Consider the following 90,291-nt stretch of genomic DNA (forward strand, 5'->3'; position numbering starts at 1 on the left):
CCGAACCCACCCCTCAACACGACGACGGCCTGCACAACCCCAACGGGGTCATGCAGGCCGTCGTCACGCCCACACTCGATTTACCAACAGCGTCCAGCAGGGAGCGGGCTCGCCGCGGATCGGGCGGCGCTCAGGGCAGGGTCAGGATCTCCGCGCCGGTCTCCGTCACCACCAGCGTGTGCTCGAACTGCGCGGTCCGCCTGCGGTCCTTCGTCACGACCGTCCAGCCGTCGTCCCACATGTCGTACTCATGGGTGCCCAGCGTCAGCATCGGCTCGATCGTGAACGTCATCCCCGGCTGCATCACGGTCGTCGCGTGCGGGCTGTCGTAGTGCGGGATGATCAGCCCGGAGTGGAACGACGTGTTGATGCCGTGCCCGGTGAAGTCCCGGACCACGCCGTAGCCGAACCGCTTGGCGTACGACTCGATGACCCGGCCGATGACGTTGATCTGCCGGCCGGGCCGCACGGCCTTGATCGCCCGGTTCAGCGCCTCGCGGGTGCGCTCCACCAGCAGCCGCGACTCCTCGTCCACGTCACCGACCAGGTACGTGGCGTTGTTGTCGCCGTGCACCCCGCCGATGTACGCGGTCACGTCCAGGTTGACGATGTCGCCGTCCCTGAGGACCGTCGAGTCCGGGATGCCGTGGCAGATGACCTCGTTGACGGAGGTGCACAGCGACTTCGGGAAGCCCCGGTAGCCGAGCGTCGAGGGGTAGGCCCCGTGGTCGCACATGTAGTCGTGGGCGACCTTGTCCAGCTGGTCCGTGGTGACGCCGGGCGCGATGATCTTCGCGGCCTCCGCCATCGCCTGCGCGGCGATACGGCCGGCGATCCGCATCGCCTCGATGGTCTCGGGGGTCTGCACCTCCGGCCCGGTGTACGGCGCCGGCGCGGGCTTGCCGACGTACTCGGGGCGGCGGATGTTTCCGGGGACCGAACGGGTGGGAGACAGCTCCCCTGGTACGAGCAGCGACTGGCCAGACATGCCAGCGAGTCTAACCAGCGCACATGGGGGAACATGTCGGTGGCGAGAGGAGCTGTTCATGGCCCTGTTCAAGAAGCGCACCGTCGGCAAGCCGGGCGAGTGGTACTACTGCCTGGAGCACAAGAAGGTCGAGGAGGGCCCGGACTGCCCGGGCAAGGACCGCTTCGGGCCGTACGCCTCCCCCGAGGAGGCCCGGCGCGCGATGGAGACCGCCGCCGAGCGCAACCTCCAGTGGGAGAACGACCCCCGCTGGCACGACGCCCCGGCGGGCGGCGGCGCGGGCGGGAACACCGAGGAGAACTGAACCGGTCGGAACCCGCCGGACCGCAGAACCAGTCAGGCCTGTACGGCGGCGGTGGCGCGCCGCTCGCGCATCCGCGCCGCGTGCTCGTTCGTCCGGGCGTCGTACGTCATCAGCCCCGGCAGGCACAGCGCCAGCAGCCCCACCGCGCCCGCGCACGCCAGGCCGCCGGACCAGACCGAGGCCCGTACGCCCGCCCACGCGGCCATGCCGCCCGCCCGGACCTGGCCGAGCTGCGGGCCGACCGAGTACGACAGCAGTTCGATCCCGGCGAGCCGGCCGCGCAGCTCGTCCGGGATCGTCTGGTTCCACATGGCCGCCCGGAAGATCCCGCTGACCATGTCGAAGCCGCCGCCGACGGTGAGGAACAGCAGCACCAGCCAGACGTTCCCGCACACCCCGGCCGCCGCCACCGCCAGGCCCCACCCGGCGGCCGACAGCACCACCAGCAGCCCGTGCCGGTGCACCCGCGAGGTCCAGCCGCTGGTCAGGCTCACCAGCAGCGCTCCCGCCGGGATGGCCGCGTACATCAGCCCGAGCGCCCACTGAGCGTGCAGGTCGTCGGCGAGGAACGGCAGCACGGCCAGCGGCATGGCCAGGAAGTTGTGTGGCGCCGGAGGTGGGCTGGTGGGTTGCCTCTTGGCCGAGCGAGTCGGGTGGGTGGGTGGGCGATGTCACCAAGGGGCCGGCGGCGGAGCCGTCAACGCTTCTGTCAGGCGTGACAGCCGGTCCCGGAAGCCCCGTCGCGCCCTCGGAGAGCCTCCGTTCTCGCCGACCGCCGCGCTGACCAGGTGCTGCACACTGTCCAGGTCCAGCTCCGCCCCCTGAGGCACGGCCAGCGTGTCATGCGCCATCGCGGCCAGCTCACCCCCGCCCGCGCCGAGCGCCAGCACCGTCACCCCGGCCCGCCGGGCGTCGTGCACCCGCTCCAGCAGCGGCGCCGGCTCCTCGGGCGCCACGACCAGCAGGGTCTCTCCGCGCCGCGCCGCCGCGATCCGCCCCGGCCCCACCGCCAGGTGCGCGGGATCGGAGGGGCGCGCGTGATGCCGTACCAGCGTCGGCGCCAGCTCGGGCGTGCCCGACCACGCGGCCTCGTCCACCAGGTGCGCGGCCAGGTGCCACGGCTCGTACTCCGGCGTGCCCACCAGCAGCAGCCCGCCCCCGTGCGCCACCACCGATCCGCGCAGCACCCCCGCGAACCTCCGGGTGGCTCCCAGCCACTCGGTCCCGGCGAGCACTTCCCGCAGCAACGCGACCCGTACGGCGTCCATGCGACCGCATCCTGCCGCAACACGGCACTCGTGACGCGGAGTTCACCGCGAATTCGCCCGACCCGGGGATGGTGGCGACCCCCCCGCCCATCCGCCCCGCCCCGTCCACCCCGTCCGTCCCGCCCGCCCCGCAGACCCGAGGAGCCGCCCGATGACCGATGTGACCGTCCCCTTCCGCGCGGGCCACGAGGGATACGCGAGCTTCCGCATACCGGCCGTCGTCGCCTCCAGGTCCGGCACCCTGCTCGCGTTCTGCGAGGGCCGCGTCGACTCCGCCGCCGACCACGGGCACATCGACATCGTGCTGAAGCGGTCCACGGACGGCGGCCGCACCTGGGGCCCGCTCCAGGTCGCCGCGAGCAACGCCCCGAACCTCGCCGGCAACCCCGCCCCCGTCGTCCTGGACACGGGCCGCATCCTGCTCGTGCACATACGCGCCGCCGCCTCCGCCACCGAGGCCGCCATCCTGCGCGGCCAGGTCGGGGACGCCGACGGGCGGCGGGTGTGGGTGCGGCACAGCGACGACGACGGGATGACCTGGTCCGAGCCGAAGGAGATCACCCGGCAGGTGAAGAAACCCGGCTGGCGCTGGTACGCCACCACGCCCGGCCACGCCCTCCAGCTGACCTCCGGCCGCGTCCTCGTCCCCGCCAACCACACCCTGCCGCCCACCGGCACCGACACCGGCGCCGAGGCCAAGTACAACAGCGGGCACTGCCTGCTCAGCGACGACCGCGGCGAGACCTGGTACCTGGGCTACCTGGACGAGAACACCGACGGCTACGTCAACGTCAACGAGACCACCGCCGCCGAACTCCCCGACGGCCGCGTCTACCTCAACACCCGCAACGACTCCCCGTCGCCCGGCAACCGCGCCGACGCCCACTCCAAGGACGGCGGGAAGACCCTCGTCAAGCCCTTCCGGCCGCAAGCAGGGCTGACCGCGCCGGTCTGCGAGGCCTCCGTGCTCCAGCTGCGCGACCCCGACCTGCTCCTCTTCTCCGCCCCCGCCGACCCCGCCGCCCGCGCCCTGATGACGATCCGCGCCTCCGACGACGGCGGCATCACCTGGCGCCCGGCGTTCACCGTCGACGGGCTGCCCGCCGCCTACTCCGACCTGGTCCGCGTCGACCCGCACACCGTCGGGCTCCTGTACGAGACGGGCGACTTCACCGCCTACGGGACGATCACCTTCCGCCGGGTGCCCGTACACCGGCTGACCTGAGCCGGTAGGGTCCCGGCGGCGGACGTAGAGTCGGCCCATGACCTCTACCGACAGCGCACAGACCCCTGCCAAGGCCCCCGCCAAGGACCCCTGGGACCTGCCCGACGTCTCCGGCCATGTCGTCGGCGTGCTCGGCGGCACCGGACCGCAGGGCAAGGGCCTCGCCTACCGGCTCGCCCGGGCCGGCCAGAAGGTGATCATCGGTTCCCGCCGCGCCGAGCGCGCCCGGGCCGCCGCCGAGGAACTCGGCCACGGCGTCGAGGGCGCCGACAACGCCGAGACCGCGCGCCGCAGCGACATCGTGATCGTCGCCGTACCGTGGGAGGGCCACGGCGACACCCTGAAGTCGCTGCGGGAGGAGCTGGCCGGGAAGCTCGTCGTGGACTGCGTCAACCCGCTCGGCTTCGACAAGAAGGGCGCCTACGCGCTCAAGCCGGAGGAGGGCAGCGCCGCCGAGCAGGCCGCCGCCCTGCTGCCGGACTCCCGGGTCGCCGCCGCCTTCCACCACCTGTCGGCCGTCCTGCTCCAGGACCCGGAGATCGAGCAGATCGACACCGACGTGATGGTGCTCGGCGAGGAGCGCGCCGACGTGGAGATCGTGCAGGCGCTGGCCGGGCGCATCCCCGGCATGCGCGGCATCTTCGCGGGCCGGCTGCGCAACGCCCACCAGGTCGAGTCGCTGGTCGCGAACCTGATCTCCGTCAACCGCCGGTACAAGGCACACGCCGGGCTCCGCGTCACCGACGTGTGAGCCGGGTCCGGACATGGGGGACACTGGTGGCCTCAAGCAGTGTCCCCCGACAGGATCCGGAGCCGACCCCCATGCCCCGCATCGCCCTCTACACCCTCGTCGTCTGCGTCCTCGCCGTGGCCGCCGCCGTCGTCTCGTTCGTCCAGGGCAGCTGGCTGGGGATCGTGTGGGTGCTGCTGGCGGGCCTGTCCTCCAACATGACCTGGTACTACGTCAAGCGCGGCCGGGCCGCCGCCGGGCAGGACACGTCCGTCACGAGCTGAGCGAGCAGATCTCCGGGGAGTCCTGCCAGAAGCGGTAGTCCGCCTCGCCGCAATAGCGGGAGAAGTCGTCGACGTTCAGCGCCCGCATGATCGAGTCGATCACGTCGAAGAACGCGCTGTTGACCGACGGCAGCCACAGCAGCGCGAACACGAACAGCAGCCCGAACGGCGCGAACGGCTCCACCTGCCGCTTCACGTTGTACGACAGCCACGGCTCGATCACGCCGTAGCCGTCCAGGCCCGGCACCGGCAGGAAGTTCAGCAGCGCCGCCGTCACCTGGAGCAGCGCCAGGAACGCGAGCGCGAACCGGAAGTCCGCGGGCACGCCGTCCAGCGCGTCCAGCCAGAACGGGGCCGTGCACACCGCCGCGAACAGCACGTTCGTCAGCGGGCCCGCCGCCGAGATCAGGCTGTGCCGCCAGCGGCCCCGGATACGGCCCCGCTCGATGAACACCGCGCCGCCGGGCAGACCGATCCCGCCCATGATCACGAACAGCACCGGGAGCACGATGCTCAGCAGCGCGTGCGTGTACTTCAGCGGGTTCAGCGTGAGATAGCCCTTCGCGCCGACCGTGATGTCCCCGCTGTGCAGGGCGGTGCGGGCGTGCGCGTACTCGTGCAGGCACAGGGAGACGATCCAGGCCGCCGTCACGAACAGGAACACCGCGATGCCCGGCTGCGCGGCGAACCCGCTCCAGGTGGCCCAGCCGGTCACCGCCGTCACGGCCAGAATGCCGACGAACACGGGACTGACCTGCCGGTCGCCGTGACGGGTGGTGGCGGTGGTCATAGGGAAGAGCTCCTCGGGTCGCGTCGGGCGGGCCGGGGTCGACCGTACCCGTGATGCCGGGGAAACGTCCTTCGAGCGGCCTGAGGTTCCTGCGCGCGCCTCCAGCGCGGTCGGTCCGGTCCCCTCGGCAAGGGGGATCGAGATCCCCGTCGCCGACCGGACCCTCACCCTCGGCTTCTCCGAGTTCACGCGCATGTGAAACCCGGGAGCAGTGCGCGGGCGTCCACGGGGACAATGGACCCCGTGCGCTATCGGCTGCTCGGCACCACTCAGGCGATCCGTCCCGACGGTACGGCCGTTCCGGTCGGCGGGGCGCGGTTGCGTGCTCTGTTGTGCGTGCTCGCGCTCAGGGCCGGGCGGACCGTGCCCGCCGGCGTGCTGGTGGACGAGGTCTGGGGCGCCGACCCGCCCGCCGACGCCACCGGCGCCCTCCAGGCGCTCGTCGGCCGGCTCCGCCGCGCCCTCGGCGCCGACGCCGTCGTCTCCGCCGACGGCGGCTACCGGCTCACCGCCGTACCCGACGACGTCGACCTCGGCCGCTTCGACCGGCTGACCGGCGACGGCCTCGCCGCCCTCGCCGACGGCGACCCGGCCAAGGCCGCCGCCGTCCTCGACGACGCCCTCGCCCTGTGGCGCGGCCCCGCCCTCGCCGACCTGCCCGACCGCACCGCCGAGGCGGCCCGCTGGGAGACCCGCCGGCTCGACGCCCTGCGCGCCCGGCACACCGCCGCCCTCGCCCTCGGCGAGGCCGATCGGGTCCTGCCCGAGCTGGCCGCCCTGTGCGACAGCCACCCGCTGGACGAACCGCTCCAGGCGCTGCGGCTGCGCGCCCTGCGCGACACCGGCCGCCCCGCCCAGGCGCTCGCCGCCTACGAGGACGTACGACGCCTCCTCGCGGACCGGCTCGGCTCCGACCCCGGCCCCGAACTGCGCGCGCTGCACGCCGAGCTGCTGCGCGAGCGGCCGGCGGACCCGCCGCCCACGGCCCGCCCGGGCAACCTGCCCGCCCGGCTCACCTCCTTCGTCGGCCGGGAAGCAGACATCCGGGCCATCGGCGCCGACCTGGCCACGGCCCGCCTGGTCACCCTCCTCGGGCCCGGCGGCGCCGGGAAGACCAGGCTGTCCCAGGAGGCCGCCGAGGCGGTACGGCACACCGTCCGGGACGGGGTGTGGCTCGCCGAGCTGGCCCCCGTGGACGCCCCGGACGCCGTACCGCAGGCCGTGCTCACCGCGATCGGCGCCCGCGAGACCGTGCTGCACGGCGCCGGCGTGGACGGCATGCGCGCGGTCTCCGACCGGCACGACGACCCCGTCGAACGGCTCGTGGAGCACTGCGCCCGGCGCCGCATGCTGATCATCCTGGACAACTGCGAGCACGTCGTGGACGCCGCCGCCCGGCTCACCGAGCACCTGCTGGCCCGCTGCCCGGAGCTGACCGTCCTCGCCACCAGCCGCGAACCCCTCGGCGTGCCGGGGGAGCTGGTGCGGCCCGTGGAGCCGCTGCCCCAGCCCGTCGCACTGCGGCTGCTCGCCGACCGGGGCGCGGCGGCCCGCCCCGGCTTCCGGGCCGAGGACGACCCGGAGGCGTGCGCCGAGATCTGCCGCCGCCTGGACGGACTGCCCCTCGCGATCGAGCTGGCGGCGGCCCGGCTGCGCATGCTCACACCCCGCCAGATAGCGGACCGGCTGGACGACCGCTTCCGGCTGCTCACCTCCGGCAGCCGCACCGTGCTGCCCCGCCAGCAGACCCTCAGAGCCGTCGTGGACTGGTCCTGGGACCTCCTGGACGCCGCCGAACGGGACGTCCTCGCCCGGCTGTCGGTGTTCGCAGGCGGCTGCGACCTGGCCGCCGCCGAGGCCGTGTGCGGGCCGGCCGCCCTGGACGCGCTCGGCTCACTGGTCGACAAGTCCCTGGTGGTGGCCGCCCCTGCGGCCGACGGCGGCATGCGCTACCGGCTGCTGGAGACCGTCGCCGAGTACGCCGCCGAACGCCTGGCCGAGGCCGGCCACCGGAGAGAGGCCGAGCGCGCCCACCTGACCTACTACCGGGAACTGGCCCGCGCCACCGACCCGTTGCTGCGCGGCCCGGAGCAGCGCGCCGCCATCGACCGGTTCCAGCTGGAGTACGAGAACCTGCGCACCGCGTTCCGGCACGCCGTCGCCGAACGCGACGAACAGGAGGGCCTGTGCCTGGTCCTCTCGCTGCTCTGGTTCTGGCAGATCCGCGACCAGCGCATCGAGACCCGCACCTGGTGCCAGGAGGTCATGGCGCTCGGCCCCGACCCGTTCACCGAACCGGTCCGCCGCGCCGAACCGGTGTGGCAGCGCTGCACCGACGCCCCGCCGCCGTACACCGGTGAGATCCTCGCCGAGGCCCGGCGCGGGGTGCACCTGGCCCATCTGGCCTGCATGGACACGGAGATCGACGTCTGGCAGACCCCCGAGGCGCAGGCGAAGCTCCGCGTCGTCGCCCAGGTCTACGAGCCGGGTCTGCCGCAGACCTGCCGGCCCCCGGGCATGCTGTGGTTCTTCGCCGAGCTGCTGACCGGCGGCGCCGACCGGCTGCGCGCCATCGTGGACGCCAGCGTGCGGACCTGCCGGGAGACCCCGGGCTACGAGTGGGAGCTGGCCGGCGCCCTCCACCTGCGCGCCAACCTCCTCGCCAACCGCACCGCCTGGGCCGGCGACGCCACCCGCGACGCCGACGAGTCCCTGGAGATCTTCCACCGCCTCGGCGACGCCTTCGGCATCACCGAGGCCCTGTCCGCCCGCGGCGAGGCCCACGAACGCAAGGGCGCCCACCGCGAGGCCGCCGCCGACTACCGGGCCGCGATCGAACACGCCGAACGCCTCGGCGCCCGCGCCCAGGTGGCCGTCCTCCGGGCCCGGCTCGGCAACCTGCTCATGGAGGCGGGCGAGGCCGAACGCGGCGAGCGGATGCTCCGCGACGTCATCGCCAGCCAGGACGGCGTCCACAACGAGGCGCTGCCCGCCGCCCGCCTCTTCCTCTCCTGCTGGCTCGGCCTGACCGACCGCACCGCGGAGGCGCGCGAGCAACTGCGGCTGCTCCGCGAAGAGGTCACGATCGCGCACTTCATCGTCTTCGACACCATCATCCTCTGCCAGGAGGCCTGGCTGGACGCCCTGGAAGAGCACACCGAGGAGGCCCTGACCGGGGCCCGCACGGCGATGCGCCTCGCCTCCGACCCGCTGTCCGAGGCCGTCACCCCGCACATGCGCTCCGTCGTCCTCACCGTCGCCGCGCTGGCCCTCGCCCGCGCCGACGGCGGCAGCCGCGCCGCCGACGCCGCCCGCTGCCTGGGCGCCGCCGACGCGCTGCTGCCGCCCGGCCATGTCCCCTCGGGCGTGGAGCGGCGGTGCCACGCCATGACCGAGGCGCGCATCCGGGAAACGCTCGACGCACGGTCGTACGAGGCCGCGTACGCCGAGGGCGGTGGCCTCTCCCTCGCGGAGGCCACCGCCCTGGTCTGAGCGCCGCGGAACGTCAGCTCTTCGTGCGGAACTTGTGGATGGCGACCGGAGCCATGACCGCGGTCAGGCCCACCGACCAGATCAGCGTCACCCACAGGTCGTGCGCGACCGGGCCGCCCTCCATCAGGCCGCGCGCGGTGTCGGCCAGCGAGGACAGCGGGTTGTAGTCGGTGAACGCCTGGAGCCAGCCCGGCATCGAGGCGGTCGGCGCGAAGATCGACGAGCCGAACTGGAGCGGCATCAGCACCAGGAAGCCCATCGCCTGCACGGACTGGGCGTTCTTCATCACCACGCCGAGGGTCAGGAACACCCACATCAGCGCCGAGCCGAACACCGCCGACAGCCCCACGGAGGCCAGCAGCCCGCTCCAGCTGTTGATGTCGTAGCCCACGAGGAGGGCGACCACCATCAGCACCACGGTGGCGAACAGCATCCGCATCAGCTCGACCGCGATCTTCGCGAAGAGCACGGAGCCGCGCCCGATCGGCAGGGACCGGAAGCGGTCCATGACACCGGAGTTGAAGTCCTGGTTGAAGCCGGTGCCCACGCCCTGCGCCATGTTCATGCCCATCATGGCCATGAGGCCGGGGATGACGTACTGGACGTACTGGTCCTGCCCGCCGCCCAGCGACTTCCCGATGGAGCCGCCGAAGACGTACACGAACAGCAGGGTGAAGACGACCGGGAACAGGACGGCGTCGAACATCGACTCCGGGTCCTGGCGGATCCACAGCAGGTTGCGGCGGATCAGCGCGCCGGTGTGGCGCAGATGGGCCCGCAGCGGGATCGGCGTGTCGGTCTTCGGGGCGGCCGGGGACAAGGTGGCGGCGGTCATACGGTGACCTCCTGACGGTCGTCGGCGGGCATGGCGTCCTGCGGGGCACTGGCGCGGTGGCCGGTGAGGGACAGGAACACCTCGTCCAGGCTGGGTAGTTCGGTGGTGATGGAGGAGATCGTGATGCCGCGCGCGGTGACCGCGCCGACCACGGCGGTCAGCTGCTCGTCGCTGAGGATCGGCACCAGCAGGGTCCCGGTCTCGGTGTCCACGGTGGTGGCCGCGAGCCCGGTGATGCCCAGCTCGTCCAGCATCGTGGCGAGCGGGCGCAGTTCCAGCGGGTCGACCGGCCGCACCCGCAGGGTGCGTCCGCCGACGCGGGCCTTCAGCTCCTCGATCCCGCCGTTCGCGATGACCTTGCCCCGGTCCACCACGGTCAGCTCGGAGGCGAGCTGCTCGGCCTCCTCCATGTACTGGGTGGTGAGCAGCACGGTGACGCCGTCGCCGACCATCGCCTTCACCTCGTCCCACACCTCGTTGCGGGTGCGGGGGTCGAGGCCGGTGGTCGGCTCGTCCAGGTACAGCACGGCCGGGCGGCCGATCATGGACGCGGCCAGGTCCAGCCGTCGCCGCATACCGCCGGAGTAGGTGCTCGCCGGGCGCCGGGCGGCCTCCGTCAGTGAGAACCGCTCCAGCAGCTCGTCGGCGCGGGCGCGGGCGTCCTTGCGGGACAGGTCCAGCAGCCGGCCGATCAGGTACAGGTTCTCCCAGCCCGGGAGCTTCTCGTCCACCGAGGCGTACTGGCCGGTGAGTCCGATGACCCGGCGCAGCTGGCGGGGCTGCCGTACGACGTCGTAGCCGGCCACCGTGGCCTGCCCGGCGTCGGGGGTGATGAGGGTGGACAGAATCCGTACGAGGGTGGTCTTGCCGGCTCCGTTCGGCCCGAGCACACCCATCACGGTGCCCTCGCGCACGTCCAGGTCGACACCGTCCAGCGCCTTGGTCTCGCCGTAGTGCTTGACCAGTCCCCGTACGGTCACGGCGGAGCGTCCGCCGACGGGGTTGTCGTCGATGCGTGTCATGCCGACGACAGTGCCAGGCCCCACCGACAAACGACCTACAGCCGACCGACACGCCGCCGACACCCCCTGTCGGTGCCCCGACACGGCGGCAGCCCGCCGACGGGGGATGATCGGCGGGCTGCCCGGTGGTGCCGCGATGGCCTAGTGGACGGAGTGTTCCTCCAGCGGGAAGCCCCCGCCGACGACGTCCTCCGCGAACGCCTTCGCCGCGTTGCCCATGACCTCACGCAGATTCGCGTACTTCTTGACGAACTTCGGGACCCGGCCGGAGGTCAGCCCCAGCATGTCCGTCCAGACCAGGACCTGCGCGTCCGTCTCCGGGCCCGCGCCGATACCGACCGTCGGGATGTGCAGCACCCGCGTCACCTCGGCCGCCAGCTCGGCCGGAACCAGCTCCAGCACCACCGCGAACGCGCCCGCGTCCTGCACGGCCTTGGCGTCGCGCAGCAGCTGCTGCGCCGCTTCCTCGCCCCGCCCCTGCACGCGGTAGCCCATCGCGTTGACGGACTGCGGGGTCAGCCCGATGTGGGCCATGACCGGGATGCCGGACTCCACCAGGAGCCGGATCTGCTCGTGCGACCGCTCGCCGCCCTCCAGCTTGACCGCGCCGACCCCGGCCTCCTTCACCAGCCGGGTCGCCGAGCGCAGCGCCTGCACCGGGCCCTCCTGGTAGGAGCCGAACGGCAGGTCGCCGACGATCAGGGAGCGGGTCGTGCCGCGTACGACGGCCGCCGACAGCATGGTCATCTCGTCGAGGGTGACGGGGACGGTGGTGTCGTACCCGAGGTGGCAGTTGCCCGCCGAGTCGCCGACCAGGATGACCGGAATCCCGGCCTCGTCGAAGACGGACGCGGTCATCGCGTCGTAGGCGGTGAGCATGGGCCACTTCTCGCCCCGCTCCTTGGCGAGGGCGATGTCGCGGACGGTGATGCGGCGGGTGCCCTTCCCTCCGTACAGCGCCTTGCTGCCGTCGGAAGGCTTGTTCTGGGCAGCCGAAAGCTGCGTCATGGCAACGGCTCCTTCAGTCATCTCGAGGCGCCCTGACGGCGTCCCCGGACCGACTCCATGGTGGCACCTCGTGCCATTCGGGGCCAGAGGTACCCCCCTGTGAGCCGAGCCGCGTAAGACCTTGGTAAAGAAATAAGATACGAGACGGTTCCGTATCGAAATGATCGTAGGCTCGAACCCATGACAAGTCCTGTCCCTGCCTCCCGAATACCGGAAGCGGTGCACCGGCGCCGCTGGGCGATCCTCGGCGTGCTCATGCTGAGCCTGCTGATCGTCGTGCTCGACAACTCGATCCTGAACGTCGCCATCAAGACCATCGCCACCCCGGCGCCGACCGGCCTCGGCGCGACGCAGAGCCAGATCGAGTGGGCGATCAACTCCTACACCCTCGTCTTCGCCGGCCTGCTGTTCACCGCAGGCCTGGTCGGCGACCGGCTCGGCCGCAAGAAGGTGCTGCTCGGCGGCATCCTCGTGTTCGGCATCGGCTCCGCGCTCGCCGCCGAGTCCGGCTCGCCCGGCCAGCTGATCGCCTACCGCGCGCTGATGGCCCTCGGTGCCGCCTTCGTCATGCCCGCCACCCTCGCCGTGCTCATGAACGTCTTCGAGCGGGAGGAGCAGCCCAAGGCCATCGGCATCTGGGCCGGCGGCGTCGGCCTCGCCATCGCCATCGGCCCGATCACCGGCGGCGCGCTCCTCGACCACTTCTGGTGGGGCTCGGTCTTCCTCATCAACGTGCCCATCGTGATCGTCGCGCTCGTCCTGATGACCTGGCTGGTGCCCGACTCCCGCGACCCGCGGCCCGGCCGCCTCGACCCCATCGGCGTGGTCCTGTCCGTCGTCGGCCTCGTGCTGCTCGTCTACGGCATCATCAAGGGCGGCGAACTGGCCGACTTCACCGACGCCAAGGTGCTGGCCACCATCGTCGCCGGGCTCGTCGTCCTGACCGGCTTCGTCGTCTTCGAGAAGCGCAGCGACCACCCGTCGCTGGACGTCACGTACTTCCGCAACAAGGTCTTCTCGGCCGCCATGAGCGCCATCGCGCTGGTCTTCTTCGCGCTGATGGGCGTCACCTTCTTCGGCGTCTTCTACACCCAGAGCGTGCGCGGCTACTCCCCGCTGGAGTCCGGTGTGCTGATGCTGCCCCTCGCCGCCGCCCAGCTGATCTTCGCGCCCCGCGCCCGGCTGCTGGTCGACCGGTTCGGCAACAAGGCCACCACCACCGGCGGTCTGGTGCTGATCGCGGCGACACTGGCCGCGTTCGCCACCTTCGAGGCCGACACGCCGATCTGGCTGCTGGAGGTCGTCTTCTTCCTCATGGGCACCGGCATGGCGCACATCATGACGCCGACCTCGGTCGTCATCATGCAGGCGCTGCCCCGCGAGAAGGCCGGCTCCGCCTCGGCGCTCAGCAACACCTTCCGCCAGGTCGGCGGCGCCCTCGGCATCGCCGTCCTCGGCTCGGTGCTCGCCACCTCGTACCGCAACGGCATCGAGGACAAGCTCGGCCTGCTGCCGCCCGCCCTGCGCGACACCGCCGGCGAGTCCATCGAGGCCACCCTCGGCGTCGCCGAGAAGCTCGGCCCGCAGGGCAAGGCCCTGGTCACCCCCGCCAACGACGCGTTCCTGCACGCCATGCACGTCACCGCTCTGTGCGGTACGGGCGTCGCGCTGATCGGCGCCGTGGTGACCTTCCTGTTCCTGCCGGGCAGGCCGCCCGCCGGTCAGCGGCAGGAGAAGGAACCGGAGTTGGTCGCCGCCGGGGAGTGAGGTCCGCGCGCGGTTCCACGGGGGAAGGAGGCGGCTGCGGGACAATCTCCGCAGCACAGTGAGAGGACGGATCGTCGTGAGCCTTGCCGAGAGCCGGCCGCGCCCGGACGGACCCGCGCGGGGCCGGCCGCGCAGCGAAGCGGTGGAACGCGCCATCCTGGAAGGCGTGATGAAGCTCCTGGAGGAGGGCGTGCCCCTTGCCGAGCTGTCCATCGAGCGGGTCGCCCGCACGGCCGGGGTCGGCAAGGCCACCATCTACCGCCGCTGGAGCGGCAAGGAGGAACTGTTCGTCGACGTCGTACGCGCCGCCGAACCCCCCGACCCCGTGCTCCCCGGCACCTCCCTGCGCGACGACCTCGTCGTGCTGCTGGAGTCCCTGCGCCGGCGCGGCCTCGTCAGCCGCTCCTCGGCGATCCTGCACAACGTGTACGCGCAGATGAAGAGCAGCCCGCGGATCTGGGCTGCGTACCAGGCCGGCGTCATAGCGCCCCGCCGCGACCTGGCCCTGGACCTGCTGCGCCGCGCGCAGGCGAACGGGGAGATCCGGGCAGACATCGACCTGGACCTGGCCAACGACATGTTCGTCGGCCCCATGCTCGTCCGCTCCGTCATGCGTCCCGACGCCGATCTGCCCGAGGGCCTGGCGGAGCAGATCGTTGACGCGGTCCTGGAGGGCCTACGACCCGTCAGGTCCACAGTGTCGTAGCACTAATGTGCGCGTTTCGTCACAGACCCCGTGCGTCCCGGGGGTGACCGGAACTCACGGCCCCGGCTCGTTCGTCCTCGTCTTCCGTACGGCCGTCATGGGACGGCGGAACGGAGCCGATCATCCCCTAGGGTCGGAAGAGCACGGGGGCGAACGGTGTGCACGGCAGGCAGTGAGGCAGACGGTATGGCGCAGCAGGCGTACATGACGGAGACGGTGGGCGACGGCTCGGGACCCGAGCGACCGGGATCCCGGCTTCGACGCCTCGCGCACCGCCTGTTCGCCGGCTGGCGGAACGATCCGCGCGTCTGGCGGCGCGGCGCCGTCCTCGCCGTACTGGCCCTGCTGCTCGCCCTGGTGATGCTGCTGCACTCGCACATCCCGAACGCGGTGGGCAACCTCGGCTCGCTCACCGAGACGTTTCTGCCCTGGCTGGGCCTGGCCGTCCCGGTGCTCCTGGTCCTCGCGCTGATCCGCCGGTCGGCGACGGCGCTGATCGCGATCGTGCTCCCGGCGGTCGTCTGGCTGAACCTCTTCGGCGGGCTGCTGACCGACAGGGCGGGTGGGGGCGGCGACCTCATGGTGGCCACCCACAACGTCAACGCCGACAACCCCGACCCGGCCGCGACCGCCACCGACGTGGCCGCGTCCGGCGCCGACGTCCTGGCCCTGGAGGAGCTGCCAGCCTCCGCCGTGCCCGTCTACGAGAAGGCGCTGGCGTCGACGTACAAGTACCACGCGGTCGTCGGCACGGTCGGGCTGTGGAGCAAGTACCGGATGACCGGCGTCCACGCCGTCGACATCAAGCTCGGCTGGAAGCGTGCGATGCGCGCCACCGTGGCGACGCCCCGGGGCCCGGTCGCGGTCTACGTCGCCCACCTGCCCTCGGTGCGGGTGAAGATGGAGGCCGGGTTCACCGCCCGGCAGCGGGACAAGAGCGCCGACGCGCTCGGCGAGGCCATCTCCGACGAGCCCCTGGAGCGGGTGGTGCTGCTCGGCGACCTGAACGGCACCATGAACGACCGCGCGCTCAACGCCGTCACCTCCCAGATGCGCTCCACGCAGGGCGCGGCGGGCAGCGGCTTCGGCTTCAGCTGGCCGGCGTCGTTCCCGATGGCGCGCATCGACCAGATCATGGTGAGGGGCGTGCGGCCGGAAAGCAGCTGGACGCTGCCGCGCACCAACAGCGATCACCTGCCCGTAGCGGCCCGTGTGAAGCTCGACACAGGCTCTTAACCTGCCGGAATACTGGACCTGAGAGAGTTTGTTCCGTACAGGAACATAATGCGAGACTCGAACCTGTACGGCACTCCGCTCTCTGAAAGGTCCCTCATGCCCCTGGCCCTGCTCGCCCTTGCCGTGGGTGCCTTCGGCATCGGTACGACCGAGTTCGTGATGATGGGCCTCCTGCCCGACGTCGCGGACGACCTCCACATCTCGATCCCCGCCGCCGGGCACCTGGTCTCGGCGTACGCGCTGGGCGTCGTCATCGGCGCCCCGCTGCTGGCCGCACTGACCGCGCGGATGCCCCGCCGCACGGTCCTGATCTCCCTCATGGCCCTGTTCGTCGCGGGCAACGCCCTGTCGGCGTTCGCCCCCGGCAACGGCTCCCTGCTGGCCGCCCGCTTCCTCAGCGGCCTGCCGCACGGCGCCTTCTTCGGCGTCGGCGCGGTCGTCGCCACGGCGATGGTCCCACCGGAGCGCAAGGCCCGCTCGGTGTCCCTGATGTTCCTCGGCCTCACCGTCGCCAACATCGCGGGCGTACCCGTCGCCACGCTGATGGGCCAGCACCTGGGCTGGCGGGCGACGTTCCTGGGAGTGAGCGTGATCGGCATAGCGGCGATCGCCTCCCTGGCTCTCCTGATCCCGCACGACCGGAACCACGCGGCCACGTCGACGGGCCTGCGCGGCGAACTGGCGGCCCTGAAGTCGGTGCCGGTCTGGCTGGCCCTCGGTACGACAGTGGCGGGCTTCGGCGCGCTCTTCGCGGCCTACAGCTACGTCACCCCGATGCTGACCGACGCGGCGGGCTACGCCGACACCAGTGTGACCCTGCTCCTGGCCCTCTTCGGCGTCGGCGCCACGGCGGGCAACCTGCTGGGCGGCCGGCTCGCCGACCACTCCCTGCGCGGCACCCTCTTCGGCGGCCTGGCGTCCCTGGGCGCGGTGCTGGTGCTCTTCCCCTTGCTGATGCGGGCGGAGTGGAGCGCGGCCCTGGCGGTCACCCTGCTGGGCATGGCGGCGTTCATCACCGGCTCCCCGCTCCAGCTGATGGTGATGGAGAAGGCGTCGGCGGCCCCCTCCCTCGCCTCCTCGGCCAACCAGGCGGCGTTCAACCTGGCCAACGCGGGCGGCGCCTGGATCGGCGGCCTCGCCCTGGCGGCCGGCTTCGGTACGACGTCCCCGGCGCTCGCGGGAGCGGCCCTGGCCGTCCTGGGCCTGGGCGTGGCGAGCGTGGCGTACGCGGTGGACCGCCGCCGGGAGACGCCGTCGGCGGGACGGGTGATCACAACGCACGTCCCGGAGGCGGAGGGGTCGGGGGCGCTGTACCGCTGAGGGTGCGGCGCGGGCTGGTCACCGGGACCGGCCCGGCGGCCCGACGACTCTCCCGTCAATGATCTCCGGAGCGGTGGCTGCCTGCTCGCGGTCGTGGTGGTCGGGCACCGCCGGCGTGGGGCACGGGCGGCGATGCTGACGCGTCAGTGCTGGTTGACCGGCCAGATGGCCGCCGGATCGCAGCGGGCCGGGCACGCCAGCAGGTAGACCTCGTTGCCGTTTACGGAACGGTTCTTCAGTCACCGATGAACCACAGAGAACTCCCCGGCGTGCTCACGCAGACCTCCAGCATCGCGGCGAGGTCGAGGAGGGCGGCCTGCTGGAACGGGCTGGCGCATGCCCGCACGAGGGCGGCCACCTCGGGCAGCGCGGCCTCCGCGTCCTGCTCGGTGAACCGGGTGTCCCCGTACGGATCGACCTGCGCGAGCCGCCCGTGACTCACCCCGTCCAGGGCTCGGGCGAGGGCGTCCCCGTGCTCATGGGAACGGCGGATGACGGTGTCCCGGCGCCCCTTGTTCCGAGAGGCCTGCCTGACCCGCAACTCCAGCTCGATGCCCACGGCACCCCCGTACGGCTCGCTTCACCCGCCCGAGCTGCCAAGGTAACCGTTGGTCCGCTCGCTTCCCGGCCAGTGTCGGGCTTCCGCGAGGTGAGTCAAGGGCGCTGCGCGTCGCCTTCGGCGATGGCCCTCCGGGCCACCCTTGACACACCTCACTCCACCCCGGGGAAGAAGCGAGCGAGCGGCCCGAAAGAACGGTGGCCCCGACCGGTACCGGGCCCCCAGGTCAGCTGCGTCCGCACCGTCGGGAGGGTCGCGCGGACGCGCCTCGCATGGACGCCGGGTGGGCTTAGCGGCGATCCCCGGTGGGTGGGTGCAGCGCGGTGGCGTCTCGCATGGACGCCGGGTGGGCTGAGCGGCTTGCGGATGGTGGGTGGCGGGGGCGCGGTCGCGTCCCGCCTGCACGCCGGGTGGGTTTGGCGGCGATCCCCTGGTGGGTGGGTGGGGTGCGGTCGCGGCTGGGGTGGACGCCGAACCGGCTCGGCGGCTCTCCCTGGGAGCGCGGGAGGCATGAGAGGGGCAGAGCCCCGGCAGGCTGGGCCCCCACTGACCACCCCAGGGCCGTGATTGGCAGATTTGTGCCAACGGGCCCAGCGATCACGCGGGTCAGAGGGTCGGCTGGGCAGCAGCACTGGCACAAACCTGCCAATCACCGGCTTCCCTGTGACCTGAGGGGCTCAGGGGCCGCACATCGCCACCCGTCGTGAGGCGCGAGGGCGCCCCCGCCGGCCGCTTGCCGCCGAGCCCAGCCGGCTGCTGGCGAGGTGAGGATGCGCCCTCGCCCCACTGGCCGTTCGCCGCCGAGCCCACCCGGCGCGCGACCGGGACCCGATCGCGTCCCCACCCCACCGGCCGTGCGCCGCTTGGCCGGCCCGGCGTGCTGGCGAGACGCGGGTGCGCCCCCGCCCACCGGCCGTGCGCCGCTTGGCCGGCCCGGCGTGCTGGCGAGACGCGGGTGCGCCCCACCCACCCGCCGTTCGCCGCCTAGCCCACCCGGCGTGCTGACGAGACGCCGACGCGCACCCTCAGCCCCGGGTGCGCGCCCAGCTGGGCTGAGGGGCCGGTGCCGATGAGGGGGCCACTTTCCTCCGGTCGCCCGCTCGCTTCTCACCCGGGCTGGAGCGAGGTGTGTCAAGGGTGGCCCGGAGGGCCATCGCCGGAGGCGACGCGCAGCGCCCTTGACTCACCTCGCGGAAGCCCGACACTGGCCAGGAAGCGGGCGGCCCTACGGCCACTTCTCCGCATCCGCTCACATCAGTTCCGTAGCGCCCCGCTCTCCCCACCTCAGTTCCTCAGCTCGCACCACACCGTCTTCCGGTCCGGCCCCTGTTCCACGCCCCACCGCTCGGCCAGCGCGTCCACGAGAGCCAACCCCCGCCCCGACTCCGCCGCCTCCGTGGCGGACAGCAGGACAGGCAGCGCGCGCGGGTCGGGATCGGTCACCTCGATGCGGGTACGGCCCCGCACCGCCGTAGCCCCGACACGGACGGTCACCGGTGTTCCCTCGCCGAGGTGGTCGATCACGTTCGTCAGCAGCTCCGTCGCACACAGGCGGACGTCGAAGCCGTGCGCACGGAGGTGGTGGCGCAGTTCCGGTGCGGCCTTCGGCGTGGCCAGCAGGTGCAGTTCCAGCAGCGCCATCACTCCGCCGCCGCCTTCCTCAGCACGGCGGCGAGGGCCCGTGCCGTGGCCGTGTTGCAGTTCCCGAGCGTGACGAGTCCGGCGGGCGGGGCGTACGTACCCGCGAAGCTCGGCAGGTCGACGCGGAGGGAGGGGAGCGTGATGCCGTGCAGGGCGAGGGCGCTGCGGAGTTCCTCGACGCAGAGGGTGACGTCGTAGGCGGTGGGGGAGCGGTCGGACATGAGAGGCGGCAACCTTCTGTGCTGTGTGTGACGAACACCTCACAGGCTGTCGCCAGTCTCGCTACCGTGGAAGAGGTTTCGCGTTCGCGACCAGGGCAGCGGAGGAGAGTGAGCGGTGGCTCGGGGCAAGGACATTGACGGCTCGATGAGCGTCCCGACCTTCTACGGCAAGGAGTTGCGGTGGAAGAGGGAGGCGGCCGGGCTGTCGTTGGAGGCGTTCCTTGAGGGCAGCTTCTACGGCAAGACGTACCTCAGCGACATCGAGCACGGGGAGCGGAGGATGCCCATCGATCTGGCTCGGCATGCGGATCGGGTGCTCGGGACCGACGGCTTCTTCGAGCGCCATTGCGAGGATGTGCGGCGGGCGAGGAGGGGGCCGCATGCCGCCTACTTCGAGAAGGTGCTGGAGGCGGAGAAGTACGCGGAGTCCATCGAGGAGTGGTGCCCCATCACCTTCCCTGGGCTGCTCCAGACCGCTCCGTACGCGCGGGCGCTGGTCCGGTCGGCTCACCCGGCGGCCTCCGACGAGTGGGTCGAGGAGAAGGTGGCGGCCCGGCTCTCCCGCGCCCGCCTCTTCGAGGTGGATCACTCCAAGCCGGAGTACTGGGCCGTCCTGCACGAATCGCTGATCGCCGCTCCCATTCTCCCTCCGCTGGAGATGGCCGAACAGTTGGACCACGTCGCCGAGTTGGCCGAGCGGCACCGGATCACTCCGCAGATCGTTCCGCGCACATGCGGGGCGTATCCCCTGATGGCTGCCTCCATCAAAGTGATGACCTTCCCGGACGCCCCACCGCTGATCTACACCGAGGCGTCGTACAGCGGGGACACCATCGATGATCCGGCCCTCGTGAAGCAGTACCGCAAGGCATACGATCGGCTCAGGGCCGTCGCGCTGTCACCAGACACGTCCCTGGCAATGATCAAGGCAGCGGCAGAGGATTTCCGAAATGGCGACCAACCGGATCGACTTGAGTGATGCGCTCTGGTTCAAGAGCAGCTACAGCAACGGTGATGGTGGGGACTGCGTAGAAGTGGCCGCCGACTTCCCCGGCGCCGCCCTCTGGCGAAAGTCGAGCTACAGCAACGGTGACGGCGGGGAATGCGTCGAGGTAGCCCACAACATCCCCAACCTCATCCCCGTACGGGACTCAAAGATCCCCCACGGCCCCGTCCTCCTCCTCACCCCCACCGCCTGGACCCCCTTCATCGCCGCGCTCAAGGCCCGATGACGCCGAAGGGGCGTGAGGCCACCAAGGCCCCACGCCCCTTCAGCAAAGCAACGGCGACTTACCGCTGCCGGAACGACTGCACGTACCCACCCGCAGGCGAACCCACGCCGGTAACGTCGTCATACCCCTTCACCGCAGCCAACGAGCTGTCCTTGCCCAGGCTGCGAACCGACGTCAGCAAGCCGTCAGCCGCGTCGTACCCGTTCGCGAAGTCGACGCGGGCGACCGCCAGCCCCGACCCCGTCGGGTTGTCCGTGACGTCGTGGAAGACGCCCTTCTTGCCGTACTTGGCGTAGATCACCGGGTTGGCGAATCCGATCGCCTTGCCGCCGCGGGCCTCCTGGGCCAGGGCCTGGACCGCCGCGATCACCGGCGCGGCCAGCGAGGTGCCGCCGATGCGGTACTCGCTGTACTGCTCGGTGCCGTCGGGGAAGGTCTGGGTCTGGCCGACCAGGAAGCCGGTGTTCGGGTCGGCGATGGCCGCGATGTCCGGGACGACGCGGTTGCCGGAGGCGTTGTTGGCCTTGGCGAGCGCCTCCGGCACGACACCCTTCTGGTAGTACGGCGCGGGGACCGTCTTGCTGGTGCCGCCGCCCGCGCCCGAGGTGAAGGCGCCGGGGAAGCCGACCCAGCTCTTGCCGTCGGGCGACAGCGAGGCCTTCTCGGTGCCCCAGCCGGTCTCCCACTGGTACTTGTCGCCCTTGCCGACGGCCAGCGAGGTGCCGCCGACCGCGGTGACCCAGGCGGAGTTGGCCGGGGTGTCGACCTGCTTCACACCGGTGTTGGCGACCTGGTCGCCGTCGTCGCCGGAGGAGAAGTAGAAGCCGATGCCCTGCACCGCGCCCAGCTGGAAGACCTGGTCGTAGGCGGCCTGGACGTCCGGCGTCTCGTTGGCCTCGACATCGCCCCAGGAGTTGGAGACGATGTCGGCCAGGTGGTTGTCGACGATCTTGCCGAGGGAGTCCAGCAGGTCGTCGTCGTAGCAGGAGGCCGCGCCCACGTAGGTGACGTCGGCGTTCGGCGCGACCGCGTGGACCGCCTCGACGTCGAGGGTCTCCTCGCCGTACCAGCCGGCCGCCCCGCACTCCTCGGTCTTCGTGTAGTTCTTCGGCAGCACCTGGTGCAGCTGGCCGGTCTTCCAGGCCGCGTCACCGTTCTTCAGCGCGTACTTGCCGGCGTCGTAGGCGATCGTCGGGGAGGCGTACGCGTCCGTGATCGCGATGCGGACACCGTGCCCGGTGTACGTGCCCGCGCCGTACGCGGCGCGCAGCTGCTTGCCGGTGTAGCCCTTGACCGCGTACGGGATCTTCTGGCCGTAGGCGTCCGGCAGCGTGCTCGCGACGTTGGAGCCGTAGTACGAGGAGAACGGCCCGGCGTTCTTGAACACCGCGTCCGGCGGCGGCAGCTGGTCGTCGTGGTTCGCCTTGTGCGGGGCGGTGTCCAGACCGGTGACGGTCAGGACCGCGCCCTTCAGGGCGGCCGGGGCGGAGGCCGTTTGCGCCGGGGCGCGGTAGGTCTTGGAGCCCTTGGCGTAGTTGTGCAGCTGGGTGTTGAACGCCTTCTCGGCGGCGGCCACGTCACCGGAGACGGCGACGTAGTGCGGGGTGACCGCGGTGACGGTCAGACCGGCCGACTTCAGCCAGGACGTCACGGCGGCCACCTGGGCCTTGGTGGCGCCGAAGCGGGCCTGTGCCTTCTTGGCGCTCAGGTACTTGCCGTACAGCGGCGAGCCGGGGTCGGACACCGCCTTGGCGTAGGCGGCGAGGCCGGCCGCGTCCCGGCCGGCCAGGTAGACGCGGGCCTTGACCTGGGCCTTGTCCGAGGTCGCGCCCTTGTCCGCCTTGGCCGTGGCCCAGAGCGGCTTGGTGCCCTTCAGTACGTCACGAGCGGGGCTGTCCGCGGCGTGTGCCGCGGGTATGCCCAGCGCCAGCGCACCGGCGATCATGGGCAGTGTCGCTGCCATGCTCACACCGGCGCGCACGGTGGCGCGGTTGGATCTCATAGAACCCCCTGCGATGCGGTTCGCATGCATGTAGTGGTTGGCACGTCGTGGAGGCGCGCGCCGGCCCGCGGCGGTGTCGGCCGGCGAGTGGATCACACGATGGGGGCCACTCTTGCGATGAACCGTTCATGCCAGGGGAACGTAAAAGTCAAGAGAAGCTCAAGTAACCGCCGCGTAGGGCGTTTTGATGCTTTCGTCCCTACGGCGGTGTTACGAACGGGCTTGCGCGCCCCGCTCCTTGAGCATTCCGGCCATCAGGTCGATCTCCGACTGCTGCGCGTCGACCATGCCCTGCGCGAGCCGCTTCTCCACGCCGACCGTGCACTTGGCGACACAGCCCTCGGCCATGTGGATGCCGCCCTTGTGATGGTCCGTCATCAGCTGGAGGTAGAGGATCTCGGCCTGCTTGCCGCTGAGCGACTGGAGCTTCTTCAGCTCGGTGTTCGTGGCCATCCCCGGCATCAGCGCGCCGTCCTTGCCGGAGGCCATGCCGCCCATGCCCATCCAGGTCATCGGCGGGTCGGCCGACACCTTCGGCAGCCCCCACAGGTCGAGCCAGCCCAGCAGCATCCCGCGCTGGTTGGCCTGCGTCTGCGCGATGTCGTAGGCGAGCCGCCGTACCTCCTCGTCCTTCGTGCGGTCGCGCACGATGTACGACATCTCGACGGCCTGCTGGTGGTGGACGGCCATGTCCCGCGCGAACCCGGCGTCCGCCGATTCGGCGCTCGGCGTCTTCGGATCCGATCCGCCGGTCTCCTCGGCGACCGCGTAGGTGATCGCGCCGGCCGCGACGAGCACCGCCGCCGCGGCCCCGGCGACCCAGCCGACGTGCTGCCGCCTCACTTCATGACCCCGCCGGTGCACGAGGCGCCCGGCTCGGGCGTCTGCGGGCCCTGCACGTACGCGGCGAAGAACTTGTCCACTTCCGGGTCCTTCGCGCTCTTCACCGCGACCTGGTGGCCCCACGCCGACAGGATCAGCGGGGCGTCCTGGTTCTGGTACGGGCTCATCAGCGAGTACGGCGTCTTCTTCACCTTCGCCGCGAGCGCGTCGACGTCGCCCTTGGCCGCCTTGTCGGTGTACGTCACCCAGACCGCGCCGTGCTCCAGCGCGTGCACGGCGTTCTCGTCCGGCACCGCCTTGGTGTAGACGTCACCGTTGCAGTTCAGCCAGACCGGGTTGTGGTTGCCGCCGACCGGCGGGTGCATCGGGTACGACACCTTGGTCGTCACGTGCGTCCGGGACAGCTTGCCCGACCAGGTCCTCACCCCGTCCTTGCCGGTGGTGAACTTCCCGGAGTCCCCGGAGCCCTTGGCGTCCCCGCTCGGCGTCGCCTGGTCCTTGCCGGAGTCGCCCTGCGTCTTCACCAGGACCACACCGCCGACGACGAGACCGACGACGACCACCGCACTGGCGGCGATGGTGAGCACCCGGTTACGGCGCTCGCGGACACGCTCCGCGCGCCGCATCTCCTCGATGCGCGCCTTGCGCGCCGCGGTGCTGCTGTTCTTGCCGGAACCCATGAGGCGTGTCCTTCTGGAGAAGGGGACGTGGACGGTGGGGCCCGCTGATCGTAATGCGGAGGGGCCGCGCTTCCGTAGGGAGGGCACAGGAAGCGGATAATTTGAAGCCAGGATGCGCATTACCTACGCTCGCGGTATGCGGCTGCTGCGCTCCACCGACCTGGCCCTGCGCGTCCTGATGCGACTCGCGGTCGCCGACGCCACGCCCACGACCCGCCAGGTCGCCGCCGACATGGCCGTGCCCTACACGCACGCCGCGAAGGTCGTCGCCGAACTCCAGCACCTGGGCCTGGTCGACGCCCGGCGCGGGCGGGGCGGGGGGCTTGCGCTCACGGAGCGGGGCCGCACGGCGTCGGTGGGCGCGGTCGTGCGGACCTTCGAGGGCGACGGTGACGTGGTGGACTGCGAGGGGACGCAGGGGACGCCGGCCTGCCCCCTGCGCTCCGACTGCCGCCTGCGGGGCGCTCTGCGGGGGGCTCAGGAGGCGTTCTTCGCCGCGTTGGACTCCGTCACGATCGGGGACCTCGTCGCTGAGCCGACGGGGCCCTTGCTGCTCGGGATCTCTCGGGGGCCGGGGCTGGACTGAACGCGGCGCGACCAGCCACGAGAGGTCGTCAGGCGTGTGCCGCGCCGTCGTGGCTGGTCGCGCCGTTCCCCGCGCCCCTTGCGGGGCGCTCAGCGTCGCGCCCCTTTACAGAGCGCTCAGCCCTGCGCCAGCCAAAGGTCCGGGCCGAACACCTCGTAGTGGATGTCGGCCGGGGACACGCCCTTCTCGATCAGCTGGGTGCGGAGTGCCCGCATGAAGGGGAGCGGGCCGCACAGGTACGCGCGCGTGCCGGGGTGTACGGCGATGTCGGTCAGGTCGACCAGGCCGGTGCGGGTGCCCGGCTCGGCGTCGCGCTCGTAGAAGAAGTGCGCGCAGGCGTCGGGCAGCTTCTCCGCGTACGCCGTGTGGTCGGCGCGCAGGGCGTGGTCGGCGGGGGAGCGGTCGCCGTGCGCGACGGTGACCGGGGCGCGGTGGCCGCCGCCCGCGAGGTCGGCCAGCATCGCGATCATCGGGGTCACGCCGATGCCCGCCGAGGCGAGCAGCAGGGGCGCGTCCGGGTCGCCGGCCAGCACGAGGTCGCCGTACGGCTCGGACAGCTCCAGGACGTCACCGGGTCGCACGCGCGCGTGGAGGTGGTTCGAGACCTCGCCGTCGGGGGTCGCCTCGCCCCGCACGCGCTTGACGCTGATCTGGCGTACCGCCTCGCCCGGCGCCCCGGTCAGGCTGTACTGCCGTATCTGCCGGGCGCCGTCGGGCAGGGTGACGCCGACGGAGACGTACTGCCCGGCGCGGAAGCCGGCCACCGGGCCGCCGTCGGCCGGACGCAGCCGGAAGGTGACGACGTCCGGGGTCTCCTCGATCCGCTCGACGACCTCCCACGCACGCAGGCCGGGGCCGCCGCTCTCCTCGTACAGCCGCTTCTCGATGGCGATGAGGGCGTTCGCCATCAGCCAGTACACCTCGTCCCAGGCGGCGGCCACCTCGGGGGTGACGGCCTCGCCGAGGACCTCGGCGATGGCGGCGAAGAGGTGCTCGTGGACGACCGGGTACTGCTCGGGGGCCACGCCGAGGGAGGCGTGCTTGTGGGCGATGCGGGCGAGCATCGCGTCCGGCCGCTGGTCCGGGTGGTCCAGCAGGTGCGTGGCGAAGGCGGCGATGGAACCGGCGAGGGCCTGCTTCTGGGCGCCGGAGGCCTGGTTGCCGCGGTTGAAGAGGTTGCGCAGCAGGTCGGGGTGGGCGTCGAAGAGGCGGGCGTAGAAGCGCTCGGTGATCTCGCCTATCGCCGCGCCGACGGCGGGCAGGGTGGCGCGGACGGTGGCTGCGGACTGCTCGGTCAGCATCGGGACTCCTCGGAGAACTCGGCTGATCAGCACGCTATGAAAACTTGCATCTGAGATGCAAATTTAACGGGCGTGGTGTCGGTCACGGGCGAAGCGGACCGGCCATTACGGATGTCGGTCCGAGCAGGCAAGATGGGGCGAGAGCGCAGTACACCTGCCGTACGAGAGGCGTTCAGGGCGAGGACGCTCGGGCGATCAAGGTCCGCAACGCGCGTGAAATGGTGTTGTGGTGGGATGCTCAGGTGCCCGACCGCCTCCCGTGGTACGGGGGACAGGCGGCCTGACCAGCAAGGATGGGGAAGCGGAAGATGGACAAGCAGCAGGAGTTCGTGCTCCGGACCTTGGAGGAGCGTGACATCCGGTTCGTACGCCTGTGGTTCACGGACGTGCTGGGCTTCCTCAAGTCCGTCGCCGTGGCCCCCGCCGAACTGGAACAGGCCTTCGACGAAGGCATCGGCTTCGACGGCTCCGCCATCGAGGGCTTCGCCCGGGTCTACGAGTCCGACATGATCGCCAAGCCGGACCCGTCCACCTTCCAGGTCCTGCCGTGGCGCGCGGAGACCCCCGGCACGGCCCGCATGTTCTGCGACATCCTCATGCCGGACGGCTCGCCGTCCTTCGCCGACCCGAGGTACGTCCTGAAGCGCGCCCTCGCCCGCACCTCCGACCTGGGCTTCACCTTCTACACCCACCCTGAGATCGAGTTCTTCCTGCTGAAGGACCGCCCGCTGGACGGCTCCCGCCCCACCCCCGCCGACAACTCGGGCTACTTCGACCACACCCCGACCAACGTCGGCATGGACTTCCGCCGCCAGGCGATCACCATGCTGGAGTCGATGGGCATCTCGGTGGAGTTCTCCCACCACGAGGGCGCGCCGGGCCAGCAGGAGATCGACCTGCGCTACGCCGACGCGCTCTCCACCGCCGACAACATCATGACGTTCCGGCTGGTCATGAAGCAGGTGGCGCTGGAGCAGGGCGTGCAGGCGACGTTCATGCCGAAGCCTTTCTCCGAGCACCCCGGCTCCGGCATGCACACCCACCTGTCCCTCTTCGAGGGTGACCGGAACGCCTTCTACGAGTCCGGTGCCGAGTACCAGCTCTCCAAGGTCGGCCGCTCCTTCATCGCGGGCCTGCTGCGGCACGCCGCGGAGATCTCCGCGGTCACCAACCAGTGGGTGAACTCCTACAAGCGCATCTGGGGCGGCTCCGAGCGCACGGCCGGCGCCGGCGGCGAGGCCCCCTCCTACATCTGCTGGGGCCACAACAACCGCAGTGCCCTGGTCCGCGTCCCGATGTACAAGCCCGGCAAGACCGGCTCGGCGCGGGTGGAGGTCCGCTCCATCGACTCCGGCGCCAACCCGTACCTGGCCTACGCCGTCCTCCTCGCCGCCGGCCTGAAGGGCATCGAGGAGGGCTACGAGCTGCCGCCGGGCGCCGAGGACGACGTCTGGGCCCTCTCCAACGCCGAACGCCGCGCCATGGGCATCGAGCCCCTCCCGCAGAACCTCGGCGAGGCCCTGACCCTGATGGAGGGCAGCGACCTGGTCGCCGAGACCCTCGGCGAGCACGTCTTCGACTTCTTCCTGCGCAACAAGAAGCAGGAGTGGGAGGAGTACCGGTCCGAGGTGACGGCGTTCGAGCTGCGGAAGAACCTGCCGGTGCTGTAGGCGCAGGTCAGAGTGGGTTTGCCGCTGATGACGCGAGGGGGCCGACGGTCGTGGACCGCCGGCCCCCTCGCGTCTCACTGACCCTGGGCCGTCTCCGGACGGGTCAGGATCGGGCGCACGGGGGGTCGTAGGGGAGGTGTGGGACGTACTCGTGCCACAGCTGGGGGGTCAGCACGTTGCCGGTGGAGCGGCAGATGTACGCGACGGCGGATCTGGTGGTCATGGGCAGGATGCGAACGGTGGATGAGCCGTCGCCGATGAACAGGGTGCGCCCGTCGCCGGAGAACGTCATCGTGTCGATGTAATCGGGGAGGAAGATCGGCTTTCCGAAGGGCCGCGCGTGGTCCGGGTCGCGGACGTCCCACAGCCGAAGCGTCTGGTCGGAACCGCCGCTGGCCACGGCGCGGCCGTCCGGGCTGAAGGCCAGGGCGATCACGGTGCCCCTGTGACCCGTCAGGTCCTGACCCAGATGCCTGGGACGGGTGCGGTCGCGGATGTCCCACAGACGGAGCACCGCGTCACCGCCGGACGTCGCGAGCATGTGGCTGTTCGGGCTGAAGACGATCGAATTGACCGGGTCCTCGCTGACAGTCAGGAGTCTGCCCAGGGGCCTCGGGCGCGCGGGGTCGACGACGTCCCAGAGCCGCAGTCTGCCGTCGTCCGACACGGCGCCGAGTGTGTGTCCGTCAGGGCTGATGGCCACCCGGTTGATCCGCCCGCTTGATCCCGAGGACAGCGGTCGGCCGAGAAGCCGTGGACGAGACGGGTCGGAGACGTTCCAGAGGACCACCGTCCCGTCGGAATTGCCGCTGGCCATCGTGTTCCCGCTGGGGGTGAAGGCGACACTCAGGAAGCTGTCGTCGGCATGCCCGGGCGGGCTCCCCAGGAGCCTTGGCCTGGTCGCATCGGTGACGTCCCACAGCTGCACCTTCGGTCCGGCGGCAACGGCCAGAACCCTTCCCCCGGGCTGGAAGGCGACGGCGTAGGGAGAGGACGGCGCGTCCAGCCGTATCGATCCGCTGAGCAGCCGGGGATCGGCCGTGTTGCTGACATCCCAGAGACGTACGGTCCGGTCCGCCGAGCCCGAGGCCAGCAGATGCCCGTCGCGGCTCAGGGCTATTGCCTGTACCAAGTCCGAGTGCCCGGTGAGGATCGTGCGGGGTATCGTCCAGACCCTGACTTGGTGGTCGTTGCCGACGCTGGCCAGTTGGGTGCCCTTGGGATTGAAGGCCAGCCCCCATACATGTCCGGTGTGGCCCACCAGCGAGGCGAGACCCCGGTTGTCCTTGGGGGACGCCATGTTGTAGAGCCCGACGGCGTTGCTGTCGCCACCGAGGGCCATGAGGTTGCCGCTGTGGGAGAACGCCACCGCGTTGACGTCGCCCTCGGCGGTCGGGGAGTCGATCGCGGTCGGCTTGGCCGGATCCGTGATGTCCCACAATTGGGTCGTCCCTGAGGCTCCGGCCGCGGCCAGAGTCCGGTTGTCGTGGGCGAAGGCGACCGCCTTGACATCGTCGCCGGCCGACGCGTCCGGGATGGTCGGCGTGCCGGCGGCCCGTGGATGCCGTGGGTCCGTCACGTGCCACAGCCGTACGGTCGCATTGCTCCCGCCGGCCGCCAGCAGCGTGCCGTCCGGGCTGAAGGCGACGTCGTACACCGAGCCGTTGGCTCCGGTCCCGGTGAGTGGTTGCCCGAGGAGCTTCGGGTAGCGGGGATCGGAGACGTCCCACAGCCGGACCCGGCCGTCATCGCCCGCTGTCGCCAGGAGGCGCCCGTCAGGGCTGATCGCGAGGGTGTACTGCCCGCCGCCACCCGCCTTGACCGGGTCACCCAGGGCGGTGGGGTGCCGGGGGTCGCGGACGTCCCAACGGCTGAAGGTGCCGTCCTCGTCGGCGGCGGCGAGGAAGTGTCCGGCAGCGCTGAAGTGCACTCCCCACACCGGCTGGTGGAAACCCCGCAGCGGATCGCCGAGCCTGCTCGGGGGGCCCGTGCCGGCGGTGTTCCACAGCCAGATCTCGCCCTTGTCATCCCCGCTTGCCAGCACATGACCGTCGGGACTGAAGTCCACGGTGTTCACCTCGCCCCGGTGTCCGGTCAGCACGGTGGACAGCGGTGTGTCCTCGTCACCCAGCAGGTTGAGCTCGGTGGACTCGGTCGGCTGCATCCGAAGCGCCACCACGTCCAGCTGGGCGGCCAGAGAGGCGTCCGTCATTCGCACCTGATCGGCCTCGGCCCTGACCTCCCCGGCGATCGCGGTATTCCGTTCCTGCCGTGCCCTGTCGCTCTGCACCCACGCGAAAACGCCCACCACCGCGACGGCCACGGCCAGCGCACTCAGGACAACGACGAGGCCCTGCCATATCCGGCGGACGCGCTGCCGGTGCCGTACCGAGGCGCTCAGGAACTCGGACGCGACCGGCCCGAGTCGGCCCGCGCCCTCGTCGTCACGCGCACCGCCACCCCCGGCCAGCGCGCGCGCCTCCTCCAACCGCACCCCCCGGTAAAGCAGCCCCGGATCGCGCCCCGCCTCCTCCCAGGCGACCGCCGCGTCCTCCAACCGCTGCCGGGCCAGGTACCGGGCGCGGTGGTCCCGGATCCACTGGCGCAGGCGTGGCCAGGTGCGGAGGAGTACCTCGTGGGTGATGGTCACCGTGTCCTGCTCCCGGGTCAGCAGGCGTCCCCGGGTGAACTTCTCGACGACCTGCGCGGCCTCCTCGGGACGCGCGCAGAGGCTCACGAGGTCGTCGTACCGCACCGGACACCGCGTGTCCCCGGCGCCCCGCTCGCCGAACTTGACCAGCCGCAGGAACAGGGACCGCGCGGTCTCCCGTGCCGACGGATCCAGCCGGTCGAACCAGCGGTCCGCCTCGGTGGCCACGCTGTGCGCGATGCCGCCGGTCGCCTCGTAACCGTCCACGGTGAGGACATGGCCCGCGCGGCGCAGCCAGGTCGCCCGCAGCGCGTGGGCGAGCAGAGGGAGCCGTCCGATCTCGTAGGCGGGGTCGTCGTCGGCTCCCTCCTCGGTCGCGCCGAGGTCGCGCAGCAGGACCTCCACCAGCCCTGGTTCGACGTCCAGCCCGACCGTGCGGGCGGGGTAGAGGATCGCCTCCCGTACGCCGGTCCGGGTCAGCGGTCCCATCATCACCTGGTTGCGTTCCACCGCGTCGAGGAGACCGGGGTGGGCCGCGCACTGGGTGTAGAAGTCCGATCGCAGACCGAAGACGACCAGGCCGGGTGGGGGTTCGCCGCTCGGGCCGACCTCCGCGATGCCCAGGACCGCGTCGAGGAAGTCCCGGCGCTCCTGCTTGTCGGGGCACAGCGTGAACAGTTCCTCCAGCTGGTCGACGACCACGACGACCCGGCGTTCCCCGGGGCCCTTCGCCAGTGCCCGGCGCAGTTCGTCGGGCCGCAGGACGGGAGAACCGTCCCGGCCGCTTTCCATGACCTCCCACAGATGGGCGCCGAGGGCCTCCATCGGATGGGACGTCGGCGTGAGCCACACGAGCGGCCAGCGCGCCGAACCCGGCAGCACGCCCCGCCTCAGCTCGGCCAGCAGCCCCGCCCTGAGCAGCGAGGACTTCCCCGCCCCGGAGGGCGCCACGACGACCAGGGCGCCGCCCGCAGCGAGGCAGCCGTCCAGCCGTACCAGCAGCTTGGCCACCACGGAGTCCCGGCCGAAGAACCACCGCGCCTGGTCGGTGGTGAACGCGGACAGACCGGGATACGGGCACTCGTCGGAGAGTGCGGCGTCGGGCACCCGGTGTGTGCGGCGCACCCCGCTCTCGTAGTGCACGTGCAGATCCCGCTCGGAGACGTACAGGTCCCGGCGAGCCTGGTAGATCCTGGCCCGGTCCGAGGCGCGCGCCTGCAGGCCGACCCGCTCACCGCGCGGCATCTCCTCGCTTCGGACGGAGGGTCCGCCGGAGCCGCGTGCCGGGGGTCCGCCGATGGGAGTCATGGCCCCTGGATGTGCTGATCACGCCCGGCCTGGTAGACCCGGCCGTGTCCGGAGGCCTCGGCGTGGAGCTCCTGGGTCCCGGTGCGGATGCCGGTGTCGTGGTGCACGTGCGGGGTGATGTCCCGCTCGATCAGGCGGCGCAGGTCCGCCGCCAGCGCGCGGTTCTCCCCCAGCAGCTCGGCCACCCGGTCCGCCCAGACCGTGACCAGCTCCGACTCCGCGTCGGTGTCCTGTTCCCGGCGGGCCGTCATCGCGCGGTCCCTGGACTCCTCCAGTTCCGCGGCCACGCGGTCGGCCTGCTGCGGGCGGATGCGACGCCACCAGCCGGCGAAGGCTGTCCGTACCTGTTCCCAGGCGTCGGTGGTCATCGCTCCCACCAAGGCCGTGGCCGCCGACATCACGATCGGGTCCATCGCCACCAACCCCGCAATTACCTCTAATGGGACTAATGTACCCATTTTGAAGTAAGGTGTCGCGTCAACGCGGTGGCTGCCAGGCCGCTTTGGTTGAACGATGAAAGACAGGTTCAGGCCCGTCGCGGCGGCAGCGTGGTCGCGTGGGTGGCGAGCAGGCCGGACACCGCTCGGGTCAGGGCGACGTACAGGCGGCGCAGCCGGTGCGCTCGTCCGGTCCTCCGCGAGCACCAGCACGCGCGTCCGCCGCGATCAGGCCGTCCGAGCCCTCGTTGTCCAGCAACTCCTCGCGGACGGCGACCATTTCGACCGTCTCCGTCGCCGTGCGGGCCTCGAAGAAGCCGGGGTTCGGCCGTCAGTTCCTCGATGACCCCCTCACGCTAGCCGCGGTGGGCCTGCGCCCCATCCCAACTCCGCGTCGCCCAGGGCGTCGTGCCCTGCGTCAGGTCGCCCAGGACGATCGCGCCGCCGGTGGTGCAGCGGCGGCCGACGGACCGGTACTGAATGGGGGACAGGTCCTGCGCCTCGTCCAGGAGGAAGCCCGAGCGAGTGAGTGCGCTGGGTCTCGATCGCACGAGGTCGCTCCCGAGCAGCCGCAACACCCGTCGGCCCCCACAGCGTCCCACCGCCGTTTGCCGTGACGCCGCCGAGCCGCGTACTGAACACACACCCGGGACCGTGAACACGCGCCCGAGGTCGTCGATCCGGCCCGCACCCGGCCCTAGCATGCGCCTGTGGCACCGCTGCTCGCCGTGTGCGCCGGGTACTTCATGGTCATCCTGGACGTCACGATCATCAATGTCGCCGTGCCCGCGGTGGGCCGGGAGCTTGCGGCCTCGCTCACCGGCATCCAGTGGATCACGGACGGCTACACCCTCGTCCTCGCCGGGTTCCTGATGACGGGCGGTGCGCTCGGTGACCGGCTGGGCAACCGGCGGGTCTTCTGCTCGGGCGTGGCGCTGTTCACGGTGGCATCGGCCCTGTGCGCGGGCGCGCCCAGTGCCCCGGCCCTCGTCGCCGCCCGGCTGGTGGAAGGACTCGGCGCGGCACTGATCGTTCCCGGCTCGCTCGCCCTGCTCCAGGAGGCCTATCCCGAGCCGGCGGCACGCTCGCGCGCCTTCGGGCTGTGGGGGTCGATGGCGGGGATCGCCGCCTCCGCCGGGCCGCTGCTGGGCGGGCTCCTAGTGTCCACCGTGGGCTGGCGGTGGGTGTTCCTCATCAACGTGCCGGTCGGCGCGGCCTGCCTGGTCCTGACGGCGCGGTACGTCGCGCTCTCGCCGCGGAACCCGGACCGGGCCGTGGACTGGCCGGCGCAAGCCTCCGTGGTGGCGGCCGTGGCCCTGCTGACCGCAGCCCTGAACGAGGCCGGACGGCGCGGCTGGTCCGATCCCGCCGTCCTCGCCGGGCTGGGCCTGGCCGCCCTGGCCGTGGCCGGGTTCGCGGTGCGTGAGCGGCTCGCCCGGGCCCCGGCCCTGCCGCTGGGGCTGCTGCGCCCACCGGCGATGAGCGGAGCGGCCGTCGTGGGGCTTCTGTTCAACTTCGGCTTCTACGGCATGGTGTTCACCGCCAGCCTGTACTTCCAGCACCAGCGCGGCTTCAGTGCCCTGCGGACCGGGTTGGCGTTGTTCCCGGCCGTGGCGGTGACCATGTTCGCCTCCGTCCTGTCCGGGCGCCTGACCCGCCGTACCGGAGACCGCCCGCTGGTGGTCTCCGGCATGCTCCTGGGCGCGCTCGGGCTGGCCGGCTGGGCCGCGGCCGGGACCGATCCGGCCTACCCGCTGCTGGTGGCGCCGATGATGGCCACCGGGTTCGGTACGTCCTTCGCGCTGACCGGCTCGACTGCCACGGTGATGGGTGCCGCACCCCGGGCGTACGCGGGAGCCGCCTCCGCCCTGTTCAACACCACCCGCCAGATCGGCAGCGCCACCGGCGTCGCGCTCGGCGGCAGCCTGCTGGCGACCAGCACCGACTACGGCACCGGGGTGCGTCTCGGCATGGCCGTCGGCGCCCTCGCCTATCTGGCCGCGGCCTGCCTCGCCTGGCGGTGCGTGCCGGCCAAGGAGGCCCACGCCGCCGCCCGGTGACCGCGGACCCTACGCGTCGCGCGTGCCGGCCGGGGCGACGGCCGGCTCAGTGATCGCGCAGGCACTCGATCTCGTAGTCGCCGCTGTCCTCGTCGATCGTCACCCCGTGGGTCTCGCTGCGGAAGCCCGGGAAGTGGCGGTCGAAGGTCTCCAGGGCCGTGAGGTAGCGCAGGAGGGGGCCGTCGGGGGCGCCGGTGGACTCGCCCGGCATGAGGACCGGGATGCCGGGCGGGGTGACCGTGACCATCGCCGCCGCCACCCGGTGCGCCGCGTCGGCGATCCTCACCCGCTCGGTACCGCCCCGCACCAGGCGCTGGTAGCAGTGCTGGGGCGGATGGACCGGATCCGGAAGCTGCTGGAACGCGGTGTCCAGCAGCTCCACCAGGCGCGCCGAGCGCAGTTGCTCGTGCATCTGCCGGCATAGCTCCCGCAGGGTCAGGCCCGAGTAGCGGCGAGGGTGCGCGGCGACCGCCTCGGGAAGGACCCGGCCGAGCGGGGCGTCGGCGTCGTACAGGGACTTGAAGTCCATCAGGGCGTCCAGCAGCGTGCCCCACTTGCCCTTCGTGATGCCCATCGAGAACAGGATCAGCGTGGTGTAGCTGTCGGTCTTCTCGACCACGATGTTCCGGGTGGCCAGATAGGCGGTCAGGACGCGCGCCGGGATGCCCTCATCGGCCATCTCCCCGGTCGCGGTGATGCCGGGGCAGGTCAGCGTGACCTTGACCGGGTCCAGCATGCAGTGGCCCTCGGTCAGCCCGGGGAAGCCGTGCCAGGCCGCGCCCGGCTCCAGCAGCCAGCAGGACTGCTCCGTGCGCAGCAGCTCCGGCGGGGCCTCGTCGAAGGGCAGGCGTTCGCCGGTCGCCGGGTCGGTGACCTCCTCCGGCTGCCAGACGCCGAAGAACCACGGCGGCCGGTCCCCGGCGCTCTCCACCCGCCGGCGCAGCCGGACCATCTCCTGCCGGAAGCGGATCGCCTCCGTCACCGCCTCGTCCACCAGCCACTCGCCCTGCGGGCCGTCCATCATCGCCGTCGCCACGTCCAGCGAGGCGATCATCGGGTACAGGGGCGAGGTGGTGCCGTGCAGCATCAGGGCCTCGTTGAACCGGTCGTGCTCCACCGGCGCCCGGGGCGCGGGCCGTACATGCACCATCGCCGACTGGGACAGCGCGGCCAGCAGCTTGTGCGTGGACTGGGTCGCGAAGACCGTCGGCCGGTCCGGGCCGGGGAAGGCGTCCGCGTCCACCGACATGCCGTACCGGCCCCGGTACAGCGGATGGAAGCGGGCGTACGCGAACCACGCCTCGTCGAAGTGCACCCGGGGTGTGCTGGCCGCGAGCGCCCGCGCGGCCGGTACGGCGGCGTAACTCAGGCCGTCGTAGGTGGAGTTCGTGAACACCGCGTACTGCGGCTCGCGCGCCACGGCCCCCTCGGCCAGCGGGTGCGCGGCGATCCGGGCCGCGACCGAGTCCGCCGCCAGCTCCGCCGGGGGCAGCGGGCCGGCGAGGCCGTACCCGTTGCGCGTGGGCACCAGGTAGACGGGCCGGGCGCCGGAGACCACCAGGCCGTGCAGCACCGACTTGTGGCAGTTGCGGTCCACCAGCGCCAGTTCGTCACGGGTGACGCTGAAGTGACCCACCAGGCGGTTGCAGGTGGAGTCGCCGTGCAGCACGAAGTAGGTGAGGTCGGAGCCGAAGACGCGGGCCGCGTTGCGTTCCGCCTCCCCGATGGGGCCGGTGTGCTCGAACAGCGAGCCCAGCTCCTCCACCGAGATCGACAGGTCGGAGCGGAGCAGCCGCTCGCCGAAGTAGTCGTGGAAGGCGCGCCCCGCAGGCGACTTGAGGAAGGCGACGCCACCGGAGTGGGCCGGGGTGTGCCAGGAGTACTCGTGGGCGTCGTCGAAGCGCCGCAGCGCCCGGAAGAACGGCGGCAGCACGTCCTCCCGGTAGGCGCGGGCGGCGCTGGTGATCCGGCCGGCGATGAACCCCGGGGTGTCCTCCAGCGGCCACACGTACCCGACGACCGTCTCCGACACCCACAGCGGCAGCTCCCGCACGCCCTCGTCGGCCATGACCAGGAACACCGGCAGGTTCCGGAACCGCCGCCCGATCCGGTGCAGTACGGCGGCCCCGCCCGGGGCCGCGTCGAGGGTGCCGTCCGCCGGGGCGAGCGCGGCGCCGGGACCGTCACCTCCCCGCCGCAGCGCGTCCCCGGGCAGGTCCCAGGCGACCACGGCCGCCGCGAGGCCCGCCTCGGTCCGCAGCACCGCCTCGGCGTCCTCCGCGCTGACCGCCCAGCGCACCTCGAAGCCGTCCGCCTCCACGGCGTCCCGGATCTTCCGCAACTGCTCGGCTCCGGCGCCCTCGGCGCGTGGATGCTGCGGTACCGCGACCAGGATCCTGCTGTCGGCCATCCCGTGCCCTCGCCTTCCCCGGCGGCCACGCGGCCACCACGCCGGAAAGTCTCGGGCGTGACCGGAGACGACGACGGCGGCCGCGTACGGCAAACCACCGGGATGACGGAAAAGCCGGGCTGCCGCGTTGACCCGCGAAGGGGCTAACCGAGGTACGCCGGTGACACCGCCGCCGAGCTGATCCGGTGGGCCCGTCCGGAGCCGTCCGCCGGGACCTCGTACAGGTCGGCGCCGTAGTCCCCGGGCAGCGCGTACACGAGCGTGCGGGTGTCCTTCCACACCGCCTGGTCGTCCACGCTGCGGGTCTCGGCGAGCGGGGTCTCGCGCAGCGTGCGCAGGTTGAGGACGTACAGCCGCCAGGGCGCGTCCTTCGGCAGCCCCGCGACCCGCTTCTTGTACGCGACCCGGCTCCCGTCCGGCGACAGGGACGGGCACTCCACGTTGGCGTGCAGCGTGGTGACGGTACGGCGGCGCAGGTCGCCGCGGACCAGGTACGTCCGCCCCTTGGTGGCCAGCGTCGCGTAGAAGGTGCGGTCGTCGGCCGCGAACGTCACTCCCCAGAAGTTGACGTCCGCCGCCCGGTACGGATGCCCGTCCTTGATGATCCGGAAGGCCTCCAGGGACGGGATCTGCTTCCCGCTGCGGGTGTCCACGATGGCCGCGCGCGTGGAGAAGTCCGTCCCGGCGTACGAGTCACCGCCCACGAACGCCGTCCAGGCGGCGAAGTGTCCGGTGGGGGAGACCCGCGCGCGGGAGGGGATGCCCGGCACGTCGTAGCGGTCCACGGTCCGCAGGCGCGCGTCCAGGATCAGCGCGCGGTAGGTGTCCGAGACGGGCCCGTGCACGGCCTGGAGACACACCCCGGTGCCCGAAGCGGCGTAGAACCGCAGGCACTTGAGGCCGGACGCGGTGCGCGGCGCGTCCGGGGCGGAGGCCGGGACGCTGGTCAGCTCGTCGCGGTGCGGCCCCCACGCCATGTTCCGGAACACCAGCCGCCCCGACTGGCGCAGCGTCACCGTCCCCGGTGTGACGCTCGGCCCGCCGGCCTGTGTGTGGTCACGGCGGTCCGCCCGCGCGGAGGCGTGCAGCACCGACGCCAGCCCGACCGCCGCCAGCACGCAGACGGCCGAGACCAGGATCAGGATGCGGGTGCGTACGGTCATGCGGGCACCGTTCCCTTCGGGCGCAGGGTGAGGGAGAACGCGGCACACGCGGCCAGCGCCACCGCCGCGCCCGCCAGCGCCGCCCGGTCGCCCCACACCGTCCAGGCAGCGCCGAACAGCAGCGAGCAGGCGAACCGGGTCAGCGCCTGCCCGGTCTGTACGACGGCCAGCCCGGAGGAGCGCAGCCCTTCCGGCACGCTGTCCGAGGCGGCGGCCATCAGCACCCCGTCCGTGGCCGCGTAGAAACCGCCGTGCAGGGCGAGCACGAGATACGGCAGACCCGAGCCGTGCCAGGAGGTGAGCAGCAGCGCGTACACGACGAGCAGGGCGCCGTGGCCGGCCAGGAAGACCGTCCAGCGGCCCACGCGGTCCGCGAGCCGGCCGAGCGGCACCGCCAGCAGCAGGAAGGCCGCGGCCGTGCCCAGGGGCAGCAGCGCGAACCAGCGGTCGGGGACGCCGAGGCGGCGCTGGAGCAGCAGGTAGACGAAGGAGTCGCTGACCGTGGCGAGGCCCAGCAGCAGCGCGCACACGGTGATCCGGCGCAGCTCACGGCCGCGCAGCAGGGCGAGGGCCGCGCGGACCGTCGGCCGTTCGGCCGGGGCCGCGTCACCCCGCCCGCCCGGCACGAACAGGACCAGCACCAGGACGCCCAGCACGGCGACGCAGAAGCTCACGGTGAACACCGCGTCGTACCCGTCGACGGTGGCCCGCAGGATCAGGAACGCCACCAGCGGCCCGAGCAGGGCCCCGGCCGTGTCCATCGCCCGGTGCACCCCGAAGGCCCGCCCGCGCGTCTGTGGCGTACTGGCCAGCGAGATCAGCGCGTCCCGGGGCGCCGTGCGCAGCCCCTTCCCGGTCCGGTCGGCGGCGAGCACGACCCCGATCGGGGTCAGCGCGTGCGCCACCAGCAGCAGTGGCTTGCACACGGCCGAGATGCCGTAGCCCAGCCCGGCGACCCACTTGTGCCGTCCGCCGCCCCGGTCGGCGAAGTGCCCGCCCACCAGGCGCACGAGCGCCGAGAACCCGTTGTAGATCCCGTCCAGCAGCCCGAAGCCCAACGGCGACAGACCCAGGCCGGTCACCAGGTACAGCGGCAGCACCGCCGTCACCATCTCCGACGAGACGTCGGTGACCAGGCTCACCGTCCCCAGCGCGAGCACGGTCGGCGCGACCGCCGCACGGCGCCGCCCGGCCGGAGGCCGGACGGCACCATGAGCGGACGTACTCGCACGGCTGTCCGCTACGTACACGTCAGGACGCCCAGATGCCGGTGATGTCCTTGGCGGAGGCCGCGTTGCCCGCGTGCGTGGTCAGGCCCTGGGTGTCCTCCAGGGTGCGCAGCAGGTCGTAGTGGTTGTACGTGGTCGAGGAGCTGGACCCGGCGGTGACGGGCTGCCCGTAGAACACGGTCGGGATCTTGTTCCCGCTCAGCCGGTTGTCCTCGTCGAAGGTGACGACGAGCAGGCTGTTGTGGGTCTTGGCCCAGGTCGCGTAGGCGCCCAGGTTGTTCTTCAGCCAGGTGTCACCGGTGGACACCGAGCAGTCGTGCATGTCGCTGCACAGGTTCGGCACCACGAACGACATCTGCGGCAGCGTCGAGTAGTCCGTCGGGAACTGGGCGAACGTCTTGGCGGTCGAGGTCGGCACGTTGCTGAAACCGAACCAGGGGTTGTGCTTGCGCGCGTAGTTGCCGCTGCTGCACGTCGTGGAGCCCTGGCTCGGCAGCGACTCGTTGTAGCTGGCCCAGGTGCGCCCGGCGGCGATCTGCTCGGACGCGAGGTTGCGCGCCGAGGAGAACCCCGGGGTGTAGCAGCTGTCGTCGGTGATGCCCTGCGTCGACCCGGAGAACAGCGCGAAGTAGTTCGGCTGGCTGGGGTGGGTCTCGGCGTACGACTGGGTCAGATTGGCACCCCCCGCCTTCAGCGAGTTGATGTACGGCGCGCTGGAGGAGCCGATGACCTGGCTGTAGGCATGGTTCTCGAAGACCACGACGACCACGTGGTCCGGGCTGGGCACGGCGCCCGCGGCATGCGCGGACCCCTGACCGAGCCCGGTCCACAGCCCGACCGCGGCTGCGGCGAGGGCCGCCGCGGACGCCACGACGGCGCGGGCACGGCGGTACACGGAACTGCCGGACACATCAACCTCCGGAAAAGGGTGGACGGCTGGCGGTGCGGACAGAGCATGCTCACGCCAACGTGCCCGTGGCCCACGCGGGCCAACATCACGGGTGAAGACCCGATGAACGCCGGGTACTCACGCCCGCATGGCGGACATCCTCATCGGCACCTGCGGCTGGACCGACCCGGCACTCCTCAGGAGCGGCTGGTACCCACCCGGCCACCGCGACGCGGAGAAACGCTTACGCCACTACGCCACCCGCTTCCCCCTGGTCGAGGCGGACTCCCCGTACTACGCGCTGCCGACCCCGCGCACCACCGCCCTCTGGGCCGAACGCACACCCCCCGGCTTCCGCTTCGACGTCAAGGCGTTCTCCCTCCTCACCGGCCACCCCACCCGCCCCGCCACCCTCCCCGCGGACCTGCGCGACCACCCCCGCGACGAGGCCCTGCGCACGGAGATCTGGACCCGCTACGCCGAAGCGCTGGCCCCCCTCCGCGACGCCGGCCGCCTGGGCACCCTCCTCTTCCAGTACCCGCCCTCTCTCACCCCCGGCCCGAAGGCCGAGGCCTTCGTCCGCACGGCCCGCGAACGCGCCCACGACTGGCCGTTCGCCGTGGAATTCCGCGACCCCGCCTGGTGGCACCCCACCCAGGCCGCCCGCACCACAGCCTTCCTCAGGGACCTGAACGCGACGGCGGTCGCCACGGACACCCCCGACGCCCCGCCTCCCGCCCCCGTCACCACCCCCCACCTGCACCTGATCCGCTTCCACGGCCGCAGCCCCCACTGGGGAAAGGGCACGAAGGAGGACCGCTTCCGCCACAGCTACACCGAGCGGGAACTCTCCGCCTGGCTGCCCCGCATCCGGCAGGCAGCCGCACAGGCCGAGGAACTGCACATCCTCTTCAACAACTGCTGCGGAGACGCGGCACCGAGGGCGGCCCAGGCACTGCACGACCTCCTGGCGAGGACGCGGGATCGGCGCAGGCCGGAGGAAGCGCGGGAACCCACGACGGCCGTCGGCCGCCCGCGGCGGGAAGGGGACGTGTCGGGTGGTGTCCGCCCGCAGCGGCCGGCGAAAACCCCGGCACCGCACGAGCAACAGCCCGCCGGACCGAGGACGGACACCACCCGGCGCGGCCCCGACCCCGACCCCACGGAGGGCGCGACCCAGGCCACGAGCCACCCGCACGGGCCGCCGCAGGCACAGGCCGCCGCCCCGGCACGGCCCCGCGCTCGGCCTGACCGGGGACCCGCGACGGCCCGCTGTCGCCCGTGGCGGGAAGGGGACGTGTCGGGTGGTGTCCGCCCGCAGCGGCCGGCGAAAACCCCGGCACCGCAGGAGCGACAGCCCGCCGGACCGAGGACGGACACCACCGGGCGCGGCCCCGACCCCGACCCCACGGGGCGCGCGACCCAGGCCACGAGCCACCCGCACGGGCGGCCGCAGGCATAGGACCCCGCACGGGCCGCCCGGCCGCCCCGCGCTCGGCCTGACCGGGTCGGCGCGGCCCCGACCCCGACCCCACGGGGCGCGCGACCCAGGCCACGAGCCACCCGACCGGGCCGCCGCAGGCACAGGCTCCCGCCCAAGCCGCACCGCGCCCCACCAGCCCCGTCCGCCACAACCGCCGGACGGCACCCCGTCCCCTCCGGTTAGGCTCTGGCCAGGACGAGAGCAGATCCGAGGGGAGACCACGGACATGACGCCGGGGCGCAGAAGCAGCACTTTCACCCGTCTGCTGCGGCACGGCTTCACCGACCCCTCCGCCGCCGAACGCCTCCTCGACGGCCCCGAACTGGCCCCCGTCCGCGACGACCCCGTCCTCCTGGAAGCCCTCGGCGTCACCGCCGACCCCGACCTCGCCCTGCACGGCCTGGTCCGCCTCCTGGAGGCCCAGCCCACCCCCACCGCCCACCGGGAACTGCTGGACACGCTCATCGCGGCCAAGCCCCTCCGCGACCGCCTGCTCGGCATCCTCGGCGCCTCCGCCGCCCTCGCCGACCACCTCGCCCGCCACCCGGGCGACTGGCAGGCCCTGGTCACCTACGAGCCGCACGACCTCCACCCGGGCGTCGCGGAGTTCGAGCGCGGCCTGGCCGAGGCCACCGACCCGGTCTCCCTGCGCGTCGCCTACCGCCGCTGCCTGCTCTCCATCGCGGCCCGTGACGTCTGCGGCACCACGGACGTCGCCGAGGCCGCCGCGGAACTCGCCGACCTGGCCACCGCCACCCTCCGCACGGCCCTGTCCCTCGCCGAACGCGCGGCCCCGGAGGACGCCGCCGCCTGCCGCCTCGCGGTGATCGCGATGGGCAAGTGCGGCGGCCACGAGCTGAACTACGTCTCCGACGTGGACGTGATCTTCGTGGCGGAGCCGGCCGAGGACACCCCCGAACCCCAGGCCCTCAAGTCCGCGACGAAGCTCGCCTCCCACCTCATGCGGATCTGCTCGGAGACCACCGTCGAGGGCTCCATCTGGCCGGTGGACGCCAACCTCCGCCCCGAGGGCCGCAACGGCCCCCTCGTCCGCACCCTCAGCAGCCACCTCGCCTACTACCAGCGCTGGGCGAAGACCTGGGAGTTCCAGGCCCTCCTCAAGGCCCGCCCGGTGGCCGGCGACACCGCGCTCGGCGAGGCGTACATCGACGCCCTCGAACCCCTCGTCTGGAAGGCGGCGGACCGCGAGAACTTCGTGGTGGACGTGCAGAAGATGCGCCGCCGCGTCGTGGAGAACATTCCCGCCGCCGAGGTCGACCGCGAACTCAAGCTGGGCCCCGGGGGCCTGCGCGACGTCGAGTTCGCCGTGCAGCTCCTGCAGTTGGTGCACGGCCGCACCGACCCCGCCCTGCGCAGCGGCACCACCCTGGACGCCCTCCAGGCCCTCGCCGCGGGCGGCTACGTCGGCCGCGAGGACGCCGCACGCCTGGACGAGGCGTACCGCTTCCTGCGCTCCATGGAGCACCGCATCCAGCTCTACCGCCTGCGCCGCACTCACCTCGTGCCCGAGGCGGAGCCGGACCTGCGCCGCCTCGGGCGTTCCCTGGGCCTGCGCGCCGACCCGGTGGCCGAGCTGAACCGCGAGTGGAGGCGGCACACCGGCGTCGTACGCCGGCTGCACGAGAAGCTCTTCTACCGCCCGCTGCTCGACGCGGTCGCCCAACTCGCCCCCGGCGAGGCCCGGCTGCGCCCGGAGGCGGCCCGCGAACGCCTGGTGGCGCTCGGCTACGCCGACCCGGCCGCCGCCCTGCGCCACCTGGAGGCCCTGGCCTCCGGCGTGACCCGCAAGGCGGCGATCCAGCGCACCCTGCTCCCGGTCCTCCTCGGCTGGTTCGCGGACTCCGCCGACCCGGACGCCGGCCTGCTGAACTTCCGCAAGGTCTCCGACGCGCTCGGCAAGACCCCCTGGTACCTGCGCCTGCTGCGCGACGAGGGCGCGGCGGCCGAGAACCTGGCCCGCGTGCTGTCGGCGGGCCGCCTCGCCCCGGACCTGCTGATGCGCGCCCCGGAGGCGGTGGCCCTGCTGGGCGACGGCAGCGGAGCGGGCCCCGCGGCGGTCGGCGGTGGCCTCGCGCCGCGGCAGCGGGCCGCGCTGGAGCAGGAGATCCTGGCGGCGGTGGGCCGCGCGGAGAACGCCGCGCAGGGCGTCACCGCGGCCCGGGGCGTGCGCCGCCGCGAGCTGTTCCGCACCGCCGCCGCCGACATCGTCGGCTCCTACGGCACCGAGACCAGCCCCGCCGAGGCCGACCAGGGCGCCCTGGTGGACCGGGTCGGCGCGGCCGTCTCCGACCTGACCGCGGCCACCCTCGCCGGCACCCTGCGCGCGGTGGTCCGGGAGAGCTGGGGCGACACCCTGCCCACCCGGTTCGCGATGATCGGGATGGGCCGCTTCGGCGGACACGAGCTGGGTTACGGCTCCGACGCGGACGTCCTGTTCGTGCACGAGCCGCAGGACGGCGTGGACGAGCACGAGGCGTCCGCCGCCGCGAACAGGGTCGTCGCCGAGATGCGCCGCCTGCTCCAGCTGCCCAGCGCCGACCCGCCGCTGCTGATCGACGCCGACCTGCGCCCGGAGGGCAAGTCGGGCCCGCTGGTGCGCACCCTGAAGTCGTACGAGGCGTACTACCGCCGCTGGTCCCTGGTGTGGGAGTCACAGGCGCTGTTGCGGGCCGAGCCGGTCGCCGGCGACGCGGAGCTGGGCCGGCGGTTCGTCGAGCTGATCGACCCCCTGCGCTATCCGGCCAAGGGCCTCACCGAGGACGCCGTCCGCGAGATCCGCCGGCTGAAGGCCCGCATGGAGTCCGAGCGGCTGCCGCGCGGCGCCGACCCCAAGCTGCACACCAAGCTCGGCCCCGGCGGACTGTCCGACGTCGAGTGGACGGTCCAGCTGCTCCAGATGCGCCACGGCCACCGCGAGCCCGGCCTGCGCACCACCCGCACCCGCCAGGCCCTGACCGCAGCCCGCGAGGCCGGGCTGCTGTCCGCCGAGGACACGGAGACCCTGGACGAGGCCTGGGTGCTGGCCACCCGGGTGCGCAACGCGGTCATGCTGGTCCGGGGCCGGGCCGGGGACACCTTCCCGACCGAGCCGCGTGAGCTGGCGGCCGTCGGCCGCTACCTGGGCTACGGCTCCGGGCACGTCGGGGACATGCTGGACGCGTACCGCCGTACCACCCGCCGGGCGCGCACGGTGGTGGAGGAGCTGTTCTACGGCGACAGGGCCTGAGCCGGCGCGGGGGCCCGGGCCGGGACCAGCCGGGGCAGCGCGTACGGCAGGCTGCCGTACCACACCCGGGCCACCGCGAACCCGAAGGCCAGGCACAGCACACCACCCACCGCGTCCAGCCAGAAGTGGTTGGCGGTGGCGACGATGACCAGCAGGGTGGCCGTCGGATACAGCAGCCCCAGCACCCGCACCCACGGCACCGACGCCAGCGCGAAGATCGTCAGCCCGCACCACAGCGACCAGCCGATGTGCATCGACGGCATCGCCGCGTACTGGTTCGACATGTGCTTGAGGTCGCCGGAGGCCATCGAGCCCCAGGTGTGGTGCACCATCACGGTGTCCACGAAGTGCCCGCCGCGCATCAGCCGGGGCGGCGCGAGCGGGAACAGGTAGTAACCGACCAGGGCCACGCCCGTGGTCGCGAACAGCACCAGCCGGGTCGCCGCGTAGCGGCCGGGATGCCACCGGTAGAGCCACACCAGCACCCCGATCGTGATGACGAAGTGCAGTGTGGCGTAGTAGTAGTTCATCCCGATGATGAGCCAAGTCACCGAGTTGACGGCGTGGTTGACCGACTGCTCGACGGCGATGTCCAGCGCGTGCTCGGTGCGCCAGATCCAGTCCGCGTTGCGCAGCGCCGCGGCCCGCTGCTCCGGCACGGCGTTGCGGATCAGTGAGTACGTCCAGTAACTCACCGCGATCAGAAGGATCTCGAACCACAGCCGGGGCCGCCTCGGCCGCCGCAGCCGGCCCAGCGGACCGGGTGGGACCTCGCCCGTGACGGCCCGCGGAACGGCCACCTCTTCGCGACCTTCCGGCTCTGTCACGGTCGAGTCACTCATAGGCACAGAGTCTGCCAGACAAGGCTTCCTCGGCCGATCATCCCAAGGTCGGGTCCGCAGCGCACCTTCTACGACGTACGGAGGACATTCGGGGCCGAAGCGGTGGAACCGCGCACCACCAGTTCCGGCATGAACACGAACTCGCTGTGCGGCGCCGGTGTCCCGCCGATCTCCTCCAGCAGCGTGCGCACCGCCGCCTGCCCCATCGCCGGGACCGGCTTGCGGATCGTGGTCAGCGGCGGGTCGGTGAAGGCGATCAGCGGGGAGTCGTCGAACCCGACCACCGACACGTCCCGGGGCACCTCCAGGCCCCGCTGCCGGGCCGCCCGTATCGCGCCCAGCGCCATCATGTCGCTGGCGCAGACCACCGCCGTGCAGTCCCGCTCGATCAGCGCCGTCGCCGCCGCCTGACCGCCCTCCAGCGTGTACAGCGAGTGCTGGACCAGCTCGGTCTCGACGGTCTGGGCGTCCAGCCCCAGCTGCTCCCGCATCGCCCGGACGAAGCCCTCGATCTTGCGCTGCACGGGCACGAACCGCTTCGGCCCGAGCGCCAGCCCGATCCGGGTGTGCCCCAGCGACACCAGATGCGTCACCGCGAGCGTCATCGCCGCCCGGTCGTCGGGGGAGATGAACGGCGCCTGCACCTTCGGCGAGAACCCGTCCACCAGCACGTACGGCACGCCCTGCGCGCGCAGCCGCTCGTAGCGCTGCATGTCGGCGGTGGTGTCCGCGTGCAGCCCGGAGACGTAGATGATCCCGGCGACCCCGCGGTCCACCAGCATCTCGGTCAGCTCGTCCTCGGTCGACCCGCCCGGGGTCTGCGTGGCGAGCACCGGCGTGTAGCCCTGGCGGGTCAGCGCCTGGCCGATGACCTGGGCCAGGGCCGGGAATATCGGGTTCTCCAGCTCCGGCGTGATCAGGCCCACCAGGCCCTCGCTGCGCTGCCGCAGCCGTACCGGGCGCTCGTAGCCCAGCACGTCCAGTGCGGCGAGCACGGACTGGCGGGTGGTGGCGGCGACTCCCGGCTTCCCGTTGAGGACCCGGCTGACAGTCGCTTCGCTCACCCCCGCCTGCGCAGCGATGTCGGCAAGCCGTGTGGTCACGGGACCGGACTGTACCGGTCGTATCTCCCCTTGCACACCGGCCGGACGCCGGGCGCGGGCGGGCGCACGGCCTGCCGTGGGTTGCTGCGTCATCGCGCTCCCTCGGGATTCTTGGTGGCAAGAGCTTGCAAGTCTTGCACAAGTGTCGTCGTCGCCGCTCAGCGCCTGCGCCACTGGGTCGCGCCCCGGTCGACGACTGGTCACGACGGGGTAACCATCGTGTCCCCTTGCACTTTTTTTCTGCAAGGTCTTTCGCAACGCTTACATGGCTGTTACGTTCCCAGTCGCCCGGCCGCGGCAACGGCGCAGTCGGCAAGTCACAGGGACGGTCGGGACCGTCCTCTGTACCACTCGGGCTTAACCCTCAAGGAGAACTCATGCGGCGTGGCATAGCGGCCTCCGCGCTGGTGGCGTCCCTCGCCCTGACGGCGACGGCGTGCGGCGGGAGCGACAGCGACAGCGGAAAGTCGGACGGCCCGGTCACCATCACCTGGTGGGACACCTCCAACGCCACCAATGAGGCGCCGACGTACAAGGCCCTGGTCCAGCAGTTCGAGGCTGCCAACAAGGACATCAAGGTCAAGTACGTCAACGTCCCCTTCGACCAGGCGCAGAACAAGTTCGACACCGCGGCCGGCGCCAAGGGCGCCCCGGACGTGCTGCGCTCCGAGGTCGGCTGGACCCCCGCCTTCGCCAAGAAGGGCTTCTTCCTGCCCCTCGACGGCACCGAGGCCCTCGCCGACCAGGGCAAGTTCGAGCCGAACCTGATCAAGCAGGCCCAGTACGAGGGCAAGACCTACGGCGTGCCGTTCGTCACCGACACCCTCGCGCTGGTCTACAACAAGGCCCTGTTCAAGAAGGCCGGCATCACCGAGGCCCCCAAGACCTGGGACGAGCTGAAGGCCGACGCCGCCAAGATCAAGGACAAGGCCAAGGTCGACGGCTACTGGGGCTCCACCCAGGCCTACTACGCCCAGACCTTCCTCTACGGCGAGGGCACCGACACCGTCGACGTCGCCGCCAAGAAGATCACCGTGAACTCGCCGGCCGCCAAGAAGGGCTACGGCACCTGGCTGAGCCTGTTCTCCGGCAAGGGCCTGCACAAGGCCGACGCCACCGCCGACGCCTACGCCCACATCCAGGACGCGTTCGTCAACGGCAAGGTCGCCGCGATCATCCAGGGCCCCTGGGAGATCACGAACTTCTACAAGGGCAGCGCCTTCCAGGACAAGTCGAACCTCGGCATCGCCACCGTCCCGGCCGGCTCCAGCGGCAAGGCGGGCGCCCCGACCGGCGGCCACAACCTCTCGGTCTACGCCGGCTCGGACAAGGCCCACCAGGAGGCGTCCCTGAAGTTCGTCAAGTTCATGACCTCGGCGCAGTCCCAGGAGACCATCGCCCTGAAGAACTCCACGCTGCCCACCCGCTCCGACGCCTACACCGAGAAGGTCAAGGCCGACCCGGGCATCGCCGGCTACCAGGGCGTCCTGGCCGCCGCGCAGCCCCGCCCGGCACTGCCCGAGTACAGCTCCCTGTGGGGTCCGCTCGACACCGAGCTGCCCAAGGTCGCCAGCGGCAAGGAGTCGCTGGACAAGGGTCTGGGCAACGCCGAGCTGGCCATCTCCAAGCTGGTGAACGGCTTCAGCAAGTAAGCCCGCGTGGCCGTCGGATCCTCCTGCCGCGGGACGGCATGAAGAGGGGGAAGGATCCGGCGGCCGCCGCCCTGTGCCCGGCCCAACCCTTGATCTTTTGAAGGTGTCGAACCATGACAGTCGCCATCGACCGCGCGACCGGCAAGCGCCGCGGTGACCGCGCGCCGCGGCCCGGGCTGGGGCAGCGCGTCAGAAACGGTTTGCAGAAGTACTGGTACGCCTACGCGATGATCGCCCCGGTGGTCGTCGTGCTCGGCGTCCTCGTGGGCTACCCGCTGGCCCGGGGCCTCTACCTCACCCTCACCGACGCCAACAGCCTCAACTCGGCGCGCACGATCGGCGTCAACCACATCGACGCCACCTACAGGTTCATCGGCCTGGACAACTACCAGGACATCCTGTTCGGCCCGACGGCGTACGACCGCTTCTGGTCGCACTTCCTGTGGACCGTGTTCTGGACGGCCGCCTGCGTGGCCCTGCACTACAGCATCGGTCTCGGCCTCGCGCTCATGCTCAACCAGAAGCTGCGCGGCCGTACCGTCTACCGGCTGCTGCTCGTCCTGCCCTGGGCCGTGCCGACCTTCGTCACCGTCTTCTCCTGGCGGATCATGCTCGCCGACTCCGGCGTGCTCAACCAGATCCTCGGCGCCCTCCACCTGCCCCAGCCGGAGTGGCTGGAGGACACCTTCTGGCAGCGGTTCGCCGCGATCATGGTCAACACCTGGTGTGGTGTGCCGTTCATGATGCTGTCCCTGCTCGGCGGCCTCCAGTCCATCGACTCCTCGCTCTACGAGGCCGCCGAGATGGACGGCGCCTCCGCCTGGCAGCGGTTCCGGCACGTCACCCTGCCCGGCCTGCGCTCGGTCAGCTCCACCGTCGTGCTGCTCGGCATCATCTGGACCTTCAACCAGTTCGTCATCATCTTCCTGCTGTTCGGCAAGAACTCCGCCCCGGACGCCCAGATCCTCGTCACCTGGGCCTACCAGCTGGGCTTCGGCCAGCAGCCGCGCGACTTCGCCCAGTCCGCCGCGTACGGGGTGCTGCTGCTGTCGATCCTGACCGTCTTCACCTCCTTCTACTTCCGCTGGCTGAAGCGCAATGACCAGCTCGCCGTCTGACGCCGCAGGAGCCGCCGCCATGAGCACCACGACCCTGGACAAGACCGAGACCGCCCCGGCCCCCGCACCCGCGCCCCGGCGCCGCGTGCGCCGGCGCGGCGAGCGCGGCCCGGCCGGCGCCGCCCTGCTGCACGGCGGCCTCGCCGTGGCGAGCCTGATCGCCCTGGCCCCGGTGGCCTGGCTGTTCTACCTGTCCCTCGGCCCGGACAAGGAGGACTACCTGCACCCGGGCGGGATCGCGGGAAAGCTGACCTTCTCCAACTACGGCTTCGTGCTGGAGCACACCGGGTTCCTCGACTGGTTCGAGTCGACGATGATCGTGGCCCTCGGCACCACCTTCATCGGTGTCCTCGTTGCCGCCACCACCGGCTACGCGGTCTCCCGCATGCGCTTCCCCGGATACAAACAGCTGATGTGGGTCCTGCTGCTCACGCAGGCCTTCCCGATCGCCGTCCTCATCGTGCCGATGTACGAGATCTTCAGCGAACTCGGCCTCATCGACACCTACTGGGCGCTGATCCTCATCAACTGCACCACCGCCGTGCCGTACAGCGCCTGGCTGCTCAAGGGGTACTTCGACACCATCCCCTTCGAGATCGACGAGGCCGGGCGCGTGGACGGGCTCAGCCCCTTCGGCACCTTCTTCCGGCTCATCCTGCCGCTGGCCCGCCCGGGCCTGGCCGTGGCCGCGTTCTACAACTTCATCACCGCCGTCGGCGAGGTCGCCTTCGCGACCACCTTCCTGCTGGACGACTCCAAGTACACCTTCGCCGTCGGCCTCCAGACCTTCGTCAGCGAGCACGACGCCCAGTGGAACTACATGGCCGCCACCGCGGTGCTGATCGCGATACCCGTGACCGTGTTCTTCTACCTCGTGCAGAAGAACCTCGTCACCGGTCTCACCGCCGGCGGCACCAAGGGCTGAGGCCCGCACCCGACCAGGCGGGCCGCTGTGTCCTTCCACCCCGCTGTCACCGCGGCCCGCCTCGCAGTCCCGCCCGGCCGCCCGCCGCCGTACCCACCGACCACCATGCCCCTGTTACGTATCAAGGACGCCATGAGCCAGCAGCACCCTGCCGCACCGGCCCGCCACTCTGCCGTCACCGTCGCCGACCGCCGCGACTGGTGGCGGGACGCGGTCATCTACCAGGTCTATCCGCGCAGCTTCGCCGACAGCAACGGCGACGGCATGGGCGACCTGGAGGGCGTACGCTCCCGTCTGCCCCACCTGCGTGACCTCGGCGTCGACGCCGTGTGGCTCAGCCCCTTCTACGCCTCCCCGCAGGCCGACGCCGGCTATGACGTAGCCGACTACCGTGCCGTCGACCCCATGTTCGGCTCCCTGCTGGACGCCGACGCGCTCATCCGCGACGCCCACGCGCAGGGCCTGCGCATCATCGTGGACCTGGTCCCGAACCACTCCTCCGACCAGCACGAGTGGTTCAAGCGCGCCCTCGCCGAGGGTCCCGGCTCCCCGCTGCGCGAGCGCTACCACTTCCGCCCCGGCAAGGGGAAGAACGGCGAACTCCCGCCCAACGACTGGGAGTCCATCTTCGGCGGCCCGGCCTGGACCCGGGTGACCGAGCCGGACGGCACCCCCGGCGAGTGGTACCTCCACCTCTTCGCCCCCGAGCAGCCCGACTTCAACTGGAACCACCCGGCCGTCGGCGACGAGTTCCGCTCCATCCTCCGCTTCTGGCTGGACATGGGCGTGGACGGCTTCCGCATCGACGTCGCCCACGGCCTGGTCAAGGCGGAGGGCCTGCCCGACCTCGGCGCCCACGACCAGCTCAAGCTGCTGGGCAACGATGTCATGCCGTTCTTCGACCAGGACGGCGTGCACGAGATCTACCGCCAGTGGCGCAAGATCCTCGACGAGTATTCGGGCGAGCGCATCTTCGTGGCCGAGGCCTGGACCCCGACCGTCGAGCGCACCGCCAACTACGTCCGCCCCGACGAACTCCACCAGGCCTTCAACTTCCAGTACCTGGGCACGGAGTGGGACGCGAAGGAACTGCGCACGGTCATCGACCGCACCCTGGAGGCCATGCGCCCGGTCGGCGCCCCCGCCACCTGGGTGCTGTCCAACCACGACGTCACCCGGCACGCCACCCGCTTCGCCAACCCGCCCGGCCTCGGCACCCAGATCCGCACCGCCGGTGACAGGGAGCTGGGCCTGCGCCGCGCCCGCGCGGCCACCCTCCTGATGCTCGCCCTGCCCGGCTCGGCGTACATCTACCAGGGCGAGGAACTGGGGCTTCCGGACGTCGTGGACCTGCCCGACGAGGTGCGCCAGGACCCGGCGTACTTCCGGGGCGCCGGCCAGGACGGCTTCCGAGACGGCTGCCGGGTCCCGATCCCGTGGACCCGCGAGGGCTCCTCCTACGGCTTCGGCAGCGGCGGCAGCTGGCTCCCGCAGCCGGCCGACTGGGCCGAGCTGAGCGTGGCGGCGCAGACCGGCGTCCCCGGCTCCACGCTGGAGCTGTACCGGGCCGCGCTGCGCGCGCGCCGCGCCCACCCGGACCTCGGCGCGGGGGAGGCGGTGGAGTGGCTGCGGGCGCCCGAGGGCGTCCTGGCCTTCCGGCGCGGGGAGTTCGTGTGCGTCGCGAACACCACGGGCGAGTCGGTGACGACACCGTCGTACGGCCGTGTCCTCCTCACCAGCGGTGAGGTGACCGAGGCGGACGGCGAGACGAAGGTGCCCGCCGACACCACGGTCTGGTGGACGACGACGGACTGACACCCGGACGCGGGGCCCGATTTGAGGCCCCGTCTGAAAGTTCTTGCATCAACTTCACAACGGCCCGCTGCCTTTCGGCCAGCGGGCCTTTAACATCTGCGTCACCGCAAGCTTGCTGAAATATTTCAGCAAGCGCCATCAGCGGTCCAGTTGCCTTCAACGTCGAAGGACCCCACATGGCACGCAGAACCCTCCCCACGGCGGTCGCCCTCACGGCCGCCGCTCTGGTTGGCATGACCCCGACGGCCGCCGAGGCCTCCCCGCCCGGCACCAAGGACGTCACCGCCGTCCTCTTCGAGTGGAACTACGCCTCGGTGGCCAAGGAGTGCACCAGCACCCTCGGCCCCGCCGGCTACGGATACGTCCAGGTCTCCCCGCCCGCCGAGCACATACAGGGGGCGCAGTGGTGGACGTCGTACCAGCCCGTGTCGTACAGGATCGCGGGCCGCCTCGGCGACCGCACGGCGTTCCGGAACATGGTCAACACCTGCCACGCGGCCGGTGTGAAGGTCGTCGCCGACACCGTGATCAACCACATGTCGGCGGGCAGCGGCACCGGCACCGGGGGCTCGTCGTACACGAAGTACGACTACCCGGGCCTGTACTCGGTCTACGACTTCGACGACTGCACCTCCCAGGTGTCGAACTACTCCGACCGCTGGAACGTGCAGCACTGCGAACTCGTCGGCCTCGCCGACCTGGACACCGGTGAGGAGTACGTCCGCAAGACCGTCGCCGGCTACCTGAACGACCTCCTCACCCTCGGTGTCGACGGCTTCCGCGTCGACGCCGCCAAGCACATCCCGGCCGGCGACCTGGCGAACATCAAGAGCCGCCTGACCAACCCGTCGGTCTACTGGAAGCAGGAGGTCATCTACGGGGCGGGCGAGGCCGTCCAGCCCTCCGAGTACACCGGCAACGGAGACGTCCAGGAGTTCCGCTACGCCTACGACCTCAAGCGCGTCTTCAACAACGAGAAGCTGGCCTACCTCACCAACTACGGCGAGGGCTGGGGCTATCTGAGCAGTTCGGTCGCGGGCGTCTTCGTCGACAACCACGACACCGAGCGCAACGGCAGCACGCTGAACTACAAGAGCGGGGCCAACTACACCCTGGCCAACGTCTTCATGCTCGCCTGGCCGTACGGCGCCCCGGACATCAACTCCGGCTACGAGTGGTCGGACGCCGACGCCGGCCCGCCCAACGGCGGCCAGGTGAACGCCTGCTGGCAGGACGGCTGGAAGTGCCAGCACGCCTGGCCGGAGATCAAGTTCATGGTCGCCTTCCGCAACGCCACCCGCGGCCAGGCGGTCACCAACTGGTGGGACAACGGCAACAACGCGATCGCGTTCGGCCGGGGCGGCAAGGGCTATGTGGCGATCAACCACGAGTCCTCGTCCCTGACCCGCACCTACCAGACGTCCCTGCCGGCCGGGACGTACTGCAACGTCCAGAACAACACCCCGGTGACCGTGAACTCCAGCGGACAGTTCACCGCCACCCTCGGCTCGAACACGGCCCTGGCGCTCTACGCCGGCAAGTCGAGCTGCTGAACACCCGCCTGACGGGGCGTGAAACGTCTTACGGGGGGTTTCACGCCTCTTGCTGCAAACCCTCAGTCACCCTCGCAAGGAGTTACCGCCTGTGATACCGAGAGCGAGACGGGCCGCGGCCGTCACCGCCGTGGCCCTCGCCGCGGCCCTGCTCCAGCCGTCGGCCGCCCGTGCCGCCACCCCACCCGCACCCCCTTCGGACGCGAAGCTCGCCGCCGTACCCGCCCGGCACGACGACACCCGCGAGCAGTTCTACTTCGTCATGCCGGACCGGTTCGCCAACGGGGACACGTCCAACGACAAGGGCGGCCTGACCGGCTCCCGCCTGTCCACCGGGTACGACCCCACCGACAAGGGCTTCTACCAGGGCGGCGACCTCAAGGGCCTGACGAGGAAGCTGGACTACGTCAAGGGGCTCGGCACCACCGCCATCTGGCTGGCGCCGATCTTCAGGAACCGCCCGGTGCAGGGCACCGGCAGCAACGCCTCGGCGGGCTACCACGGTTACTGGATCACCGACTTCACCCAGGTCGACCCGCACTTCGGCACCAACGACGACCTCAAGTCCCTCATCTCCAAGGCGCACGCCAAGGGCATGAAGGTCTTCTTCGACGTCATCACCAACCACACGGCCGACGTCGTGGACTACGGGGAGAAGTCCTACGACTACCTGTCCAAGGGCGCCTTCCCTTACCTGACCGAGGACGGGAAGCCCTTCGACGACGCCGACTACGCGGACGGCGGCAGGAAGTTCCCGGCCGTCTCCGGCGCCTCCTTCCCGTACACCCCGAAGGTCACCAGCCGGTCCAAGGTTCCGGCCTGGCTCAACGACCCGGCGATGTACCACGACCGGGGCGACTCGACGTACGCCGGCGAGTCCACCACCTACGGCGACTTCTCCGGCCTGGACGACCTGTGGACCGAGCGTCCCGAGGTCGTCCACGGCTTGGAGAAGATCTACGAGCGGTGGGTGAAGGACTTCGCCGTCGACGGCTTCCGGATCGACACCGTCAAGCACGTGAACATGGAGTTCTGGACCCAGTGGGCCACCGCGCTGGACCGGTACGCCGCCGGGCGCGGGCGGAAGAACTTCTTCATGTTCGGCGAGGTCTACTCCGCCGACACCGCCGTCACCTCCCCGTACGTCACCGAGGGCCGCCTGGACGCCACCCTCGACTTCCCCTTCCAGGACGCGGCCCGCGGCTACGCCTCCCAGGGCGGCAGCGCGCGGAAGCTCGCGAGCGTCTTCGGTGACGACTACCGGTACACGACCGACAAGGCCAACGCCTACGAGCAGGTCACCTTCCTCGGCAACCACGACATGGGCCGCGTCGGGTACTTCCTGAAGCAGGACAACCCGAAGGCGACCGACGCCGAGATCCTGAAGAAGGACAGACTCGCCCACCAGCTCATGTTCCTCAGCCGGGGCAACCCGGTCGTCTACTACGGCGACGAGCAGGGCTTCACCGGCTCCGGCGGCGACAAGGACGCCCGCCAGACCATGTTCGCCTCCAAGGTCGCCGACTACCTGGACGACGACGAGATCGGCACCGACCGCACCCACGCGAGCGCCGCCTACGACACGAAGGCCCCGCTCTACCGGGACATCGCCGCCCTGGCCGAGCTGCGCAAGGCCAACCCGGCCCTGACGGACGGCGTGCAGACCGAGCGGTACGCGGCCGACGGCGCCGGGATCTACGCCGTCACCCGCACGGACGCCGGGAGCGGCCAGGAGTACGTCGTCGCGTTCAACAACGCGGACGAGGCGAAGACGGCGACCTTCGCGACCGGATCCGCGGACATGTCGTACCGGGGGATCTACGGCGCCACCGACTCCGTGAGGACGGACGGGGACAAGAAGCTCACCGTCACCGTCCCGGCCGGCTCCGCCGTCGTCTACAAGGCCGCCGACGCCCTCGAAAAGCCCGCCACCGAGCCGACCCTCACCCTGAAGGCGCCCGCCGCCGGAGCCACCGGGACGGTCGGTCTGGAAGCCGACGTCGACGGCGGTCAGCTGAACCGGGTCGTCTTCGCCGCACAGGTCGGCAACGGCACGTGGAAGACGCTCGGCTCCGCCGACCACGCCCCCTACAAGGTCACCCAGACCCTCGGCAAGGACGTGCCCGCCGGCACCGCCCTGCGCTACAAGGCCGTCGTCATCGACTCGGCCGGGCGCACCGTGAGCGCCACGGCGAGCAGCACCACCGGCACCCCGCCCGCGCCCGAGGTCCCCACGGCCTCCTCCCGGGACTACGCGATCGTCCACTACAAGCGCACCGACGGCGACTACGCCGACTGGGGCCTGTACGCCTGGGGCGACCTCGCCGACGGCGAGGCCACGAACTGGCCCGCCAGCCACCCCTTCACCGGCCGGGACGCCTACGGCGCCTTCGCCTACGTCAAGCTGAGGCCCGGCGCCTCCAGCGTCGGCTTCCTGGTCATCGACAAGGACGGCACCAAGGACGTCTCCGCCGACCGGTCCATCGACGTCACCAGGACGGGTGAGGTCTGGATCGAGCAGGGCAAGGCCGACGTACGGACGGAACGGCCCGACCATCCCGCCCAGGACAGGACCAGAGCGGTCCTGCACTACCACCGTGCCGACGGGAACTACGACGGCTGGGGCCTGCACGTCTGGACGGGTGCCGCGAACCCCACCGACTGGTCGAACCCGCTGAAGCCGGTGAAGACTGATCCCTATGGCGCGGTCTTCGAGGTGCCGCTCTCCGAGGGTGCCACCAGCCTCAGCTACATCCTCCACAAGGGCGACGAGAAGGATCTCCCGGCCGACCAGTCCCTGGACCTCAAGGCCGCTGGCAACGAGGTCTGGCTGTTGAACGGCCAGGAGCAGTACCTGCTGCCCCAGCCGGCCGGCAGTGCCGCCGCACTGGACCTGACCACCTCCAAGGCGGTCTGGATCGACCGGAACACCCTCGCCTGGAACGGCGTCGACGGCGCCGCCTCCACCCAGCTGCTGTACTCCCGCGACGGCTCGCTCACCGTCAAGGACGGGGCGCTGACCAGCGACGACGAGCGCTGGCTCCGGCTGGACAAGACGGCACTGACCGACGCGCAGAAGGCGAGGTTCCCGCATCTGAAGGACTACACCGCCTGGTCCGTCGACCCGCGCGACCGCGACCGGGTCCGTGAGGCGCTGGGGGGCCAGCTCGTGGCCTCGCAGCGCGCCGTCAACGGCGCCGTGCTCGCGGCGACCGGCGTGCAGACCGCCGGGGTGCTGGACGACCTCTACCCCGGCGCCACCAAGGCGAAGCTCGGCCCGGTCTTCCACGACGGCAGGCCCACGCTCTCCGTCTGGGCGCCGACGGCCCAGTCCGTGCACCTCGACCTCGACGGCAGGGCCGTCAAGATGCACCGGAACGCCGGCACCGGCGTCTGGTCCGTCACCGGCCCCGCGTCCTGGAAGGGCAAGCCCTACCGGTACGTCGTCACGGTGTGGGCGCCCAGCGTCCGCAAGCTGGTCACCAACAAGGTCACCGACCCGTACTCGGTGGCGCTCACCGCGAACTCCGAGCGCAGCCTGGTCGTGGACCTGAACGATCCGTCCCTCGCCCCGGCCGGCTGGTCGACGCTGCGCAAGCCCAGGGCCGTACCGCTGAAGGACGCGCAGATCCAGGAGCTGCACATCCGCGACTTCTCCGTCGAGGACCGCACCGCGAAGCACCCGGGCACCTATCTGGCCTTCACCGACAAGAACAGCGACGGCTCGAAGCACCTCCGGGCGCTGGCCGGGGCCGGGACGTCGTACGTCCACCTCCTGCCCGCCTTCGACATCGCCACGATCCCCGAGAAGAAGGCCGACCAGGCGACCACGGACTGCGACCTGGCCTCCTACCCGGCCGACTCCGACAAGCAGCAGGAGTGCGTGGCGAGGACCGCCGCCAAGGACGCCTACAACTGGGGCTACGACCCGTACCACTACACGGTCCCCGAGGGCTCGTACGCCACCGACCCGGACGGCACGGCCCGTACGGTCCAGTTCCGCGAGATGGTGCAGGCGCTGAACCAGGACGGCCTCAGGGTCGTCATGGACGTCGTCTACAACCACACCGCGGCGAGCGGCCAGGCGGACACCAGCGTCCTGGACAGGATCGTGCCCGGCTACTACCAGCGGCTCCTCGCCGACGGCTCGGTGGCCGACAGCACCTGCTGCGCCAACACCGCGCCGGAGAACGCGATGATGGGCAAGCTGGTCGTGGACTCGATCGTCACCTGGGCGAAGCAGTACAAGGTCGACGGGTTCCGCTTCGACCTCATGGGCCACCACCCCAAGGCCAACATCCTGGCCGTCCGCAAGGCCCTCGACGCGCTGACCGTGGAGAAGGACGGCGTCGACGGCAAGAAGATCATCCTGTACGGGGAGGGCTGGAACTTCGGCGAGGTCGCGAACGACGCCCGGTTCGTGCAGGCCACGCAGGCGAACATGGCCGGCACCGGCATCGCCACCTTCTCCGACCGCGCCCGTGACGCGGTGCGCGGCGGCGGCCCCTTCGACGAGGACCCCGGCGTCCAGGGCTTCGCGTCCGGGCTCTACACCGACCCCAACGCGTCAACGGCCAACGGCACTAAGGAGGAGCAGAAGGCACGCCTGCTGCACTACCAGGACCTGATCAAGGTCGGCCTGACCGGCAACCTGGCCGCGTACCGGTTCACGGACACCGACGGCAGGGAGGTGACCGGCGCCGGGATCGACTACAACGGCGCGCCCGCCGGCTACGCGGACGCGCCCGGCGACGCCCTCGCCTATGTGGACGCGCACGACAACGAGTCGCTGTTCGACGCGCTGACCTACAAGCTGCCGAAGGACACGTCGGCCTCCGACCGGGCCCGGATGCAGGTCCTCGCGATGGCCACGGCCGCCCTCTCCCAGGGCCCCGCGCTCTCCCAGGCGGGCACCGACCTGCTGCGCTCGAAGTCCCTGGACCGCAACTCCTTCGACAGCGGGGACTGGTTCAACGCCATCCACTGGAACTGCGCCGACGGCAACGGCTTCGGGCGCGGGCTGCCCCCGGCGGCCGACAACCAGTCCAAGTGGGACCACGCGAGGCCGCTGCTGAGCACGGTCAAGGTCGGCTGTGAGCAGATCACCGGTGCCTCGGCCGCCTACCGGGACCTGCTGAAGATCCGCACGACCGAGAAGGCGTTCTCGCTCGGGACGGCCGAGCGGGTGCAGGAGCGGCTGTCGTTCCCGCTGTCCGGCAAGGACGAGACGCCGGGCGTGATCACCATGCGCCTCGGTGACCTGGTCGTCGTCTTCAACGCCACCCCACAGCGGCAGGAGCAGAAGATCGGCGCCCTCGCCGGGACGCCGTACCGGCTGCACCCGGTGCAGGCGGCGGGCGCCGACGAGGTGGTGAAGACCGCCGCCTACGCGGCCGGCTCGGGCACGTTCACCGTGCCCCCGCGGACCGTCGCGGTGTTCACCCGGGCGGGGAACTAGGGTGAGGCCGTTGCCGTAGAACAGGAGTGCGCATGCCGCAGATCACCATCGACTACTCCGACACCATGGAGAACGCCTTCGACCGCGCGGGCTTCGCCCGGGCGTTGCACGAGGCGACCGTGGAGATCGCGGCGGCGAAGCCGGAGGCCTGCAAGACGCAGTTCCGGCCGAGCGCGCACACGGTGTTCGGGTACGAGGACCCCGGGGCGCGCGGGCACGCCGTCGTGCACGTGACGATCGGGCTCCTCGCCGGACGAAGCGACGAGACGAAGGCGAAGCTGACGGAGACGGTTCTGGAACTGCTCCGCGAGCATGTGGCGGACGCGGCGTTCACCCTGCACGCCTCCGCCGAGATCCGCGACCTCGACCCGTCGTACCGGAAGTTCGACCGGTAGGTCAGGGCGCCAGGGACAGCAGCCGGCCGGCCAGCTCCGCGAAGGGGCCGTCGGCCGGCTCGTCCTTCACCATGGTGCGGAGCAGGACGGCCATGTCCTCGTCGTAGGCGGCGCTGACGGCGGCCAGCGCGGCGAAGTCGTGCACGAGCTGCTTCTCCAGCTCGGCACGCGGGATGCGCCGGCCGTCCAGCCAGATGAGCGCCGTGGACTCGGCGAGCGAGATCCAGGAGCGGACGACCAGCTCCAGACGGGGGGAGGCCTCGGTCACGCCCAGATGCGACAGGATCTGGTCGTACGCGGCCTGCCGGACGGAGTCGATGAGCGCGTTGGTCGCCGTGGAGCCGACCGCCGGGCCGCCGCGCATCAGCGCCGAGAAACCGGGGCCGTGCTCGTCCACGAAGTCGAAGAAGCGGCCCATCACGCGCAGCAGCCGGGCGCCCAGCGGGCCCTCGCGCGGCTCGGCGAACCGGCTCGCGAGGTCCTCCGACGCACGCTTCAACGCGGCCTCGTACAGGCTGAGTTTGCCGGGGAAGTAGTGGTAGACGAGCGGCCGCGAGATGCCCGCCGCCGAGGCTATCTCGTCGATGGAGACCTCGTCGGGCGAGCGTCGGCTGAACAGGTCGAGGGCGACGCCGATCAGCTGCTGCCGACGCTCCTCGACGCCCATCCTGCGGCGAACCCCGGTACTCATGCGAACACTTTACCGATCGGTTCGGGCCGCCCGTGATCACATGTCGAGCACCAGGCGATCACTCCGCGCCCGGGAGACACAGATCAGCATCGAGTCGTGCCGCTCCGCGTCCGTCAGCAGCTCGTCCCGGTGGTCGATCTCCCCGTCCAGCACCCGCTGCCGGCAGGTCCCGCAGAACCCCTGCTCGCAGGAGTAGGCGGTGTCCGGCAGCTCCCGGCGTACGGCGGCCAGGACGGTGGAGTCGACGGAAACCGTCAACGTCCGCCCGCTGCGGCGCAGTTCGAGCTGGAACTCCGTGTCGCCGCCGACGTCGGCGCGGGGCGCGAACCGTTCGAGACGGACGTCCGGACAGCGTTCCGCGACGGCCGCCATGAGCCCCTCGGGGCCGCAACAGTAGACAACCGCCCCTTCGCCCACCTCCAGCGCGCCGAGATCGGGCCGGCCCTCCACGACGGTCACGTTGCCGCCGCCCAGCTTCTCGACCTCCTCCAGGAACGGCATCGAGGCCCGCTCGCGTCCCGCGTACAGCAGCCGCCAGTCGGCACGGTCCGGGAGCGCCCGCAGCATCGGCAGCAGCGGGGTGATCCCGATCCCGCCGGCGACGAAGACGTACGACTCCGCCTCGACCAGCGGGAAGCGGTTCCGCGGTCCCCGCACCTGAAGTTCCATGCCCTCCGTCACCTGCTCGTGCACTTCACGCGAGCCGCCCCGCCCGTTCTCGGCCAGCCGGACCGCGACGGTGTACGCGGAGGTGTCCTCGGGATCGCCGCACAGCGAGTACTGCCGGACGAGCCCCGACGGCAGGACGAGGTCGAGATGCGCGCCGGGCTCCCAGCGCGGCAAGTCGTGGCCTTCGAGCCGAAGTCGGACGACCCCGTCGGCCACCGTCTCGTGCGAGGTGACCAGCAGCCGCAGTGCCCGCGAGCGTGGCCGGCCCGACGTGGGCTCCTCCAGGGCGGGCAGAGGCCACAGCGGCGAGACCCGGACGCGGCGGCGCAGGGCCCGCCGGGTGAGCAGGGCGGTGCCCGCGACGAGCGCGACGGTGAGCGGCCTTCGCATCACGCGGCCCTCTTCTCGGCCGCCGTGGCCGCGGGGGAGGCGGCCAGGTAGGCGACGGCCTGCTCGGTGTCCCCCTCCTGCGACGGGTGGTAACCGCGGCTCAGATAGCGGGGGACGGACCTGAGGATGTCCCCGGTCGCGGGCAGCAGACCCCGCCTGCCGCGGACGTGGAAGTCCTTGAACGTGGCCTTGCCCTCGACGAGGGTCGGGTCGTTCTCCATGAAGAAGCGCGTCCCGCGCTGCCACAGGAACACCAGCGCGGTGAAGGCGGTGGCCCAGGTCCGTACCCGCCGGGCGTACCCCCCGTCGACGTGCAGGAACAGCTCGAAGGCGACCGAGCGGTGCTCGACCTCCTCCGCGCCGTGCCAGCGCAGCAGATCCAGCATCGTCGGGTCGGCACCGCGCCGGTCCAGTTCCCCGGCGTTCAGCACCCAGTTCCCCAGGAACGCCGTGTAGTGCTCGATGGCCGCGATGAGAGCGACCCGCTCCATCAGCCACCACCTGCGCGGCCTGCCCGGCGGCAGGGTCCGGTCACCGAGCAGCTTCTCGAAGAACCAGTCGACCTGCGCGGTGTACGGCGTCGGGTCCAGCCCCAGCTCGCGCAGGTGCGGCAGCACCTCGTCGTGGGCCTGGGAGTGCATCGCCTCCTGCCCGATGAACCCGATGACGTCCTCGCGGAGCCGGTCGTCGCGGATCAGCGGCAGCACCTGCTTGTACACGTGCACGAACCAGCGCTCACCGGCGGGCAGCAGCAGGTGCAGCACATTGATGGTGTGCGTGGTGAAGGGATCGCCCGGCACCCAGTGCAACGGCGTGCCGTCCCAGGAGAAGGACACCTTGCGTGCCTTGAGCGGCACCCGGGCCTGCTTGTTGGACATGGCGTCAATGTACTGGCGGGTAGGACCGCTGAGAAGCCCTGCGCGCCACCTTGTTGACACTCATGTCAGCTAGTGCAGCCCGCTGATCTCCCGTCCGTCCGCCAAGGTGCCCTTCAGATCGGCCCGCGCACCCTGCTCCGCCTTCACCGCCAGCAACGGCCCCTGCCCGGACGCGGTGACCCCGCCCGTCGCGGAGATCGACGACGTCCCCTCGCTGCCCGCCGCCAGCAGGTACCAGGTCCCCGCCGCCGACTTCCACAGCACCCCGGCCAGCACATGAGGATCGCGCGGCCCGCAGGCCGGCACGTCCGTGCCCTTGGCGACGACCGCCCCGGCCGTCCCGCCCGGCGTGCGGAACTGGGCCAGCGCGGCCGTGCCGTCGCCGCGCCAGGTCTCCGCCCGGGTGCACACCCACGTACCGGACCCTCCCCCACCCCCCGGGCGGGGGGACCCCCATCCCGCTTCGCTCGCGTCGGGCAGCGGCTGCTCGGCGAACTTCCAGGCGTTCACGCTCCGGATGCCCGACGAGCGCTCGGCCGCCAGGGAGCAGGCGAACGGGGCCCAGGTGCGCAGCCCCCGCGCACCGGACGCCTCCCCGGCCGCACCGGGCCGGCCGGCCGTGAGATGGGCCGGGACCAGCTCGCCGAGGTCGGTGGTGAGCCGGGTGCCGGAGGCGTCGGTCAGCTGGAGCACGGTCCACGAGGTGCAGCCGCCGGTCCGCACGGCCGGGCTGGCCAGCGGCGCGGTGACACCGTCGGCCAGGGTGAGCGGCGTCGCGGCCGAGTCCGGCTTCGTCAGGTCCCGCTGAGCGGCCTTCGTCACCCAAGGAGCGGTCAGATAGCGCACGTTGCCGTCCGAGCGGCCGAGCACCAGCGCGCTCGCCCCGGCGCCCGTCGCGCCGTCGACCCGGGCGAAGTCCAGCGCCGCGCCCTGCGTGCCGTTCTTCGGCTCGGCGTAGCGGGCGATGCGCAGGCCGTCGTAGAGGATCACGACACGGGCGGCGTCGACCTCGCCCGCGTACAGCAGCTGGGGCGGGCCGGCCGGGCCGCCGGTCTGGGTGCCGGGGGTCGCCGAGACGCGGACCGTCTCCCCGGGGCGGGCCCAGACGGCGAGGGCGCGGCGCAGCAGGGCCTTGTCGCCGGTGAGCGGGCCGCGCGCGGGCCACACGGAGAAGTCGGTGCGGGCCGAGGTCCGCCAGGCGGAGGGGGCGGCCCGGGTCAGCTTGCCCGGGTCGAGGGCGGCCTCGGCGGCCGGGTTCTCAGCGTACGATGGCGCGGCGGCGCCGTCGGGGCCCCAGCCGCCGCCCGGCAGGGCGACCAGCGCGCCGCACACCGCGAGCGCCGCCGCGGCGGCGAGGACGGCCTTGGTGTGCTGGCGGCGGCGCATCAGATCGGTGGGCCGGGCCTGCAACGAGCACGGGTCGAACTCGGGGGAGGAGAGCAGCCCCGGCTGCATGGGCACACCGTTCGCCGCGGCCAGCGCGCCACCCGGGTCGGTCACCCCGGCGGCGCCGAGGAGGTCGCGGATGTCCGGGTCGGGCAGCTTCTCCAGGCCCCGCAGGACGTAGGCGGCGCGGGCCGGGCCGGACAGGGCGGACAGCCGCTGATCCAGGGCGAGTTCGTCGGCACCGCCGGAGCGCGGGAACAGCCTGAGGCCCCACACCTGGGGGAGCGGCGGCGGCAACTGGGCGAGCCGGGGCAGGCCCGTGCGCGGGCGGGCCGCCTCCAGGGCCGTGCGCAGCACCCGCTCGCGCAGATAGGTGTACCCGGGGTCGCCCTCCCGGCCGGAGCCCTGGGCCGGGATCACGGGCGGCTGCTTGCGGCCCCGGGGCAGGGCGCGCTGGGCGAGGGCGTGTGCGGTCAGGACCCGGCGGCTGCGGCCGAGACCCGGCGGCAGCACCAGGTAGGCGAGCCGGACCAGCCGGGGGTAGTGCTCGACGAGCGCGGCCTCGGCCTGCTCGATGTCGACCGGGCCGGTGCTCCCGGCGGGGGAGGGTGCGTGACGCTGGGATACATCCTGTGACTGCACGTCCGGGAGAACGAGCGAGCCGGCGGTAGGTCACCGCCGGACGAGTGGTTCACACCTGGGGTTCGACCAGGGCGCGCGCGTAGTTCGCCATCGACCGCTGGTAGCGCGGCAGATGCGGGGCGAGCGCGCCGAGCACCAGGGACAGGCCCTCGCGGTCGCGGCCGAGGCTGGACAGGCACAGGGCGAGACAGGCCCGTACCGCGTCGTCCAACTCGTCGGAGGGCGCTTCCAGTTCGGGGGTGAGGAGCTCGACGCCCTCCTCGGCCCGACCGATGTTCCGCAGCGAGCTGGCCAGCTGGATCTTCGTCCGGCGGGCCTTGTAGCCCGTCAGGCCGCGGGCCAGCGCCTCCCGGTACAGCGGCGCCGCCTTGTCGGAGTGCCCCGTCGAGTCCCAGGCGCAGGCCCGCTCGAAGGGGCCGAGCGGGCTGTCGTCCGGTAGCTCGGCGACGAGGGTGTCGATCAGCGCGCGGAACTCGTCCGCGCGCTCCTCGGGATACTCGTCGAAGGAGGCCCAGGCGGCGGTCACGCGGTCTTCCCAGTTCTGGTTCACCGCGTCACCCTCGCACAGCCGTGCGCGCCCGGTCACCGGATTTGAGCGCGGCGCGCGCGGGAGCCGTATCCGAAGGCGCTGACGCATGCTTGGCACACCAGACCGGAGGAACAGATGAGGTTGACAGGACTGCTGCTCGGCGCCGCGGCCGTACTGACGCTGGCGGGCTGCGGCTCGGGCGGGAAGACGGAGTCCGTGCCGCCCACCGCGACCGGCAGCCTGGAGCACCTGGCCGCCGAGGTGAAGTGCGAGCCGAACATGCAGACCGACGCCGACGAGATCCGCCAGGCCATCTGCCGTACCGGAGAGGGAAAGTTCATCCTCGCCACCTTCGCCACCGACCGCGGCCAGCGCGAGTGGATCAACGACGCGAAGGACTACGGCGGTCACTACCTGGTCGGCCGCAAGTGGGTCGCCGTCGGCGACGACGGGGTGGTCGAGGCGCTGCGCGGCACACTCGGCGGCGACCTGGAGGACGGCGCCGACCACCACGCGCACAGCGGCTGACGAGCCTGTCCGAGCACGACGAAGGCCGGTGACGAGGGGGGGATTCGTCACCGGCCTTCTGCTGTGGGCCCGTTACGGGATCATGAGCAGTTCTGACCGCGGTTGACGCAGTTGGCGATCTTGTTGGCCAGACCGTTCTTCGTGACGCTGATGAAGTCGTCGTGGTCCGTGGCCGCCTTGTGCAGCTGCTCCGGGAACCCGTCCACCGCGTAGGCGTTCTTCACCTGGCCGTTCTGGACGGTCGGCGGGGTGATGTCGTAGACGAGCCGCATGGTCAGCTGCGGGATCGCCTTGAAGCCGTTCTGGCAGTTGCCGTTGGCGTCGGCGAACGCGACGTGCGTGCGGTGGTTGGCGCTGTCGACGTTCTGGCCGTCCCAGCAGCTCTGGAAGGCGAACGTGCGCACGACCTTGCTGCCCTGCGGGCAGATCGGGTACTGCGTCGTCAGCTGGACCTTGTTCTCGAAGCCGGTGCAGCTCCAGTGCGCGTTGGCGTTGGCCAGACCGTTGGTGGTGGTCTTGGCGTCACCGGTGATGATCCGCAGGAACTGCGGCATCGCCACGACCTTGCTCCGCGGGCTGCCCACGTACTTGATCTGTGCCTGCACCGGGGTCAGGATGCGGCCGACGTTGCCTTCCTTGCCACCACCGTCGGCGTTCTGGTCGAAGTCCTGCGTGCCGTCCTGGACGCGGACCACCGGCCAGTAGTACGACGACAGGTCGTTCTGGTTCTGGCAGCTGGTGGCGGCCTGGAGGAACGTCTGGTTGCTGGAGAAGGCGTTGACCTTCTGGTTGCCGACGTAGTCGTGCAGGTGGTGGGCGCCGTTGGCCACACCGGGCGCCACGATCACGTTGTCGGTGTTGTGGTTCTTGTTGGCGTTCACACCGCAGCGCGTGGAGAACGTGCCGGTCGAGGCGTTGCGGCCGGCGCGCGGCTTGGCCTTGACGTTCGCCTGGACCTTGGTGATGTCCACGAAGTCGGCCGCGACCGGGCCGTTGCCGGCCTGCCCGCCGATGTTGCCCTGCTGGCCGTTCTGACCCTGCTGCTGGCCGCCCTGCTGCTGACCGCCGTTCTGCTGCTGGTCACCCTGCTGCTGGTCACCCTGCTGTTGACCACCCTGTTGCTGGCCGCCGTTCTGCTGCTGGCCGTCGGCGGTGGTCTGGTTGGCGTTCTGCGCCGTGCAGGTGGCCAGGGTGTCCAGGCTGCCGGGAGCCGTGCCGCCGACGCGGGTGATCTCCAGCTTGATCCGGTCGAGGATCACCTTCCGCCGGTCCTGGAGCGGTTGCAGGATGGAGTTCTGCACGAAACTCGCGTCCCTGGCCTGCGCGTCCCGGGTGGTCGCCAGACGCTGGTAGGCGTCGGTGATCTGGCGGTCGAGGTTGGCCAGTTCCCCGGCGACCTCGGTACGGGCCTGCGCCGGCACGTTGGTGAGCTTCTGGCCCACGTCCGGGCAGGAGATGGTCGCGACCTGCGCCGTCGCGGCCTTTGTCTGGTTGCCTCCCCACGACTGGTTGTCCGACTCGTGAGCCGAGGCGTAGAAGTTCGCCCAGATCAGCCCGCCCCCACCGAGCGCTAGGGCCGCCGATGCGGCTATGGCCTTGGTGGCCAGCGGCGTACGGCGTTTTCGTGTGTTGCGTCCCATGGAACTCCTCTGACTTCCTTGCGGGGCAGCATCGAGGCGCCCGACAGGAGTGAAGCGGCGCCCCTACATACGCACCCCGCCCCAGAGGTGTTCACCGGTCCCGCGAATTCCTCACAGGAACAAGGGAGTTGGCAGGTCAGCGGTCCCGGTCCAGATGGGCGAGGACCGCCAGGACGCGCCGGTTGTCGTCGTCCGACACCTCAAGTCCGAGCTTGCTGAAGATGTTGGAGGTGTGCTTGGCGATCGCCCGTTCCGTCACCACGAGCTGTGCCGCGATGCCCGCGTTGGACCGGCCCTGCGCCATCAGCTCCAGCACCTCCCGCTCGCGCGGGGTGAGACGGCCGAGCGGCGTCTCGCCGGCCGACCGCCGCGCCAGCAGCTGCTGGATCACCTGCGGGTCCATCGCCGTACCGCCGGCCGCCACCCGCCGTACGGCGTCGATGAACTGCTCCGCGTCGAACACCCGGTCCTTCAGCAGATAGCCGACCCCGCCGGTGCCGTCCGCGAGCAGCTCGCGCGCGTACAGCTGCTCCACGTGCTGGGAGAGGACCAGCACCGGCAGGCCCGGCCGCGCCCGCCGGGCCGCGAGCGCGCATTGCAGACCCTCGTCGGTGTGCGTCGGCGGCAGGCGTACGTCGACCACCGCGATGTCGGGGTTCAACTCCTCCAGCGCCCGGGCGAGTTCCGGTCCGGACTCGACCGCCGCCGCGATCTCGAAGCCGAACGCCTGAAGCATCCGCACCAGCCCGTCGCGCAGCAGGAAGAGGTCTTCGGCTAGGACAACACGCACGGGATCTCCATGGTCACCATGGTGGGACCGCCGGCGGGGCTGCTGACGGCCAGGATGCCGTCGAATGTACCGAGCCGGCGCTCGACCCCGGCGAGCCCCGAGCCGGCGCCGACCACCGCGCCGCCCCGGCCGTTGTCGGTGACGGTCACCCGCAGCCGGCCGTCGGTGTGGTGCACGTCGACCCACACCCGGTCGGCGCCGGAGTGCTTGACCGCGTTGGTGAGCAGCTCGTTGACCGCGAAGTAGGCCGCCGACTCGACCGGCGCGTCCGCGCGGCCGGGCAGCTCCACGGCGACCTCCGTGACCGGCGGCAGCCGGAGCGCCAGCGCCCGTAGGGCGTCGCCGAGCCCGCGCTCGGCGAGGACCGGCGGATGGATGCCGCGCACCAGGTCACGCAGCTCCTCCAGGGCCTCGGCGGAGTTCCGGCGGGCCTGCGCGATCAGCTTCTTCGCCTGCGCCGGGTCCCGCTCGACCAGCATCTCGACGGTGCCGAGGTCCATGCCCATGGCGACCAGCCGGGCCTGGGCCCCGTCGTGCAGGTCCCGTTCGATGCGGCGCAGCTCGGCGGCCGAGGTGTCGACCGCGTCCCGCCGGGTCTCGGTCAGCACCTCGACCCGCTCGGCGAGTGCGGCACGGGAGGCGCCGATCATGGCCCGGGTGAGCGTGAAGTGCGCGGTGAGCAGGCGCGGAGTGAGGCGCCAGGTGCCGGCGAGGACCAGGGCGCCGAGCGCGGCCGCGCCGAGGGCCGTCACCTGGCCGGTGACCGGCACGAAGCCGTACCAGTAGACGTCGCCCGGTTCGCGGACGTACGCCCGCCACAGGCCGGCGCCCACCAGGAACCCCTGGACCGGGAAGAACACCAGCACGGCCGGCAGCAGCGCGGTGACGAAACCCGCGGTCATGTCCACCGGCAGCCAGAGCACGTCCCGCCGTACCTGCGGGTCCCGGAGCAGCGCGACGGTGCGGCTCCAGGGGTTGGCGCTCTCCGGGAGCGGCCGGTACACCGCCGGTATCCGGATTCCGCACCACTGTGCCGCGAGCCTCCTGCGGGCGTCCGCCAGCGCCCGTACGCCGGTGAGGATCGCCGGAGTGGTGACGAGGCCGACGCCGAGCGGTATCAGTGCGACGGAGACGAGGGTCAGCACGAGGAACGCGACACCGCACGGCAGCACCACGACGGCCAGCACCAGCCCCTGCACGGCGGCCAGCAGCGCCTCCCTGGCCCTCGCGCGGAAGGCGGCTCTGTCTTTGTCGGTGTTCATGCCGCCAGTCTCGCCGACGGCCGCGGCCCGGTCAGTCGTCCGAGGGCCCCTCTTGGAGGGTGGTGCCAGGTACACCCCCGGCCCGCGCCAGCAGCTTCGCCTCCACCTCCGGGTCCAGGCCCTTGCGGGTGCGGTCCGGTCGCTGGGGTGCGGTGCCGCCGATCTCCGTGAGCCACCGCCAGGTGTCCGCGACGGTCTCGTCCACCGGCCGGCACACCAGCCCCGTGGCCACCGCCCGCGACACGTCCGCGCAGTGCACGGCGTCGTACATCTCGCCGCCCGGCGGCACCCACACCGGCAGCTCGGTCCACGGCTCGATCCCGGCCTCCAGGATCACCCCCGGGTCGGTCCAGCGCAGCTCCGCGTCCGCGCCGGTGACCCGCAGGCACGCCTGGAGCAGCTCGCCCATGGTGGTGTGGCCGGGCGGGCTGACCAGGTTGTACGGCCCGGACAGCCCGCGCTCCAGCGCGCCGAGCAGCCACCCGGCGAGGTCGCGCACGTCGACGTACTGCACCGGCAGTTCGCGCGGGCCGGGGGCCAGGACCGGGCCGCCACGGGCGATCCGGGTCAGCCACCAGGGCAGCCGGCCGACGTTCTCGTACGGGCCGAGGATCAGCCCGGCCCGGACCAGCAGCGAGTCCGCCGCGCCGAAGGCCCCGACGGCGGCCAGTTCGCCGCCGCGCTTGTCGCGCGCGTAGTCCGTCGCCTCGGCGTCCGCGATGGCGCCCTCGACCAGCGGAGCGTCCTCCGCGCCGCCGCGCGGCCAGGGCCAGGCGTACACCGACCGGCTGGAGACGTACGCGTACCGTCCGGCCCGGCCGCGCAGCAGCCGGGCCGCCTCGTGCACGGCACGTGGGGCGGCCGACCAGGTGTCCACCACGGCGTCCCAGCCCTCGCCTCCGTCCGCCGCGAGGGCGGCGAGACCGTCGGGCGCGGTGCGGTCACCGTGCAACGACCGCACCCCGGCCGGGGGTTGGTGCCGTCCCCGGTGGAAGACGGTCACCTCCCAGCCCCGCCCGACCGCGGCCTCCACCACGGCCCGCCCCACGAACTCCGTCCCGCCCAGCACCAGAAGCCTCATACCGTCATCGTGCCCGCTCGGGACAACGGCGGCGCGGGGCTCTGCCGAGGGCAGAACGGCCGGTGGGGGGCGTTGGCGTGGGGAGACCGGAGCCCGGGGCGCCACGGGGGCGTACGGTCGGTGGAGCCGGGGTTCCCGCCGGGACATAGCGGTTGGCGGGGGCTGGGGTCCCGCCGGGACGTAGGGGTTGGCGGGGGCCGGGATCTCGCCGGGGCTGGAGCGGTTGGCGGGGGCCGGGATCTCGCCGGGGCTGGAGCGGTTGGCGGAGCCGCCGGGACTCCCACTGGGGCCGTACGGTCGGTGTAGCCGCCGGGACTCCCACCGGGGCCGTACGGTCGGTGGAGCCCTGGTCCCCGCCGGGTTGGAGCGGTCGGCGGAGCCCGGGACCTCCGTCGGGTCGGAGCGGTCGGCGGAGCCCGGGACCTCCGTCGGGTCGGAGCTGTCGGCGGAGCCCGGGACCTCCGTCGGGTCGGAGCGGTCGGCGGAGCCCGGGACCTCCGTTGGGTCGGAGCGGTCGGCGGGGCGCCGGTCCGCGGGGGCCGGCGCCCTGTCGGCGGTGGGGCGGTCAGCGGGGGGTCGGGGGTGTGTACTTGTAGCCGACCCGGCGTACCGTCTGGATCGTCTGGCGGTGTTCGGCGCCCAGCTTGCGGCGCAGCCGGGCGATGTGGACGTCGACGGTGCGGCCGTCGCCGACATGGCCGTAGCCCCACACCGTGGTGACCAGCTGGTCGCGGGTGTGCACCCGGTGCGGATGCGCCACCAGGTGCGCGAGCAGCTCGAACTCCAGGTAGGTCAGGTCGAGTTCACGGCCGGCGACGTCGGCGGTGCGCCGCACGGGGTCGATCCGCACCAGTGGTTCGGTGCCGGGGTCCGTCTCGGCCTGCGGCTGGTCCGGGACCGCGACCGGCAGGAACGGGGGCCGCTGGTCGGCGGGGACCAGCACCAGGTAGCCGACCATCGGCGGCTGGCCCGGCAGGGTGGGCAGGGCGTGCTGCGGCGCGGGCAGCCAGGTGGCGCCGGGCGGCAGGAAGTCCGCGACGTCCACCACCTCGTCCCGGTCGACGGCGCGCAGCCGGTGCCGGGTGCCGTTCGGGGCGGAGGCGGTCAGGGTGGCGGTGGACAGGGAACGGGAGGTCGCCATGAGAGGTCAGCTCTTTCGCGCGAGGAGTTCGTCGGGAGGTGCGGCGGCCGCGATTCGTGGTCGGGCGCGCCGGAGGACGTACGTCGTTCCGCGCTGGCCGAAGGCCGGGGTGTACGGCTTTAGAGGGCCCGCGCGTTCATCGCGCGGCAACACACACGGTCGAAGTCGTGGTGCTGACGGGAAGGCCAGAACGGCTCGAGGTCGTGGCGACCCGTCGCGGTGATCTGCTGGAAGCCGGCCATACGCCCATTGAAGCAGAGGCGTGCGCCGGGCAGGAGCCTTCTCTCACTGCTTGGACGCTTCCCTGGCGTGAAATTGACGTCGCACCCGCCCCGAACCCCGGCTTGCCGCCCTGGTCAGCGGCCCGCCACGGCCCGTCCGTGGCTGGATCTCCGTCTCACTGCTCGGACAGCGGCGGGTGCGGACGGGGCTCAACGCGCGAGGGGCGCCCGCCGTGACGGCGGGCGCCCCTCAAGTACGGCGGGACGGATCAGACCTGGCCGGCCTTCTCCAGCGCGGCGCAGCAGGTGTCCACCAGCAGGCGGGTCACCACGTACGGGTCGACGTTGGCGTTCGGGCGGCGGTCCTCGATGTAGCCCTTGCCGTCCTTCTCGACCTGCCAGGGGATGCGGACCGAGGCGCCGCGGTCGGAGACGCCGTAGGAGTACTTGTCCCACGGGGCGGTCTCGTGCAGCCCCGTCAGCCGCTCGTCGATGCCGGCGCCGTAGCTCTTGACGTGGTCCAGCGGCTTCGAGCCCTCGCCGAGCGACTCGCACGCGGTGACGATGGCGTCGTAGCCCTCGCGCATCGCCTTGGTGGAGAAGTTGGTGTGCGCGCCCGCGCCGTTCCAGTCGCCCTTGACCGGCTTCGGGTCCAGGGTCGCGGAGATGCCGAAGTCCTCGGCGGTGCGGTACAGCAGCCAGCGGGCCACCCACAGCTGGTCGGAGACCTCCAGCGGGGCGAGCGGGCCGACCTGGAACTCCCACTGGCCCGGCATGACCTCGGCGTTGATGCCGGAGATGCCGAGGCCGGCCTTCAGGCAGTTCTCCAGGTGGGCCTCGACGATCTCCCGGCCGAAGATCTCGTCGGCGCCGACACCGCAGTAGTAGCCGCCCTGCGGGGCCGGGAAGCCGCCCTCGGGGAAGCCCAGCGGGCGGGAGCCGTCGAAGAAGGTGTACTCCTGCTCGATGCCGAAGATCGGTTCCTGCGCGGCGAACCGCTCGGCGACCTCGGCCAGCGCGGCGCGGGTGTTGGACGGGTGCGGCTTCATGTCGGTGTCCAGCACCTCGCACAGCACCAGTACGTCGTCGCCGCCGCGGATCGGGTCCGGGCAGGTGAACACCGGCTTGAGCACGCAGTCCGAGGAGTGGCCCTCGGCCTGGTTGGTGGAGGAGCCGTCGAAGCCCCAGATCGGCAGCGCGTCGAGACCGGCCGGAGCACCCGTGATGATCTTCGTCTTGGAACGCAGCTTGGCCGTCGGCTCGGTGCCGTCGATCCAGATGTACTCAGCCTTGAAGGTCACGGGGCCACATCCTTCGGGGGTGGTCGGGTGCACGCGGGGTGCTGCGGCGCTGCGGCACCGGTGCGCCGCTCGATCTGCCGGGCAGCCTGTCAACAGGCCGTTTCCCGGCCATTGCTCCTCTGTGAACCCCGTGTTACCTGGTGGTTCCGTGCCCAGGCTCACGTGGTGAGGTGGCGCCGGGTGATGTACGGGCTGCTCACTCCGCTTCGGCGGCGGCCTCCCGTACGCCGGTGAGGAAGTCCCGGATCGCCGCCAGCTGGTGGTCGTCACAGCCGCGCAGCAGCTCCACCGACCGCTCGATCAGCGGCCCGAAGAAGGCCCAGCCGAGTTGCACCGCGCGGTCCTCCACCTCGATCACGACCTTGCGCCGGTCCCGCTCCCCGCGCGCCCGGCGCACCAGCCCGGCCCGCTCCAGCCGGTCGACGAGCGCGGTCGTACCCGCCGAATTGAGCCCGAGCACGCCGCCGAGCCGCCCGGCGCTCATCTCCTCGCCCGCCCGCCGCGCGTCCATGAGCGCGATCAGGGCGCGCACGTCCGTGGGATGCATGCCGTTCCGGTGCGCGAACCGGGCGCTGTGCAGGCCGAGTTCGACGGTGGCGGCGCGCAGCAGGTGGACGATCTCCAGCTCGGGCCCCGGGGCGGGGCCGGACGGGGTGGACACGCGGAGCCTCCCGGCTATCATCTCGCTCGGCGAATATCTTGCTGAGCGAGATGATAGGGGGAGGCGCCATGGCCGGACACGACCGTGAGGCGTACCGGGTTGCGTACGACAAGGTCATGGCGAAGTGGCCCGCCGACCGGGAGGCGCTGACGGTCGCCACGCCCTTCGGCGAGGCCCACGTCCACGTCTGCGGCCCGCGCGACGCGCCGCCGCTGCTCCTGCTGCCGGGCGGTGGCGCGGCGACCTCCGCCTCCTGGTACGCGCAGGCCGCCGGCCTCGCCCGGATCCGCCGGGTCCACGCCGTGGACCTGCCCGGCGCGCCCGGGCTGAGCCGGGCCGGCGACCGTCACCCCCGCACGGTCGCCGACCTGGCCGACTGGCTGGACGCCGTCCTGGACGGCCTCGGCGTCACCGTGACCGACATCGGCGGCCACTCCTACGGCGGCTGGATCGCCCTGCACCACGCGCTGCGCGCGCCCGCCCGGGTGCGCCGTCTGTTCCTCCTGGACCCGACCCAGTGCTTCGCCGGGTTCAAGACGGCGTACCTGCTGCACGCGCTGCCGATGCTGCTGCGGCCCGCACCCCGCAGGGTCCGCGCCTTTCTGGAGTGGGAGACCCGGGGAGCGGCGCTGGACCCCGACTGGCTGGCGCTCCAGGAGGCCGCCGCCGGGTTCCCGGCCGCGAAGCCGGTGACCGGTCCCCGGCCGGCGCCGGACGCGCTGCGCGCCCTCGGGGTGCCGGTCCTGCTGCTCGTGGCCGCGAACAGCAGGACCCATGACCCTCGTGAAGTGGTGGCGCGGGCCGGTGCGCTGCTGCCGCACGCGGAGACGGCCGTACTGCCGGACGTCTCCCACCACGCGCTGCCGCAGACGGCACCGTCGGCCCTGATCCGCCACCTCACCGATTTCCTGTCGTCTCCCTGAACCTCACCCCACCTTCTCGATCACCGCGCGCCGGATGAGGAACTTGCCCGGTTCCCGGACCTGTTCGAAGGCGGCGTTGTTGAGCAGGACACAACTGCCGGAGACGGACGTCACCTTCACCGTGGTGGACTTGTTGTTGTCCAGGTTGGTGACCTTCAGGGTCGTCCCCGCCGGGAACTGGTTGCTGGACGCGGCCGGGGCGCCGCCCTCGCCGGAGAGCGTCACGGTGGAGCCCTTGCACACCTGCGCGCCGGCGGCCTGCTGACCGGCGCCCTGCTGAGCGCCCCCGGCCTGCTGGTCGGCGCCCTGCTGGGCGCCCCCGGCCTGCTGACCGCCGCTCTGCTGACCCGCGCCCGGCCCGGCGTCGCCGCCCTGCGCCGCCTGGGAGCCCTGAGCCGACTCCCCAACGGTGCAACCGGACGCCTTCTGCTGGACCTTGATCTGCTCGATGACCGCCTGCCGGTTGGCGATACGGGCCGCCGACTGCGCGTCCGGTTTCGCCTTCTGGTCCGCGATGAACTTCTCGTTGTTGCCGAGGGCCGTGGCCAGCCCCTGGCAGACGGTCGAGTCCCCGGCGGACAGCGTCCTGGCGTTCTGCGGGCTCTGCGCGGCGTTCGAGGTGGACGCCAGGGCGAAGGCCCCGCCGCCCGCCACCGCCGCGGCGCTGACGAGCAGCGCGAGCTTCTTCTTCGTACCGAGAGTTCTCCTGCGCGACATGCGCGCCTCCTGAAGAGGTAGGGGAGCGTACGCCGCTATGTACGAGATACCGAACGAGGTTACTCAGCGGTTACAGGAGTCAGTGAAGTGACCTGTGTCACGCCGGAGTTGAGCCAGCCTCAGCCCTTGCCGCTGTGGGAGAGGGCCTCCCGTACGGCCTCCTCGCTGCGGGCCACCAGCGCCGTACCGTCGTCCGCGGTGATGATCGGGCGCTGGATCAGCTTGGGGTGCTCGGCGAGCGCGGTGATCCACCGGTCGCGCGCGTTCTCGTCGCGCGGCCACTCCTTGAGCCCCAGCTCCTTGGCGACCGCCTCCTGAGTGCGGGTGATGTCCCACGGTTCGAGGCGCAGCCGGTCGAGTACGGCCCTGATCTCGTCCGCGCTCGGCACGTCCTCCAGGTAGCGCCGAACCGTGTACTCGGCTCCCTCGGCGTCGAGCAGGCTGATCGCGCTGCGGCACTTGGAACAGGCGGGATTGATCCAGATCTCCATGCCGCACACGGTACGCGAAAACCGTTCTGCACCCCCGTCACTGGAGCCCCGAAAGCCCTTGTGGCCAGGGGCTTTTGTCAGTGGTGGCCCGTAGAATAGAAGCAGTGTTCGAGGATGCGCGCCGGACCCCGGTGTGTGCCCTGACCGCGACAGGAGGATGCCTGTGCCCGCTGCCGCCCTGAAGCCGAAGCCGTTGCCGACCCAGTCCACCGCCAAGCGTTCCGTGCTGCTCGACTCGCCCTACGAGCCCGTGGCGAAGCGACCGCTGCCGGCCGGACGGCCGCGCGAGTGGTACGTCACGCACAACCGGCGTCTGAAGGCCATGCGCCTGGCCATAGCCCTGCTCGACTCCGGGGTGTATCTGCCGGACCAGGCCCGGAACGAGACGATCCGCAGCACGGCGGAGCGGATCGGGATGCGCCCGCCGTCCGACACCACGTGCCACATGGTGCGGGCGCTGATGCGCTACTCGCGCTGAGCCGGCCGTGAGGCCGCGTGCCCCGCGTCACCGGCGCGGGGCACCCGGCACTGTCACGCCGTCAGGTCCCGTTCCAGTGGTGTCCGGAAGCGGGGGGTGATGCGGGTTGCGCCCAGCCAGTTGCGCAGGTGTTCGGCTGCCGCCGTGACTTCGGCCGAGGCTTCCCGGCGGACGCTCTCCTCGGGGATGTGCCAGACGATCTCGCCGTCCGCACGCTGGTTCCAGCCGCCCATCACCCGGCACTGTCACGCCGTCAGGTCCCGTTCCAGTGGTGTCCGGAAGCGGGGGGTGATGCGGGTTGCGCCCAGCCAGTTGCGCAGGTGTTCGGCTGCCGCCGTGACTTCGGCCGAGGCTTCCCGGCGGACGCTCTCCTCGGGGATGTGCCAGACGATCTCACCGTCCGCACGCTGGGCCCAGCCGCCCACCACCCGGCCGTTCCACCACACCGTCGGGCCCACGTTGCCGCTGCGGTCGAAGAGCACGGGGCGCAGCGCCGGGTCCAGATACCAGTCGCGCTGCTGCCAGGCCATGGCCGTGGGGTCCAGGGCGGGCAGCAGCGCCGCCCACGGCGCGCCGGGGCCCGTCACCGGCTCCGCGTCACCCGCGCCGACGTACCCCGTGCCCTCGTCCAGGGAGACCTCCTCGGCGCCGATCGCCGACAGGGCGCGGCGGACCTCCCTGACCGGCCAGCCCGTCCACCACTTCAGGTCCGCCTCGGTCGCCGGGCCGCACGCCCGCAGCCAGTGGCGCAGCAGGGCCGCCTGCGCCTCGGCCACGTCCAGCTCGGGGTGGGGCGGCGCCGGCGCCCAGCGGAACTGGCTCGACGTCCAGGAGCCGAGCGGCCTGCCCCGGACCACCTTGCCCTCCACACCCAGCACGCGCAGCAGGCGGGTGGAGACCGTGTGGACGCCCTCGTAGCTCTTCCCGGCCGCGTAGACGAACCGCTCGCGCAGGCGGGGCTCGTCCGCCGCCAGCTCCGCCGCCGTCGCCTGCCCGCGCCGGGCCAGCGCGGCGAGCGTGGCCTCCTCGACCTCCGCCAGCCACGCCGCGTCCGGGGCGCCGGCTGTCGCCATGTCCCGCAGCAGGCTCGCGCGCTCACGGGCGGCCACCGCGAGGCCCGTCGAGGCGTGGACGACGGCCGTCAGGTCCGCCGGGAACACGAACACCGTGTGCCGCATGCCGTGCATCCGCACCAGCGTGCGGTCCTCGTACAGCGCCCGCTCCGTCTCCGGCACCGCCTTCGCGGGGTCGGTCAGCCGGGCGGCCACCGCCAGGTGCACCGTCGCCGGGTCCGAGCCGTGCAGGGCGACCAGGGAGGCGGCCACCTCCTCGGGCGTCAAGGCCCGCGCCGTCCCGGCCAGCCGATGCCGCATCGCCAGCCGAGCCCGCCGCTCCGCCACGTCGATGTACCGCCGTTCCTCCGCCATGCCGGCCTCCCCTTCGGCTCACGATGCGCTGTCGCCATGGTCGCCGATGCCACTGACAATGCGCGCGGGGCGAAGGCCCGTCGTCGGTGCCGCGCCGTCGTGGCTGGTCGCGCCCGCGCGGCAGAGCCGCATGTCGATACGGCCCAGCGCGCCCTTGGGGCGCGATACGCGCACGGAGCTGTGCCTGCTCGCTGAGCGGGGCGGCGCCCCGCGCGGCGGAGCCGCGTGTGGATACAGTCCCGCGTCCCTCGGGGCGGCTACAGCAGGGTCTTCACGAACTCTCGGCGGTCCTCGGGGTGGTCGTGGAGCCAGAGGCCCAGCATGTGGTCGGCGTCGGGGAGGTCGAAGCGGGTGTAGTGGGCGCGGGTCGAGAGCGCGTCCTGGACGGCGTGTGTCACCGTCGGCGGGATGACCGCGTCCGTGCCCGGGACCGCCAGCACCGCCCGGCCCTCGTACGAGCGGAACGCCGCCAGGGCGGGGGAGTTCCGCCAGCTGTCGGGCGTGCGGATCAGCTCGGAGAAGCGGCCCTGGCCGGTGCCGAACGGAACGTCCCAGGCCTCGGGCGTGTAGACGGCGGGCGCGCACAGGCCCACCGCCGCCACCCGGCGCCCGTAGTGCCGTACCAGGTCCGCCACCGTCTGCCCGCTCATGCTGAACCCGACCAGGATCAGCGGGTCGTCCCCCGGTACCTGCGCGTCGAGCACCGCGACCGCCTGCTCGTACCGTCGCCGCAGGCTCAACTCGGCGAGCGCGCCCGAGCTTTCGCCGTGGCCGGAGAAGTCGAACGCCAGGGCGCGGCAGCCGTGGGCGGCGAAGTCGGACACGAGCGGCAGCAGCCGTTGCTTGCTGCCGTTGCCCGCGCCGTGCAGCAGGAGTGCCGTGGTCCGGCCGGGCAGTCCGGCGCTCACCCCGCTGAGCCGTTCACCGTCGTACTGGTAGCTGAAAGCGGTGAGTTCGTCCATGCGGGCCATTCACTCACGGCCGCCCGCGCCCCGGAAAAACGGGGTGCACGGACCGTCACGGCCTCCCTACGCTGAGCAAACGGAAGCAAACCACTCGACTCACCCCACGGAGGTCCGTCATGCGTGGCATTCTCGCGACCGGGACCGTCGTCCTGGTGATCCTCGGAATCGGAAACCATCTCTGGTGGCTCGCAGCCGTCGCCCTGCTGTATCTGTACGCGACGCAGGGCCGCGGCTCGCCCCGCACCACCCCGCCGGCCGGCACTGGCGCCCCGCCCGACAGCTACCGGGCGTACCGGGACCGCCGGGACCGGCAGGCCAGGTGGGAGCGCCGCTACCGCCGTGAGCGGCCCTTCGAGACCCGGCGGCAGCAGCGGGAGAAGAGCGGGAAGTGAGCGGGGGCGTCACCGGCCGTCACAGGCCGGGGGCGCCCCACACCGGGAACCAGCGGCCCAGATCCTGCTCGATCCGCAGGTCGTTTCCGAGCGTGGCCTTCAGCTGGAGTTCCAGCGCGGTGTCCCGCCGCTCGGCGGCGCCCGGCAGCGGGGCGAACGGATAGAACGTGCCGCGCTTGTAGAGGTAGACGAGCGCCAGCTTCCGGCCGGTGCCGTCCGTGAAACCGGCCAGCGAGCACAGCAGCTGCGGGCCGAAGCCGTTGACCTCCAGCGAACTGTTCACCGCGTGCAGATCGTTGACCAGCTCGGGCAGCTGGCCGGGGGAGCGCCGGGACACCAGCCAGGAGTAGCCGTAGGCGTCCCGGCGCAGCTCCACCGGCGGACCGGTCCGGTCGGTGTCCGCGTCCAGCAGCGCCTGCACCTCTCGGTGGATCTGCTCGAAGGCCGCGCCCTCCACGGTGGCGAAGCACACGGCCCCGTCCCCGGTCGGCGTGAAACCGGCCGCCGCCTCCAGCGTCACGGCCGCCGACGGCAGCGCGAACAGCTGGTCGAGATCGGGCGCGACCGGCTTGGTCCGGCCCAGCAGGATGTCCAGCAGCCCCACCGGTCAGCCCGCCTTCCCGGGGGTGGCGGCCTCGCCCAGCTCCGCCGAGATACGGCCCAGCTGCTCCAGCCGTTGCTCCAGGGTCGGGTGCGTGGAGAAGAACCGCTCGATGCCGGGCTCCCGGCCGGTCGCCGGGGTGAAGTAGAACGCGTTGAACGCCTGGGCCGTGCGGAGATCCTTGGTCGGGATCCGCGCGATGTCCCCGGAGACCTTGGTGAGCGCCGCCGCCAGCGCCGAGGGCCGGCCGGTCAGGTGCGCCGCCGCGCGGTCGGCCGCCAGCTCCCGGTACCGGGACAGCGAGCGGATCAGCAGGAAGCTGATCGCGTACACGGCCGCCGAGACGCCCAGGACGGCGGCGAAGACCGCGGCCGTGTTCTGGTCCCGGCGGCCTGAGCCGAAGACCTGGGAGTACAGGGCGAACCGCACGATCAGGCCCGCGAGGACCCCGAGGAACGACGCGATCGTGATCACGGCCACGTCCTTGTGCCGCACGTGCGACAGCTCGTGCGCGAGCACGCCCTCCAGCTCCGCCGGTTCCAGCCGGCGCAGCAGCCCGGTGGTCACGCAGACGACCGCGTGCTCGGCGCTGCGCCCGGTCGCGAACGCGTTCGGCATGTCCATCCGGGACACGGCGACCACCGGCTTGGGCAGGTCCGCGATCGCGCACAGCCGGTCGACCACGGCGTGCAGCTCGGGATACTCCTCCCGCTCCACGACCCGCCCGCGCATGGCGAACATCGCGATCCGGTCGGAGAACCAGAACTGCGCCACGAACAGCGCCCCGATCAGGACGGCGACCAGCACCCAGGACTTCAGCAGCACGATCAGCGCGGCGACGAAGCCCACGTACAGCAGCCCGAGCAGGAACAGCGTGAGACCCATGCGCACGGTCAGTCGCCGATCGCTCCGGAACCGGCTCTGCATCTTGCATCACCCCGCAGTCAGGCACTCGTCCCGCTGTCCAGTGTGCACCTGCCGATTCCCATGAAGTGGTCCGGAACCGCTCTAGGCGGGGCAAAGGGTCAGTACGGAGAGCGCATCTGCGCGTACCCCAGCAGCACGATGACCACGGCCACACAGCCGAGCACCACGGCCGTCGAGACCCAGGAGGACCGGCGCGGCGCCGGGTCCGGGTCGGCGCGGAAGGGCGCCGGGTCCGGCGGGTTCTCCTTCCAGCGGGCGGCGAGCATCCGGGCCCGGGCGGAGGGCTCCTTGTGCTCGGCCGAGTTCGCCCAGGTGTGATCGAACTCGCGCTCCCAGTCGTTCTGTTCCGGCATCCCCGTTCAACCTCTCTCGTCCGACACGGTCCGGAGGGATGATCTCCCGACAATAGGAAGCCTGGGAAGCGGGAAAGGTTGCACGGGAGCGCAAGCCGGTCAGCCGGAGCGGCGGAAACGGCTCCGGTACTCGGTGGGTGCGCGACGCGGGCCGCCAGGTGTCGTCGTACCGTCGGCGTCCGCGCTGACTGAGCCGGCGAACGCCGAAGCCCCGCCGTCCCGGGGGAGCGGCGGGGCCTCGGTCAGCGCGTCAGCGCGTCTGTCACACGTCGAAGTACAGCTCGAACTCGTGCGGGTGCGGGCGCAGCTGGAGCGGGGCGATCTCGTTGGTGCGCTTGAAGTCGATCCACGTCTCGATCAGGTCGGACGTGAACACGTCGCCCTGGAGGAGGAACTCGTGGTCGCCCTCGAGGGCGTCGAGGACGGCGTTCAGCGAGGTCGGGACCTGGGCGACGTTCGCGTGCTCCTCGGGAGCCAGCTCGTACAGGTCCTTGTCGATCGGCTCGGCCGGCTCGATCTTGTTCTTGATGCCGTCCAGGCCCGCGAGGAGCAGAGCCGAGAAGGCCAGGTACGGGTTGCCGGAGGAGTCGGGCGCGCGGAACTCGACGCGCTTGGCCTTCGGGTTGGAGCCCGTGATCGGGATACGCATCGCGGCGGAGCGGTTGCGCTGCGAGTACACCAGGTTGATCGGCGCCTCGAAGCCCGGCACCAGACGGTGGTACGAGTTCACCGTCGGGTTGGTGAAGGCCAGCAGCGACGGGGCGTGCTTGAGGATGCCGCCGATGTAGTAGCGGGCGGTGTCCGACAGGCCCGCGTAACCGGCCTCGTCGTAGAACAGCGGGTCGCCGTTGCTCCACAGCGACTGGTGCACGTGCATGCCCGAGCCGTTGTCACCGAAGATCGGCTTCGGCATGAAGGTCGCGGTCTTGCCGTTGCGCCAGGCGACGTTCTTCACGATGTACTTGAAGAGCTGGAGGTCGTCGGCGGCGGCGAGCAGGGTGTTGAACTTGTAGTTGATCTCCGCCTGGCCGGCCGTGCCCACCTCGTGGTGCTGGCGCTCGACCTTCAGGCCGGACCGCTCCAGCTCCAGGGAGATCTCGGCGCGCAGGTCGGCGAAGTGGTCGACCGGCGCCACCGGGAAGTAGCCGCCCTTGTAGCGGACCTTGTACCCACGGTTGTTCTCCAGGGCGCCGGTGTTCCAGGCGCCCGCCTCGGAGTCGATGTGGTAGAAGGACTCGTTCGCGGAGGTGGCGAAACGAACGCTGTCGAAGACGTAGAACTCGGCCTCGGGGCCGAAGTACGCGGTGTCCGCGATCCCGGTCGACGCCAGGTACGCCTCCGCCTTCTTCGCCACGTTGCGCGGGTCACGGGAGTACTGCTCGCCCGTGATCGGGTCGTGGATGAAGAAGTTGATGTTGAGGGTCTTGTCGCGGCGGAACGGGTCCACACGGGCCGTGGTCAGGTCGGCACGCAGAGCCATGTCGGACTCGTGGATGGCCTGGAAACCACGGATCGACGATCCGTCGAAGGCCAGCTCCTCGTCCGGGTCGAACGCCTCAACGGGCACCGTGAAGTGCTGCATGACGCCCGGCAGGTCGCAGAAGCGGACGTCGACGAACTTGACGTCCTCGTCCGCGATGAACTTCTTGGCCTCGTCGGCGTTCTGGAACATCCAGCTCCTCCTACTCCCGACCGTCCTCGCCGGGGTGGTAGATCGTTCGTGCGGCCAGTGCGGTGGCACACGCTGGTCTCGACCCTAGGGACGGGTGATTTCTCGGGCGTGACCCATTTGTTTCGCAGAAGTTAACCGGCCACGTGTCCACCGTAGCCCCGACACACCCCTGTGCGTAGTGCCCGAAACCGGGCACAGTACCGTGGAGGCGTGGACAACAGGCAGGCAATCGGATCGTGGCTCTCCGGGCCGCGCGCGGCCATGGAAGAGGCGGGCGCCGACTTCGGATACCGGGGCGAACAGCTCGGTCTCCCCGAGCAGGGGCCGAACTCGATCGCACGGCCAGGACGGCGCCTCGGCGCACTCGCCGTGGACTGGGGGCTATGCCTCTTGATCGCATACGGTCTGATTGCGGACAGCTACAACAGCGCGGCGCGGACCTGGGCACCGCTCATCCTCTTCGTGCTGATGGTTCTCACGCTGGGCACGGTCGGCTTCACCCCGGGTAAGCGACTCTTCGGGCTGCGCGTGGTCGCGCTTGAGACCGGCCGGGTGAGCCCGGCGCGTGCCCTGCTGCGCACCGTGCTGTTCTTCCTCGCCATCCCGCCGCTCATCTGGGACCGCGACGGCCGCGGCCTGCACGACCGGCTCGCGAAGACGGTCGAGGTACGGATCTGACCGTGTGATCCCGGTGACCGCCGGCCACCGGGATCACACACGGGCTCAGCCGCTTCCGGCAGGGCGCCGGGCGCGCGCCCTGGTGGCTGCGGGCCGTCCGCCGGTTGCGGCTGCCGTGGCTGGTCGCGCTCGGGCGCCACATGGCCCACGCCCCTCGGGGCGCCACACTGCCAGCCGCCCGCCAGGACATCCAGCCGCCCGCCAGGACATCCGGGCGCCGGCCGCAGCCGTCAGCGCCTCCGCAGCACCGCCGCCAGCACCGCCCGCAGCTCCGCCTCCGGATCGGACACGGCGCCGGACGCGCGCCAGGCCACGAATCCGTCCGGGCGTACCAGCACCGCCCCGTCCGCCGTCGTGCCGTGGAGCGCCGCCCAGTCGGTGCCGCCTCCGGGGCCGTCCCCGTCGTACGTGAGGTCGGCGTCCGCGCCCGTGCCGACCCGGTACGCCTCCAGGCGTACGCCGTCCGTGCCGGCGATGCGCCGGGCGGCGGCGTGCCAGGCCCCGCCCGCGGCCGTCCCGGCGTCGCAGAGCAGCACCAGCGACCGCTCGTAGAGGTCGATCGTGGACAGCCGGTCGCCCGCGCGGCGCAGCCACAGGTGCGGGGCCCGGCTGCCCGGGTCCGCGGTCAGCCGTACCCCGTCGGGCACGACCGGCTGGGCCGGGTCGGCGCCGATGACGGCGCCCTCCAGATAGCGGTAGGCGAGGACGACGGGGAGGATCCCGCTGCGCGGGCCGCCGCCGACGCCGGGCGTGGGCGCGAAGCCGGGGTGGCTGTGCTCGACGGAGCGGGCCGAGGCGCGGGCGCTGGTCGCCAGCGCGACGGGCCGGCGCTCGGTGTCGTAGGTCTCCAGCAGGTCGGGACCGGCCCAGCCGTCGAGGACGGCGGACAGCTTCCAGGCCAGGTTGTGAGCGTCCTGGATGCCGGTGTTGGAGCCGAAGGCGCCGGTCGGGGACATCTCGTGGGCGGAGTCGCCGGCGAGCAGCACCCGGCCGGCCGTGTACCGCTCGGCGACGCGTTCGGCGGCGCGCCAGGACGCCTTGCCGGTGATCTCGACGTCCAGGTCGGGGACGCCGACGGCCAGCCGGATGTGCCGCTGGAGCCGCTCCTCGGTGAACTCCTCCAGTGTCTCGCCCTGCTCCGGGTGCCACGGCGCGTGGAAGACCCAGTGCTCCTTGTTGTCGACCGGCAGCAGGGCGCCGTCGGCCTCGGGGTTGGTGAGGTAGCAGCAGATGAAGCGCCGGTCGCCGACCGTCTCGGCGAGCAGCTTGGACCGGAAGGTGACGCTCACGTTCGCGAAGAGGTCGCCTGGGCCGCTCTGCCCGATGCCGAGCCGGCGCCGGACGGGGCTGCGCGGGCCGTCGCACGCGACCAGGTAGTCCGCGCGGACCGTGTACAGCTCGTCGCTGTCACGGTCCCGGACGAACGCCGTCACTCCTTCGGGGTCCTGCTCGAAGCCCTCCATCTCGTGGAAGTACCGCAGGTCCCCGCCGAGCGCGCGGGCCCCCTTCAGCAGCACCGGCTCCAGGTCGTTCTGGCTGCACAGACACCACGCCGTGGGGCTGAACTTCGCCAGCCCGCCGCCCGGGTCGATGTGCTTGAACAGCCATTCGCCGGCGTCCCCGACCAGGGTCGGGGTTTGCAGGATGCCGTGGTTGGCCGCGAGGAGCGAGGCCGCCGCCTTGATGTCCGGCTCGATGCCGGCCACCCGGTACAGCTCCATCGTCCGCAGGTTGTTGCCACGGCCACGCGGGTGGATCGAGGTCCCGGAGTGCCGCTCGACGAGCATGTGGGGTACGCCGAGACGGCCCAGGAACAGGGAGAGGGACAGGCCCACCAGCGAACCGCCCACGACGAGGACGGGCACCTGGTGATCGGCTTTCTGCGGCATCAAGGCTCCAGAGGCAGGGGTGGGGATGTGAGGCGCGTTGCTGTTTCTGTGCCCTCTGGGACGGCTTTCGCGTGCTCAATCACCCACGTGGTTCACGCGAGTCGCGCGTTGTGCGGGAAGCGGCACAGGATCAAGAAGCGCTGACGTCGCGTCATCGGCGGCCGGCGTTCGCCTCTGCCCCCGTGAAGGAGATGCGCAGCATGACCACCTTGTCGGAAAAGATGTCGGACCAGTCGACGCGCCAGGTGTCGAAGAGGGTCTCCCAGTCCGTGTTCGACGGCTCCCGTCTCCGGGTCGTCCTGCTCGTGGACGTCCACGACGGCGCCCAGCAGCAGTTCCTGGAGGCCTACGAGCAGCTGTGCAACCAGGTGGCGCAGGTGCCCGGCCACGTCAGCGACCAGCTGTGCCAGTCGATCGAGAATCCCTCCCAATGGCTCATCACCAGCGAGTGGGAGAGCGCCCCGCCGTTCCTCACCTGGGTGAACAGCGAGGAGCACGTGCGGATGGTGGAACCGCTGCACAGCTGCGTCCGGGACACCCGGTCGCTGCGGTTCCACATCGTCCGCGAGACCGGCGGCGAGCCGGCCGAGGCGGCGGCGCGGCGCCGGCTCCAGGCGTCCCCGCGGATCGGGGACGGTGTGATCCGGCACGCGCTGACCTTCACGGTCAGGCCGGGCAGCGAGGAGAAGGTCGCGAAGATCCTCGCGGACTACGCCTCGCCCCAGGCGCGGGTCGACGAGACCACCCGGCTGTGCCGCACCTCCCTGTTCATGCACGGCAACCGGGTCGTGCGGGCCATCGAGGTGCGCGGCGACCTGCTCGCGGCGCTGCGGCACGTCGCCCGGCAGCCCGAGGTGCGGGCCGTCGAGGAGGCCATCAACCCCTACCTGGAGCAGGAGCGGGACCTGAACGACCAGGAGTCCGCGCGGGTGTTCTTCACCCGGGCGGCACTGCCGGCCGTGCACCACGTCACCGCGGACGAACTCGCCGAGGGCGACCGGCAGGCGCTGTACTACCCGGCCCGCCCGGACTGCGGGATGCGGCTGGCGGAGCTGCTCGCCCAGCAGGACGAGGCGGCGGCGGCGGACCCCGACAGCCCGGTGCTGCGCAGCACGATCTTCCAGCGCGACGACGTCGTGGTCCGGCTGATCGACGTACGTCCCGGCGTGGACGTCCGCGCCCTGCTGCCGGAGCCCGGTCGTCAGGCCGCGCTGAGCACCCTGCTGGACGGCGAGCCCGTCGGCATGGACCTCGTCACCGACCGCCGCTCGCCGGACGCCTGAGCCCGGCAGCCCAGCACACCAACGGAGGAACGTCGTGATCAAACCGCTTCCGAAGATCGTGGATCTCAGCGAGATCGAGCCCAACACCCGGCGCGGCGGCGATCTGCGGGCCATGCTCACCCCGGCCACGGTGGGCTCCACCAGTGGCTTCATGGGCGTGGCCATCGTGCAGCCCGGCGACCGCATCGGTGAGCACTACCACCCCTACTCCGAGGAGTTCGTGTACGTCCTGTGCGGACAGCTCGAGGTGGACCTGGACGGCGAGCCGCACCCGCTGCGGCCCGAGCAGGGGCTGATGATCCCCATGAACATGCGGCACCGCTTCCGCAACGTCGGCAACGTGGAGGCGCGGATCGTCTTCCACCTGGGCCCGCTGGCCCCCCGGCCGGCCCTCGGCCACGTCGACACCGAGGAGACGGAGCCCGTCGCCGTCGCCGCCGATCCGGCCGACCGGGCACAGGTGCGCTCATGAACCGGCGCGTGGCGGTCACCGGCATAGGCATCGTCGCCCCGGGCGGGATCGGCGTACCGGCGTTCTGGGACCTGCTCGCCGAGGGCCGTACCGCGACACGGGGCATCACGTTCTTCGACCCGACCGGGCTCAGGTCCCGGATCGCCGCCGAGTGCGACTTCGAGCCCGCGGCGTACGGCCTGGACGCCGAACAGGTCGAACGGGCGGACCGGTACATACAGTTCGCCCTGGTCGCCGGCGAGGAGGCGGTCCGGGACTCCGGGCTGGACCTCGGGCGGGAGGACCCCTGGCGGGTCGGTGTCTCCGTGGGCACCGCCGTCGGCGGCACCACCCGGCTGGAGCACGACTACGTCCTGGTCAGCCATCGCGGGCAGCGCTGGGACGTCGACCACACCGAGGCGGAGCCGCAGCTCCACCGGGCGTTCTCGCCGAGCACCGTGGCCTCCGCGGTGGCGGAACGTTTCGGCGCCCAGGGTCCCGTGCAGACCGTGTCCACCGGCTGCACCTCGGGACTCGACGCGGTCGGGTACGCCTTCCACACCGTCCAGGAAGGCCGCGCCGACATATGCATCGCGGGAGCCTCGGACTCTCCGATCTCCCCGATCACCATGGCCTGCTTCGACGCGATCAAGGCCACCTCACCGAACAACGACGACCCCGCGCACGCCTCCCGCCCCTTCGACAACAACCGTGACGGCTTCGTCATGGGCGAGGGCGGCGCGGTGCTCGTCCTGGAGGAACTGGAGCACGCCCGGGCCCGCGGTGCCCACGTGTACTGCGAGTTCGGCGGCTACGCCACCTTCGGCAACGCCTACCACATGACCGGCCTGACCAAGGAGGGCCTGGAGATGGCGCGGGCCATAGACACCGCCCTCGACCAGGCGCGTCTCGACCCCACGGCGATCGACTACGTCAACGCGCACGGCTCCGGCACCCGGCAGAACGACCGCCACGAGACGGCGGCCGTGAAGCGGGCGCTCGGCCACCACGCCTACGACACCCCGATGAGCTCCATCAAATCCATGGTGGGGCACTCCCTCGGGGCGATCGGCGCCATCGAACTCGTCGCCTGCGTCCTGGCCCTCGCCAAGCAGGTCGTCCCGCCGACCGCGAACTACGAGATTCCCGACCCCGAGTGCGACCTGGACTACGTCCCGCGCGTCGCCCGCGAACGGAAGCTGACCAGCGTGCTGTCCGTGGGCAGCGGGTTCGGCGGTTTCCAGTCCGCGGTGATCCTGACCCGGCCGAGGGAGTGAGGACACGATGAGCGAACCGAAGGACCGGCACGCGGCCATCACCGGCATCGGGGTGGTCGCGCCCAACGGCACCACCACCGGCACCTTCTGGAAGGCCACCCAGGAGGGACTCAGCGTCCTCGACCGGGTCACCCGCGAGGGCTGTGAGCACCTTCCCCTCAAGGTGGCCGGTGAGGTCCGCGCCTTCGAACCGGCCGCCACGATCGAGGAGCGCTTCCTCGTCCAGACCGACCGGTTCACGCACTACGCCATGGCCGCGGCCGACTTCGCGCTGGACGACGCCCGGCTCGCGCTGGCCGACATCCCCGACGCGCCGTACTCCATCGGCGTCGTCACCGCCGCCGGGTCCGGCGGCGGCGAGTTCGGCCAGCGCGAACTGCAACAACTGTGGGGCAAGGGCAGCCGGTTCGTCGGGCCGTACCAGTCCATCGCCTGGTTCTACGCCGCGAGCACCGGCCAGGTGTCCATCCGCCGCGGCTTCAAGGGACCCTGCTCGGTCGTCGCCTCCGACGAGGCCGGCGGCCTGGACGCCCTCGCCCACGCGGCACGGGCGGTGCGGCGCGGCACCGACGTGATCGTGGCCGGCTCCACCGAGGCGCCGCTCGCGCCGTACTCGATGGTCTGCCAGCTCGGCTACGAGGAGCTGAGCCGGGAGCCGGACCCGTCCCGGGCCTACCGCCCGTTCACGGACGGGGCCTGCGGGTTCGTGCCGGCCGAGGGCGGCGCGATGCTCGTGGTCGAGGCCGCCTGCGCCGCCCGGGCCCGCGGCGCCGACATCAAGGCCGTGGTGGCCGGCCACGGGGCCACCTTCACCGGCGCATCCCGCTGGACCGAGTCCCGGGAGGGGCTCGCCCAGGCCGTCCGGCAGGCCCTGGCGGAGGCCGGCTGCGCCCCCGAGGAGGTCGACGTCGTCTTCGCCGACGCCCTCGGGGTCCCGGAGGCCGACCGGGCCGAGGCGCTGGCACTCGCCGACGCCCTCGGCGAGCACGGCACCCGGGTACCGGTCACCGCGCCGAAGACCGGGATCGGCCGGGGCTACTGCGCGGCCCCCGTACTGGACACCGCGGCGGCCGTGCTCGCGATGGAGCACGGCCTGATCCCGCCGACGCCGAACGTCTTCGACGTCTGCCACGACCTCGACCTCGTGACCGGCCGCGCCCGCGCCGCCGAACTGCGGACGGCGCTGATCCTCAGCCGCGGACTCATGGGGTCGAACTCGGCGCTGGTGCTGCGACGCGGCACCGCGCAGTGAGTACAGAGAAGGAGGAGAGCACATGCCCCAGATCACCGTGGAAGAACTCGCCGCGCTGATGAAGAAGGCCGCCGGTGTGACCGTCAGCCCGCAGCAGCTCAAGGAGAAGCCGGACACCGGCTTCGACGTCCTCGGCGTCGACTCGCTCGGCCTGCTCGGCATCGTCGGCGAGCTGGAGAACACGCACGGCACCCCGATGCCGGTCGACGCCGAGCGCTGCAAGACACCCCAGCAGTTCCTCAACCTCGTCAACAGCACACTGATGGCAGGAGCCTGACATGGCAGGACACACCCAGAACGAGATCACCATCGCCGCTCCGCTGGACCTGGTCTGGGACATGACCAACGACCTGGAGCGCTGGCCCCAGCTGTTCAGCGAGTACGCGTCGGTGGAGGTCCTCAAGAAGGAGGGCGACAAGACGACGTTCCGGCTCACCATGCACCCGGACGAGAACGGCACCGTCTGGAGCTGGGTCTCCGAGCGCGAGCCGGACCGCGCCACCCGCACCGTCAAGGCCCGCCGGGTGGAGACCGGGCCCTTCGCCCACATGAACATCCACTGGCGGTACGAGGAGGTGCCCGCCGGTACCCGGATGGTCTGGACCCAGGACTTCCAGATGAAGCCGGACGCGCCGGTCGACGACGACTGGATGACCGACAACATCAACAAGAACTCCAAGATCCAGCTGGAGCTGATCCGGGAGAAGATCGAGAAGGCGGCCACCGGTGAGCGGCCCGCCCCGGCCCTGGCCGACTGAGCCGGACGACAGGAGACGACCGTGCACCAGGCCCTGATCGTCGCCCGCATGGCCCCGGGCTCCGCCCCCGACATCGCCAAGGTGTTCGCGGAGTCCGACCGGGGAGAGCTGCCGCACCTCGTCGGAGTCGTCCGGCGCAGCCTCTTCCAGTTCGGCGACGTGTACATGCACCTGATCGAGTCCGAGCGGGAGCCGGGACCGGCCATCGCCAAGGTCACCTCGCACCCCGAGTTCAGGGAGGTCAGCGAGCGGCTGTCGGCGTACGTCAGCGCGTACGACCCGCAGACCTGGCGGTCCCCGAAGGACGCCATGGCAGAGCGCTTCTACCTCTGGGAGCGCGACGCCGGCTGAGCGACGCCGGAACAGCGGCGAGGGCAGTTCCCCGGGGGCCCCCTGGGGGGGGGGGGGGGGGGGGGGGGGGGGGGGGGGGGGGGAAGGGGGGAGGGGGGGGGGGGGGGGGGGGGGGGGGGGGGGGGGGGGGGGGGGGGGGGGGGGGGGGA

General features: G+C 71.8%; 79 protein-coding genes and 2 pseudogenes. 35 read left to right on the forward strand and 46 right to left on the reverse strand.

The window, feature by feature from the left end:
- Window positions 1-130 precede the first annotated feature (130 nt).
- A complete protein-coding gene (map, locus tag ACZ4WH_RS25440; protein ID WP_468184348.1) occupies window positions 131-988 on the reverse strand; it encodes a type I methionyl aminopeptidase in 858 nt (285 codons plus the stop codon).
- Between the two features lie 58 nt (window positions 989-1,046).
- On the opposite strand from map, the gene ACZ4WH_RS25445 reads away from it, so the two are divergent.
- Window positions 1,047-1,292 carry a hypothetical protein gene (locus ACZ4WH_RS25445; RefSeq protein ID WP_468184350.1) on the forward strand — a complete coding sequence of 82 codons (246 nt, stop codon included), beginning with the start codon at window positions 1,047-1,049 and terminating at the stop codon, window positions 1,290-1,292.
- A gap of 32 nt (window positions 1,293-1,324) precedes the next feature.
- On the opposite strand, the pseudogene ACZ4WH_RS25450 reads toward ACZ4WH_RS25445, so the two are convergent.
- Window positions 1,325-1,891, reverse strand: a pseudogene (locus ACZ4WH_RS25450) (MFS transporter); the annotation flags it as partial.
- A gap of 72 nt (window positions 1,892-1,963) precedes the next feature.
- A complete protein-coding gene (locus tag ACZ4WH_RS25455) occupies window positions 1,964-2,560 on the reverse strand; it encodes a hypothetical protein (RefSeq protein ID WP_468184352.1) in 597 nt (198 codons plus the stop codon).
- 151 nt (window positions 2,561-2,711) lie between these two features.
- Between ACZ4WH_RS25455 and ACZ4WH_RS25460 the strand changes: the two genes are divergently transcribed.
- From ACZ4WH_RS25460 to ACZ4WH_RS25470, 3 genes are all read left to right on the forward strand, one after another.
- A complete protein-coding gene (locus tag ACZ4WH_RS25460; protein WP_468184355.1) occupies window positions 2,712-3,785 on the forward strand; it encodes a sialidase family protein in 1,074 nt (357 codons plus the stop codon).
- Window positions 3,786-3,822: 37 nt separating this feature from the next.
- Complete coding sequence (gene npdG, locus ACZ4WH_RS25465) at window positions 3,823-4,536, forward strand: NADPH-dependent F420 reductase (protein ID WP_468184357.1); 714 nt, start codon at window positions 3,823-3,825, stop codon at window positions 4,534-4,536.
- A 71-nt stretch (window positions 4,537-4,607) separates the two neighbouring features.
- Complete coding sequence (locus ACZ4WH_RS25470; RefSeq protein ID WP_468184359.1) at window positions 4,608-4,799, forward strand: hypothetical protein; 192 nt, start codon at window positions 4,608-4,610, stop codon at window positions 4,797-4,799.
- Here the strand turns inward: ACZ4WH_RS25470 and ACZ4WH_RS25475 are convergent.
- Window positions 4,789-5,589, reverse strand: coding sequence for a site-2 protease family protein (locus tag ACZ4WH_RS25475; protein ID WP_468184361.1), 801 nt, complete (start codon window positions 5,587-5,589; stop codon window positions 4,789-4,791). The genes ACZ4WH_RS25470 and ACZ4WH_RS25475 overlap by 11 nt on opposite strands.
- 234 nt (window positions 5,590-5,823) lie before the next feature.
- On the opposite strand from ACZ4WH_RS25475, the gene ACZ4WH_RS25480 reads away from it, so the two are divergent.
- Window positions 5,824-9,081, forward strand: a complete 3,258-nt coding sequence (locus ACZ4WH_RS25480) for an AfsR/SARP family transcriptional regulator (protein WP_468184363.1) — start codon at window positions 5,824-5,826, stop codon at window positions 9,079-9,081.
- Between the two features lie 13 nt (window positions 9,082-9,094).
- Here the strand turns inward: ACZ4WH_RS25480 and ACZ4WH_RS25485 are convergent, their stop codons facing one another.
- The 3 genes from ACZ4WH_RS25485 to panB form a co-directional block, all read right to left on the reverse strand.
- Window positions 9,095-9,916 (reverse strand): ABC transporter permease, encoded by an 822-nt coding sequence (locus tag ACZ4WH_RS25485; RefSeq protein ID WP_103811006.1) that lies wholly within the window; start codon window positions 9,914-9,916, stop codon window positions 9,095-9,097.
- A complete protein-coding gene (locus tag ACZ4WH_RS25490; RefSeq protein WP_468184367.1) occupies window positions 9,913-10,938 on the reverse strand; it encodes an ATP-binding cassette domain-containing protein in 1,026 nt (341 codons plus the stop codon). The genes ACZ4WH_RS25485 and ACZ4WH_RS25490 overlap by 4 nt, the downstream gene beginning before the upstream one ends.
- A gap of 141 nt (window positions 10,939-11,079) precedes the next feature.
- Window positions 11,080-11,946 (reverse strand): 3-methyl-2-oxobutanoate hydroxymethyltransferase, encoded by an 867-nt coding sequence (gene panB / locus ACZ4WH_RS25495; RefSeq protein ID WP_468184370.1) that lies wholly within the window; start codon window positions 11,944-11,946, stop codon window positions 11,080-11,082.
- 180 nt (window positions 11,947-12,126) lie between these two features.
- Between panB and ACZ4WH_RS25500 the strand changes: the two genes are divergently transcribed.
- The 4 genes from ACZ4WH_RS25500 (at window position 12,127) to ACZ4WH_RS25515 (ending at window position 16,975) form a co-directional block, all read left to right on the forward strand.
- On the forward strand, window positions 12,127-13,713 hold the full coding sequence (locus tag ACZ4WH_RS25500) for an MFS transporter (RefSeq protein ID WP_468184371.1): 1,587 nt from the start codon (window positions 12,127-12,129) through the stop codon (window positions 13,711-13,713).
- Between the two features lie 76 nt (window positions 13,714-13,789).
- Entirely contained in the window at window positions 13,790-14,419 is a 630-nt protein-coding gene (locus ACZ4WH_RS25505) for a TetR/AcrR family transcriptional regulator (protein WP_468184373.1), read from the forward strand.
- 186 nt (window positions 14,420-14,605) lie between these two features.
- Complete coding sequence (locus tag ACZ4WH_RS25510) at window positions 14,606-15,655, forward strand: endonuclease/exonuclease/phosphatase family protein (protein WP_468184376.1); 1,050 nt, start codon at window positions 14,606-14,608, stop codon at window positions 15,653-15,655.
- Between the two features lie 96 nt (window positions 15,656-15,751).
- A complete protein-coding gene (locus ACZ4WH_RS25515) occupies window positions 15,752-16,975 on the forward strand; it encodes an MFS transporter (protein ID WP_468184529.1) in 1,224 nt (407 codons plus the stop codon).
- A gap of 235 nt (window positions 16,976-17,210) precedes the next feature.
- On the opposite strand, the gene ACZ4WH_RS25520 is transcribed toward ACZ4WH_RS25515, so the two are convergent.
- The 3 genes from ACZ4WH_RS25520 to ACZ4WH_RS25530 all read right to left on the reverse strand — a co-directional run bounded on the left by ACZ4WH_RS25520 (window position 17,211) and on the right by ACZ4WH_RS25530 (window position 19,396).
- Window positions 17,211-17,534, reverse strand: a complete 324-nt coding sequence (locus tag ACZ4WH_RS25520; RefSeq protein ID WP_468184379.1) for a hypothetical protein — start codon at window positions 17,532-17,534, stop codon at window positions 17,211-17,213.
- 1,284 nt (window positions 17,535-18,818) lie between these two features.
- A complete protein-coding gene (locus ACZ4WH_RS25525) occupies window positions 18,819-19,175 on the reverse strand; it encodes an ATP-binding protein (protein ID WP_468184381.1) in 357 nt (118 codons plus the stop codon).
- The gene (locus ACZ4WH_RS25530) at window positions 19,175-19,396 is read right to left on the reverse strand and encodes a hypothetical protein (protein WP_468184383.1); all 222 of its coding nucleotides are present in this window, start codon (window positions 19,394-19,396) and stop codon (window positions 19,175-19,177) included. The genes ACZ4WH_RS25525 and ACZ4WH_RS25530 overlap by 1 nt, the downstream gene beginning before the upstream one ends.
- A gap of 115 nt (window positions 19,397-19,511) precedes the next feature.
- Between ACZ4WH_RS25530 and ACZ4WH_RS25535 the strand changes: the two genes are divergently transcribed.
- Both ACZ4WH_RS25535 and ACZ4WH_RS25540 read left to right on the forward strand, forming a co-directional pair.
- Window positions 19,512-20,375 carry a helix-turn-helix domain-containing protein gene (locus ACZ4WH_RS25535; protein WP_468184386.1) on the forward strand — a complete coding sequence of 288 codons (864 nt, stop codon included), beginning with the start codon at window positions 19,512-19,514 and terminating at the stop codon, window positions 20,373-20,375.
- Window positions 20,347-20,628 carry a DUF397 domain-containing protein gene (locus ACZ4WH_RS25540; RefSeq protein WP_468184388.1) on the forward strand — a complete coding sequence of 94 codons (282 nt, stop codon included), beginning with the start codon at window positions 20,347-20,349 and terminating at the stop codon, window positions 20,626-20,628. The genes ACZ4WH_RS25535 and ACZ4WH_RS25540 overlap by 29 nt, the downstream gene beginning before the upstream one ends.
- A 58-nt stretch (window positions 20,629-20,686) precedes the next feature.
- Here ACZ4WH_RS25540 and ACZ4WH_RS25545 read toward each other — a convergent pair whose 3' ends face one another.
- The 3 genes from ACZ4WH_RS25545 to ACZ4WH_RS25555 all read right to left on the reverse strand — a co-directional run bounded on the left by ACZ4WH_RS25545 (window position 20,687) and on the right by ACZ4WH_RS25555 (window position 24,153).
- Window positions 20,687-22,630 (reverse strand): S53 family peptidase, encoded by a 1,944-nt coding sequence (locus tag ACZ4WH_RS25545; RefSeq protein ID WP_468184391.1) that lies wholly within the window; start codon window positions 22,628-22,630, stop codon window positions 20,687-20,689.
- A gap of 210 nt (window positions 22,631-22,840) precedes the next feature.
- Window positions 22,841-23,473, reverse strand: coding sequence for a DUF305 domain-containing protein (locus ACZ4WH_RS25550; protein ID WP_468184393.1), 633 nt, complete (start codon window positions 23,471-23,473; stop codon window positions 22,841-22,843).
- Complete coding sequence (locus ACZ4WH_RS25555; protein ID WP_468184396.1) at window positions 23,470-24,153, reverse strand: DUF3105 domain-containing protein; 684 nt, start codon at window positions 24,151-24,153, stop codon at window positions 23,470-23,472. Before ACZ4WH_RS25555 ends, ACZ4WH_RS25550 begins: the two co-directional genes overlap by 4 nt.
- Before the next feature lie 136 nt (window positions 24,154-24,289).
- On the opposite strand from ACZ4WH_RS25555, the gene ACZ4WH_RS25560 reads away from it, so the two are divergent.
- Complete coding sequence (locus tag ACZ4WH_RS25560; RefSeq protein WP_468184398.1) at window positions 24,290-24,739, forward strand: RrF2 family transcriptional regulator; 450 nt, start codon at window positions 24,290-24,292, stop codon at window positions 24,737-24,739.
- A 116-nt stretch (window positions 24,740-24,855) separates the two neighbouring features.
- Here ACZ4WH_RS25560 and ACZ4WH_RS25565 read toward each other — a convergent pair whose 3' ends face one another.
- A complete protein-coding gene (locus tag ACZ4WH_RS25565) occupies window positions 24,856-26,040 on the reverse strand; it encodes a globin domain-containing protein (RefSeq protein WP_468184401.1) in 1,185 nt (394 codons plus the stop codon).
- Window positions 26,041-26,348: 308 nt separating this feature from the next.
- Here ACZ4WH_RS25565 and glnA (ACZ4WH_RS25570) point away from each other — a divergent pair, with 308 nt between their 5' ends.
- Entirely contained in the window at window positions 26,349-27,710 is a 1,362-nt protein-coding gene (gene glnA, locus ACZ4WH_RS25570) for a type I glutamate--ammonia ligase (protein ID WP_030986148.1), read from the forward strand.
- Window positions 27,711-27,813: 103 nt separating this feature from the next.
- Here glnA (ACZ4WH_RS25570) and ACZ4WH_RS25575 read toward each other — a convergent pair whose 3' ends face one another.
- The 3 genes and pseudogenes from ACZ4WH_RS25575 to ACZ4WH_RS25585 form a co-directional block, all read right to left on the reverse strand.
- The gene (locus ACZ4WH_RS25575) at window positions 27,814-31,668 is read right to left on the reverse strand and encodes an nSTAND1 domain-containing NTPase (RefSeq protein WP_468184404.1); all 3,855 of its coding nucleotides are present in this window, start codon (window positions 31,666-31,668) and stop codon (window positions 27,814-27,816) included.
- On the reverse strand, window positions 31,665-32,081 hold the full coding sequence (locus ACZ4WH_RS25580) for a hypothetical protein (protein ID WP_468184407.1): 417 nt from the start codon (window positions 32,079-32,081) through the stop codon (window positions 31,665-31,667). Before ACZ4WH_RS25580 ends, ACZ4WH_RS25575 begins: the two co-directional genes overlap by 4 nt.
- A 113-nt stretch (window positions 32,082-32,194) precedes the next feature.
- Window positions 32,195-32,642, reverse strand: a pseudogene (locus ACZ4WH_RS25585) (AAA family ATPase); the annotation flags it as partial.
- 173 nt (window positions 32,643-32,815) lie between these two features.
- On the opposite strand from ACZ4WH_RS25585, the gene ACZ4WH_RS25590 reads away from it, so the two are divergent.
- Complete coding sequence (locus ACZ4WH_RS25590) at window positions 32,816-34,165, forward strand: MFS transporter (protein ID WP_468184409.1); 1,350 nt, start codon at window positions 32,816-32,818, stop codon at window positions 34,163-34,165.
- A gap of 46 nt (window positions 34,166-34,211) precedes the next feature.
- On the opposite strand, the gene ACZ4WH_RS25595 is transcribed toward ACZ4WH_RS25590, so the two are convergent.
- The 4 genes from ACZ4WH_RS25595 to ACZ4WH_RS25610 form a co-directional block, all read right to left on the reverse strand.
- Window positions 34,212-36,575 carry an Orn/Lys/Arg family decarboxylase gene (locus ACZ4WH_RS25595; protein ID WP_468184412.1) on the reverse strand — a complete coding sequence of 788 codons (2,364 nt, stop codon included), beginning with the start codon at window positions 36,573-36,575 and terminating at the stop codon, window positions 34,212-34,214.
- Between the two features lie 143 nt (window positions 36,576-36,718).
- On the reverse strand, window positions 36,719-37,738 hold the full coding sequence (locus ACZ4WH_RS25600) for a TolB family protein (protein WP_468184414.1): 1,020 nt from the start codon (window positions 37,736-37,738) through the stop codon (window positions 36,719-36,721).
- Complete coding sequence (locus ACZ4WH_RS25605; protein ID WP_468184417.1) at window positions 37,735-38,988, reverse strand: MFS transporter; 1,254 nt, start codon at window positions 38,986-38,988, stop codon at window positions 37,735-37,737. The genes ACZ4WH_RS25600 and ACZ4WH_RS25605 overlap by 4 nt, the downstream gene beginning before the upstream one ends.
- Before the next feature lies 1 nt (window position 38,989).
- Complete coding sequence (locus tag ACZ4WH_RS25610) at window positions 38,990-39,877, reverse strand: alkaline phosphatase family protein (protein ID WP_468184419.1); 888 nt, start codon at window positions 39,875-39,877, stop codon at window positions 38,990-38,992.
- Between the two features lie 127 nt (window positions 39,878-40,004).
- Here ACZ4WH_RS25610 and ACZ4WH_RS25615 point away from each other — a divergent pair, with 127 nt between their 5' ends.
- Together ACZ4WH_RS25615 and ACZ4WH_RS25620 are read left to right on the forward strand one after the other, a co-directional pair.
- Window positions 40,005-41,318, forward strand: coding sequence for a DUF72 domain-containing protein (locus tag ACZ4WH_RS25615; RefSeq protein ID WP_468184421.1), 1,314 nt, complete (start codon window positions 40,005-40,007; stop codon window positions 41,316-41,318).
- Window positions 41,319-41,565: 247 nt separating this feature from the next.
- The gene (locus tag ACZ4WH_RS25620) at window positions 41,566-44,586 is read left to right on the forward strand and encodes a bifunctional [glutamine synthetase] adenylyltransferase/[glutamine synthetase]-adenylyl-L-tyrosine phosphorylase (RefSeq protein ID WP_468184423.1); all 3,021 of its coding nucleotides are present in this window, start codon (window positions 41,566-41,568) and stop codon (window positions 44,584-44,586) included.
- Here the strand turns inward: ACZ4WH_RS25620 and ACZ4WH_RS25625 are convergent.
- On the reverse strand, window positions 44,568-45,428 hold the full coding sequence (locus ACZ4WH_RS25625; protein WP_468184426.1) for a phosphatase PAP2 family protein: 861 nt from the start codon (window positions 45,426-45,428) through the stop codon (window positions 44,568-44,570). The genes ACZ4WH_RS25620 and ACZ4WH_RS25625 overlap by 19 nt on opposite strands.
- Before the next feature lie 68 nt (window positions 45,429-45,496).
- Window positions 45,497-46,531 carry a LacI family DNA-binding transcriptional regulator gene (locus tag ACZ4WH_RS25630; RefSeq protein ID WP_468184428.1) on the reverse strand — a complete coding sequence of 345 codons (1,035 nt, stop codon included), beginning with the start codon at window positions 46,529-46,531 and terminating at the stop codon, window positions 45,497-45,499.
- 377 nt (window positions 46,532-46,908) lie between these two features.
- Between ACZ4WH_RS25630 and ACZ4WH_RS25635 the strand changes: the two genes are divergently transcribed.
- The 7 genes from ACZ4WH_RS25635 to ACZ4WH_RS25665 all read left to right on the forward strand — a co-directional run bounded on the left by ACZ4WH_RS25635 (window position 46,909) and on the right by ACZ4WH_RS25665 (window position 59,447).
- Window positions 46,909-48,183, forward strand: coding sequence for an extracellular solute-binding protein (locus ACZ4WH_RS25635; protein WP_468184430.1), 1,275 nt, complete (start codon window positions 46,909-46,911; stop codon window positions 48,181-48,183).
- Window positions 48,184-48,296: 113 nt separating this feature from the next.
- Complete coding sequence (locus tag ACZ4WH_RS25640) at window positions 48,297-49,301, forward strand: carbohydrate ABC transporter permease (RefSeq protein WP_468184433.1); 1,005 nt, start codon at window positions 48,297-48,299, stop codon at window positions 49,299-49,301.
- 19 nt (window positions 49,302-49,320) lie between these two features.
- Complete coding sequence (locus tag ACZ4WH_RS25645; protein WP_468184435.1) at window positions 49,321-50,226, forward strand: sugar ABC transporter permease; 906 nt, start codon at window positions 49,321-49,323, stop codon at window positions 50,224-50,226.
- A 132-nt stretch (window positions 50,227-50,358) separates the two neighbouring features.
- Complete coding sequence (locus ACZ4WH_RS25650; RefSeq protein WP_468184437.1) at window positions 50,359-52,041, forward strand: glycoside hydrolase family 13 protein; 1,683 nt, start codon at window positions 50,359-50,361, stop codon at window positions 52,039-52,041.
- A gap of 176 nt (window positions 52,042-52,217) precedes the next feature.
- Window positions 52,218-53,594 carry an alpha-amylase gene (locus tag ACZ4WH_RS25655; protein WP_468184440.1) on the forward strand — a complete coding sequence of 459 codons (1,377 nt, stop codon included), beginning with the start codon at window positions 52,218-52,220 and terminating at the stop codon, window positions 53,592-53,594.
- A 91-nt stretch (window positions 53,595-53,685) separates the two neighbouring features.
- On the forward strand, window positions 53,686-59,052 hold the full coding sequence (gene pulA, locus ACZ4WH_RS25660; protein WP_468184443.1) for a pullulanase-type alpha-1,6-glucosidase: 5,367 nt from the start codon (window positions 53,686-53,688) through the stop codon (window positions 59,050-59,052).
- A 32-nt stretch (window positions 59,053-59,084) separates the two neighbouring features.
- Complete coding sequence (locus tag ACZ4WH_RS25665) at window positions 59,085-59,447, forward strand: 5-carboxymethyl-2-hydroxymuconate Delta-isomerase (RefSeq protein ID WP_468184445.1); 363 nt, start codon at window positions 59,085-59,087, stop codon at window positions 59,445-59,447.
- A gap of 1 nt (window position 59,448) precedes the next feature.
- Here the strand turns inward: ACZ4WH_RS25665 and ACZ4WH_RS25670 are convergent, their stop codons facing one another.
- The 5 genes from ACZ4WH_RS25670 to ACZ4WH_RS25690 form a co-directional block, all read right to left on the reverse strand.
- Window positions 59,449-60,138: a TetR/AcrR family transcriptional regulator gene (locus ACZ4WH_RS25670; protein ID WP_468184447.1), complete on the reverse strand. Its 690-nt coding sequence runs from the start codon at window positions 60,136-60,138 to the stop codon at window positions 59,449-59,451.
- Window positions 60,139-60,174: 36 nt separating this feature from the next.
- Window positions 60,175-61,197: a PDR/VanB family oxidoreductase gene (locus tag ACZ4WH_RS25675; RefSeq protein WP_468184450.1), complete on the reverse strand. Its 1,023-nt coding sequence runs from the start codon at window positions 61,195-61,197 to the stop codon at window positions 60,175-60,177.
- A complete protein-coding gene (locus tag ACZ4WH_RS25680; RefSeq protein ID WP_468184452.1) occupies window positions 61,197-62,075 on the reverse strand; it encodes a metal-dependent hydrolase in 879 nt (292 codons plus the stop codon). The genes ACZ4WH_RS25675 and ACZ4WH_RS25680 overlap by 1 nt, the downstream gene beginning before the upstream one ends.
- Window positions 62,076-62,144: 69 nt before the next feature.
- The gene (locus ACZ4WH_RS25685) at window positions 62,145-64,103 is read right to left on the reverse strand and encodes a hypothetical protein (RefSeq protein WP_468184454.1); all 1,959 of its coding nucleotides are present in this window, start codon (window positions 64,101-64,103) and stop codon (window positions 62,145-62,147) included.
- A gap of 49 nt (window positions 64,104-64,152) precedes the next feature.
- On the reverse strand, window positions 64,153-64,671 hold the full coding sequence (locus ACZ4WH_RS25690) for a tetratricopeptide repeat protein (protein ID WP_468184531.1): 519 nt from the start codon (window positions 64,669-64,671) through the stop codon (window positions 64,153-64,155).
- Window positions 64,672-64,767: 96 nt separating this feature from the next.
- Here ACZ4WH_RS25690 and ACZ4WH_RS25695 point away from each other — a divergent pair, with 96 nt between their 5' ends.
- A complete protein-coding gene (locus tag ACZ4WH_RS25695; protein WP_468184457.1) occupies window positions 64,768-65,160 on the forward strand; it encodes a hypothetical protein in 393 nt (130 codons plus the stop codon).
- Window positions 65,161-65,240: 80 nt separating this feature from the next.
- Here the strand turns inward: ACZ4WH_RS25695 and ACZ4WH_RS25700 are convergent, their stop codons facing one another.
- The 7 genes from ACZ4WH_RS25700 to ACZ4WH_RS25730 all read right to left on the reverse strand — a co-directional run bounded on the left by ACZ4WH_RS25700 (window position 65,241) and on the right by ACZ4WH_RS25730 (window position 73,257).
- Entirely contained in the window at window positions 65,241-66,800 is a 1,560-nt protein-coding gene (locus tag ACZ4WH_RS25700) for a DUF1996 domain-containing protein (RefSeq protein ID WP_468184459.1), read from the reverse strand.
- 136 nt (window positions 66,801-66,936) lie between these two features.
- Complete coding sequence (locus tag ACZ4WH_RS25705) at window positions 66,937-67,590, reverse strand: LuxR C-terminal-related transcriptional regulator (RefSeq protein ID WP_468184461.1); 654 nt, start codon at window positions 67,588-67,590, stop codon at window positions 66,937-66,939.
- A complete protein-coding gene (locus ACZ4WH_RS25710) occupies window positions 67,575-68,852 on the reverse strand; it encodes a sensor histidine kinase (RefSeq protein ID WP_468184464.1) in 1,278 nt (425 codons plus the stop codon). Before ACZ4WH_RS25710 ends, ACZ4WH_RS25705 begins: the two co-directional genes overlap by 16 nt.
- 31 nt (window positions 68,853-68,883) lie before the next feature.
- Window positions 68,884-69,933 carry an SDR family oxidoreductase gene (locus ACZ4WH_RS25715; protein WP_468184466.1) on the reverse strand — a complete coding sequence of 350 codons (1,050 nt, stop codon included), beginning with the start codon at window positions 69,931-69,933 and terminating at the stop codon, window positions 68,884-68,886.
- A gap of 565 nt (window positions 69,934-70,498) precedes the next feature.
- On the reverse strand, window positions 70,499-71,074 hold the full coding sequence (locus ACZ4WH_RS25720) for a winged helix-turn-helix domain-containing protein (protein WP_468184469.1): 576 nt from the start codon (window positions 71,072-71,074) through the stop codon (window positions 70,499-70,501).
- A 490-nt stretch (window positions 71,075-71,564) separates the two neighbouring features.
- Window positions 71,565-72,596, reverse strand: coding sequence for a glutamine synthetase (gene glnII / locus ACZ4WH_RS25725; protein ID WP_468184471.1), 1,032 nt, complete (start codon window positions 72,594-72,596; stop codon window positions 71,565-71,567).
- 196 nt (window positions 72,597-72,792) lie between these two features.
- Window positions 72,793-73,257 (reverse strand): MarR family winged helix-turn-helix transcriptional regulator, encoded by a 465-nt coding sequence (locus ACZ4WH_RS25730; RefSeq protein ID WP_468184474.1) that lies wholly within the window; start codon window positions 73,255-73,257, stop codon window positions 72,793-72,795.
- Window positions 73,258-73,325: 68 nt separating this feature from the next.
- On the opposite strand from ACZ4WH_RS25730, the gene ACZ4WH_RS25735 reads away from it, so the two are divergent.
- Entirely contained in the window at window positions 73,326-74,180 is an 855-nt protein-coding gene (locus tag ACZ4WH_RS25735; protein WP_468184477.1) for an alpha/beta fold hydrolase, read from the forward strand.
- Window positions 74,181-74,183: 3 nt separating this feature from the next.
- Here ACZ4WH_RS25735 and ACZ4WH_RS25740 read toward each other — a convergent pair whose 3' ends face one another.
- Window positions 74,184-74,897, reverse strand: coding sequence for a hypothetical protein (locus ACZ4WH_RS25740; RefSeq protein WP_468184480.1), 714 nt, complete (start codon window positions 74,895-74,897; stop codon window positions 74,184-74,186).
- Between the two features lie 119 nt (window positions 74,898-75,016).
- Window positions 75,017-75,388: an arsenate reductase family protein gene (locus ACZ4WH_RS25745; protein WP_468184482.1), complete on the reverse strand. Its 372-nt coding sequence runs from the start codon at window positions 75,386-75,388 to the stop codon at window positions 75,017-75,019.
- Window positions 75,389-75,551: 163 nt separating this feature from the next.
- On the opposite strand from ACZ4WH_RS25745, the gene ACZ4WH_RS25750 reads away from it, so the two are divergent.
- Complete coding sequence (locus tag ACZ4WH_RS25750) at window positions 75,552-75,866, forward strand: hypothetical protein (protein ID WP_468184484.1); 315 nt, start codon at window positions 75,552-75,554, stop codon at window positions 75,864-75,866.
- A 53-nt stretch (window positions 75,867-75,919) separates the two neighbouring features.
- On the opposite strand, the gene ACZ4WH_RS25755 is transcribed toward ACZ4WH_RS25750, so the two are convergent.
- The 4 genes from ACZ4WH_RS25755 to ACZ4WH_RS25770 all read right to left on the reverse strand — a co-directional run bounded on the left by ACZ4WH_RS25755 (window position 75,920) and on the right by ACZ4WH_RS25770 (window position 78,255).
- Window positions 75,920-76,099, reverse strand: a complete 180-nt coding sequence (locus ACZ4WH_RS25755) for a hypothetical protein (protein ID WP_468184487.1) — start codon at window positions 76,097-76,099, stop codon at window positions 75,920-75,922.
- A gap of 12 nt (window positions 76,100-76,111) precedes the next feature.
- Entirely contained in the window at window positions 76,112-77,293 is a 1,182-nt protein-coding gene (locus tag ACZ4WH_RS25760) for a winged helix DNA-binding domain-containing protein (protein WP_468184489.1), read from the reverse strand.
- Window positions 77,294-77,311: 18 nt separating this feature from the next.
- Complete coding sequence (locus ACZ4WH_RS25765; protein ID WP_468184492.1) at window positions 77,312-77,467, reverse strand: hypothetical protein; 156 nt, start codon at window positions 77,465-77,467, stop codon at window positions 77,312-77,314.
- Window positions 77,468-77,550: 83 nt separating this feature from the next.
- Window positions 77,551-78,255, reverse strand: a complete 705-nt coding sequence (locus tag ACZ4WH_RS25770) for an alpha/beta hydrolase (protein WP_468184494.1) — start codon at window positions 78,253-78,255, stop codon at window positions 77,551-77,553.
- 119 nt (window positions 78,256-78,374) lie between these two features.
- On the opposite strand from ACZ4WH_RS25770, the gene ACZ4WH_RS25775 reads away from it, so the two are divergent.
- Window positions 78,375-78,650, forward strand: coding sequence for a hypothetical protein (locus ACZ4WH_RS25775; protein WP_468184497.1), 276 nt, complete (start codon window positions 78,375-78,377; stop codon window positions 78,648-78,650).
- A gap of 19 nt (window positions 78,651-78,669) precedes the next feature.
- On the opposite strand, the gene pspAB is transcribed toward ACZ4WH_RS25775, so the two are convergent.
- The 4 genes from pspAB to glnA (ACZ4WH_RS25795) all read right to left on the reverse strand — a co-directional run bounded on the left by pspAB (window position 78,670) and on the right by glnA (ACZ4WH_RS25795) (window position 82,203).
- Window positions 78,670-79,254, reverse strand: coding sequence for a PspA-associated protein PspAB (gene pspAB / locus ACZ4WH_RS25780; RefSeq protein WP_468184499.1), 585 nt, complete (start codon window positions 79,252-79,254; stop codon window positions 78,670-78,672).
- Between the two features lie 3 nt (window positions 79,255-79,257).
- Window positions 79,258-80,178 (reverse strand): zinc metalloprotease HtpX, encoded by a 921-nt coding sequence (gene htpX, locus ACZ4WH_RS25785; protein ID WP_468184502.1) that lies wholly within the window; start codon window positions 80,176-80,178, stop codon window positions 79,258-79,260.
- 98 nt (window positions 80,179-80,276) lie between these two features.
- A complete protein-coding gene (locus tag ACZ4WH_RS25790) occupies window positions 80,277-80,531 on the reverse strand; it encodes an SCO2583/SCO2584 N-terminal domain-containing protein (protein WP_468184504.1) in 255 nt (84 codons plus the stop codon).
- Between the two features lie 262 nt (window positions 80,532-80,793).
- The gene (gene glnA / locus ACZ4WH_RS25795) at window positions 80,794-82,203 is read right to left on the reverse strand and encodes a type I glutamate--ammonia ligase (RefSeq protein ID WP_468184506.1); all 1,410 of its coding nucleotides are present in this window, start codon (window positions 82,201-82,203) and stop codon (window positions 80,794-80,796) included.
- A gap of 210 nt (window positions 82,204-82,413) precedes the next feature.
- Between glnA (ACZ4WH_RS25795) and ACZ4WH_RS25800 the strand changes: the two genes are divergently transcribed.
- Complete coding sequence (locus tag ACZ4WH_RS25800) at window positions 82,414-82,881, forward strand: RDD family protein (RefSeq protein ID WP_468184509.1); 468 nt, start codon at window positions 82,414-82,416, stop codon at window positions 82,879-82,881.
- A gap of 230 nt (window positions 82,882-83,111) precedes the next feature.
- Here ACZ4WH_RS25800 and ACZ4WH_RS25805 read toward each other — a convergent pair whose 3' ends face one another.
- Window positions 83,112-84,770 carry an FAD-dependent oxidoreductase gene (locus ACZ4WH_RS25805; RefSeq protein WP_468184512.1) on the reverse strand — a complete coding sequence of 553 codons (1,659 nt, stop codon included), beginning with the start codon at window positions 84,768-84,770 and terminating at the stop codon, window positions 83,112-83,114.
- A gap of 200 nt (window positions 84,771-84,970) precedes the next feature.
- On the opposite strand from ACZ4WH_RS25805, the gene ACZ4WH_RS25810 reads away from it, so the two are divergent.
- The 7 genes from ACZ4WH_RS25810 to ACZ4WH_RS25840 are packed head-to-tail and all read left to right on the forward strand — an operon-like array spanning window position 84,971 to window position 90,142.
- Complete coding sequence (locus ACZ4WH_RS25810) at window positions 84,971-86,053, forward strand: SchA/CurD-like domain-containing protein (protein WP_468184514.1); 1,083 nt, start codon at window positions 84,971-84,973, stop codon at window positions 86,051-86,053.
- Window positions 86,054-86,087: 34 nt separating this feature from the next.
- Window positions 86,088-86,525 (forward strand): cupin domain-containing protein, encoded by a 438-nt coding sequence (locus tag ACZ4WH_RS25815; RefSeq protein WP_468184517.1) that lies wholly within the window; start codon window positions 86,088-86,090, stop codon window positions 86,523-86,525.
- Complete coding sequence (locus ACZ4WH_RS25820; RefSeq protein WP_468184520.1) at window positions 86,522-87,781, forward strand: beta-ketoacyl-[acyl-carrier-protein] synthase family protein; 1,260 nt, start codon at window positions 86,522-86,524, stop codon at window positions 87,779-87,781. The genes ACZ4WH_RS25815 and ACZ4WH_RS25820 overlap by 4 nt, the downstream gene beginning before the upstream one ends.
- Before the next feature lie 7 nt (window positions 87,782-87,788).
- Window positions 87,789-89,033, forward strand: coding sequence for a beta-ketoacyl synthase N-terminal-like domain-containing protein (locus ACZ4WH_RS25825; protein WP_468184522.1), 1,245 nt, complete (start codon window positions 87,789-87,791; stop codon window positions 89,031-89,033).
- Between the two features lie 22 nt (window positions 89,034-89,055).
- Window positions 89,056-89,310, forward strand: coding sequence for an acyl carrier protein (locus tag ACZ4WH_RS25830; RefSeq protein ID WP_014672284.1), 255 nt, complete (start codon window positions 89,056-89,058; stop codon window positions 89,308-89,310).
- A gap of 1 nt (window position 89,311) precedes the next feature.
- On the forward strand, window positions 89,312-89,791 hold the full coding sequence (locus ACZ4WH_RS25835) for an SRPBCC family protein (RefSeq protein WP_468184524.1): 480 nt from the start codon (window positions 89,312-89,314) through the stop codon (window positions 89,789-89,791).
- Between the two features lie 21 nt (window positions 89,792-89,812).
- The gene (locus ACZ4WH_RS25840) at window positions 89,813-90,142 is read left to right on the forward strand and encodes a TcmI family type II polyketide cyclase (protein WP_468184527.1); all 330 of its coding nucleotides are present in this window, start codon (window positions 89,813-89,815) and stop codon (window positions 90,140-90,142) included.
- The last annotated feature ends 149 nt before the right edge of the window (window positions 90,143-90,291 follow it).

This window comes from Streptomyces sp. NPDC029138, assembly GCF_055564375.1.

Bases quoted from the DNA above. Each gene is read 5' to 3' on its own strand.
- ACZ4WH_RS25735 (WP_468184477.1), top strand. From the start codon at position 73,326: ATGGCCGGACACGACCGTGAGGCGTACCGGGTTGCGTACGACAAGGTC.
- ACZ4WH_RS25455 (WP_468184352.1), bottom strand. From the start codon at position 2,560: ATGGACGCCGTACGGGTCGCGTTGCTGCGGGAAGTGCTCGCCGGGACC.
- ACZ4WH_RS25710 (WP_468184464.1), bottom strand. From the start codon at position 68,852: ATGAACACCGACAAAGACAGAGCCGCCTTCCGCGCGAGGGCCAGGGAG.
- ACZ4WH_RS25490 (WP_468184367.1), bottom strand. From the start codon at position 10,938: ATGACACGCATCGACGACAACCCCGTCGGCGGACGCTCCGCCGTGACC.
- ACZ4WH_RS25480 (WP_468184363.1), top strand. From the start codon at position 5,824: ATGGACCCCGTGCGCTATCGGCTGCTCGGCACCACTCAGGCGATCCGT.
- ACZ4WH_RS25580 (WP_468184407.1), bottom strand. From the start codon at position 32,081: ATGGACCCGATCGTGATGTCGGCGGCCACGGCCTTGGTGGGAGCGATG.
- ACZ4WH_RS25775 (WP_468184497.1), top strand. From the start codon at position 78,375: ATGCGTGGCATTCTCGCGACCGGGACCGTCGTCCTGGTGATCCTCGGA.
- ACZ4WH_RS25640 (WP_468184433.1), top strand. From the start codon at position 48,297: ATGACAGTCGCCATCGACCGCGCGACCGGCAAGCGCCGCGGTGACCGC.
- ACZ4WH_RS25540 (WP_468184388.1), top strand. From the start codon at position 20,347: ATGGCGACCAACCGGATCGACTTGAGTGATGCGCTCTGGTTCAAGAGC.
- ACZ4WH_RS25525 (WP_468184381.1), bottom strand. From the start codon at position 19,175: ATGGCGCTGCTGGAACTGCACCTGCTGGCCACGCCGAAGGCCGCACCG.
- ACZ4WH_RS25620 (WP_468184423.1), top strand. From the start codon at position 41,566: ATGACGCCGGGGCGCAGAAGCAGCACTTTCACCCGTCTGCTGCGGCAC.
- ACZ4WH_RS25595 (WP_468184412.1), bottom strand. From the start codon at position 36,575: ATGGCCGACAGCAGGATCCTGGTCGCGGTACCGCAGCATCCACGCGCC.
- ACZ4WH_RS25745 (WP_468184482.1), bottom strand. From the start codon at position 75,388: ATGGAGATCTGGATCAATCCCGCCTGTTCCAAGTGCCGCAGCGCGATC.
- ACZ4WH_RS25470 (WP_468184359.1), top strand. From the start codon at position 4,608: ATGCCCCGCATCGCCCTCTACACCCTCGTCGTCTGCGTCCTCGCCGTG.
- ACZ4WH_RS25500 (WP_468184371.1), top strand. From the start codon at position 12,127: ATGACAAGTCCTGTCCCTGCCTCCCGAATACCGGAAGCGGTGCACCGG.
- ACZ4WH_RS25825 (WP_468184522.1), top strand. From the start codon at position 87,789: ATGAGCGAACCGAAGGACCGGCACGCGGCCATCACCGGCATCGGGGTG.
- ACZ4WH_RS25485 (WP_103811006.1), bottom strand. From the start codon at position 9,916: ATGACCGCCGCCACCTTGTCCCCGGCCGCCCCGAAGACCGACACGCCG.
- ACZ4WH_RS25665 (WP_468184445.1), top strand. From the start codon at position 59,085: ATGCCGCAGATCACCATCGACTACTCCGACACCATGGAGAACGCCTTC.
- ACZ4WH_RS25820 (WP_468184520.1), top strand. From the start codon at position 86,522: ATGAACCGGCGCGTGGCGGTCACCGGCATAGGCATCGTCGCCCCGGGC.
- ACZ4WH_RS25565 (WP_468184401.1), bottom strand. From the start codon at position 26,040: ATGCTGACCGAGCAGTCCGCAGCCACCGTCCGCGCCACCCTGCCCGCC.
- ACZ4WH_RS25770 (WP_468184494.1), bottom strand. From the start codon at position 78,255: ATGGACGAACTCACCGCTTTCAGCTACCAGTACGACGGTGAACGGCTC.
- ACZ4WH_RS25515 (WP_468184529.1), top strand. From the start codon at position 15,752: ATGCCCCTGGCCCTGCTCGCCCTTGCCGTGGGTGCCTTCGGCATCGGT.
- glnA (WP_030986148.1), top strand. From the start codon at position 26,349: ATGGACAAGCAGCAGGAGTTCGTGCTCCGGACCTTGGAGGAGCGTGAC.
- ACZ4WH_RS25830 (WP_014672284.1), top strand. From the start codon at position 89,056: ATGCCCCAGATCACCGTGGAAGAACTCGCCGCGCTGATGAAGAAGGCC.
- ACZ4WH_RS25680 (WP_468184452.1), bottom strand. From the start codon at position 62,075: ATGTCCAACAAGCAGGCCCGGGTGCCGCTCAAGGCACGCAAGGTGTCC.
- ACZ4WH_RS25720 (WP_468184469.1), bottom strand. From the start codon at position 71,074: ATGGCGACCTCCCGTTCCCTGTCCACCGCCACCCTGACCGCCTCCGCC.
- npdG (WP_468184357.1), top strand. From the start codon at position 3,823: ATGACCTCTACCGACAGCGCACAGACCCCTGCCAAGGCCCCCGCCAAG.
- ACZ4WH_RS25530 (WP_468184383.1), bottom strand. From the start codon at position 19,396: ATGTCCGACCGCTCCCCCACCGCCTACGACGTCACCCTCTGCGTCGAG.
- ACZ4WH_RS25740 (WP_468184480.1), bottom strand. From the start codon at position 74,897: ATGTCGCGCAGGAGAACTCTCGGTACGAAGAAGAAGCTCGCGCTGCTC.
- ACZ4WH_RS25675 (WP_468184450.1), bottom strand. From the start codon at position 61,197: ATGCGAAGGCCGCTCACCGTCGCGCTCGTCGCGGGCACCGCCCTGCTC.
- ACZ4WH_RS25810 (WP_468184514.1), top strand. From the start codon at position 84,971: ATGACCACCTTGTCGGAAAAGATGTCGGACCAGTCGACGCGCCAGGTG.
- ACZ4WH_RS25805 (WP_468184512.1), bottom strand. From the start codon at position 84,770: ATGCCGCAGAAAGCCGATCACCAGGTGCCCGTCCTCGTCGTGGGCGGT.
- ACZ4WH_RS25635 (WP_468184430.1), top strand. From the start codon at position 46,909: ATGCGGCGTGGCATAGCGGCCTCCGCGCTGGTGGCGTCCCTCGCCCTG.
- ACZ4WH_RS25575 (WP_468184404.1), bottom strand. From the start codon at position 31,668: ATGACTCCCATCGGCGGACCCCCGGCACGCGGCTCCGGCGGACCCTCC.
- ACZ4WH_RS25560 (WP_468184398.1), top strand. From the start codon at position 24,290: ATGCGGCTGCTGCGCTCCACCGACCTGGCCCTGCGCGTCCTGATGCGA.
- map (WP_468184348.1), bottom strand. From the start codon at position 988: ATGTCTGGCCAGTCGCTGCTCGTACCAGGGGAGCTGTCTCCCACCCGT.
- panB (WP_468184370.1), bottom strand. From the start codon at position 11,946: ATGACGCAGCTTTCGGCTGCCCAGAACAAGCCTTCCGACGGCAGCAAG.
- ACZ4WH_RS25835 (WP_468184524.1), top strand. From the start codon at position 89,312: ATGGCAGGACACACCCAGAACGAGATCACCATCGCCGCTCCGCTGGAC.
- ACZ4WH_RS25460 (WP_468184355.1), top strand. From the start codon at position 2,712: ATGACCGATGTGACCGTCCCCTTCCGCGCGGGCCACGAGGGATACGCG.
- ACZ4WH_RS25645 (WP_468184435.1), top strand. From the start codon at position 49,321: ATGAGCACCACGACCCTGGACAAGACCGAGACCGCCCCGGCCCCCGCA.
- ACZ4WH_RS25715 (WP_468184466.1), bottom strand. From the start codon at position 69,933: ATGAGGCTTCTGGTGCTGGGCGGGACGGAGTTCGTGGGGCGGGCCGTG.
- ACZ4WH_RS25755 (WP_468184487.1), bottom strand. From the start codon at position 76,099: ATGGGCGGCTGGAACCAGCGTGCGGACGGCGAGATCGTCTGGCACATC.
- ACZ4WH_RS25445 (WP_468184350.1), top strand. From the start codon at position 1,047: ATGGCCCTGTTCAAGAAGCGCACCGTCGGCAAGCCGGGCGAGTGGTAC.
- ACZ4WH_RS25545 (WP_468184391.1), bottom strand. From the start codon at position 22,630: ATGAGATCCAACCGCGCCACCGTGCGCGCCGGTGTGAGCATGGCAGCG.
- ACZ4WH_RS25670 (WP_468184447.1), bottom strand. From the start codon at position 60,138: ATGAGTACCGGGGTTCGCCGCAGGATGGGCGTCGAGGAGCGTCGGCAG.
- ACZ4WH_RS25655 (WP_468184440.1), top strand. From the start codon at position 52,218: ATGGCACGCAGAACCCTCCCCACGGCGGTCGCCCTCACGGCCGCCGCT.
- glnA (WP_468184506.1), bottom strand. From the start codon at position 82,203: ATGTTCCAGAACGCCGACGAGGCCAAGAAGTTCATCGCGGACGAGGAC.
- ACZ4WH_RS25760 (WP_468184489.1), bottom strand. From the start codon at position 77,293: ATGGCGGAGGAACGGCGGTACATCGACGTGGCGGAGCGGCGGGCTCGG.
- ACZ4WH_RS25555 (WP_468184396.1), bottom strand. From the start codon at position 24,153: ATGGGTTCCGGCAAGAACAGCAGCACCGCGGCGCGCAAGGCGCGCATC.
- ACZ4WH_RS25510 (WP_468184376.1), top strand. From the start codon at position 14,606: ATGGCGCAGCAGGCGTACATGACGGAGACGGTGGGCGACGGCTCGGGA.
- ACZ4WH_RS25615 (WP_468184421.1), top strand. From the start codon at position 40,005: ATGGCGGACATCCTCATCGGCACCTGCGGCTGGACCGACCCGGCACTC.
- htpX (WP_468184502.1), bottom strand. From the start codon at position 80,178: ATGCAGAGCCGGTTCCGGAGCGATCGGCGACTGACCGTGCGCATGGGT.
- ACZ4WH_RS25600 (WP_468184414.1), bottom strand. From the start codon at position 37,738: ATGACCGTACGCACCCGCATCCTGATCCTGGTCTCGGCCGTCTGCGTG.
- ACZ4WH_RS25625 (WP_468184426.1), bottom strand. From the start codon at position 45,428: ATGAGTGACTCGACCGTGACAGAGCCGGAAGGTCGCGAAGAGGTGGCC.
- ACZ4WH_RS25790 (WP_468184504.1), bottom strand. From the start codon at position 80,531: ATGCCGGAACAGAACGACTGGGAGCGCGAGTTCGATCACACCTGGGCG.
- ACZ4WH_RS25695 (WP_468184457.1), top strand. From the start codon at position 64,768: ATGAGGTTGACAGGACTGCTGCTCGGCGCCGCGGCCGTACTGACGCTG.
- ACZ4WH_RS25650 (WP_468184437.1), top strand. From the start codon at position 50,359: ATGAGCCAGCAGCACCCTGCCGCACCGGCCCGCCACTCTGCCGTCACC.
- ACZ4WH_RS25700 (WP_468184459.1), bottom strand. From the start codon at position 66,800: ATGGGACGCAACACACGAAAACGCCGTACGCCGCTGGCCACCAAGGCC.
- ACZ4WH_RS25475 (WP_468184361.1), bottom strand. From the start codon at position 5,589: ATGACCACCGCCACCACCCGTCACGGCGACCGGCAGGTCAGTCCCGTG.